Below are 115,343 nucleotides of genomic sequence, written 5' to 3' on the forward strand. Positions count from 1 at the left end.
CCTCTTCCCATTCCGAACAGAGAAGTTAAGCCCGCCAGAGCCGATGGTACTGCAGTAAAATGTGGGAGAGTAGGTCGGTGCCAAATCTTAATGCCAACAGGCCTTAACAAAGAACCCTTTCATCAACAGATGAAGGGGTTTCTGCGTTTATACGCGAAATTAAACAAGGTGTTTAGTAAATTATTAGTTAGTAATTCAACCTTTGCCGTGTTTGTAAATCTGCTGCATGGGGTGTAATTATAACTTATTAGCGTACTTTTATTTTATGAAAAAAAGCATTTTACTGTTCGTCGTGGCGTGCTTCTATAATTATGCCTCTGCGCAGAATACAGGTTTATCATTTACCTCTGATGATGCTGCGCTGCAAACAGCGTTTAATAATGCAAAAGCAATGGCGCTAAGCTATAAAGGCAAACCCGCAGACCCGGTGGGGCCATGGTACGAATCGGCATTGCCACCACGTTTTGCATTTTGTATGCGCGATGTTTCGCATCAGGCGTTAGCCGGGCAGGTACTTGGCTTGCAGGACGCTAACAAAAATATGCTTACGCTCTTTGCAAAAAATATCTCGCAAAGCAAAGATTGGTGCACTTATTGGGAGATAAACCATTTTGGGAAACCTGCACCCGAAGACTATCGCAACGATAAAGAATTTTGGTACAACCTGGATGCCAATTTTGATGTGATGACAACCTGCTGGAAGCTGTATTTATGGACGGGCGATAAAGAGTATATCCAGGGCAAGGCATTTAAGAATTTTTACCACCGGTCGGCAAAAGAATTTATCAGCAAGTGGGTTCTTCAGCCCGATTCGTTATTAACAAGGCCCGCGCATCCCAACGCGCCCGTGCCGTTTAATGTAGAAGATTCTTTTCATCGCTGCAGGGGTTTACCTTCGTATTCGGAAGGGGTGCCTGATATAAAAATGGGGGCTGATCTGCTGGCGGCTATTTATCGCGGTTTATTATCTTACGCCGAAATATTAAAGGTAAACGGGCAGCAACGTGAGGCGGCTATCTACGCAAAAAAAGCAGAAGCCTACCAAAAACAACTCGATAAGCAATGGTGGGACGATAAAGCATCTTTGTATTTTACTTACTACTCCAATAAAAATGTATTCGGTAAAACCGAAGGGGAAACCTTTTTGCTTTGGTTTGATGCCCTAAAGGATTCCGCAAGGCGGAAGAAAACATTGGAGCATCTTTTAGCTAACGACTGGAACATCGAAAACCTATCGTACTTTCCTTATCTGATGTACGAAAACGGTTACCCGGCCGCAGCCTATAAATACATACTCCATTTAACTAACCCTGCTACCGAAAGAAGGGAATACCCGGAAGTTTCTTTTGGTGTGATAAAGGGTTTTACCGAAGGTTTAATGGGTATAGCGGCAGACGCGCGTTACAACAGTATCAGTACGCTTTATCGTAATAATAACGATGTTGGCTCGGCATTGTATCGTGTACCGGTATTAAATACCTTGATAAACATCAGGCATGTCAATAAAAAGAAAAGCGTTTTAACTAACAAGGGCAACAAGATGGTTAACTGGAGAGCGAGTTTCTATGGTAACCATGCGCTTATTTACATTAATGCTATAGCACATAAGGCAATTTACAAAAAGGATGGCACCGGTAATGCGGTTTCATACGCAAGTGTTAAGGTAAACGCAGGTGATGTAATTACAGCCTATGTTAAATAAGATTCAATATCCGCCTGCATCCTTTAAACGTTAATTCCGGCCATATCTAAAATCAATGTATAGACTCATTCTTCTGATATTTATAAATACCTACTTAGCAACGGCCGTTGCTTGTGCTAAGAACATCGATGCCAACCAATATCTTTCCTCGTCTGGCAGGACAAAATCGCCGGGCAAAACAACCTACTACATCGACCCAAAAAAAGGGAATGACCGTAATCCCGGAACGCTCCAAAACCGCCCCTGGCGTACTTTCGACAGGGTTAACCGCATGGTACTACAACCGGGAGATAAGGTGATAGTTAGCCCCGGAACGTTTCACCGATCATTATACCTCATTGCAAAAGGTACTGCAGCAAAGCCGGTAAACATCCTGTTCAAACCCGGCAGGTTTGATTTCTATCCCGATAGCGCATACAAGTCGGCCTTTCATATATCAAATACCAACGATGTGCCCGACGGACTAAAAGCGATCGCTCTCTATGTTGCCGGTTCAAAATTCGTTCGGGTGAAAGGTGCCGGACCGAAGATCATGCTCCGGGGGAAAATGATCGAAAGTTGTATCGACCATAGTGAAGATGTAAGTATAGCAGGCCTGAGCTATGATTATTACCGGCCTACGGTATCTGAAATGAAAATTACCCACCTGAGCGTCAATACCGCTGAAATAGCGGTCAACGCCTCATCGGCCTACAGTATAAAAGACAGCGTGCTTTATTGGGAAGGCGAAGGATGGCGCCACGAAGCCGGCTGGTACTGGCAGGTTTACGATCCCGGAACAGGGTATGTAGAACGAACGGACCTGAAACCGAATAGCGTAAAATTCTCTGATCGGGGCAAGGGTATGATCACCGCGCATTTCAAAAATAATCCGGGTTTCGCAGAAGGGCTGATTTACCAAACCCGCGACGTGACACGTGATTGTGCGGGTATTTTTATGCAATACAGCAAAAATATCCGGTTAAAAAACATCCGTATCTATTTTATGCATGGCATGGGTGTGGTAAGCCAATACTGCGAGAACGTTAAAATGGATTCGGTAGTTGTACGGCCGGAAGAAACAAGCGGAAGAACATGCGCTGCCTGGGCGGATATCCTGCATTTTTCGGGCTGCAGCGGGAAGATAGAGGTAGCCAACTGTTATCTGTCTGGCGCGAACGATGATGCTATCAATGTTCACGGAACGCACCTGAGGATTATGGAGGGGGTTTCGAACAAACAGATCAAAGTGCGCTTTATGCACACGCAGACCTATGGTTTTACGGCATTTTTGCCGGGAGATAGCATTGAGCTGGTTCATGCCAAAACACTCAATTCCTTTGCAGAAAACGTAGTTCTTAAAGCAGAAAGGCTTAATGATAAAGAGATCCTGCTGACCTTAAAGGATGAGATTCCTGATGCCTTTGCTACAGATGATGCTGTGGAAAACACAACGAGAACTCCCCGCATATGGGTGCATCACACCGTGATCACCAGGATACCTACCAGGGGGATTTTAGCAACAACCCGGCGTAGCATATTGCTCGAAAATAATTTATTTGACCGCGTGCGGTGGAATGCGGTGCTGATAGAGGATGACGCGGAGAGCTGGTATGAATCGGGCCCGGTGCGAAATGTGCTTATCAGGAATAATAATTTTATAGGTTGCGGCGGGCCTGTGATCAGCGTTCATCCCGAGAACGAAATAAACGATAAGCCTGTACACAAAAACATTACCGTTATAAATAACAGGTTTAAATTGAATGGCGATAGTAAAGTGCTGTATGCCAAAAGCACTTCCGGCATTCAACTGATAGGGAATAGCATTCGGTCAGCAACTGCAGATATTAACCAACTGACGGAGTTTAAAGACTGCCTGAATATAAAAGTTGCGGCAAATAAAATAAGTAAACCATAAAAGGCCACATGCCCCGGGATATGCTGGATCGAAAATATTCAGCGGCTTTTTATCGGTTCTAAGCCAGCGGGAAAATATATTTTATTGTATAAAAAGAGGCTGCCTTTTAAGACAGCCTCTTAAGGCTGTCCCGCTGTTGCGCCAGGTCTTGGAAGGCACCGGCAGCAAAGCAGGACAAAAAAGACTCGCTTAGCCATCTTTTATTTAAAACGGACCATAGAAAGCATTTCACCTTTTGGCAGTTCATTGGCGCTGTAATAAAGGCTCAGCTCGTGGCCGGCTTTTTTCTTTTGCCAGTGAACCAGCTCTTTTACGGGTATCGTCATTTTCAGGTCCGCGCCGCTGGCATCTGCAAATGTCCATTTAAGCAGGGTAGCTCCCTGTTCATCCTTCAGCGCAACGCTGCGCCCGGTACCGGGGCCGTTGTCCTTCCTGCAATGGCTGTAAACAATTTGTAGCTGATCGTTCTCTTTGGCGTTATCCAACTGCAGCACGCGTAAATTAAGCGGCTGATTTACGGATTGCTTCAGCACGAGTTTATTATTTAAATAGATCTCGTACCTGTCCAGGCCGAACGGGGTAGCAAAACTTAAGCTGATGAGCGTAAATAACAACGCTCCAATAAATGTGATCTTTTTCATAATGTTTGTTTTTTTTACAATAGTAGGCTAACAAGCTGTGCCGCCAAAAAAAAGTAGAGCAACAACCAAAATAGTCGACGTCAGTATTTTATGCTTATATTCCTCTACTTTTTCAGTCGTTCGTCGATATAATTTGGCGCACGCCCCGCTTTTACTTTTCTTTAGTGAATGCTCATGAATATGAATATCAACCGTCCGGACAAAACGTTCAAACTGCCTTTCTCCAGTCGCAGTTTCTCACTTCGGTATACACTCATCCATGGGGCCTATTGGGTACTGGTCACCGGATTTTTCTTATACGAGAAGAAGTACCTGATTTATAAAACTAACCTGCCTTATTTTTGCGCCTGTGTTGCCGGCCGTATCGGTTTGCTCATCGTTATTGCGTACCTGAACCTGCATTATTTTATGCCTAAATACCTGCTCAGGAAGCGCTATACGGCCTATTTTACTGCGGTTATCCTTTCGGTGATCGGCTATGTACTCATCCAAAGCCTTTACGATTTTTACCTGTATGGCTTTGTGGTAGGCCCTATGTACAACAGCCGCCTGCCGGAGGCTATTTCGTATAATTTTTTTAGTGCTTTGTGGTACCTGGGCCTTATGCTTGCCCTTAAGCTGAGCCTGGACTGGTACGGGCAGCAACTGATCATTCAAAAGATCACCGTAGAAAAACTAAATGCCGAAGTTGATTTCCTGCGCGCGCAGGTCAATCCGCATTTTTTATTCAATATCCTGAATAACCTGTATGCGCTTACGCTTAAAAAATCGGAGTTGGCACCCGATGTGGTGCTGAAGCTCTCGGCCATGATGGAATACATGCTGTATGACAGTAATGACGAACAGGTGCTGCTGGACAAAGAACTCGGCTATCTCCACAATTATATCGAATTGGAACGGCTCCGTTTTAGTGACGATGCTGCTATTAGTTTGACGATGGACGCGGCGCTTGACGGGCAAAAGATCGCCCCGTTATTGTTACTGCCACTGGTAGAAAACGCGTTTAAGCACGGGCTCAGTAAACAAACAGAGGACGGGTGGCTGAAAGTCGACATTAATTTGGCCGGGCCGACCTTAACAATGCTTGTAGAGAACACCAAGCCATCGCTGGTTACGCCGCAAAGCAGAGGAGGTATCGGGCTCAACAATTTGCGGAAACGGCTGGAATTGCTTTACCCGGGCAGGCATCAATTGGAATTGGAAGATAAAACAAACACCTTTAAAGCCAGGTTGGTAATTGAACTTTGATGGAAACGCCTTTAACTATAGTGGTTGTGGATGATGAACCGCTTGCGCGGGAAGTACTGGAGGCTTTTTTAAAAAAAATAACCGGTATACAGTCCGTGTACCTTTTTCCCAATGCCAGGGCGGCTTTGAACCATTTGGAAAAACAGGCCGCCGACCTGTTGTTACTGGATATTGAAATGCCTGAAATGACCGGTATCGAATTTTTGAAACAATTGCCAGACCCACCGCTCACCATCTTTACAACAGCCTATCGCAACTACGCGTTTGATGGCTACGAACTGGGCGTGATCGACTTTTTATTGAAGCCGATCGGCTTTGACCGGTTTGCATTGGCGATAAGCAAGGCAAGGGAGTTTTTAGCGTTAAAAGAACAGCAAAGCCACATGGAAGATGGCCCCGGGGATGACTACAACGAATTTGTTTTTGTAAAAAGCGGCGTTCAGCGGATCAAGCTGCACTTTGCCGAGGTTACGCATATCCAGGGATTAAAAGATTATGCCATTATCTATACGTCGGATAAAAAAATCCTACTTAAAGGTTCGGTTAAAGCCATGCTGGATATCTTCCCGACCGACCGCTTTATCCGGGTACATAAATCGTTCATCGTAAACCTGCAAAAGGTGACGCAATTGGAGCGGAACCACATTTTGCTAAAAGGACACCAGATCCCCGTTGGGCGGAACTTTAAAGAGGAGTTAGAGCGCGCATTGAGAGCGAAATAAATGGCGGGTCTCCTTTATTCCCTTAAGAAATATCAGTCCATCCACTACCTACCACTCACTGTTCACCAAACCATTGTATCATAACCGAACAATCACTGTTACGCAGGCGTACACTATGTAGCTATAAGTATGTATTTAATATATTGATTGTCAATTAATTATATATTTGGTATTTGTTTTAAGCTATTGGTAGTATCATGATAAAAAATTACCTTACCATCGCCTGGAGGAGCCTTACTAAAAACAAGGTTTTTTCATTCATCAATATATTCGGGCTTGCTATTGGCTTAACCTGTTGCATGCTCATCAGCGCTTACATTTACCAGGAGGTTACCTATGATACTTATCCCGTAAAGGCAAAAAACATTTACCGCGTTGGCTTACATTTAACCGAGAATGCCGGCGTAACCGATTTCGCCTTAGTTGATGCCGCGGTAGGGCAGGGCATCAAAAACAATATCCCTGGCATTGTGTCGTCCACCCGCATCAGCGGAAGGGGATCGGTTTATGTAAAATATGACGATAAGCTATTTAAAGAAGAGCACTTTAGCATAGCCGATTCTAATTTCCTGGCGATGTTCTCCTTACCATTGATTCAGGGTGACGGGCGCAGCGCGTTGGTTGATCCAAATACGGTAGTAATAACCCGTCAAACAGCAAAAAAATACTTTGGCAGCGCATCGGCAATTGGTAAAACACTCACCCTGCAGGGCGAACGCGATCTGAAAGTTACCGGCGTAATTGATAAAGTGCCCGATAATTCCCATTTTCATTTCGACGCATTTATCAGCAAAGCTACCTATCCCGCCAAGCGCGAAACCTGGAGCAACATTAGCTTTTACACCTATTTGCAGCTTAACGATGGTGCCGACGCTAAAAAAATAGAGGCACAGTTCCCCGCGCTGGTGTTAAAATATGCCGCGCCCGAAATACAGAACGATATGGGCGTAAGCCTTGCCGAAGCCCAAAAATCGGTCAATACTTTCCGGTTTTTTCTGATGCCGCTTACCGATATCCACCTGCACTCCGCAACCAAATTAGAGATAGAGCCAAACGGCGATATCCATTACGTTTACATCTTCAGCGCGCTGGCAGCATTCATTTTACTGCTGGCCTGCATCAATTTCATGAATTTGTCTACAGCCAGCTCGGTTAAACGTGCAAAAGAGGTAGGTATCCGCAAAGTGATGGGTTCGTTAAAAAGCTCGCTCATCTCGCAGTTCCTTACCGAATCGGTAGTGGTGACGGCTTTAGCTATGGTAATCGGACTAATGCTTGTCTACTTCGCGCTGCCATATTTTAATAACCTCGCCGGCAAGCAGTTTGATATGGGCTTGTTCATCAGCCCCAAAAGTATCGCCATCGAGGTATTCCTTGTCTTGCTTGTTGGCATCATCGCCGGCATTTACCCGGCGTTCTTCCTGTCATCTTTTAAAGTGCTGAATGTTTTAAAAGGCAACACCTCGGCGGGCCCTGCAAAGCGTAACTTTTTGCGTAGCGGGCTGGTGGTGTTCCAGTTCTTTATTTCCACATCGCTTATTATAGCTACGATGGTGGTATACCGCCAGCTAAACTACATGCAAAATATCAAGCTGGGTTACGATAAAGAGCAGGTGCTGGTTATAAACGATGCTTATTCGCTTGGCAACAATATAGATGCCTTTAAACAGCAACTGCTGCGCGATCCGCGGGTAGCCAATGCTACCGTAACGGGCACCGTACCCGGTAGTGCCAACATGGATGGCACCCAGATCTACGCCAAAGAGTTTAACGATAAACAGGAACACAAAGAGATCCACACCAATATTTACCACGTGGAGGATAGCTACCTGGCAACCCTCGGCATAAAAATGGCCACAGGCCGCAACTTCTCATCCGCATCCCCGGCAGATTCGTCGGCTGTCGTGATCAACGAGGCGCTGGTGCGCGAGATAGGCTGGGGCAATACCGATCCAATTGGTAAAACCATCGTACGCTCTGGCCAGCGCGAATTTAAAGTGGTTGGTGTGGTGAAAGATTTTCACTATAAATCGGCAAAGGAAAAGATAGCACCGCTGATGTTTTTACCGGGCCGCAGCAATATGTTAATGGCTGTAAAAGTACACTCGGCAGATGTATCGGGCTTTTTAACCGATGTAAAGAAACAATGGGATGGTTATCGTGCTACAGCGCCATTCAGTTATTCGTTTCTGGATGAGCAATACGCCGCCCTGTACAGTGCAGAACAACGCACCGGGAAGATCTTCACTTCGTTTGCGTTAGTAGCCGTAGTCATTGCCAGCCTTGGTTTATTTGGCCTGGCAGCGTTCAGCATCAGGCAGCGGGTGAAGGAGATCGGTATCCGCAAGGTGTTAGGGGCCTCATCAGGTACAATCACGGGTATGTTATCGGCGGAGTTTTTAAAGCTGGTGGGCATTGCCATCGTGGTATCGGTACCGGTAACCTGGTACGCCATGCACAAATGGCTGCAGGATTTTGCTTACCGCATAGATATCTCCTGGTGGGTGTTCGTACTGGCTGCCTTTATAGCTATACTGGTGGCCTTTGTCACCGTGAGTTTCCAATCGGTAAGGGCAGCTTTGGCAAATCCCGTAAAAAGTTTGCGAAGTGAGTAACCTAAGTTGATTAGAGGTAGTCATAAAAGGTGAATCATTACATCGCCTCACCCAAACGTCCTCAAAAGGATTTAGTGGGAGCTTAAATAGGGGTAAATGAGTTGACAGTTGTATTGTTTATAAGATTTGAAATCGGGACACAAAGAATCAGCGTAATCGGTGAAATTAAATTAAAATCTGTGTAACGGCGAAGCCCTCTTGAGCACCAAAAAACTATTAATCGCGAAAAATAAAAAAATCATGTTTAAAAACTACGTTAAAACAGCTTTCCGGAGCTTAATGAAAAACAAAGGCTTCACTGCCATCAATATACTTGGGCTTGCCCTGGGGCTGTGCGTTTGTATGCTGATCGTTTTCTACGTGATAGATGAAGTTGGCTATGATACCTATAACACCAAAGCCGATAGGATCTACCGCGTAAACAACGATATTAAATTCGGCGGGAGAACGAGTCAATATGCGGTTTCGCCGGCGCCTCTGGCATCAACGGTTAAAAGCGATTTCCCCGAAGTGGAAAAGACGGTGCGGTTTAGAGAGCGTGGCGGTTATAAAGTAAGGAAAGACGGGCAAAACGTGCAGGAGCACCGCATGGTTTTTGTGGACTCTACCGTATTTGATGTTTTTACCCTGCCGATGATACAAGGTGACCCTAAGACCGCTCTTACCGAACCCAAAAGCGTGGTAATAAACGAAACCACAGCGCTGAAATATTTTAACGCCACAAACGTGGTTGGTAAAATGCTGACTTTTAACGATACCATCCTGTACAAAGTAACCGGCGTAATTAAGGATATTCCAAAGCAATCGCATTTTAATTTCGACTTTTTATTAGCTATGGCCGGGCTGGACGAGAGCAAGGAAAATGCCTGGCTTAGCAATAACTTTGCCACTTACCTTGTATTAAAAAAAGGAACTAACCCCCAAACGCTGGAAGCCAAATTCCCTCCATTTGTAGCAAAATACGTTGGCGGGCAGCTACAGGCAGCTACCCACATGAGTTTCAGCGATTTTGAAAAGGATGGGAGTTACTTTAAATTAAGCTTAGTTGCATTAAGGGATATCCACCTGCGCTCTAATGTGCAAAACGAAATGGGCGCTAACGGCAACATCCAGTATGTGTACATATTTTCGGCAGTGGCTATTTTTATATTGCTTATTGCCTGCGTAAACTTCATGAACCTTTCTACCGCGCGCTCATCCAACCGTGCCCGCGAGGTAGGGGTGCGTAAAGTATTGGGCTCGGCACGCAGTTCGCTTATCGCGCAGTTTTTGTCGGAGTCGGTTTTGGTGACATTTGCCGCCACGGTTATTGCCGTGATAGCAGCATGGCTACTACTACCGGTATTTAACCAAATGGCGGATAAACAACTGGCATTTACCACCGCCACCTTTGTATGGCTGTTGCCCGTGTTGCTGGTAATTGTGGTTGTCATCGGCTGCCTTGCAGGTTCGTATCCCGCTTTCTTTTTATCGGCTTTCCAACCTATCGATGTATTGAAAGGTAAATTGTCGACCGGGTTTAAGGGTGGCTTCCTGCGGAGTTTTTTAGTGGTATTTCAGTTCTCTATTTCCATATTCCTCATCATCGGTACCCTGGTTATTTATAACCAGCTGAAATTCATCCAAAGTAAGGATCTGGGCTACAGCCGCGAACAAGTGCTTATTGTTAACAATACCGAAGTTTTGGATAAACAGGCCAAGGTATTTAAACAAGAGATAAAAGCACTGCCCGGGGTAAAAAATGCCACTTTAACCGGCTTTATACCAACCGGTGGCTGGAGAAACAACACATCGATGTTTGAGAGCCCTACATTGGATACCAAGCATGCAGTTTCTCTTGGCAATTGGGAAGTTGATGAGGATTATATCAGTACCATGGGTATGAAAATAAAGTACGGCCGCGATTTTTCTACAGAAATGAAAACAGATTCGTCCGCTGTGATACTTAACGAAGCCGCGGTAAAGATCCTGGGCTATAAAGATGCACTGAACAAGGAGTTATATATGCCTACAGATAACATGGCTAAGAACCTGAAGAAGCTGCACATCATCGGCGTTATAAAGGATTTTAACTTCAGTTCGCTGCGCGAAAATATTTCTCCGCTCGCATTTTTATACGGCCAAAACTCCGGTGCTTTAAGCGTGCATATCAACGCGGCGAATGCTGCCGCTGTATTGGCACAGGTTAAAGAAAAATGGCATACGTTAGCGCCAAACCAGCAGTTCGATTACTCGTTTATGGATGAGGATTTTGAGAACAGCTACCGTACCGAGCAGCGCATAGGCGGCATCTTTATCGCCTTTACGTCAATGGCTATCATCATAGCCTGCCTGGGCTTATTTGGCCTGGCAGCTTATGCGGCCGAGCAACGCACCAAGGAGATCGGTATCCGCAAAGTATTAGGCGCCAACATCTCCATCATAGTGGCTATGCTCTCTAAAGATTTTATTAAGTTGGTTATCGTAGCCATCGTTATCGCCTCGCCATTGGCCTGGTTTAGTATGCAGCATTGGTTTTTATCGGGCTTTGCTTACCAGGATGGTATAAAATGGTGGATAGTAGCTACAGCCGGTGGCGGAGCCATTATTATCGCGTTTATCACCATCAGCTTCCAATCTATAAAAGCCGCGTTGGCCAACCCGGTAACAAGTTTGAAGAATGAATAGGATGGTGAGTAGTGAGTGGAGAGTGGTGAATGATAAGTAAAACAAAGAATGGTGAGTGGGTTTGGCCTGCTTACCATTTTTGCGTTTGGTAAGCCTTACCATTCTATACTCATTATTCGCCATTCTCTATTCGCCACTTCCCACTAACCACTTCCCACTAACAACTCACTATTCTCTACTCACCAAGGTGTATCATAACCGTACAATGGCTGTTACGCATGCGTACAGTTGCATGTTGATATATCTAAATTAAACAATTGATAATCAATATATTATAACTTTGGTACTGCTTTTATTTTATAGGCGGTATTATGATCAGGAATTACTTAAAAATTGCTTTTCGCAATTTGTTTAAAAACAAGCTGTACAGCCTTATTAATATAGGCGGTTTGGGTGTTGGTATGGCCGTAAGCTTTATGCTGCTGTTATACGTTTATAATGAGTTTACCTTTGATAAATTTTACCCTAACGACGACCGCCTTTATTCTGTTTTGCGTAACCAGGCAGCCGATGGCGAGATCCAAACCAGCGGCGCCACATCGTTGCCGGTTGCAGCTGCCCTGCTAAAAGATTTTCCGGAAGTAGAAAAGGCAGCACACACCAACTGGCCGAACGACCGCCTGTTTAAATATAAAGACAAAACGCTTAACCTGCTGATGCTTTCTGGCGATCCGTCCATCCTGGATATTTTTAGCTATGAGTTTGTACGCGGAAGCAAAAAGACAGCCTTTGCCGAACTATCATCGGTAGTACTTACCCAAAGCGGCGCTAAAACGCTATTTGGCGATGAGGACCCCATGGGCAAGTTTGTTAAAATAGATAACACCCGCAGCGCAAAAGTTACCGGTATTATAAAAGATGCCCCCGCAAATTCATCCCGCAAATTCCAGGCGCTGGGTTCTTGGACCATGCAAGAGGCCGATATGCCATGGCTCAAAACTTCGGGCTGGGGCAACCATTCCTTCCGTACCTATGTTCTGTTAAAACCCGGTACCGATGTGGCCAGGCTAAATAAAAAATTGGCCGGGCTCTTCCAAAAATACGTTCCGGAGGATAAAGAGAACAAGTTTATGCTTTTCCAGTATTCGCGCGCGCACCTTTACAGCGATTTTAAAAATGGCGTGAGTGTTGGCGGGCAGATCAGGTATGTAAGATTGTTCCTGATATTGGCGATAGGCATCCTGCTCATAGCCTGTATCAATTTCATGAACCTTTCTACCGCCCGCTCAGAAAACCGCGCCCGCGAGGTTGGCGTGCGTAAGGTAGTAGGGGCAAGTCGCTTTTCGCTTATCTGGCAATTTATGGGCGAATCGTTGCTGATGTCGCTTATCTCCTTTGTGCTGGCACTGCTTATCATCCACGCATCCTTAGATTATTTTAACGGGATGACGCATAAAAACCTTTCTATCCCATACGGCCTATCTTATTTTTGGATAGCGGGCCTGGGTGTAACCATCATTACTGGTATTATAGCCGGCAGTTACCCGGCCTTGTTCTTGTCGTCTTTTAGGCCCGTTAAGGTTTTAAAGGGCATTAACAACGCGGGCAGGGCTACCCTTAGGCCAAGGCAGGTATTAGTTACGTTACAATTTGTTTTTGCAACGGGGCTTATCCTCTCCACCATACTGATATATAAACAACTCAACTATATTAAAAACCTGCCGACAGGTTATAGTAAGGATGGCCTGGTAGAGATTCCCCAGGTTGGTAAAATATACGATCAGTTTGAGAGCTTCCGCAGGGATGCGATGGCTACGGGTGCAGTTACCGAAGCTGCCAGTACATCGGGCACCATCACAAACGATGGCAGCTCTTCCTGGGGCATCAAATGGCCGGGGCAATTACCGGGAGAAGACAAGCTCCCTATCAGCCAGATGGTTACCACCTATCATTTCACCCAAACATTCGGCATTAAAATACTGGAGGGCCGCGATTTTGATATTGGCCGCCCGTCGGATTCAACCGCAATTATGCTCAACGAATCGGCCGTGAAACTGATGCGTTTGAAAGAGCCATTGGGCACCGTAGTGTTTTGGCAGGGCGTAAACCGCACCGTGATTGGCGTAGTTAAGGATTTTATATGGGGTAAAGCTTATGAGCCTATTAAACCCGTTATCATTGGTTTTGAAAAAGGCTGGGCGGGCACTGCTACCCTGAAGCTTAATAAAAATATGGCTGTTTCAACAGCACTTGCAAAGCTGGAAGCCGTTTACAAAAAATACAATGCCGAGTATCCTTTCGATTATAAATTTGTTGACGAACTGTACGACGAGAAGTTTGCTACCGAGCAGTTGTTAGGCAACCTCACCAATTCATTCACCGTGCTGGCTATCGTGATATCCTGCCTTGGTTTATTTGGCCTTTCATCCTTCTCGGCCGAGCAGCGCCGTAAGGAGATCGGTATCCGTAAGGTGTTAGGCGCATCTACACGCAACCTTTGGTACAATCTATCAAAAGAGTTCATCGTGCTGGTTAGCATTGGCTTTGTTATCGGCGCGGCCTTTAGCATTTACTTTATGAGCCAGTGGCTGCAGAGCTATACCTATCGAACCAGTATAAGTGTTTGGGTTTTTGCCACAACTATCATCATCAGCCTGGGCGTTACATTAATAACGGTAAGCTGGCAGGCCATTAAAGCGGCTGTAACCAACCCGGTGAAGAATTTAAGATCGGAATAAATCAGTTCATAGTTGATGGTTCATAGTTGATGGACTGAAGTAAATCTGCAATTGACCATGGACTTTTAAATCAGTGTAATCAATTTTCAAATCGGTGTAACGGCAAAGCCCTCTTGAGCGCCAAAAAATAAACTACTGCGAAAAATCTATAAAAATATGATAAAAAACTATTTCAAAATTGCCTTACGGGGTTTCCGCAGGCATAAGCTATTTACCTTCATCAACATTGTAGGGTTGTCTATTGGTATCAGCGCAGCGCTGGTGATCTACCTCATTGTACATTTTGATTTTACATTTGATAAGTTTCATAAGGATAGCGAGCGCGTTTACCGCGTAACTACCGATTATTCTTTTGCGGGCGAGGTAGGGCACAATGGCGGGGTAACTATGGCCCTTGCGCCGGCTTTAAGCGCCGAAGCTACCGGTATTGAACAGGTTGCTCCGTTTTATATCTACAACGAGGTGAATGTATTGGTACCCAACGGCTCATCGGCAGATAACAAGCTAAAAAAGCAAAGCGGGATAATTTTCGCCGAAGGTCATTACTTTAATATTTTTGAATATAAGTGGGTTGCCGGAAATAGAAAAACCGCGCTTAAAGATCCCAACACGGTTGTGCTTACTACTAAGCAGGCTAAACTGTATTTTCCAAAGCTGGATTATACCGACATGATGGGCAAGCAGATCATCTACGACGACTCCCTTAAAACCACCGTTACCGGTATTGTAGAGCCATTTAAAAACCGCTCAGATTTTACCGCGCACGATTTTATCTCCTTCATCACCGGTACAACCGATCATTACATTAAAGACAACTTCGAGGTAGCGGAGTGGGGCAGTACAAACTCAGCCTCGCAGTTATTTATCAAACTTGCGCCAACCGCTTCCGCTGCTAAATTAGAGAAACAACTAAATGCTATGCTGAAAAAGCATAACCCTCCAAAGCCGGAAAATAAGGGCAATACGCAGGGCCTTTCGCTCCAGCGTATCAGCGACCTGCATTTCGACCAAGTTTATGGCGGCCTGGATGGTGTGCGTACAGCAAGCAAAACCACGCTTTACGGCCTATTAGTAATTGCTGCATTTTTACTGATATTGGGATGCATCAATTTCATTAATCTTACTACGGCGCAGGCATCGCAGCGTGCCAAGGAGATAGGTATCCGCAAAACAATGGGCAGCAGGCGTAGTCAGTTGATTATGCAGTTTTTAAGCGAGACCTTTTTGATAACGCTTTTCGCGGTAATTATCTCCGTAGCTATAGCGCCGGTAATACTAAAACTCTTTGCCGATTTTGTACCCGAAGGGATCTCTGTAAACATCTTAGCCCAGCCGGACCTGGTTGGGTTTCTGATCCTGTTAACCTTACTGGTAAGCGGTCTATCCGGCTTTTATCCAGCCCTGGTGTTATCGGGCTATAAACCGGTTATGGTATTGAAGAACCAGTCGGTAAGTAACAGCAGCAAATCGCGCAATGCCTGGCTGCGTAAATCGTTAACGGTAACGCAGTTTGTAATAGCGCAGTTCTTCATCATGGCTACCTTACTGGTGAGTAAGCAGATTTATTATGCGTTGCATAAGGACCTTGGCTTTAAAAAAGATGCCATTGTAAATATCAGCACACCATATAAAAGCATGAATACCGATAAGCAACAGGTGTTTATGAATAAGATCCGCGCCATTGCGCAGATACAGTTGATGAGCGTAGGCGGAGCGCCGCCATCATCGGGCAATACCAACTCCACTATGGTTACCTATAAGGACGGCAAAAAAGAAATAAAAATCGATCTGCAGCAGAAGTTTGCCGATGAGAATTACCTCAATGTTTACCAGATAAAACTGTTAGCCGGGCGTAACCTGCGCTCAACCGATACGGCAGGGGCGGGCAACACCCTTATTAATAATACCTACGCCAAAGCATTAGGTTTCCGTAACCCAAATGATGCCATTGGCAAGCAACTGGATTATAACGACAAGCAGAAAACCATAGTTGGTGTAACGGCCGATTTTTACCAGAAATCGCTGCACTCACCTATAAAACCACTTGCTATCCTGCAGCCCGGGAACAGAAAGTGGAATAACCGCACTTTCCATATTGCGCTTAAACCACAAACTGCGGGCGGTACCGAATGGAAAACCGCAATAGCCGGGTTTGAAAAAATATGGAAAGAGGTTTACCCCGACGAAGATTTTGAATACACTTTTTACGACGAGAACATCGCTAAATTTTACACCGCCGAGCAGCATACTTCTCAATTGCTTACCTGGGCTACAGGGCTATCCATATTTATCAGCTGCCTTGGTTTATTGGGCCTGGCTATTTATACCACCAGCCAGCGCACCAAAGAGATCGGCGTACGAAAGGTATTAGGCGCTTCGGTGGCGCAGATAGTAACGCTGCTTTCTACCGAATTGATCTGGCTTATTGTATTAGCTTTTGTAGTGGTAACTCCAATTGCCTATTACGCCATGCAAAAATGGATGGAAAACTTTGCCGACCGCACCGCTATCAGCTGGTGGATCTTCGCGCTAAGTGGCGGCGGGATGCTCACAGCCGCTTTATTTACGCTCAGCTTCCAAACGGTGAAAGCCGCTGTTGCCAACCCCGTGAGGAGTTTGAGGAGCGAGTAGAGGTTAGTTGATAGCCGATGGTTCATGGTTCGTAGTCGAAAAAGAGTGGCAGCTACAATGAGCTATCAACCATGAACCAATTCGTTAACTAATGTTAAAACCTTAGGAATTCTTTGTCATAGTGCGGATATTGTATGCAATTACATAAAGCCTATGATAAAGAGTTACTTAAAGATAGCCTGGCGCAGCGTCGCCAATAATAAAACATCTTCTGTCATCAATATTGGCGGGCTTGCTGTTGGTATGGCGGTAAGCTTTATGCTGTTGCTATATGTTTATAACGAATATAGTTTTGATAAGTTCCACACCAACAACAACCGCTTGTACCAGGTTTTTAAGAACCAGCCCGCCAACGGCGAAATACGAACAAAAACCTTCACGCAGCAATTGCTTGCAGGCGTTTTAAAAAAGGATTTCCCCGAGGTGGAGAACGTAGCACGCATCAACGAATCTAAAGACGCGCTGATCACTTTTAAGGATAAAGGCTTAAAGGCAAACACCATTGCAGCCGATCCGGCTTTGTTTGATCTGTTTACCTTTCAATTTGTTTGGGGCGATGAGCATACCGCGCTTACCGACCCTTCGGGCATCATCCTGTCAGAATCCACTGCGCTTGCAGTATTTGGCAACCGTAACCCGGTAGGCGAGATGGTGCAATACGAGAACCAGTTCCCGATGAAGATAAGCGCGGTTATTAAAGATAACCCGCAAAACTCCAGCTTTACATTTAAGGCTATTATTCCATGGGCCGCATTCTTAAGCCAAAACCCATGGTTAAAAGGAGAGGGCTGGGATAATTATTCTTATTTTACCTATGTGCGGTTAAAGCCGGGTGTATCACCTGATGCCGTAAATGCAAAAATCAGGAATTTGATAGGGCAGCACTTTCCTAAGGATGAGGCGGTAAAACTGTTTATATTTCCCTTTACCAAGCTGCATTTATACGGTGAATTTAAAAACGGCGTAAATACCGGCGGCAGTATTGAATATGTGCGGCTGTTCCTTTTCCTTGCCATCGGGATTTTGCTGATTGCCTGTATCAATTTCATGAATCTTTCTACCGCCCGGTCGGAGCGGCGGGCGCGGGAGGTGGGAATCCGCAAGGCTATTGGTGCAAGGCGGGGTGCGCTCATCAAACAGTTCATGGGCGAATCGTTACTGATGGCCTTTGTGGCTTTCCTGCTGGCCCTGGTGCTTATTGTTGTGTTGCTGCCCGTGTTCCGGAATATCATCAACATCAACTTAAGCCTGCCTTATACCAATCCGCTGGCCTGGTGTATTGCTTTGGCGGTTACAGTACTTACAGGCTTAATTGCGGGTAGTTATCCGGCGCTGTTCCTTTCTTCGTTCAACCCGGTTAAAGTACTGAAAGGGCAAATGATTAGTACCGGCAGTACCATCCGGCCAAGGCAGGTGTTGGTGGTAATGCAGTTCACCTTTGCTACCTGCCTCATTATCTTCAGCATTTTTGTTTACCGGCAAATAGGTTTTATAAAAGACCGCCCCGTTGGCTATAACCGTAACGGAATGGTAGAAATTATGGCTGACGGCAAGATGTACGACCAGTTCGACCTTTTTCGCCGCGATGCACTGGCATCGGGTGCTATTACGGATGCAGCGTTGATATCGGACCCTATTACCAATGTAACCGGCGCTACCTGGAATAATACCTGGCCCGGGCAATTACCCGGTGAGAGCAGCATCTCTATCGATTGCCTTGCCGCTACTTACCACTTTATAGATACTTACCAGCTGAATTTACTCGAGGGGCGCGATTTCGCTACAGAGCGCCCATCAGATTCTACCGCTGTTATCCTGAATGAAGCGGCGGTAAAGCTGATGCGTTTGAAAGAGCCAGTGGGGCAGCAGATAACATGGATGGGCGGTAAGCGGACTGTTATTGGCGTCGTGAAAAACTTTGTGCTGGCATCGCCGTATGAACCGGTAAAGCCCGTTATTATTGGCTTTATGAAAGGCTGGGCAACCAGTATAGGATTACGGCTTAACCCAAATACTTCCGTATCGCGCAACCTGGCGGTTTTGCAAAAAGTATACAAAAAATATAACCCCACGTATCCCTTTGAGTATAAGTTTACCGATGAAAGCTTCAGCGCTAAATTTCGTAACGAGAAGTTGCTGGGCACCATGGCGGTATTGTTTACCTGTTTAGCAATTATGTTATCGGCGCTTGGCTTGTTCGGTCTCGCCGCGTTCTCTGCCGAGCGCAGGCGAAAGGAGATCAGCATCCGCAAAGTGCTGGGAGCGGGCACAGGTGCGCTTTGGTTAAAGCTCTCACAGGAATTTGTAGTGCTGGTGGTGATATCCTTCGTAATTGGCTCGCTTATTAGTTGGTATAATATCAGCCGCTGGCTTTCAAAGTATACTTACCACACCACAATCAGTGTTTGGGTGTTTGTGGCAACATTGGCGCTTAGTATGGTTATTTGCCTTGCGGCCGTAAGCTGGCAGGCGGTAAAAGCCGCGCTGGTAAACCCGGTGAAGAATTTGAGAAGCGAGTGATTTTTATTTCTGATATCGGATGTTCGATTTCGGATTTATAATGGAGTGGACGAAGATATGTTCAAAGGAATCCCCGCGTTAACGATTGGAAGGGGAAGCCACGGTGCGTAGGGCGCTAGCGGGGTAAACGTGGCCGGAGCGCAGCGCAGCCCTGGAAAGCGTGGGCCGAAGGCAACGCCATTATTGATAAGTAGTTTTAAATTATGATAAACGTCATGTTGAACTTGTTTCAACACCCCATCATAAAGGTAGCCACCATGCTAAGCCTATTTGCATAACCGCGAGCTTTGCATGTGGGGTGCCGAAATAAATTCGGCATGACGTAAAGTTTATCTTCCTTCATCGCCAAAACAACCACTCACCCCATCAACCAACACCACTTACCCCATCAACTATCATCTATGAACCATCACCTAAATTCCTTATTTTCGCCCAATGAATTTTTCGTCGAAATTGCTGGAGGATGCTGTTGCTGAGTTTGCCAAATTACCGGGTGTGGGCCAAAAAACTGCACTGCGTTTGGTGCTGCATTTGCTTAACCGCGATAAGGAGGAGGTGGCCCGTTTCAGCACCTCTGTAAGCCGCCTGCGCAACGAGATTCAGTTCTGCAGCACCTGCCATAATATATCGGATAACGCCGTCTGCGAGATCTGCGCGTCAAAAAAACGCGACCATAGCCTGGTTTGCGTGGTAGAAGATACCCGCGATGTAATGGCCATTGAGAACACCAATCAATACAATGGCGTTTATCACGTGCTTGGTGGCTTAATATCACCGATGGATGGCATTGGCCCGTCGGATCTGCAGGTGGATACCCTGGTGGAAAGGCTGAAAGAGAACGGCGTAAAAGAAGTGATTTTCGCCCTTAGCGCTACCATGGAAGGGGATACTACCATCTTTTACCTGCACAAGCGTTTAAAACAATTCAATATAAATATCTCTACCATTGCCCGTGGCATAGCTTTTGGTGGTGAATTAGAGTACGTGGACGAGATCACATTAGGAAGATCTATTGTGACGAGGGTTCCGTACGAAAATTCATTATCCTGATCGCTTATGAAACTCTCTGTCATTGTAGTTAATTACAATATGTGCGCTTTGCTGAAGCAGTCTATCGACTCTTTAATTAAAGCTTGTAAACACATTGATTATGAATTAATTGTTGTTGACGATGCCTCTACAGATCGCTCGGTAAAGATGCTGCAAATGGAGTTCCCAAAAGCCCATACTATCCTGAACGAAAAACATTTGGGCACAGCCAAAAGCCGCAACCTTGCGTTAGCACAGGCAAGCGGGGAGTATGTTTTAATGGTCAATGCGGATACAATTGCAGCCAGCAACGCGCTTGATGGTACACTGGCGTTTATGGATAATCATCCGGATGCGGGTGGTGTGGGCGTGCGGATGCTTACCCCGCAGGGGCGCTTCCTCCATGTATCACGCAGGGGCTTTAACCGCGCCTGGGAAACTTTCTTTAAACTTACCGGCCTGGCCAAACACTTTGTAAAATCGAGGCTGTACAAACACAAAGACAATAATTGGGTAGATGAGTTTGAAACTGCCGAGGTTGATGTGATAAATGGTGCTTTTATGCTGCTCCGCAAATCTGTATTGAACGAGGTGGGCGAGTTTGACGAACGTTTAAGCACGTTCGGACACGATATCGACCTTTCGTACCGCATCCGCCTTGCCGGATATAAAAATTACTACTACCCCAAAACCTATATTCTTAACTACAGGAAGCACCTGGGTTCGAAATTTACCTGGACCCACATCAGGCATTTTTATGGTGCTATGATTATATTCGCTGCCAAATATATGTTCCGTATGCCGGAGATCAAGATGCCGGACGTACCGCAGATATTTGCCCCGAAATATGAACTTGAAAAATAAGGTAATTGTTATCACCGGTGCATCATCAGGCATCGGTAAAGCCCTTGCTATAGAATTTGCCAATCGCGGCGCCAACCTGGTTTTAGGCGCACGCCATTACGTGAATTTATGCACAATCGCCCAAAATATTGAAACCCACCAAAAAGTAAAAGCGGTTGCTGTGCAATGCGATGTTACCGTTGAGCAGGATTGCGCTATGCTAATCAAACAGGCGGTACTCACCTTCGGCAGGGTAGATGTGCTCATCAATAACGCCGGCATCAGCATGCGTGCACTTTTTAAGGATGTAGACCTGAAGGTTTTAAAGAGCCTGATGGACGTAAATTTTTGGGGGACAGTTTATTGCACCAAATATGCTCTGCCCGAGATAAGCAAAACAAAAGGCAGCATAGTGGGCGTATCCTCAATAGCCGGCTACAAAGGTTTGCCCGGCCGTGCCGGCTACTCCGCCAGTAAATATGCCATGAATGGTTTTTTAGATGCCCTGCGGGTAGAGAACCTGAAAACCGGCGTACACGTAATGGTGGCCTGCCCGGGCTTCACAGCATCCAATATTCGCAATACCGCCCTCGATAAAAGCGGCAAACAACAAGGCGAAAGCACTTTGGAAGAAAATAAGATGATGACATCCGAACAGGTGGCAACCATTATAGCCAACGGCGTAGAGAACCGCAGCCGCACCCTCATCATGACCACACAAGGTAAGCTCACCGTATTCCTCAGCAAATTCTTCCCCGCGTTTTTAGATAGGCAGGTTTATAAGGTGTTTGCGAAGGAGAGGAATGCGTTGTTGAGGTAGTTCATTGGTTCACTTGTTCGTTAGTTCATTAGTAGGTGGTGTGCCAACCCAAGCCGTCATCCTGAATTTATTTCAGGACCCCATCATAAAAGTAGCCACTTTGCATAACCGCTTTGCGCGCCGTTTACCTGCCGTGTGGGGTGCCGAAATAAATTCGGCGTGACGTTATAAGATGTACCTTACAAGACCAATGAACCACTGAACTAATGAACCACTGAACTAAAAGCACTTATCTTACTCATATCCAATACTATCCTTCCATCTTCATCCCGTTCAAACATCGGCACAAATTTGGCATCCCAAACCATATCGGCATAGGTGTAGCTGGTGCGGGAGTGTACGGTTTGAGAGAAGGTATCATCAAAGGCTTTTAGCAATACTGAGAACGAAGCCTGCGTGCGTTCCAGTTCTTCGGGAGTGATATCCGCCAGCGGGCTGTTCTCATCAAGCGGGTGTACTATCGTCCAGTTGAGAGTAAGAATACTTACCCTGGTGCGTTCCAGCTCCAGGGGGAAGAAACGGCGGGTAGCTTTGCCGTTCACAATTTCATTGTAAGAGAAAACTACTTCGACATCAAGGTCTATTAAAACGTTTTTCCGCAGGTTAGAGATGCGGAACATCAGGCCCTGGCCATTTTCCCGGTAGGGGCTCACCAGCAGATTATCACTGTAAACAATTTTGGCCGATGGTTTAGAAAAACGCCCGTAAAGCAAACCTGTTGCCAGAGCAAATGCCAGCAAACCGATCATCGATTCGATGGCGGCAACACTATTGGCAACAACACCATGCGGACTGATATGCCCATAGCCAACAGTAGATATGGTTTGTGCCGAAAAGAAAAATGCGTCTAAAAAGCGGTCAAATGTACTGGTGCCAGCTGAGCCGTAAAGGCTATCCATGCCTATCAGCACGTAAATAGTAGCAAAGAACAGGTTGGCAAAAAGGTACCCGCTTAATATAATAACCCAAAATTTACCCCAACTCATTTTAATGAGGGTATGGTAATTATCGGCCGTATTAAAAAACGCGAGGCCTTTACGCCGCACATTCACCGAGCCATCCTTATTAATGAGCGGCTGGCTTTTAATAACCGGCTGCGGGCCAAAGCCAAGGTCGTTTTCGGGGTTTATTTTTTGTTCTTTTATCGCCATGGAGAATAATTTTGAAGGATGGATTGAGTGAATGAGTGAATGCGAAACCCTGGTAGTTTACGGTTCTTCATTCAATCACTAAATATCGAAAATACACGGACAGATGTATGAGCAATTTTACAGAAATTCCTTTACAATTTATAGCGTCGGGGCCGCTGTGAAGTATTAATTTACACTAGGATCAACCGTAAAAGTGTAAACTTTTTCAGGGCGATTATATCTGGCAGGTGTTCCACAAAAAGTGTTTCACCTCTGGTTAGAGTAAAATTTAAATTTTATTTAATTGCTTGATAGGTAGTAATTTATGGCGGTTATTTAACGTGCGGGGATGTTCCAAAGTGTTTCACTTATTTTATTTAAAACGCTGATATTCAGAGATAATGGTGTTTCGGGGTGTTTCACACAAAAGTGGAACACCCGGAACGGAAGGCAAAAAAATCTTAATGCTTTTAACTCTTTCAAAAACATCATTATTCTTGCTTTTAGTGAAAAGTATTTCCATCTTTGCCATAACAATGAAAATTAACACATTAAACAATAATTGGTGGTGGCTTAACGAAAATTCGTAAGGCAGCCTCATTTTTTGTTTTTTACAGATATACAGAAGGGTTGCCGCAAGGTAGCCCTTTTTTTATGCCCTAACATGAAACAGATACTTAACCATCTTTTTGAACACAAAACCTTCAGCCGCGAGCAATCGAAAGAAATTTTGAAGAACATCGCTTTGGGTAAATACAATAACTCGCAAATGGCAGCCTTCATGACGGCCTATTGCATGCGCAGCATCACCGTGAATGAACTGGAAGGTTTCCGCGATGCCATGCTGGAACTTTGCCTGCCTATCGACCTGGAAACCGGCGAGCTCATCGATCTTTGCGGTACCGGCGGCGATGGTAAGGACACTTTTAACATCTCCACACTCGCTTCATTTGTAGTAGCAGGGGCAGGGTACAAGGTGGCTAAGCACGGCAACTACGGCGTATCATCCGGCTGTGGGTCATCCAACGTAATGGAGCATTTGGGCTATGTGTTCACCAACGATGCCGATAAGCTGAAAAGCAGCATCGATAAGGCGAATATCTGTTTTCTGCATGCCCCTTTGTTTCACCCGGCTATGAAAACAGTTGCGCCCATCCGCCGAGAGCTTGGCGTTAAAACTTTCTTTAATATGCTTGGCCCCCTGGTAAACCCGGCTAAACCCGGCAACCAGCTGGTAGGGGTGTTTAACCTCGAACTGGCACGGGTTTACGCGTATCTATACCAAAAATCGGGCATTAAATATACCATCCTTAACGCTTTGGATGGTTACGACGAGATCTCGCTTACCTGCGATTTTAAAACCTTCTCTGCCGAAGGCGAAAAGATGAATACCATAGAAAGCCTTGGCTTTGATAAACTAAACGAAAACGAAATAACCGGCGGGCATACCGTGAGCGATTCGGCAGAGATCTTTATGAAGGTGCTTAACGATGAAGCTACCAAAGCGCAAACCAATGTAGTATTATCCAACGCGGCAATGGCCATTAAAACCATGTCGCCGGGCAAAACGTTTGCAGATAGTTTTTACGAGGCGGAGGAATCGCTCATCAGCAAAAAGGCACTGCAGAGCTTTAAAACTTTGATCGCCAACTAATATGAAGATAAAAATTTGTGGTTTAAAACACCCGGATAATATCGAAGCGGTTGCGGCATTGTCGCCAGATTATATGGGGTTCATCTGTTATAGCAGGTCGCCGCGATTTATTGGGGAGCTGGATGAAGATATTTTAGCCACCCTGCCAGATCATATCCTGAAAACAGGCGTATTTGTAAACGCATCGGTAGAACGGATCAACAAAACCATGAACAAATATGGTTTTGAGGCTATCCAGCTGCATGGTGCCGAAACTCCGGATCATTGCGCCATGTTCCGGACAAAGGTTATTGTTATTAAAGCTTTTGGTGTAGACGAGGATTTTGATTTTAGCCGGCTGGAGAATTACGCTAACAAAGTGGATTATTTTCTGTTCGATACCAAAACGGTGGCACACGGCGGTTCGGGAAAAACCTTTAACTGGGAAGTATTGAACAGGTACACCGGCGATGTGCCTTTCTTTTTATCGGGAGGCCTAAGCCTGGAGAATTTGGCGGAGGTTGGTAACATCAAACACCCCATGCTGTACGGTGTAGATCTGAACAGCAGGTTCGAATCGGCGCCGGCATTAAAAGACATTGATAAGCTTAAAGAAGCATTTAATATTATAAAAACATTCAACAGCGATGAAGTACGGAGTTAACGACCAGGGGTATTACGGAGATTTTGGCGGGGCATACATCCCCGAAATGCTTTACCCCAACGTAGAGGAACTGAGGCAGGAGTATATTAAAGTAATGAACGACCCCAGCTTTGTAGCGGAGTTTGAACAATTACTGCGCGATTACGTGGGCCGCCCTTCGCCTTTATATCATGCAAAACGCTATTCCGAAAAGTATGGTGCTAATATCTTCTTCAAAAGAGAAGACCTTAACCACACCGGTTCGCATAAAATAAACAACGCCATAGGGCAGATCTTATTAGCCGAGCGCCTTGGCAAAAAACGCATCATCGCCGAAACCGGCGCGGGGCAGCACGGTGTGGCAACAGCTACCGTTTGCGCCCTCAAAGGCATCGAATGCGTGGTATACATGGGCGAAATAGATATGGCCCGGCAGGCACCAAACGTATCCCGCATGAAGATGCTGGGCGCTAAGGTGGTACCGGCAACATCGGGTAGTAAAACCCTTAAGGATGCTACAAACGAAGCCCTGCGCGACTGGATAGGCAACCCGGTTGATACGCACTACATCATCGGCTCGGTGGTAGGCCCTTATCCTTACCCGGATATGGTGGCTAAGTTCCAGTCTATCATCTCCCTCGAAGCAAAAAAACAACTGCTGGAGCAAACCGGCAACGAGTTACCGCAATATGTAATGGCTTGTGTAGGCGGCGGCAGCAATGCAATGGGTATGTTCTACCATTTTTTGGATGATGAGGATGTAAAATTAGTAGCCGTTGAAGCAGCCGGTAAAGGCGTGGAAAGCGGCCATTCGGCAGCAACTACCTTCCTTGGTAGGGAAGGTGTTTTGCACGGCAGCCGTACCATATTGATGCAAACAGCTGACGGGCAGGTGGAAGAACCGTATTCTATCTCCGCAGGGTTGGATTATCCCGGTATAGGCCCGCAGCATGCGCACCTGTACAAAATAAACCGCGCCAAATACGTAAGCATTACCGATGATGAAGCACTGCAGGCAGGTTTGCTTTGCTCACAAATGGAAGGCATCATCCCCGCCATAGAAACGGCACATGCATTGGCCTACCTGGAGAAAATGACCTTTGACAAAGGTGATAATGTAGTCATTTGCCTGTCGGGGAGAGGAGATAAGGACCTGGATACGTATATTAAGTATTTTGGGTATTAGTGGTGAGTGGAGAATAGTGAGCAAAGTAGTGAGAATGATAGTAACCACTTTCTACTCACCATTCACCACTCTCCAAGGTGTATCATAACCGAACACACACTGTTACGCTTGCGAACATTTCCGATAATTTAGTCAATTCTTAAAATACTAATAATCAATAATTTATAAAACTGGTACAGCTTTTAACTATGTTACGGCAAAATCGGTTTGTATGTTTAAAAATTACTTCAAAATCGCCTGGCGTAATATTCTCCGCCATAAAGGTTACTCCATAATCAATATTTCCGGCTTAAGCGTTGGCATCGCTGCCTGTCTGCTCATATTTGTTATCCTGCAGTTCGAGCTGAGCTTCAACACCAGTTTTACCAACTACAAAAGCCTTTATCATGTGGTTACCCAGCAAATGGGCGAAGATGGTACCACCTATAATCCAGGTGTGTCCGTACCGGGACTGGATGCCTTGCGTATTGACTTCCCACAAGTAAAGTTTGCCGCGATAAACTCCAGCTATGGCAGCCAGCTAACTGTACCGGGTAACGACCCTACGAACGCCGTGAACGATAAAAAATTCAGTGAGCCTATGGGTGTGTTCTTTATGGAGCCGCAGTTCTTCGATATTTTCCACTCCGAATGGCTGGCCGGCGACAAAAGCGCGTTAAAACAGCCCAATATGGTGGTAATTGATAAAAGTACTGCCATCAAATACTTTGGCGACTGGAAACAGGCCATGGGCAAGACGCTTAAAATGGATAACGTTTTAACCCTGCGCGTAGCAGGCATTATTGGCGATGCCCCTGCCAATAGCGACTTCCCCCTGAAAGTGATGGTATCTTACATCACCTGGAAACAGCATCCCAAAGACTATAATTACTCTAATGAGTGGGGATCGTTAAGCAGCAACCACCAGATCTTTGCCGAACTACCGGCAGGCTTTACTGCCGCCAACATGGATGCCCAATTGGTGCCTTTTACACGTAAATATAGCGAAGATAAAACCAAGGTAACCCGCGCTCATTTTTTACAACCGCTGAAAGACATGCACTTTGATACCCGTTTTGGTAACACCATCGGCGACCATAGCACCAGCATGGCAACCATCCGCATATTGGCACTTATCGCGGCGCTAATTATCGTAATGGCATCCATCAATTTCATCAACCTGTCTACTGCGCAATCGGTAAGCCGATCAAAAGAAGTTGGTATTCGTAAGGTATTGGGTAGCACCAGGAAGCAACTGATATCCCAGGTATTGGGCGAAACTACACTTATCGTAGTTTTCTCTGTGGTTATCGCTACTGTTATCGCGTTGTTTTCTTTGCCTTATCTTAAAAATATCGCCAGTGTACCGGATGGTATTGGCTTGTTCAACGTGGGCACGGTGTCGTCCCTGTTGTTAACCACCCTGACGGTTATTTTGCTATCGGGCATTTACCCGGCGCTTATTGTATCGGGCTTTAAACCCATACTGGCTATTAAAAACAAAATTACAGCAGCATCGGTAGGTGGGATACCTTTGCGCAGAGCATTGGTTGTTGGCCAGTTCGTTATAGCGCAACTGCTTATCATAGGCACTCTGGTAGCTGTTAAACAAATGAACTTTGTAAATGAGGCCGACCTTGGCTTCAACAAAAGCGCGGTGTTGATATTACCGGGCTATACTGATAGCATCAGCCTGAGCAAAATAGAAACCTTTAAACAGCAATTATTGGCAAACCCAAGGGTAAAATCGATAAGTTTTGCTTCCGATGCGCCGTCTTCAGATAATAACTGGGGCTCTAACTTCTATTACAATAACGATCCTAAGGGCGCAACATTTGCTACGTTCCTTAAATTTGGCGATGCCGATTATTTTAAAACTTTCGGCTTTAAGTTTGCCGCCGGCAAAGGGTACGACCCGGCCGATACTACCCGCCAGGTGGTAGTTAACGAAACGCTGATACACAAGCTTGGTGTAAAAAGGGCAGAAGATGCAATCGGAAAAACCTTAAAAATGGGCGGCGCCAAGTCATGGGCAACCATTACCGGTGTTGTTAAGGATTTTAAAACCAATTCGCTGCGCGATGCCGTTAAACCGATAACTATAGCGCCACGCAAGCAGTTCGAATCGCTTGCAGCGGTAAAGATCGAAACCGGCAACCTTTCTAATACGGTTACTACTATTAAAGCCCTTTGGGAAAAAACTTACCCGGAATATGCATATAACGGCTATTTCCTGGATGATAACATCGCTAAATTTTACGAGCAGGAAAACAAACTAGCACTGGTTTACAAGATCTTCGCGGGTATTGCCATTTTTATCTCCTGCCTTGGCTTGTACGGGCTGGTATCATACATGGCGGTGCAGCGCACAAAAGAAGTAGGCGTTCGCAAAGTATTGGGTGCATCGGTAGCCAATATTGTTTTCATGTTCTCCAAGGAGTTTTTATTGCTGATAGCCATCGCCTTTGTTATTGCCATGCCGTTGGCCTGGTACCTCATGTCGCAATGGCTGCAGAACTTTGCCTACCGCATACCATTAACAGCGGGCGTGTTTATCCTGGCCATCGTAGGCTCGATGGGTATAGCCTGGTTAACCGTAAGTTACAAAGCCGTAAAAGCCGCGCTGGTAAACCCGGTGAAGAGTTTGAAAAGTGAATAAGGAAGAAAGAGTCAAGACAACAAGAATCAAGAGTCAAGATAAATCGGTGTAATCAATACTTAATCGGTGTAATCAAAAAACATGATAAAGAACTATTTTAAAACCGCATGGCGCAGCCTGCTTCGCAATAAAAGTTATACCATTATCAACATCACCGGGCTGGCTATTGGGATCGCCGCCTGCCTGCTGATATTTTTGGTGGTTAATTTCGAAACCAGCTTTGATAATTATCATACCAAAAAAGATAATATCTACCGCGTAATTACCGAAAGGCATACCCCCGATGGCATCAAATACAAAGGCGGGGTACCCATGCCTGTTGCGCCTGCGCTTAGGGTTGATTATGCCCAGTTGCCGCAAGTGGCATCCGTGTTCAACAATTACGACCTGCAGATGAACGTTACCGATGAACATACCGGACAGGTAAAAAAATTCAACGACGACGATGTGTATTTTGCCGAGCCGCAAATGTTTAAAATATTTGATTTTGAATGGCTGGGTGGCGATAAACAAAACGCCTTAACCGAACCGAATACCGTTATTCTTTCACAGCATGTTGCCGAAAAATATTTTGGTAAATGGCAGGATGCCATTGGTAAAACCGTACGTTGCGATAATAAGATAGACCTGAAAGTTACCGGGGTACTCCAAAATCATCCCGCCAATACCGACTTGCCTATAGATATCGCCGTATCGTACAGTACCATCAAAAACACGGGCTACTTACAAAACCTTGCCGATTGGGGGAGTAATCTCAGTGCACATAATTGCTTTATTATTTTGCCTGAGAAGGTAAGTCCCGCAAGTTTCAACAGCTTTTTAAAATCATTTGTAAACAAGTATAAGCCCGAAAAGAAAAACCAGGACTTTTTGAAACTACAGGCTTTTACAGATATGCACTACGATAGTAAAGTGCCTATTTTTAGCGGCCAGGTGTTCAGTAAAGATCTGATCAAAACCATTAGCCTTATTGGGGTTTTTCTGTTAGTGATCGCTTGTGTTAACTTTATTAATCTGGCTACGGCGCAGGCGGTAAACCGCTCTAAGGAGGTTGGTATCCGTAAGGTATTGGGCAGCGGCCGCAAGCAGCTTATCCTGCAATTCATCAGCGAAACTTTTATTATCACGCTTATTTCCGTTGGATTAGGAATTGCGCTGAGCGAGGCCGTGTTGCCATCATTAAATAACCTGCTGGAAGTAAAGCTGAATGCCAATTTTTTGGCAAACACAGATATGGTTCTGTTCCTGGTTGGGGTGGTTGTAGGCGTTACTTTATTATCCGGCCTTTACCCGGCTGTTGTGCTCTCCGGCTTTAATCCCATATCGGCTTTAAAAAATAAGATCAGCACTACAAAAAGCAGCGGCGTTACGCTCAGGCGCAGTTTGGTGGTTTTGCAATTTGGCATAGCCCAGGTTTTGGTGATTGCAACTATAATAGTAATAAGCCAGCTCGACCATTTTAAAAGCAGCCCGCTGGGCTTTGATAAAGAAGCCGTTATAACCGTGCCTTTAGCTTCGGATAGTGTTACCCGCCTTAAACTAACTGCACTGCAAAACGAGATCATCCAACAACCCGGTGTGCAGGATTTTAGCTTGAGTTATGGTAGTCCCTCGGATGATAAGAATTGGGGCACAAGCTTTAAATATAACGACGCAGCCGAAAATGCCGAAACCAAAGCCAGTTTAAAATGGGCCGACGCAGAATATTTTAAACTCTACGGGATGACCTTCGTTGCCGGTCGCCCGTATATAAAAAGCGATACCCTTAGGGAGTTTGTAATTAACGAGGCAATGGTGAAAAGCCTTGGCGTAAAAGATGCTAAAGACGTTATTGGTAAAAACATCAACATTTGGGATCGGAGGGTGGCGCGCATAGTTGGCGTGGTGAAGGATTTCAATACCGTATCCCTTCGCGACCAGGTGCCGCCGGTAATAATGGGTGCCTGGAAAGACCAGTACGAGATAGCCAACATCAAACTAAAGCCTGCCAATATTAAGCAAACCCTCGCCGGTATAGAACAAATATGGAACCGCACCTTCCCCGATAATATTTACGAATACAAGTTTTTAGATGAGAAGATAGCTAACTTCTACAAAAAAGAAGACCAGCTTTCGCAACTGTACAAGATCTTCGCGGGCATCGCCATATTTATATCCTGCCTTGGTTTGTACGGCATGGTATCGTTTATGGCGGTACAGCGCACTAAAGAGGTCGGTATCCGCAAAACCCTTGGCGCATCGGTTGGCAATATTATTTACCTGTTCTCTAAGGAGTTTACCATGCTTATTGTGGTGGCATTTGTAATTGCCGCGCCGGTAGCATGGTACTTTATGCAGCAATGGCTGCAAGGGTTTACGTACCGGATAACGCCCGGGGCAGGCGTGTTTGTGCTTACCATTTCTCTCTCTGTTATTATCGCGTGGTTAACCGTAGGCTACAAAGCAGTAAGTGCCGCCCTGGTAAACCCGGTGAAGAGTTTAAAGAGTGAATAATAGATGTGCAGATGTGCAAATTACAGATATGCAGATTAATCGGTGGAATCAGCTTAAATCGGTGTAATCACAAAAAATAAATCGGTGTAATCATGATAAAAAACTATTTTAAGATCGCCTGGCGCAATCTGTGGAAGAACAAAATTTCTTCCGTTATCAATATGGTGGGGCTTGCCGTAGGTATGGCCGCCTGTATTGTTATCCTGCTGTTTGTATCGTACGAGAAAAGCTTCGATAGCTTCCATGGTACAGATATTGTGCGGCTGAACGAGGTGCAAAAGTTCCCGGGCATGGCGGCCTCGCAAAAAGTAGCTTTATCCATGTACCCTATGGCGCCGGCGCTAAAGGCCGAATTCCCGGAGGTGAAGGATTATACCCGCGTAAAATGGGATAAAAAATACCAGCTAACTTATAACGAAAAACGAGTTTTTGTACCGCAGGTATTCGCTGTGGATTCGTCGTTTTTAAGTATTTTCAACTTTGCAGTGATAAAAGGCAATGCGCTTGAGGCTATTAAAAAGCCAAACAGTATTGCCATTACGCAGGAAACAGCCGAAAAGCTTTTTGGCAAGGAAGATCCGATAGGCAAAATTATCAACCATTACGGCGGCGATACACTTAAATTCACTGTTACAGCAGTGATGGCAAACGCGCCAAAAAACTCGCAGTTACAGTTTGATGCTTTGTACTCCCTGCCCGGTATCCACCAAAAATGGATGGACAACTGGGGCGGTAACTGGCTCAATACCTACCTTAAAGTTGCACCCGGCACCAATTTAAAAGCATTTGAAAAAAAGATGCCCGCCTTTCTCAAAAAACACATGAATGGCGAGGGCTGGAAGTTTTACGAATTGTTTTATCTGCCGCTTAAAGAGGTCCATGCCGGCTCAACAGAGATCGGTCTCGATTACCTCAATTTTCAAAAGTTCGATCAGAAATCAACTAACCTTTTTGCTATTATAGCCATAATAGTGCTGGTTATTGCCTGTGTTAATTTCATGAACCTCTCAACAGCACGCTCCGCCGATAGGGCCAAAGAGGTAGGTATCCGCAAATCCATAGGTGCAAACAGGCCGCAACTGGCCCTGCAATTTTTGGGCGAAACTATTTTGTTATCGCTGCTGGCATTGGTTTTGGCCATCGGCCTGGTAGAAATAGCATTGCCATATGTAAATAACCTCAGCCTGCGCGATATATCCTTGCCGGTTTTAAGCAAGCCTTTGTTTCTGCCGCTTATTTTATTAGGCACCATTGTGGTGGGCATTTTATCGGGTGCTTACCCGGCATTGTTCCTGTCTTCATTTCAGCCTGTGAAGGTTTTAAAAGGCTCGGTAGAGACCGGTAAAAACAAAGGTACCTTACGTAACATATTGGTTGTTGGGCAATTTACCAGCGCTGTATTCCTGATGATAGCTACGGTATTTGTAGTGAAACAGCTGAAATTTATGCAGGAGAAGGACCCCGGTTTTACGCGCGATCAGATCGTAACTATTCCACTCGACAGGATCTCGGGGCAGAAATACCAGTTATTTAAACAGCAATTATTGGGCAATACACTTGTTGCCGGCGTAACCGCGTCGCAAGATCAGCTGGGGAGCCATTTAGACCAATCGGGCGTAGACTTTAAGTATAACGATTCGCCGGTAAGGAATATGGCGGCCACGCAACTTATTGTGGATGATGATTACCTAAAAGTTTACGATATTAAGATTGCCCAGGGGAAGAATTTCTCTTCCGAAAAATCTGCGAACGGCCGCGAATACATCATTAACGAAGCAATGGCTAACGAACTGTTGAAAGATCACCCAAAGGCTACTATGGCCTCGTTAATAGGGCAGCGCTTTGGATACGATTCCCTTGGCGTAATTACCGGGATCTCCAAAAACTTCAACTTTAATTCGCTGCATTACAAAGTGGAGAACCTGTACATCGTTAACCAGGATGAGTGGGGTTTCAGAACGGTGTCGGTGAAGATAAAACCCGGCAGCGCGAAAGCGGCCGTTGGTTTTATTAAAGATACCTGGAAGAAAGTAAACCCCGATCATCCTTTCGAATACGAATTTCTCGATGACCATTTTGCAGAAGTTTACCGCGCGGATAACCAGGTGAGTAAAATAGTGGGCATACTGGCAGGCTTAGCTATCCTCATTTCCTGCCTCGGCTTATTTGGCCTGGCATCCTTCTCTGCCGAAAAGCGGATCAAGGAAATAGGCGTACGCAAAGTGCTGGGTGCATCGGTGCAAAATATTGTGTTGTTGCTATCGGGCCATTTTATAAAACTGGTGCTGGTATCAAACCTGATAGCCTGGCCGCTTGCCTGGTACGCCATGAACCTGTGGCTGAAAGATTTTGCCTATCACATCAGCATTAGTTGGGGCACGTTTGTATTTGTGGCGGTGCTCTCGGTGCTTATTGCGCTGCTTACCGTTAGTTTTCAATCGGTAAAAGCGGCGATAGCCAACCCAGTGAAGAGTTTGAAGAGCGAATAGAGGAGAAGCAAGACAACAAGAATCAGGAAACAAGACAGAAAAAAGATAAAGAGTCGGTGTAATCAATAATAAATCAGTGTAATCATGATCAAGAACTACCTAAAAACCGCGTGGCGTAATTTATTGCAAAACAAAGCCACATCATTCATCAGCATAGCCGGTTTAGCCGTGGGCATTTGTTGCTTTTTGTTGCTGGCAACTTATTTAATAAACGAGCTGCGTTACGATCGTTTTCATAAAAACGCAGACAGAATAGTACGCGTTGCTTACAGTTTTAAATCGGCAGATGATAAAGAAGGCCGTTATTTGGCCGTTACGCAAACTGCCGTAGTCCCTGTTTATAAACAGGAGTTCTCTGAAATTGCCGACGGTGTGCGCGTTTTCAATTACTCGGGCGATGGACCTGCCGTTGTGCAATACAGCGACAAGATCTTCAACGAAAAGAATATGCTTGCAGCCGACGGCTCGTTTTTCAACATGTTCAGTTTTAATTTCTTAAAGGGCGACGCTACCCGGGCATTAACAGATCCATCGTCCATCGTAATCACGCAATCTACCGCAAAAAAATATTTTGGTAGCGACGATGCTATAGGGAAAATACTAAAGGTTGATGACAAACATAACCTGATGGTGACCGGTGTGATAGAGGATGTGCCTGCTTATTCGCAACTTAAGTTTGATATGATAGCCAATTCGGCTATTGTGAATGGTATTAAAGAGTATAAATGGAGTTCGGCAAGTAATTACTCTTACTTTTTATTAAAGGCCGATGCCAATATTGCCGCGCTCGAGGCAAAAATGAATGCCTACATTAAAAATATCCTGAAAGAGCAAAGTAAAGATGCTGTAACCCTATACACACTGGAACCCCTTACCCGGGTGCATTTATATTCTAACGCGCAATACAGTTTAGAAGCGCCGGGCAGTATCAAGTACATTTATATCCTGGGCATTGTTGCCGTGGTGCTGCTGCTATTGGCTTGCGTAAACTTTCTTAACCTCGTTACGGCCCGCTCTGCCGAGCGCGCGCGGGAGATAGGCGTAAGAAAAGTAATGGGTGCTATGCGCGGGCAGCTGTTCATGCAATTTATCATGGAAGCGGGTATCATTACGCTGTTTTCCTTATTAGCAGGTATGGTGCTGCTGGCTTTGCTTTTCCCGGCGTTCAGCAATTTTACCGGCCAGCAATTAGGTTTCGAAACCTGGAACACGGTATGGCTTACAGAGGCGCTGGTTGCGGTGTTTATATTGGTAATACTTTTAGCAGGCACTTATCCCTCGTTATTCCTATCAGCATTTAAACCCATTGTAACTTTAAAAGGTAAAGTATCCGGGCAGGCCGGCGGCAATGTGCTGCGCAAATCGCTGGTGGTTTTCCAGTTTGTGGTATCTGTTTTCTTTATCATCAGTACGTTGATAGCTGGCAGCCAGTTAAGATACATGCAAAGCCTGAATACGGGCGTTAACCGCGACCAGGTGCTGGTGCTTGATATTGGCGGTATTCCATTTAAAAATATCGAAGCTTTTAAAAGCGAGATAAACCAGCAAAGCGGCGTACTGGGTTCTACAGCAAGTTACGATTCGCCGGTGAACGTACGCGGCGGGTATTCCATTAATACCGCTGAAGGCAAAACGGCCGATTATAGTTTATCAGTAACCGCGATACCTATCGAGAAAAGTTTTTTAACCACCCTTGGAATAAAACTTGTTGCCGGCAGGCAGCTCAACATGGATGACGAGCAGCAGGTATTAACCGCCGACAATGAAAAACGCGTTTACAGCTTTGTGTTGAACGAAAAAGCCGTAAAGGCGCTCGGCTGGAAACCGGAAGAGGCTGTGGGCAAGAAAATAGGCTTGAACGGCCGTATGGGTACCATTAAAGCCGTTGCTAAAGACTTCAACTTTGCATCGCTTCATCAGGAAATTACACCGATAGTGATGTTCCCCGAGTACGATTGGTTTGGCAAACTGCTTATAAAAACATCGGGTAAAAATACCGCGAGCACTATAGCTGCGGTAGAGGCGAAGTGGAAGGCATTTTACCCAAACAAACCGTTTGATTATCATTTCCTCGACCAGGAATTTGAAGAACTCTACAAAGCAGATCAGCGTACGGGCTCTATCCTCAAGGCTTTTACTATTGTTACCATATTTATCTCCTGCTTAGGTTTGTTCGGTTTAGCGGTATTCAGCACCCGTCAGCGTGTAAAAGAAATTGGTATCCGCAAGGTATTGGGAGCCAATGTAATGAGCATTGTGGGCCTTATCTCTTCAGATTTCCTGAAACTGGTTTTGATAGCCGTGGTGATCTCCTCGCCGCTGGCCTGGTACGCCATGAGCCGCTGGCTTCAGGACTTTGCCTTCCGGATAGATATCTCCTGGTGGGTGTTTGCCCTGGCAGGGGGGATGGCCATTGTGATTGCCTTCATTACCGTAGGGTATCAATCCTTTAAGGCCGCACTGAGCAACCCGGTGAAGAGCCTTCGCAGTGAGTAGTGAGTGGAGAATGGTGAGTTGAGCGTAGCACTAATATAAATGGTGAGTTGATTTTCAACTCACCATTTTCGTTTTACCAATCTGCATATTGCCTAAGCCCCGTAATCGATAATGAAACTACTAACCACTCTCTATTCACCACGCACCATACTGTATCATTACCGAACGCACGCTGTACAGAAGCGAACAGTGTAACAATTAATTTTAATTATAATAAACTGATTATTAGTATATTATAACTTTGGTATGTTATTGATACTTTAATGCCAAAATCAAATTAAGAAATTGCAACCAGTAAACAATTATCCATTAATCTTAACCAGTTAAAATGTTATCACTACAGCATATTTCGAAGTATTACCAGGTTGGCGGCAACAAAAATTTCGTCATCAACGATATCAGCCTTGATGTTGATGAGGGCGAGTTTGTATCTATCATGGGCCCGTCGGGTTCGGGTAAATCTACCTTGCTCAATATCATCGGCATGTTAGATGAACCATCCACCGGGTTCCACTACTTTGTAGATCAGCCCGTTCACCAGATGAAAGAAAAGCAGCGCTCGGCCTTGTACAAACAATACATCGGCTTCGTTTTCCAGGCGTATCACCTTATTGATGAGCTAACCGTTTACGAAAACATTGAAACACCGCTTATTTACCAGGATGTAAAAGGCAGCGAACGCAAAGCCATGGTGGCCGATATGCTCGATCGTTTTAACATTGTGGGCAAAAAGGATCTTTTCCCGGCGCAACTATCGGGCGGTCAGCAGCAACTGGTGGGTATAGCCCGCGCGCTGATAGCCAAACCAAAACTGCTTTTGGCCGATGAGCCTACCGGTAACCTTAACTCCAAACAAGGCGAAGAGATCATGGAGCTGTTCCGTAAATTAAACAAAGAAGATGGCGTTACTATCATCCAGGTAACACACTCCGAAAAAAATGCGGAATATGGTTCGCGCATTATTAACCTGTTGGATGGAAGGGTAGAATCTTCAAAAAAATTCTGAACTATAACACAAAATGCGATACTTTAAATACCTACTTTTTAGCTTAACCCTAACTATCCCGGCACTGGCGCAAGCCCAAACTGCCGATACCACACTTAACCTGCAACAATGCATTGATATTGCTGTCAAAAACAACCTCGATGTAAAAAAGAGCGAACTCTTGCTGCAAACTGCACAGGTAAATTCAAACCAGGCCAAAGAATATATGCTGCCTGCCATCAGTGGCCAGGTAGATCATAGCATCAGCAGCGGCCGCGGTATCGATCCCTCCACCAATACCTATGTGAACCAATCGTTTAAATCGGGTAACTATAACTTAAACGGCGATCTTACTTTGTTCAGCGGTTTACAAAACCTGAATAATATTAAGCAAACGTCATTAGCCTACCAGGCCGGTAAAATGGACCTGCAGCAGGCAAAAGACCAGGTTACCATAAACGTGATAACCGCTTACCTGCTGGTACTGAACAATACCGAATTGCTTAACCAGGTAAAAAACCAGCTGGATGTTTCCAAAAAACAGGTAGAGCGTCTGAATATATTAGAGAACGAGGGAGCAAATAAACAACCATCAGACCTTTACGATTTAAAGGGTACTTATGGTGATAACCAGTTGAACGTAGTGAACACGATAGCTACCTTAAAAGGTTCTAAATTGAGTTTATTACAGATACTGAACATCCCTTATAAGGATAATATTAATCTTGCACCAATAAATGCAGAAGACCTGGCCAAACAAACGCCGAACTCGGCAGATGACGTATATAACGTTGCTTTGGCCCAGCTGGCTTACGTAAAGGCCGCTACACTTAGGCGCCAAAGTGCAGAAAAAGGAGTGAGTGTGGCTCGCGGTGCGTTGTACCCAACCGTTTCGCTGTTTGGCGGGCTATCAACTAATATCTCCAGTTCAGGGCAAATTGCCGGGCAGGATGTTAGCTATGTCGATCAGTTTAAAAACAACCGCGGTACCAACGTAGGTATCAGTTTAAGGGTACCAATATTAGGCTACCTGCAAAAGCGCAACAAGGTGTCGTTAGCTAAAATAGATCTGCAGAATAGCATCTATGTTGAACAAACCACGAAAGTGCAGTTAAGGCAAAATTTAGAGCAGGCGTATTTGAACATGACCTCGGCTTACGAAAAATATAATGTACTGGTAGAACAGGTAGCAGCTTATACCGAATCGTTCCGTACGGCGGAGATCCGCTTCAACGCTGGTGTGCTTACCTCGGTAGATTTTGTAGTAGCCAAAAACAACCTCGACAGGACAAAATTGAACATGATTAACGCCAGGTACTCAGTTTATATATATAACAAAATTTTAGATTATTATCAAGGTAAATTATCATTATAATAAAATTTGCATCTTATTGTAATATTATATTACATTTATCGCAGAATTACAACAGGTATCCGGCGCACCATTTTCAACGGTGTGCCGGATATTTCCATTAAAGCCCTTTCTGTATCCGCAGGGCGATTTTAATAACACAAAAGCTTATTTTTGTTGTTAACACTAAAAAAATTATAACCTTATGAAAAAGTTAATACTCGTGCTGTCCATATTTTTAACCGGTGCTGTAACTGCGCAGGCGCAGGTTTTGCCAAGCGTTCAGTTCGGTGTAAAAGGTGGCGTAAATTTAACCAGCCTGTCATCGGGCGGTAGTTCGCTCAGCAGCAATAACCGTGCAGGGTACCTTGGTGGTTTTTGGGCACGTTTTGGCGCCCTGGGCTTCAACTTCCAGCCAGAGATCTACCTCACGAGCAAAAATGTTGATATCAACAACGGTTCTTCTACCAAAAGCAGTGCAAAATTTACCAGTATTGATGTGCCGCTTTTGCTGGGCGCTAAAGTTGGTGCTTTAGGTTTCGGCGGCAGGTTTTACGGAGGCCCATTATTATCATTCGCCATTAATAAAGACAATAACTTTGGCAGCGCTATAGGTGGGGCAACCAGATTAGATTACAAGGATTCGAACTTTGCCATCCAGGTAGGAGCAGGGGTAGATATTCAGAAAATATCAGTCGATCTGCGTTACGAAGCGGGGCTTACCAAACAAAATTATTTTGATGGTAGCACCAACTACAAAACCCGTGTAAGCTTGTTCAATTTAAGCTTGGCTTACAGGTTGTTTTAATAAGAGCAAAATATAAAAAAATGAGGCTTGTGCGTAAAAGTACAGGCCTTTTTTGTGGATAATAAAGTATGAAGCTTATGCCCATAATTGGCAATAAAGTATTAGCAGAAAAGGCTTGTGCACCTTACCTTTATAAAAACCAATACCTGCCATATGATTTATAAACGACTGCTCGCCCTTTTAATAATTATAGTAAGTGTAAGCCTGCAATTATGCCTTAAAGCACAGGCGCCTATGGAGAGCGGTAAAAGCATCATCCGCCTAAACGAGGTTGGCTTTTACCCCGGAGCCGGCAAAATTGCTATCATTACAGCGCAGCAGGCTGGTAAATTCTACATCAAAACCCTCAATGGTAAAACCCTATTTACCGGCGAATTAAAAGCATCAGGCCAGCCTGCCTTTTCGGGGAAGTATACTGCGATAGCTAACTTTTCGGCGTTTAATAAACCGGGGAGGTATGTGGTGAATTTACCCGGCAAAGGCGATTCCTACCCGTTTGAAATAAAGCCAAATGCGCTGAAAGCCGTAGCCGACGGAACCATCAAAGCCTTTTATTTTCAGCGTGCATCTATTGCGCTGGATGAAAAGTACGCCGGCAAATGGCACCGCGAGGCAGGGCACCCGGATGATAAGGTGCTGATCCACGCGTCTGCCGCTACCGCGAAACGGCCGGAGGGAATGATCATCTCGTCGCCGCGCGGCTGGTACGATGCCGGCGACTATAATAAATACATTGTTAACAGCGGCATCACTACTGCTACGCTGCTTTCGCTATACGAGGATTTCCCGGGATACATGAATACCGTAAAACTGAATATCCCCGAAAGTAATAACCAATTACCCGATGTGCTGGATGAAGTGCTTTGGAACCTGCGCTGGATGCTCACCATGCAGGACCCAAACGACGGCGGTGTTTATCACAAGTTAACCAACCCGCGTTTCGATGCGATGATCATGCCGGTTAAGGCCGATTCAGCCAGGTACGTGGTACAAAAAAGCACCGCCGCCACGCTGGATTTTGCGGCAGTAATGGCGCAGGCATCGCGCATCTTTAAAAAATTCCCGAAGCAATTGCCCGGGCTGGCTGATTCTTGTATAAAAGCATCAGAGTACGCATGGGCCTGGGCAGCTAAAAATCCCGCCGTATTGTATAACCAGGACGTCATGAACAGGCAGTTTAAACCCACTGTTGTTACCGGCACATATGGTGACAGGGGCGTAACCGATGAGTTTTTTTGGGCTGCATCTGAATTATTCGTTACAACAGGCAAAGAGGAATACCTTGACAAGATTAGTCTAAGTAAAAATGAAAAAGTGCAGGTGCCCGCCTGGTCGAATGTAAAGCTTTTAGGATATTATACACTCGCCCAAAACACCGGAATTGATGTAGTAGATCATCCTCAAATAAAGGAGGTAAAAGAAAAGCTGATGAACTTTGCCGATGCGTTTATAGCCGGCGCGGATAGCAATGCCTATCAAACAGTAATGACGAAGTCAAAAACAAACTTTAACTGGGGCAGCAACAGCAATGCGGCAAACCAGGGCATCCTGTTGATAAAGGCCTATAAATTATCGGGCAATAAAAAGTACCTGGAGAACGCGCTTGCCAACCTTGATTACATTTTAGGGCGCAACGGAACAGGGTATAGTTATGTTACCGGTTTTGGAAGCAAGCCTGTGATGCATCCGCACCACCGCCCGTCCGTAGCGGATGGAATAGAGGACCCGGTGCCGGGCTTACTTTCCGGCGGACCTAATCCGGGGATGCAGGATAAGATCCAGGTGCCATCACTTTTTCCGGATGAAGCTTTTATAGATGACGACAGATCCTACGCCACGAACGAAATTGCCATCAATTGGAACGCTCCGATGGCCTACCTGGCCAACGCTTTGGAGGCATTACAAAATACCTGGAAAAAAGCCAAAAAATAGTAATGAAAAGGCGCAAAAAACGACCTTTTTTTGATTGAAAATTGTAAAAATACGGAGATATTAGCAAGTGATTTTACACCGATGTTAGCATGGTAATCACAATAAATACGAAAAAGCAAAGGCCCGTTGCCAGCGCATACATCAACGATACACCCAGCATTTTTGTTACCGTGCGCCATCGGCTACGGTTATATACCACCCGGAACGAGCGATAGACGTACCAGATAATTGAGATGGTAGTTATAAAGCTTATCCAATTCATCACATTACTCCAGCTATGCGGCAGTATCATACCAATTATTATGGTGAACGTAAGGAATAGAAAGATAAAGCAATGCAGATGTATCGAATAGATGATATGCTCCACATATAATTTATGATTTTTCCAAAAGGCAATCTTCAATATCAGCGCAAACAATGGCAAAAGCACAAACATCATCTTTGGTGCATTGTGTTTTAAACCTTCTACCAAGATTTCAGGGGCGTTTTTACCCTGGCTCTTCCAATCGTAACTCTTCTTTTTTATGTATCTTAGTATAAGACCATCTCTCTCGCCTTCAGGGTGTTTGCTTTGATTTTTCAGGTACTCGTCGTAGGTTTTTGAACTATCTTTGTCACCGATAAAGTTAAAATTTCCTTTAGCCACCTCTTCCGGATCATCCGTGTAATATACAGTCTTACCATTTACTGTTTTTTTGGTATTCTTAATGGAATCATGATCGGCTACCGAACCGGATATATATCCGATAGCTTGTTTTGCTTTTTCCTTCTCAGCGGGGGTAAGGCTCGTATCTTTTTCTATCCCTTCAAGCATCTTAGCTTTAAGGGGGCTAATGGTGGCGCTGCCCTTTTCTTTGGAATCGGTTACTTTAACTAAATCTTTGCCGTTTTGCTTAAAAAACACCACAAAGAAAACCAAACTGATAAAAATATACATCTTCACCGGATGCAGGTATTGCATCCTTCGGCCCGCTAAATAATCTACAGTAAGTTTTCCCGGTTTGGCAAAAAGCGGTTTCAGGGTATGAAAAAACTGGTAATCGAAATGAAAGTAGTCGCTTACGGCGTGGTTGAGCATATGCCCGAAGCTCTCCTTCATCTCCAGGTTTTCCTGCCCACATTTATGGCAAAAGTTTCCTTGTAAATCGGTTCCGCAGTTAAGGCAATCGGTTTCGTGCCGGTAATGCTTTTTCATAGCTTGTTGGTGATAAGGTTGTTAAGTAAGCTATTATAATTTTGTCTTTTATCCTTGGTCTTTTATCTCACTAAGCGTGTTCTATAGCAAATTTTAACGCCGCGTTGTGTTTATACCTAAACACAAATGGGAATATGATAGCGATCACTAAAGCGTAGCCCGCGAAGCTGAGCCAGATGCCGTGCCAGTCTTTCTCCCCATTTCCGAGGATAAAGTATTTGTCTATTAACCAGCCACTTACGTTGCTGCCAAAAAAGGCGCCGAAACCGTTTACCATCATCATAAACAATCCCTGCGCACTGCCGCGGATCTCTGGTGCGGCCTGTGTTTCTACAAACAGCGAACCTGAGATATTGAAGAAATCGAAAGCCATTCCGTATACAATGCACGATAGCACAATCATCCATAAACCGTCGGCCGGATCGCCAAAGGCAAATAAGCCAAAACGCAGCACCCAGGCTATCATGCTAAATAACATTACATACTTGATACCAAACTTGCGCAGGAAGAACGGGATAGCGAGAATAAATAAGGTCTCGGAGATTTGGCTGATAGACATGATAATTGCCGGATATTTTACCGCAACTGTATCTTTAAAAGCAGGCATCTTCGCAAAATCGTGAAGGTAAGTATCGCCGTATGCATTGGTTAGCTGTAAGGCCGCGCCTAACAATAGCGAAAACGCGAAAAATATGGCAAACCTTGGCGATTTGAACAATGCGAAAGCATTCAATCCTAACGAGTGCGCAAAAGTTTTGGTGGTTGCTGCGGCCTTATTCAATAACGGTGGGCACTTAGGCAGTGAAAATGAGTAAATACCTAAAGTAGCAGCAACAGCGGCAGCAATGTAAAACTGGTTGGCCGACGTTTCGTTGTGAGTTAAACTAACAGCCCATAAAGCAACTATAAAACCCACGGTCCCCCAGGTGCGGATAGGGGGGTAATCTTTTACTACGTCGATATTTTGGCTCTTAAGTGCCGAGTAAGCCACTGTAATAGATAGGGATAGCGTAGGCATGTAAAACGCCATATTGAGCAGCATCACCCAAAAAAATGTAGTTGGGTCTTTAACCATTGGCAAAGCACATAAGGTACATGCGCCTAATAAATGCATTATCCCGTAAAGTTTTTCGGCATTGATAAATCTGTCAGAAAGTATACCGGTAATGGTGGGCATAAATATGGATGCGATACCCATAGTAGAAAAAATAGCCCCAAATTGCGCTCCCGACCAATTTTTATTTTGAAACCAATAGGCACCAATAGTTAGCAGCCACGCCCCCCAAATAAAAAATTGCATAAAATTCATCAGTATTAAGCGGGACTTAATATTCATATAGGGCCAGAGTTAAATCAGTAATAGTAAAGTATTCAATTCAAAAGCGGAAAGTACTGAAATTATGCGAAACAGGGAAACAATGGCGCGCAGAATTTACACACATCGTAATATGCCCACAAATGAATTATGAAGCTTTCCGCTTATTCAGCTCATCGCGAATTTTGGCAGCCTTTTCATAGGCTTCTTCGGAAAGAGCTTGTTGCAGGCGTGTTTTTAACTCATCATCGCTTAAAGATGTGAACGAACCCGCAGGTGTGGAAGGTGTTTTTTCTTCGGTAGTTTCGTTGATGTTCTCTAAATAGACAAAATCGTTGCCCTCTATCACAATACCCGCGGTAGAAAGGATGAACTCATAAGTATAAATAGGGCAATCGAACCGTACAGATACGGCAATTGCATCTGAAGTGCGGGCATCTATCTCCACCGTTTTTTTACCATCAAAACAAACCAGTTTGGAGTAAAATATGCCATCTACCAAATTGTAGATGATAATTTCCTGTACGGTAATGTTAAACGCCTGGCCAAGGCTCTTGAACAGATCGTGGGTGAGCGGGCGACTTGGGGTCATTTTCTCTATCTCAATGGCAATGGCCTGCGCCTCAAAACTGCCAATGATGATAGGTAACCTGCGGCGGCCGCTTACTTCGCCTAATACCAACGCATACGCGCCGGACTGCGTTTGGCTGTAGGATAGGCCCACAATATCCAGCTTTATCTTTTTCATATCATTACCCATCACAACAAATTCGTTTTAAACCGAAGCTTTATATTCCTTAACCGCAGCAATTAATTTTGGCAGTACCTCAAAAGCATCGCCAACAATACCGTAATCGGCCACTTTAAAAAATGGCGCTTCGGCATCCTTGTTAATAACTACAATAACCTTTGACGAACTTACACCGGCCAAATGCTGTATAGCACCCGAAATTCCTATTGCAATATACAAATTTGGACTGACAGCTATACCTGTTTGGCCAACATGTTCGCTATGCGGGCGCCATCCGGCATCAGATACCGGTTTAGAGCAGGCAGTAGCCGCACCAAGCAGTTCGGCCAGTTCTTCTACCATACCCCAGTTCTCGGGGCCTTTTAATCCGCGCCCTGCAGATACAACGATCTCAGCATCAGGTAAAGAAACCTTATCTGTAGAGCGTACGATATCTTTAATCATCGCCTTAAAGTCCGATTCTTTGGTTTCCACGGCAAAATCTTCCACCTGGCCGGCAGCAGCGCTCTCTACAACTTTATAAGAGTTGGGCGTAAGGGCGACAACTTTATTGGCCGATGTTAGCTCTACGGTTGCAAACGCTTTGCCGGAGAATGCAGTTTTCTTCACGGTGAATTTACCGCCTTCAATTACAGGTAAGGCAACAGCTCCATCGGCAACTCCGGCTTGTAATTTCACACCGATACGGGGAGCAAGGCCACGCCCGCTGAACGAGTTAGACAGCACTACTATATCCGCACCCTGAACCTTTGCTGCTTCGGCAATTACCGAGGCGTAGGCCTGGTTCACGAAATTCTTTAATTTATCGTTAGATACATTCAGCACCTTTTCGGCACCGTATTTACCTAAGGCAGTAAGGTCACCCGGGGCAACATCGCCAATAGATATGGCTACAAGATTAGTGCCCGCCTGCTCGGCTATTGCTTTGGCGTAGCTTATAGCTTCGAATGTTGATTTTTTGAACTTGCCACCGGCATTTTCGGCATATATTAAAACTGACATATAAGATCGTTCTTCTCTCGTGAAAATTGAATTGATTAAATAACCCTTGCCTGTGTGTGCAGCAACTCTACCAATTGGGCCGGGTCGCCGGCGTCAACCAGTTTCACCTGGCCGCGAGGGGCAGGAGTTTCATAACTGATGATCTCCGAAAAGGTTTTAACATCCACAGCCTCAACCACGGTAAGCGGTTTGGTACGCGCGCTCATGATGCCGCGCATGTTGGGTATTTTGGGTTCGGCAACGCCTTCGGCAGTGCCGGCAACAAATGGAAGCGGGATAGTTAATACTTCCTTGCCGCCTTCAATCTCGCGCTCAACAGTAGCGGTGCTGCCATCTACATCCAATTTTTTGATGATAGATACCGAGGGAAGATCAAGCAGTTCGCCCAGCATACCGGCTATTTTAGAGCCATTGTAATCTATAGATTCTTTGCCGGTCAGGATCAGGTCGAAAGGGTTTGCTTTCACATATTCTGCTACTTGGTAAGCTACGTACCAGGCATCGTGCGGTTTGGCGTTGATGCGCACAGCATCGGTAGCGCCAATGGCCAGTGCCTTGCGGATGGTGGCATCGGTGCTGGCTTCGCCTACGTTGATAACGGTAACTGTGCCTTTACCGCCATCGGTTAATTCAATTGCACGCGCAAGGGCTATCTCGTCCCATGGGTTTAAGATGAACTGAACGCCGTTTGTATTAAATTGGGTGTTGTTATCTGTAAAGGTTATTTTTGTAGTGGTATCCGGAACATTGCTGATACATACCAGTATTTTCATCATAATTGGTTTGTTTTTACGGGTAGTTGGTGGTGATGCAAATTTAGTTAAAAAAGAGAGAGTTTAAAATGGAGATAAGCAGATTAGATAAGCTGTTGGCATTTATAGAGAACGAACCCAACGACGAATTTTTAAAATACGCGCTGGCCACAGAGTATCTGCGACTTAACGATACAGAAAAAGCCCTGAGCTATTACGAGGACCTGGTGAATAACCACGCCAATTACACAGGGACGTATTATCATCTTGGCAAGCTTTATGAGGCCCTGAACCGCAAAGATGATGCCATACGCACCTACGAGGTTGGTATGAAAATAACGAAAGAGAAACGCGATAACCACGCCTTTAGCGAATTGCAGGGCGTTTACATGGCCGCTAAAGGTTACGAAGAGGACGATGACGACGATTATTAATTGTTAGGTTTTGAGGCGCAGGGAGCTTTTATTCATACGGGATGTCACCTTGTACACCTTCACCGCTTTTGGCGGGCCGCAGGCGCATATAGCGGTTTTGCTGCGCCAGTTTGTGCAGAAACGTGGTTACATCACCGAGGAGGAACTGATGGAGTTAAACGCTCTTTCGCAAATAATGCCCGGGCCCTCATCCACCCAAACCTTAGTGGGCATTGCCTGGAAGGTGGGCGGTTTACGATTAGCGCTCATTACTTTTTTAATTTGGATACTGCCATCCGCGTCTATCATGTGCATGGCCGCTATCAGCTATAAAATATTTGCCGATAAGGAGAAATTCACCGCTATACTGCGGTTTGTTCAGCCCATGGCGGTGGGTATAGTGGGATACGCCACCTACACCTTCGCCACAAAATTCCTGCGGACAAAAGTAACCATAATGCTTGCCGCAGCTTCGCTGATAGCAACGCTTATCCTCCAAAACCCATATGCCTTCCCCTTATTGATATTAATGGGAGGCATCATATCCTCGGCGCTGGAAACGCAGCAACAGGAGAACGAATTACGCGTAAAGCTATTTAGCAATGTAAACCCGAATAAGGTTGCTTATTTTATTGGGATACTGTTGTTTTTTGCCGCGTTGGGTGCTATAATAAGCCGCACCTCGCCGTTTAGTTTACCTATCCGCCTTTTCGAGAACTTTTACCGGAATGGTATATTGATATTTGGCGGAGGACAGGTACTGGTACCGCTGATGTACACCGAGTTTGTGGAACTAAAGCACTATCTCACCAATTCGGAATTTTTGAGTGGGTACGCTTTGCAGCAAGCCTTACCAGGGCCTACATTTTCGTTCACCTCCTTTGTGGGCGGTATTGCTATGGGCGATAAAGGTTATGGCATAGTCGGGCAGATAGTGGGCAGCGTAGTAGCGGTAATTGGCATCAACCTGCCGGGATTGATCCTTATCCTGTTCATTGTTCCCTTTTGGAACGACCTCAAAAAAATAACCCGCATAAAAAATTCACTAAGCGGCATTAATGCCGTTGCAGTAGGCTTTATGGCAACGGCCTTTATTATGCTGGTAATGCCCTTTCGCCTCAACCCGTTGGCTTACGGGTTAATGGCAGCTACTTTTTTGCTGCTGCAGTTTACGAAGATAAAAGCGCCGGTGGTGATATTGATAGCGGTGGTGTTGGGATTAGTGATTTAAATGCCTCTTTTAGGCCTTGTTTAGGATAAAAAAGTTTCCAAAAGTTAACACAATTCCGTATGTTAACTTTATAAGTAATTAATAATCAACAAGATGAATTTTTACAGGGTTAACATAAAAAGCGACTTTTTTACCGGTAATTTTTAAAACAAGCAGGATGAGTTGAATGGTAAACATAAAGCCCGGCTGTGTCAGTCGGGCTTTATGTTTAGCAAAAGTTCCCCCTTCAGGGGGCGGAGGGGGCTAAAACGGTGGCTCATCCTCCATATCATCCATCCTTGATGGGCGGATGATAAAGTTACTTTGCTTTTCAAAATCCTGCGATGGGCCTAAACCCGCAAATGCGTTTCCGCCGGCAGGGGGGAAGCCATCCATATTCGTTTCCAGATCGGTAAACTTCACAAATTTACCAACGAATTTCAACCGTACGCGGCCGGTCTCACCGTTACGGTGCTTGGCGATGATCACCTCGCCCACGCCTTGTGTTGGGTTATTGTCCTCATCCACATCCAGGCCGTAATACTCGGGGCGGTAAAGGAATAATACCATATCCGCATCCTGTTCAATAGAGCCGGATTCACGCAAATCCGATAGCATCGGCCTTTTAGAACCGCCGGGGCGGCTTTCCACCGCACGGCTTAACTGCGAAAGTGCAATTACGGGTACATTCAACTCCTTAGCTACCGTTTTAAGTGCCCGGGAAATACTACCGATCTCCTGCTCGCGGTTACCGCCGCCACCTTTACCTTCGGCTTTACCCTGCATCAATTGCAAGTAATCGATGATGATCAGCTGGATATCGTGCTGCGATTTTAAACGGCGGCACTTAGCGCGGAACTCAAATATATTTAATGATGGGGTATCATCGATAATTAAAGGGGCAGCCTCTAAGCGGCCAATTTTAGAGTGGATCTGCTGCCATTCCCATTCTTCTAAAGTACCCTTACGGATCTTTTCCTGCTCGATTTCGGTTTCGCCGGATATTAAACGGTTAACCAACTGTACGGATGACATCTCCAACGAGAATACAACAACCGGCTTGTTAAAATCCACCGCAGCATTGCGCGCACAGGTAAGTACAAATGCCGTTTTACCCATCGCGGGGCGTGCTGCTATAATAACCAGGTCGGATTTTTGCCAGCCGGAGGTCATCCGGTCGAGATCGGTAAAGCCGGAAGGGACTCCTGTTAAGCCGTCTTTTTTATCTTTCAACGCCTCGATATCCTTCAATGCCTCGTGCACCAGGTCGTCCATCATCCGCGAATCGCGGCGAAGGTTATTTTGTGCTATTTCGAAGAGGTTTTTTTCGGCTTTATCAAGCAGGTCGAAAACATCACTTGTATCTTCAAAAGCAGAGTTGATGATATCAGAAGAGATCCGGATCAATTCGCGCTGAATGTATTTTTGAATGATAATGCGCGAATGGTATTCTATATTGGCGGCAGAGGCTACGCGGTTTGTTAGTTCGGTAACATAATAAGCACCGCCTATCATTTCCAGCTCGCCGGTTTGGCGCAATTGCGCAACAACAGTAAGGATATCTACTGGTGATGTTTTCTCGAACAGTACCGCAATGGCGTTAAATATTTTTTGATGCCTGGTTTCGTAAAAAACTTCAGGTTTTAACACATCAATAACCGAAGAAAGGGCGTCTTTCTCCAGCATCAGCGCACCAAGTACAGCTTCTTCTAAGTCGGTTGCCTGCGGCGGTAACTTGCCCGCGCCAGCGTAAGGACTGGGGGTAGTTAAACGGCTTCGGCGGTCGGTATTGGTCTTATTATTGGTAGAATCGTTCTCGAAAATCATAACGAACAAAAATATACAAAATATGCTCGCGATTGCGCCAGATTTCGTCAACACATCAATTTAAAACTTAATGAAAACTGTATCAGCGGTATAAATTTAAGGCATTGTTATCAACGCCAGATGTTAGTAACTTGTTAGGTGTTTTATAACCGGCTTACCATCAACTCAATATGATAATGTGGATAAAACTTGGCAAATGTTAACTACCACAATTGAGTATTTTGAAAATACCAAATGGCATATCAGTTCAATAACCGTAAAATCAGTTAATATAGCTACTTTTGACCCGATTCAACAAATAAAAAATGACATATAATTCTAAGCCGGTACGCGAGGGCAACCAAATGGTTTTCGGCATAAGGGCCGTAATTGAAGCGATACTCGCCGGAAAAGAAATTGAAGCGTTATATACGCAGCGCGGTTTAGGCGGCGGCTTGCTGAACGAATTGCGCGATGTGATGAACGAGTACCAGATCACCGCCCAGCAGGTGCCGGTGGAAAAGCTGAACCGTATCACCATGAAAAACCACCAGGGAGTGATTGCGTTCATATCGCCAATTACTTACCAAAAGGTAGAGAATATTATTCCCGAAGTTTTTGAAAGGGGAGAAGTACCCCTTATATTGGTTTTGGATAGCATTACAGATGTACGCAATATGGGCGCCATTGCCCGTACCGCGGAATGCGCAGGTGTTCATGCCATCGTTATCCCGGCAAAGGGCTCGGCACAGATAAACCCGGACGCCATTAAAACATCAGCAGGAGCGCTATACAAGATCCCGGTTTGCCGCCATGATAATTTTATGCAGACCGTACGGTTTCTGCAGGAATCGGGCCTGCAACTGGTCTGCTGTACCGAAAAAACCAGCGAATACATCTACACCCCGGATTATACAGCCCCAACAGCCATTATCATGGGTTCAGAAGAAGACGGCATCCGCAACGATATTATCCGCATATCCGATCATCTGGCCAAGATCCCGATGTTTGGCGAAATAGAATCCCTAAATGTATCTGTATCAACTGCGGTTATTCTTTACGAAGCCATAAGGCAGCGCGGAGGAGCAAAGCAACTCTAAAGGTGTAATTATGATTTCGGAAGAACAACTAAAGGAAATAGAACTTAGGTGCAATATGGCGCAGCGGGGGCCGTGGAAATCTTACATTGAAGATAGAGACCACGAAAGTGGAAATAGCTTTATCATGACAGGCGACGATGAAAATAGAGGAGAAGATATTGAGTTGACGGGAGCAACTGACGCAGACTTTGATTTTATAGCCGGTGCTAAACAGGATATTCCGCTACTTATTGCAGAGATTCGTCGGTTAAAAGCTTTGAGGTAACTTTCAGAAAATCTTTAAATAATGAAGAAACCCGATTGATCACCAATCGGGTTTCTTCATTTTCATCTGCATATTTGCACATTTAAAATCTGCACATCTATATATATTTTGCCCCAAATTTATTTTTTACATCGGTAACTACCTGTTTGATGTTTTGCTCCTGGTCGCGCGGGCAAATCAGGAGGGAGTTGTTGCTTTCCACCACAATAAAATCGTGCAGGCCCTGTAATATCACCAGCTTTTCGCCGGGTACGTTTACCATGCAGTTGCTGCTATCGTACATAATTACCTTGTCTGACGGGATTACCGCGTTACCCACGTAATCTTTATCGGCTAACTGGTAGATAGATGCCCAGGTACCCAGGTCGCTCCAGCCAAACTCCGATGGCAGAACATATACGTTTGACGCTTTTTCCATGATGCCATAGTCGATAGAGATATTGATGCAGCGCTGGTATATTTTGTGTACAAAAGCTTTCTCCTCGTCGGTGTTGTAAACGGAACGTGCCTCGGCAAATATTTCGTGCATCTCGGGCAGATAGTTGTTAAAAGCATTTACAATAGCCTTTGCCGACCATACAAATATGCCGGCATTCCATAAAAAGTCGCCGCTTTGGATAAAGGTTTTGGCTATATCAACTGTTGGCTTCTCCGTAAAGGTTTTTACTTTATGAAAATCGTCGTTTATTACCTGGTCGGTATATTGAATGTACCCGTAGCCGGTATCCGGGCGGGATGGTTTAATGCCGAGGGTAACCAGGCATTGCTTATCGGTAGCAGTTTGTAATGATTTTTCAATTGCGGTAACAAACGCGGCTTCATCAAGTATCAGGTGGTCAGACGGGGCAACTACTATGGCCGCGTCTGGGTTAATGCTTTCTATTTTAAAACAACCATAGGCAACGCAGGGAGCAGTATTACGCATAACCGGCTCGGTTAGTATCTGGTCATCTGCCATATCAGGCAGCTGTTTTTTTACCAGCTGTGCATAGTTTTCATTAGTAACAACATAAATATTTTCTTTCGGGCAAATTTTCAGGAAACGATTGTAGGTATTTTGGATAAGGGTTTTACCGGTCCCCAGTATATCAATAAATTGTTTAGGGTGCGATGCTCTGCTAATTGGCCAAAAACGGCTGCCAATTCCGCCTGCCATTATGATGGCATAGTAGTTTTTATTCATGCTTTGGTTAAAGAATTTTTATTTGGTAAACCTTGGTTAAATGTGTGCATTAATTTGTAAATTTAGTATTAAATAAAACTAAATGTTACCGCACAAAAATTACTTTATTTTAAATGCATAAATAAGCAAATTGTTTTATGAAGAATAATCATTTTTATATAAAATTTTACACTAAACCCAGCGTTTATTTATAAATTTTTGTTATTTTGAACCATATTTTTAAAACGTATATAAGTACATAATGATAGAAGCTAAAAAATCGCTTTTTGATAACCTGCAGAATTTCTTCGGGTTTGATAACTTTAAGGGGGAACAGGAAGCGATAATTACGAACATTTTAGCAGGCAACGATACATTTGTGATAATGCCCACCGGGGGCGGAAAGTCCATGTGTTATCAACTCCCTGCACTAATGAGCGAAGGCACAGCGATTGTGATCTCTCCGCTCATCGCGCTCATGAAAAACCAGGTAGACCAGTTAAGGGCCTTCGGAGGCTCGGACAGTATAGCTCATTTTTTAAATTCCTCACTAACTAAAGCAGATATTTTAAGGGTAAAGGATGATGTTTTAAGCGGCAAAACCAAGCTGCTTTACGTCGCACCCGAATCATTGACCAAGCAGGAGAACGTTGATTTTTTAAGATTGAACAAGGTATCGTTTGTTGCGGTTGATGAAGCCCACTGTATATCTGAATGGGGCCACGATTTCAGGCCCGAGTACCGCAAGATCCGCCAGGTGATCAGCAACATTGGTGATGATATCCCAATTATAGCACTTACGGCTACCGCAACGCCAAAGGTACAGCAGGACATTCAAAAGAACCTGCACATGAACAACGCTACGGTTTATAAATCGTCGTTCAACAGGTCGAACCTGTTTTATGAGGTTAGGGCCAAGCGTACCGCGATAAAAGAAATTGTAAAGTTTGTAAAGCAAAACCAGGGCAAATCGGGCATTATCTATTGCCTTAGCCGTAAAAAGGTTGAGGAAGTGGCCGAAGCGCTTAACCTTAACGGTGTAAAAGCTTTGCCATACCACGCCGGTTTAGACCCTAAGGTACGTGCCGATACACAGGACAAATTCCTGATGGAGGATGTGGATGTAATTGTGGCAACCATAGCCTTTGGGATGGGTATTGATAAACCGGATGTGCGTTACGTAATACACCACGACATGCCAAAAAGCATGGAAGGTTACTACCAGGAAACCGGCCGTGCCGGGCGCGATGGTGGCGAAGGCGTTTGCGTTGCATTTTACAGCGGCAAGGATATTGATAAACTGCAGAAGTTTATGAAGGATAAGCCCGTTGCCGAGCGTGAAATTGGCACCCAGATCCTGAAAGAAGTTATTGATTACGCCGAATCTTCTGTTTGCCGCCGTAAGCAACTATTGCATTACTTTGGCGAGAACTTTAACGAGGCCGGCTGCAACTGCATGTGCGATAATTGTAGCGCGCCTAAAACCTTTTTTGATGGCGAGGCACAGCTGCACAAAGCGCTTAGCCTGATCAAACTTATCGGCGAGAAATTCGACGATTGCCACATTATCAATATCTTGATGGGTAAGGATGATGCGCAGGTTAAAAACTACGAACACGATAAGCTAACAGATTATTTTGGCACCGGCATAGCCGATGGCGAAGTTCTTTGGAACTCGCTGATGCGTCAGGCATTGCTGAATAACTTCCTGTCTAAAGATATTGATCAGTACGGCTTACTACATTTAACAAAATCGGGTAACGCCTTTATCGATAACCCATATAGCATCCGTTTTATCCTGAACAGGGAAATGGGCCCAACTGACGAAGATGAGGCTGAGGATGGCCCTAAACAGGGCGGTGGTGCTTTAGATACCGAATTACTGCAAATGCTTAAAGACCTGCGTAAAAAGCTGGCCAAGCAAAAAGGATTGCCTCCGTTCGTTATCTTCCAGGATCCATCCTTAGAAGAAATGTGTACACACTACCCGGTTAATGCCGAGGAGTTGAAGCAAATATCCGGCGTAGGAGCAGGTAAGGCATTGAAATTTGGCAAGCCTTTTACAGATCTGATCCAAAAATACGTGGATGATAACGATATCGACCGACCGGTAGATATGGTGATCAAAAGCGCGGCCAATAAATCGGCCCTTAAAGTGTTCATCATTCAAAATATCGACCGCCATTTAAATCTTGATGACATAGCCGCTTCAAAGGGGCTTACGTACGAAGAGATTTTGAAGGAAGTGGAAACTATAGTAAACTCGGGCACAAAGCTCAACCTTAACTACTATATTGATGAAGTAATTGATGAGGACAAGCAGGAAGAGGTTTACGACTACTTTAAAACTGCCGAAGTTGATTCTATCGACGATGCATTGATAGACCTTGGCCCGGACGATTACACCCGCGAGGAACTGCAACTGATGCGTATCAAGTTCATGTCGGAAGTAGGGAATTAAACTCCTTCGAGCTAAAAGCTAAAAGTCCAAAGCGAAAAGCGTTTAAAGCTGTTCACTTTGGACTTTTTTATTTATTGCCATTTTTTTGCTTTCTGCTTTGGTCTTTTAGCTCTCCGCTTATTTAGCTATTATCTTAAACTCTGTGCGCCTGTTCTTGCTGCGGCTATCGTCTGATGTGTTTGGTGCAATAGGCTCGGTTTTGCCGTAGCCTTTGTACACCAAACGGGTGGGGTTTATGTTGCTACCGGTGAGATAGGTATATACCGATTTCGCACGGTTTTCGGATAGTAGCTGGTTGGCCTGGTCGTTACCAATATCATCCGTATAGCCCGATATCTCAATGCGTACAGCAGGGTTCAATGTTAAAAACTCAATAAGTTTTTGCAGCTCCGCTTTTGACTCACTCTTGATATCGAACTTGTTGGTGTCAAAAAATATATTCTTCAAAATAACTTTTCCGCCAACTTCGATGGGGGAAAGCAGTACCGATATATTGTAAGCCGTTTTTGGTGTATGGCCGATAAGGGAGAAATTATCCGAATAAAAAAGGTATCCCTGCCGCGAGATATTCAACCCATAATTTTTACCTGTTGCAAGCGTAGCCAAAAATTCACCCAGTTCTTCGCTGCTGTAATCCTGGTATACCGGCATGTTTTTCTCCAGGTCGATGATCTCTATAATAGCCTCTAAGGGTTGCCGGGTTTTAATATCTTTTATATCGCCCTTCACATAAGTAACAATATTAGGGCGCAGGTTTAGCGGTAGTTCGAAGGTGTAGATATCGTAACCTCCAAAGCCCTTTAAATTATCGGATGCAAAGAATGCATATGCGCCATTGGCTGTAAGCGTAAGCCCGTTTTCATCGCCGCTGGAGTTGATAGGTGAGCCAAGGTTAACCGGCTTTTGCCATTTGCCATCTTTAGCCAGGCGGCTTATAAACAGATCTTTATTGCCCATGCCCGGCCAGCCGTTGCTGCAAAAATAAAAGGTGCTATCGTCTGGGTGGATAAAAGGCGACTGCTCATCATAAATGGTGTTGATATTTGGGCCCATATTTACCGGGTCGCCCCAGCCTTTATCCGTAAGGGTCGATCGCCATATATCATAGCCCCCATAACCGCCTTTACGATTGCTTACAAAGTAAATGGTACGCCCATCGGCACTTATAGATGGCTGCGCCTCCCAGCCGGGAGTATTTAACGGCGAACTCAGGCTAAAAGGTTTACCCCAGCCTTCGCCCTTTTTCTGTGCTATGTAAATATCGCAGCGCCCCTGGCCATCGGGCCTGTTGCAGCCTGTAAAAAACAGGTATTTACCATCCTGCGATATCGACTGTGCCCCCTCGTTAAAAGTAGGTGTATTGATAGCGTCGCTCAGATATACCGATTTTTTCCATTTGCCGGCCAGCTTATCGCTTTTATAAAAATCCTCGTTGTTATTTATTTTGCGGGTAAAAATTAAAGTAGCTTCATCGGCAGTCGCCACCGGTAGGTACTCATCAAATTCGGTGTTGATCTCCGGACCCATATTAATGGGAATGAACGGTACCGGGTGCTGCAGCGCCTCTATGCTAAATTCACAATCGCGTAGCAGCTTACGTGCGAAGGCTTCGTTTGGGGCGGTAAGATTGGGGTAGGTAATATATTTCTCTAAATGCTGCTTGGCAGGTGCATACTGCCCATCGGTTATCTCTGCTTCACCAACCCTTAAATAAATAGCGCGGTTATGCTCAGGCTCAAGCGCTATTACCTTTAGGTAGTGTTCTATAGCGGCCTTATTCTGCCGCCTTAACCTAAGCACATCGGCCAATAAAGCATGGGCTTCAACAAACTTTCCATCGTCGTTTACTGCCTTTTCCAATTGGGCTATAGCATCCTCATACAAATGCTCGTCGATACTTTCGCCGGCAAGTACGTAATTCTTAATAGCATCCTTATCCGTAGTGGAGTATCGCCGCTGCTGGGCAAATACACATACAGGTAAAAACCATAAAATTAAAACAAACAGATAAGTAAGGCGCATCGGCGTATTGATACGTTAGTCAATACGCTAAGTTACACATTTAAGGTATATTTAAATATTTGTGTGTTTGCAGCGAAATTTCCCATTGCGGGTTATTCATTACGTACTCAACAATAAGCGGGGCCATCTCCTTGTTCTTGCTCCATTCGGGCTGCAGGTACAGCTTGCAATCGGGTGCTACCAGTTTGGCGTTGTGTTCGGCAAACTCAAAGTCGGATTTATTAAAGATGATCACCTTCAGCTCATGCGCCTTATCGGCAACGTTTTGCATAGGCGCTTTAAACTTTTTTGGAGAGAGACAGACCCAGTCCCAATCACCGGAAAGAGGATAAGCACCGGATGTTTCTATAAAGGTTTTAATACCTTCTTCGTGCAGTTTGGCTGTAAGATAATCCAGGTTATATATCAATGGCTCGCCGCCGGTTACCACTACAGCTTTTGAAGGATGGATTTTGGCGTTAGCTACTATCATATCTGCAGCAGTGAGCGGATGCAGCTCGGCATCCCAGCTTTCTTTTACATCGCACCAATGGCAGCCCACATCGCAGCCACCAAGGCGTATAAAGTAAGCGGCTTTGCCGGTATTGTACCCTTCGCCTTGTATCGTATAAAACTCTTCCATTAAAGGAAGTAATGTGCCGTCGTCCGGAACCTGATGTGCCATAATAAGGGTGCAAAGGTAAGTTTTTGCGGCGAAAGGTTAAAGGCCAAAGGTAAAAGGTGATATTGAGGTGATGCGTATTTAAAAAATAAGGAACATAATTGCCTATTACTCTTTTATATATCATAATTTGCTTTAGCTTTATAGTGTAAACTTTACCCCGGCTAAGCTTATGAAGAAATTATACCTCCCGTTTATCTTCTTCTTTTTCTTGTGCTTAACTTCGTGCGTAGACATTGAAGAACGTTACGATTTTAAACCCGATGGCGCCTGCAACGTGGTTTATGGTTTTGATATGAGTAAAGCTGTATCGGTTTTAATGAACCTGATGACAGATTCCGTTCGCGAAACGCCACAATTTAACCTGGCTAAGGATACTACCCTGAATTTTTACAACGCCCTGCCCGATAGTATTGCCAATAAAATGAATGCCGAAGAGATAAAGATGGCACAAGGGAGCGACCTCGCCGTAAAAATGGACCTGAAAAACAACATCATGAAGGTGAGCATAAAGCATGAGGCTAAAAACGCCGCCGACCTGCAATACTATCTGCAGCATCTGAGCAATATCTCCATGAACAGTGAACTTGGCCACGTAACGCAAAACAAACAGATGGGCAGTTTTGATGCGCAACCACTCATAACCGGCCAAAGTTATTATAACTACGAGGTAACGCCGCATAAATTTTACCGGATAATAGACAAGGTGAAATTCGCAGCGTTTTTAAAGAAAGCGGGGGCCAAGTTTGCCATGGCCAAAGCTATGCTGATAGATATGCCCTATAAAGTAGTGCTTAATTTTGCCAGGCCGGTAAAAAAAGTTGATAATTCCAAAGCTGTGCTTTCTGCCGACAGAAAGCGCGTAACGCTGGTTACCAGTATGGATGAAGTGATGAAAAACCCGGCTTTAATGAATTTGAAGATAGATTTTTAGCAGGGGATGAAATGGTACCAGGTAGATGGCGTTGAACCCAACGGAAAGCCATTTATAAAAAAAGTAAAAGTAGCCGGTAAAAGTATTTGCCTGGTAGGGTACGAAGGCAAGCTATTTGCATTAGGTGCAACATGCCCGCACGCCCGCGAAGACCTGAGCAATGGCTGGTGTAAAGATGGTAAGTTGGTATGCCCGGTTCATCGTTTTTCTTACGACCTGGAGACCGGCAAAGGCAGCCCCGGGCAAAATGACTATGTAGATAACTATCCGGTTAAGATAAAAGGCGGGGAGGTTTATGTGGGGATAGAATCCTTTTTTGATAAACTAAAACAAGCCTTTAAATAAATGGAAACCAATGCTATTGATCTGCTCACCTATGAACTGTACCACACCTTAAGCTTCCGTAACGCCAAACCGCCTAAACTGGCAGAGCTAAGGAAATTCTTTTACGGTGGTGGTGTATTGATCAATAACAGTTTTACCACGCCAATTGCCTTTACAGCGGCCTCTTACCTCAAAGCCCTCGAATCGCAGATTGCCATAGGCGACCTGAAACAGTTTTTACAGCGGGAAATATCCTCAAAAACAGAGATCTTCGACAAGATAGCACAGCGGACGAGTGTTTATGAATACAGCTTTGCGGAGATACCGCCCCGTAAAATGCCGCGCGGCGTAAGTTATATGCAATTTGTAAAAGAAGGGGAGGCCTGGCTCATCAGCTCGATAGCCTGGAATGATGAGAACGAAAATCACCGGATACCGGAGAAATTGGTTGATTAAAAAAACTACTATGAAATTTGATAGTCTTGTAGCCTTAATTTATCAGGAAGTTCCTGAATTTAAAGTATCTTATGAAGGAGAGCCTGATGAAAACTATTCTAATTCGTTTTTAGGGGATTTAGGATTGTTTACGAGGAATGCGATTGTCGACAAGGCACCATATGCAATAAAATGCTTGAAATTTATTGACGATACTGTAAATAAGAATAAGGGCGACGAGGATCTTGTAAACATGTTTGTAATAAATGTTTTAGAAGTCCTTACTGACTATGCGTCTACTCAAAAGGCAGCAATAACACATTTCACAGGCAATTGCCTAAAACTTTTTAAAGAACTTTTTAGCGGTGGATATTTTATGGACCTTGCTCAAACCTAAAACCGTGGATCAACTCACTTACCGCTCACTAAACGTACACCTCTTTATTAGCCGATGATAACGTATTCTTTAACAAACCAATAATAGTCATCAAACCAACACCGCCCGGTACAGGGGTTATCCACGACGATTTTGGCGCGACGTTCTCAAAATCAACATCGCCGAAAAGTTTATAGCCGGATTTGGTTACGGTTGAGGTTTCGCGGTTCATGCCCACGTCAACTATTACAACACCATCTTTCACCATATCGGCAGTGATAAAATTCTTTTTGCCGATAGCTACGATCAGGATATCTGCATCAAGGGTGAATTTTTTAATATCGGGTGTTTTGCTGTGGCAAATGGTAACGGTGCTATTGCCCGGGTAGGTGTTGCGCGCCATCAAAATGCTCATTGGAGAGCCTACAATGTTGCTGCGCCCAACAACCACGCAATGCTTGCCTACGGTTTCAATACCGTATTCTTTCAGCATCAGGGTGATACCGTAGGGGGTAGCCGGGATAAACGATGGCAGATTACGCTGCATCCTTCCCAAATTTACCGGGTGGAAACCGTCCACATCCTTACGGTGATCTATCCGTTCGGTTACTTTCTCGGGGTCGATATGTTTGGGTAGTGGGAGTTGTACAATAATGCCGTCGATATCGGCATCGGCATTTAGTTCAGCTACCTTGGCAAGTAACTCTTCTTCGGTCACGTCATCTTCGTAGCGCACCAGGGTCGATTTAAAACCAACCTTTTCGCAGTTTTTCATTTTGCTGGCCACGTAAGTTTCGCTGCCGCCGTCGTGCCCAACCAAAACCGCCACCAAATGCGGTTTGCGGCCGGTGCGTTCTAGTATTTTAGCAGCTTCTTCAGCTATTTCTACCTTAAGTTTTTCTGATACGTATTTTCCGTCGAGTAATTGCATTGCGCTTTATATATTTTTGAGCCAATCAACAGGGAGTGGCGGCAAGTCTAATTCTATTAGCTCCTCTTTTTTCACAAGCCTAAACAGCGGCATATTGGCGAAATGAAGCTTGGTTCCCTGTTCGATATTTATTTTAGAAATGATGCTTTCTATTGTTTCTACACCTTTGTTGATCAGTGAATTAATGATCATATCCGATTTGTTTTCAGTATTCACATCAACGAAATACTTTGGCGTACTACCCTCATAAACTACCCAGTCCCCATACGAAAAGTCTCCGAGGTCAATAATCTTTTTTATCCCTCGCCATGTATAAAAACTCAATTCCAAGTATTTGGACATAAAGCGATCTTTGTTAGCGTTCCGATCAATCCAGTTTCAACACTGCCATAAACGCCGATTGTGGTATCTCTACGTTACCAACCTGGCGCATGCGTTTTTTACCTGCTTTTTGTTTTTCCAGCAATTTACGCTTACGCGATATATCACCACCGTAACACTTGGCGGTAACATCCTTACGCATGGCTTTCACCGTTTCGCGTGCTATAATTTTAGCACCGATAGATGCCTGTATAATAATTTCGAATTGCTGGCGCGGCAATAGCTCCTTCAGCTTTTCGCAGATCTTCTTACCAAAATCGTAAGAGTTGCCACGGAATATCAGGGACGACAAAGCATCAACCGGCTCTGCATTCAGCTTAATATCCAAACGAACAAGATCACTCCGGCGGTAACCTATCTGGTGGTAATCAAACGAGGCGTAGCCTTTTGAAATGGTTTTCAGTTTATCATAAAAATCAAATACGATCTCGCCCATTGGCATCTCGAACGTAAGTTCAACCCTATCAGATGTTAAATATGATTGATTTTTAATGAACCCGCGTTTCTGAATACAAAGCGACATCACCGGGCCAACAAAGTCGGATTTGGTAATGATCGTAGCCTTGATATATGGTTCCTCTACAAAGTCTATCTTACTTGGGTCGGGCAGATCTGAGGGGTTGTTAACTATAATTGGCTCGTTGCGGGTAGTATATGCAATGTACGATACGTTGGGTACGGTGGTGATCACCGTCATATTAAACTCGCGCTCCAGGCGTTCCTGAATGATCTCCATGTGCAGCATTCCAAGGAAACCGCAACGGAAACCAAAACCTAAAGCCGCAGAAGATTCCGGTTCAAAAACCAAAGAAGCATCGTTCAGCTGCAGCTTGGCCATCGATTCGCGCAGTTCCTCGTAATCGTCAGTATCAACCGGGTAGATACCCGCAAATACCATTGGTTTTACTTCTTCAAAACCTTGTATACCACCCTCGCAAGGGCGGGCTATGGTGGTGATGGTATCTCCAACTTTTACCTCACGTGATTCTTTTATACCCGAGATGATGTAACCCACATCCCCGGTTTTGATCACATCTTTAGGCGCCTGTTTCAGCTTCAATGTACCAACCTCCTCTGCAATGTACTGCTTCTCGGTAGCGAAGAATTTAACTTTATCGCCTTTGCGGATCTCGCCGTTCACTACTTTAAAGTAAGCTACGATACCACGGAAGGAGTTGTAAACCGAATCGAAGATCAACGCCTGCAGAGGTGCTTCCGGATCGCCAACAGGGGCAGGGACACGCTCTATAATGGCGCGCAAAATATCAAATACGCCCATACCGGTTTTACCGGATGCAGCTAAAATCTCTTCGCGTTTGCAGCCGATCAGTTCAACTATCTGGTCTTTCACTTCCTCGGGCATAGCACCGGGGAGGTCCATTTTATTCAATACCGGGATAATTTCCAGATCATTCTCTAACGCTAAATACAGGTTAGATATGGTTTGCGCCTGGATGCCCTGCGCTGCGTCTACGATCAATAATGCTCCTTCGCAGGCCGCTATTGAGCGGGAAACTTCGTAAGAAAAATCTACGTGGCCGGGGGTATCTATCAGGTTGAGGACGTATTTTTGTCCGTCGAGCTCATAATCCATCTGTATGGCGTGGCTCTTGATGGTGATACCACGCTCCCGCTCCAGGTCCATATCGTCAAGCAGTTGTGCCTGCGATTCGCGCTGGGTAATGGTGCCGGTATATTCTAATAACCTATCGGCAAGGGTGCTCTTACCGTGGTCGATATGTGCTATGATACAAAAATTACGTATGTGCTTCATTCAGCCGCAAAAATAACTTTTTAGGCGGATAAATTGGCATCATTTAAGCGATTTCGCTAACTTACCAGCGCACCAAAACCATTATCGCTGTATGAAGCTGCCGCTTACTTTTGTCATTTTGTTTTGTACGCTTAAATCGGTTGCCTGCTCTTGCAGCATATTTGGCGATTTTAAAACGCCGGACGATCTAAAGTCGAATAATTTTATTGCACTGGTAAAGATCAAAAAACTACCGCCGTTAACCGATAATAAATACATGCCATTGCGTGCGAACGATAGCATAGCCATAGATGTGATAGAATTATTTAAAGGAAAAACCACCGACCTTATACATGATGACAGCTTTAACAGCGACTGCGCCATGAATTTAAACACTGGAGAGGAGTGGCTGTTTTTCGGCTATGAGGCAAATGGCAGAAACTATATTTCGCGTTGTAGCTACAGCGTTAGGTACCGTGATGTTTTAGGCGCGAGGGAATGGAAAGCTTTCACGGGGATATCCCAGCTAAGTTTGCTGCGCGATATATATCATCATGCAAAACCGGTTGGCAGCGAAGTTTTGAAGTTTAATAACAGCACAACAGAAGTTGAACAAGCTTTTAAAAACGGCAAAATAAACGGTAAACGGAGGATCTATTACCCAAGCGGCAAATTGCAAATTGCCGAAGAATTTAAGGGCGGCTTTCGCACAGGCTACCGAAAAGTATACGATACCGCTGGCCACTTAGTTTACCTTACAAAATACAAACACGGCTTAAAAAAAGAATCGATAACCTACCAGGATACGGCAGAACACGCCTGGTATCTGAATTTTCAGATACACAACAATAAGCACCCCTTATTTGGGGAAGGTCACGACTCGGTGTATTTTGTAAAACTACTCGATTCGTTACGTAAGAGTAAAAACTGGGCTACTCAAATCCAGTCGAAGTATACTTATAGCGATGATGGACTTAGTTACACCAGCGTTTTTTATGGTATTACCGGTAAGGTGGAAAGTGAAGCATACCAGGATTGGGGTAAAAAAATCAATGTATCCCGCATGTATTACAAAAGCGGTAAACTACAATCATACAGAAAGCTTGACCAAAATGGCGATGCGCAAATAGAAAATGATTATACTGAAGACGGCAAGCGCCGGGATTTTATTACCAAATGCACCTCCTGTAAATTTTATTTTGACAAGAACAACCCGCCGGGCGCTGCCGAGGGAGTTTACACGGAGTAGCGCCGGCTACTTAGATTCTACCTGCAAAAAACATGGCGTCTCGCATATTTGCAGCGTTACTTTGCCGTTAACCACTTTTAATTTTGTTGGTGTCATCATGTCAGCTCCCGGCACGGGCTTATAAATAAAGGCCGATTTTGCTGACCCCAACTCAAGCGTGTACGTGCCTACGCGCCCGGTTTGATCGGGAATGGTTAACGTATAAATAATCTTACTGCCATTCTGATATTTATCTATCAGCGGATCCTGGCTTATCGTGCCAACATAATTGTAATTGCCCATCAACTTTGTCGCCTGCAAAATATAATCTGCTGCGGGGCGGCGTTTTTTATTTTCGGCAAGGCCGGAGGTTGCGTACTGCTCTTCTTTATTGGGGAAGGCATCAAACAACTGGTAAAAGAACAATCTTTTTACCCCATTGCGGATGTAGAGCAGGGAGCTTCTTAAGATCCAGTCGGCCTGGGTTTCCAGCACGGTTTTGTTGCCTATGGCAGGCGCGTGCTGGTAGCTGCGGGGATTAATATCGTAACCCACTTCGGTAACCCAAACCTCGGGCTTATTGGGCAAACTATTGGCATATTTAACAAAACTATCGGCCACGCTGCCCGATTCTGATAGCTCAGGAGCTATGCCTGTTGTAGCTTTTTTATGTGTAAATACGCTGCCGTCGTTGGCATACAGGTGGTAATTAATAATATCAAAGCAAAGATCGATTTTTCCATCACGTTTTATACCGCGATTCACTTTACACCACGCTACCATTCGTTTTACATACTCCACGTCGGCAGTAGCGAGGCCCGTCATTACTACCTGCATATTGGGGTCGGCCGTTTTTACGCCTGAGTTGTTACCCAGAGTACCTTTATGCCCATCATAAAATGCAGATAGGTTCGCAGCGTATTGCTCGGGCGTTTGGGTAGCTTTATCACCTTTCCACCAACGGTCGTTCTCGTTGCCGCATTCGATGTATTTGATAAGCCCCATGCCAATTTTCACCTGGTTGGCCTGGTCGTTTGCCCTGCGGGGACGGGTATCAACTTTTACAAGGGTGGGGTTCACCGCTTTATTATAGCCGTACCGGGCTGCAAATTGAAAAGCGGTGCGGGCTTGTACAACGTAAGAAGCCGGGTTAGTTAAGTCTGCACCGTAGGTAACGGGTACATTCTCGTCGTCGCGCTGGTTGGCAGGGTAGGTGTCCATCATCCAAACGGGGAGGTTTTTAAGACAGGCGAGTACCAAAATGCTATCCTGCTTGCAGCGGGTGTACATCAGGTCGTAATTCCAGCTGCCGTTGTTGGTTGGGTTGTAAGTATAATTCCCTTCTGTATTTTCCAGCTTGTTCCAGTTCATGTAATGCCGCATGGCACTAAAGGATTTGATAAGCGCCATGTTAGGCTCATAGATCGTTCTTTCGTTCATGGCCGCCGGGTTTTCTTCGAAATTCCATTCGTAACTGTTTACCCCAAACATATTCTTTAGCGGCACAGGGTATGTAGCTGGCTGAATCTTGTTGCCGGCGCCTATGTTTATGGTATCACCATCGGGAATTACCGCGACCTGTGGATTTGCTTGCTTCGCGGACCTTTCGCTACATCCCGAAAGCACCATTGCAACAAAAAAAAGTGGGATGATCATTTTGGCTAAAACAAGTATTTTCATTGCAACAGCGGGTGGTAAATAAAGGTAATAATAAATTTAGCTCCACAAAAAATGCCGCCCCGGTTTGTAACGGAGCGGCATTTTTGTAGCGGAGAAATCTCCTTAGAACAGCATTTCCTGTGGTGGAGTTACACCTTTTAAGCGCAGATAGGCCGTGGTTTGGCCGCGGTGATGTGTTTGGTGTTCGAAGGCTTTAGCTAATAAAAGGCCGCGACCGGCTTTCATGGTACCGCGCATGGTAACTTCTTCGCTCATTTGCGCATCAGTCATGCCTTTTATTGTCGCGATAACAAAATCATAGCTATCTAAAACTGCTTTAGTGGTAGCTTCTTTAGTTTGGGCTACAGTTTTCTCTACCGATACATCTTTGCCAAGCGGGCTTTCTTTGCCACTCGCGGTGGTAATAAAAAAGTAATTTGCATCTGCGAGGTGAAGCATCTGCCCAGCAAAGCTGCGCATTTCGGGAGTAGGTTTAGATGCATAGCCATCGGCAGGCATGGCATCTAAGTAAGCTTTTGTGTACGCTTTGGCGCGGGTCCATTCGGCAACAGATTGCTCGCGGGTTATTTGCGCAAAGGCAGCTGTACAGGTAAATACAATTACCGTAAGTAGAAGTGATAATTTTTTCATGGTTGGTTTTAATTTAGTGCAGCTAAGATAAGTTTATTTGGGTAAAAGTAGCTGAAACTGCTGATTGAGGAATGATTATTTTGTATTGTTGATTTGATTCTGGGGAGCAGCATAACCTCAGAAGAAAGTAAAAAATAATTTATGGAATTGATGTGGATTTTTCATCTTAACTATAAATATTGCGATACAACCTAAACCTTATTACAATAATAGCAGGGTTCTATTTATGATGACTCCCCCGGGGCAGGGTGCGATGATGACGTTAGACCCGTTAGCAAATGTTCATCACGGGGCCTGAAGCACGTCAATGCACTCTATTGATACCTTGGTATTGATTTCTTTTGGTAATGGTAATAAAACTGAATCGGGGTACATTTTTTTCAGTTTACCAATAACACAGTCACAAAATTTACCGGTTGTGGCAGGGAATTTCGTCCTGAAAATAGCGTCATAATTTTGGCGGAATGCCTTTTCGGTATATGCATCCCATTTAACGTAAAAGGGGATCAGGTCTGCATTACCTGTACCGCGTTCTTGTAAAGCATATTCCCGTTCGACCCGGATGTGCAAAGATTGCAGGCTATCTTTTGAAACAGAATTGATGCCGTTAGGTATGCCTTCTTTGATTCTGCGCACCAGGAAGGTCACATATTTCTGCCTCTTTAGCTTATCCGGCATAGTTAATTTGGAGGTAGAATCCAAGTAATTGTATAGGCCCTGTTCATATTCTTTGGTCCAAATTTTTGCATTTGGCTGTGCTTTGCATGAACCAAGCATAACGGCTGTCAATAACAAAACAGTGTAAAATTTATACATGTGATAGGTTTATGAAACAAATGTAAGTATTGGAAGCTGACATCGTATCTAAAGATCCTTTATTTCGAAACTTCTATCTTTACTTTCTTGCCTTTTATCTTTTCATTCTTCACCAGCGCCACTACGCGCTCGGCATCTTTGCGTTTTACAGCGGCATAGGATGAAAAATCAAGCACCTCTATCAATCCAAGGTCATCTTTATCCAGTTCGCCTTTTTTAAGGAGGAGGCCTACAATATCCACCTTATTTACCTTATCCTTTTTACCTGCGGCAAGGTAAAGCGTAGTCCACTGCGATGGCTGGGGGATAATGATATCGCCGCTTAGGTCTTCCACTTCCGGCAGTTCTTTTAAGTAGGCCGGCTTTTCTCCGGGGGCAAGCAGCAGGTAGGAGGTGCCTGTGGCATGCATCCGGGCAGTACGGCCGTTACGGTGGGTAAAAGCTTCTTCGTTATGCGGTAGCTGATAGTGTATTACGTGTTCTATTTCGGGGATGTCTAGTCCGCGGGATGCTAAGTCGGTGGTGATAAGGATACGGTGACTGCCGTTGCGGAATTTGATTAAGGCACGTTCGCGGTCGTCCTGCTCCATGCCGCCATGGAAAATATCGTTGGGTAAGCCGTTATCCCAAAGCGTATCGCTGATGCGCTCCACGGCTTCGCGGTGATTACAAAAAACGAGTGTGGCCTTATCGCCAATTTTGCAGATGAGCGCAAACAGTGCTTCCAGTTTATCGGCCGCTTCCGCAACTACCACTTTTTGTGTGAGCTTGGATACGGTTGGTGTATTATCCAGGTAATTTAAGGCGATGGGTTTATTAATCCCAGTAAAGCGCGGAATCTCGTCCATTTGCGTAGCCGAGGTGAGGATGCGCTTTCGCACGCTCCGCAGCTGACCAATGATGTAGGCCATATCTTCCTGGAAACCAAACTCCAGGGCCTTATCAAATTCATCCAGTATCAGCGTGGTAATGGTATCGGTACTAAAGCTTTCGCGGCGCAGGTGGTGGCCTATCCGGCCGGGGGTACCTATCAGCACCGCTGGCGGCTGCGACAGGTTTTTTATTTCCGTACGTACCGGGTGCCCACCATAGCAGCAATTCACTTTAAAGCCGCTGCCTATCGACCGGAAAACCTGTTCTATCTGCAATGCCAGCTCCCTCGAAGGGACTAAGATCAACACCTGCACAGTGGATACACTGGCATCCAGCGAAGCAAGTAAGGGTAACAAAAAACCAAGTGTTTTACCCGATCCGGTGGGTGAAAGCAATATCACGTCGCCTTTTTTGGCGGCGTCGATAGCAGCTTCCTGCATCGGGTTTAGTTTTTCGATATTAAGTTTTTGGAGCGCCTGCTTTATCATGTGGGCAAAGATACACCAAACGAGTTGTTTAAATATCGAACTCCGAATGTTGAATATCGAATGATGAAGTAAAAGTCTGAAAGCAATCCTTCGACATTGGATATTCGAAATTTATTATTCGATATTTTCGGGGCTTGCCTATCCTTCCGAAAAGAAATCCGCCAGGCTGCCAAAATAAGCGTCGTTCCAGCCATCAGCAATATCATTGTAATCGCTATCCGGGATGTTGGTATGTTTTAGTTCTACCGAAGTGCCATGTTTATCGGCATGCAGTTTTATGGTAACGATGGATTCCTCGGGCTGCCCGTCGAAATACCATTGCTGCACTATTTTTTTGTTATCTTCAAATTCCAGGTTCTTGCCAACGATGCTGCCTTCCCACATAGAAAATTCGGAACCGGGAACGGTAGACATTTCGGCTTCCTCACCCGTCCATAATTGGATAGTGATGGGGTTGGTAAGCGCCATGTAAAGCTCCTCGGGCGTAGCCGGTATGATGTAATATTTTTTCAGATCTTTCACGGCTGCAAGTTAGGAAGAAATGACAGGATTTCAGGATTTAAAGATTTAAGAGGATTCACCGTCACGATAATTCGTTCGTCGGTTAAAACCAACGGCAATGAAGGTGGATAGCTTGATAACCTTGCCGATTTATCGATACCCCACCTTCATTGCAGTCTCATTTATGAGACGGACTGCGAATTATTTGCTTGTTTCCACCGGCCCAATTGGCATAACCACGCGGCCGTAAACCTCGTTCATTACACCGGCAATGCCTGTATAGATGGCCGATAATCCGCAGATAATGCCCTCGTACCCGGCTAAAGTGGTAATGCTTTTATTCCCCGTTGCATCGCCAATGGCCAACAGGGCAAATAATACGGTTAATGATGCAAAAACAAACTGCAGCGCCCGGTTAAGCTTTAACGTACCGAAGAACAGGCAGAAGGTAAAAAATCCCCAGATGCTTAAATAAGCTACCATGGCACCTTCGGTAGGTTTGGTGCCCCAGCCCAGTTTTGGCATCACTATTAATCCAACAAGCGATAACCAGAAAAAACCGTACGAAGTAAATGCGGTTAAACCGAAAGTGTTATTCTTTTTGGCCTCGATAACGCCTGCGATAACCTGTGCCAGCCCGCCGTAAAAAATGCCCATTCCTAATATCATGGTATTCAGTTCGTAAAAGCCGGCGTTATGGATGTTCAGCAAAACGGTGGTCATACCGAAGGCGCAAAGGCCAAGTGGTGCAGGGTTGGCTATGCCATCCTTCCCAACAACAGGAGTAGTTGGGATCATGTGCTAAAAGGTTTTTAATTTTGGTTTATGGATGCAATCTAATTTAATTACCGTTAATTAACAATTAAATTTAAACTGAATTGCTGCGCCGGCGTTAACATTAGCATATATGCAGAAACTTGTTTTAATTCGCCACGGCGAAAGTATCTGGAACCAGGAGAACCGCTTTACCGGCTGGACAGACGTAGACCTATCACCCGAAGGCTTGGAGCAGGCCAAACGCGCCGGGCAATTATTGGCCAAACACGGCTACACCTTTGATGTTGGCTTCACTTCGGTACTTAAACGCTCCATCAAAACCATGCATTTTGTACTGGAGGAGCTCGATCACCTTTGGATCCCGGTACATAAATCGTGGCGCTTGAATGAGCGGTTTTACGGCGCCCTGCAGGGACTGAATAAAGAAGAAACCATTGCCCAATACGGCGAGGAGCAGGTACACAAATGGCGGCGCGACCCGCACGAACATCCACCCGCCATAACCGAGCAGGATGAACGCTTCCCCGGGCATTACCTAAGGTACAACGACCTCACTTACCGCGAACTTCCCCTTACCGAAAACCTGAGCGAAACCATGACGAGGGCCTTACCCTTTTGGCACGAATCTATCGTCCCCGCCATCCGCGACGGTAAAAAGGTAGTTATTTGCGCGCACGGGAATAGCCTGCGGGCGCTTATCCAGTACATCGAAAATCTTACCGATGAGCAAGTAACCAAGTTGGATATCCCCACTGCCACCCCATGGGTTTATGAGCTGGATGATAGGTTGAATTCAATTCGGCATTATTATTTGGAATAGGCCTTACAAGGCCTCTCCACGCGTCATTGCGAGGTACGAAGCAATCTCTACATAGGACAGGCTACTTTGCAGATCGCTCTGCTTATAGGGAGATTGCTTCGTTCCTCGCAATTGACGTGGTGTTTTAATTACTTCCCACTCATCTCTAATCCCCAATCTTTACCTTTGTTAACTGCGGGCACACCTTTATCCATCCAAACCGGCATCGGTTCACCTTTTAAAAAGTGACCGAAGAACTGCGCTTCGCGGATGCTGATGTCTTTGCGGTTCTGTCGTTTTACCAGGTTGTGGGCCTCGTCGTTGTATTGCAGCAGCCAAACGGGTTTGCCCAGGCGACGCAGGGCGGTAAACATTTCTATCCCCTGGTACCATGGCACGGCGCCATCAGCATCGTTACTCATGATAACTACCGGTGTTTTTACCTTCGGAAACTGGAATAATGGTGAGTTCTCTATATAAAGTTCAGGCTTTTCCCACAGCGTTGCGCCGATACGGCTCTGTGTTTTTTCGTATTGGAATTGGCGGTTCACGCCGCTTTCCCAGCGGATACCGCCGTAGGCGGAGGTCATGTTAGCCACCGGGGCACCTGCCCATGCCGCCGCGTACATATTGGTTTGGGTGATGAGATATGCTACCTGGTAACCACCCCAGCTTTGGCCCTGTATGCCGATGTGCGCGGCATCTACCCAACTATTCTTCTTTAACGATTCCACACCCGAGTTTACAAACTCTACAGCCGAAGCACCCGGATGCCCGTTGATGTAACTGATATCCGGCGCGAATACCAAGTACCCGTTACTTACAAACCAGGAGATAGGCAAGCGCGAAGGTGTAGGAGCAGGGGCCTGGTAGGTGTAAAGCCCGTCGCTCAGTTTTTCGTAGAAATAGGCGATCATCGGGTACTTTTTAGCCGGGTCGAAATCTTCTGGCTTATATAAAATACCTTTCGATTTGTAACCTTTTGGCGTTGTCCATTGCACCAGCTCGGCAGTACCCCAGTTGTATTCGGCTTGCTGCAGGTTTATGGCGCTAAGTTTTAACTCTTTTTTCAAGTCGGCAGATACATACAGGTTAGGCGACTGTGTATAGCTTGATTTGGTATAGATAAATACATCAGCATTTTTAGCTTTTTGCAAGCTGCTGTACGTTACCGGCGCAACAATTACTTTAAGCGGATCGGCCTCTGTACCCAGTGTTTTGGTATAATACCCCCACTGCTTACTCTCTTCGTTTTGCGCGATAAGCCAAAGCGCTTTTTTTGACGGGATGAATTTCTCTTCGCTGTCAGTTGAGCTATAGCGGAACTTAATTTTATTTTGACGGCCAAGGTGGTTGGTGAGGTTAACCGCATGGCCTGTTGCCGGGTCTACGCTCCAGATATCGTACCTGTCGTAGATCAGCACATTTTTATCATCCTTTTCCCAACCTGCAATGCCGTAAGCGCCGGGGTCGTCGGGTACATCATTTTCTTCGTCGCCCATTTTTACGGCGGTGGCCGCGGTTAAATTCAGCTTTTTGCCCGTCGCGATAGCGTAAGAATGCCAGTTTTGGCCTTTCGAATCAAACCAGATCACATAATTGCCGCCCGGCGAAATACGGTAATTTGCCTTTGCGCGGGTATTGATGCGGGTGCGCTCCCCGGTTTTGGTATTGATCAAAAATGCCTCCTGGTTGCTGCCGCCTTCCCACTGCGATTGTACGCGTGCACCGGTATCGGCCAGGCCCAACACATAGCCGCCGTCGTTATTATCGGGCACGGCTATATCCCTAATGTTTTCGTCGCCCAGTTGAATGAGTTTTCGCTCGCCTTCGTTTGGGCGGATAACGGCTAAATAGCTTCGTTTTAATTCCTTCTGCAGATTCTTTAGCTGGTAGGGCTGCAGGTAATCATCTTTATAGTTCCAGATGTCCAGCCTCGCTACTTCAAAATCTACCAGCGTGGTATCGGCAGGTTTTGGGATAGGAGCAGTGCCAAAGAACAGGTTATCGCCATTTTTGCTGAAGTAAATTTTACCATCGCCGCTGGCCGCCCAGTTTGCCGTCATGCCGGCACTGCCCTGTGCGGCAATTACATCGGCGCTATCTTTTGTGGTGTTGTAATAGTAAAGTTTAAATGGCTTTACCAGCGCCTTTTCCGGGTTTTTCTCGGCGGTAAAAGCAAGCTGTTTGCCGGCATCGTCAAAAGCGAGGTTACGGTAATTGCCCCGGCCGGTACTGACGGTTTTAAGACTGTCTTTTTCCACATCGTATACAAACAGGCCCGACTTTATATCCTTCGACTTTTTGGGGGCGGTAACCGAGTATGCCAGCAGCTTACCATTTTTGCTCAATATATAATCGCTCACATATTTAAACGTCCTCGATTTACCGCTTATTAAAGCCCTCAGCGTAAGCTCCGCACCATCTTTAACGGGAGGTGCAATAGTATTTGCTATTGCTTTTTTCGAAGTATCGCCCCCCTCAGGTTTCTTTACGGTATCGGCAGGGGATAAGTAGGCGATAATCGATGCTTTTTCGGCTATTTTAAAGGAGCGGATAGCGGGTATTTTTTCTATGATTTTGCTCCCAAGCACGGTAATCCCCAGTGTATCCTTCGGAAATTCATTTTGCTTTTTCTTTTTGATCTTAGCCTGTCTCAGATCTTTATAAAAAGGGCGGATCATAAACACGGCGTATTTAGAATCGGAGGTGATGCGTGCGGTATCGGCCCTTGCCACCCTTAATGGGTTCTTATTTTTGGCATCAGTTATCACCAGGTCTGCGTCGCCTTCCTGTGGTTTTATCACATACAGTATAGATTTTCCGTCGTTACTGATGAGCTGGTTACTGATACTTTGCCAGCCATCATAAACAGATTGATCGAGCGGTTTTTTGGATATTTTTTGGGCAGATGCCCCCAAACAAGCAAAAAATAAGATTGCCGGTAACAGCGTTTTCTTCATAGCAGGCAGATAAACCCTAAAGATGCTAAAATTTAACCCCCGCTGTAGATTGAAATGAAAAAGTTACAGGCCGGGGTATTAACCCCATAAAACTGAATAGCTAATTACATATATTTATCCCCTCCTTAATTTATAATTAAGTTTTATGACAAATAATATACCGCCGGCCAAATATCACATGCATTTGCAGGGCGGTGGCGAAATGGGGGAGTTAACACGGGCGTTCGACTGGGCTTCAAGCCCTTTGGGAGACCCGGAAACATGGCCGCAAAGCTTACTTACCACCGTTAGTATCATCCTGCGGTCGAAGTTCCCGATGTTTTTGTGGTGGGGGAGCGATCTTATACAATTTTACAACGATGCTTACCGCCCCAGCCTGGGTGCAAACGGCAAGCACCCCAAAGCCCTTGGGCAAAAAGGCGAAAAATGCTGGCCGGAAATATGGCCCATTATAAAACCGCTGATAGACCAGGTAATGGGAGGTGGCGAGGCCACCTGGGAGGAGGACAGCCTGATACCCATTTATCGGAACAACCGGGTTGAGGATGTGTACTGGACATTTGGCTACAGCCCGGTGATAGATGAAAATGGCGTACCTGCCGGTGTATTGGTTATCTGTAACGAAACTACCGGTAAAGTTAAAACCCATCAGCAAATTATCGACGCAAAAAAGGAATTGGAGTTTGCCGTTGAGGCAGGCGAACTGGCTACCTGGGACCTGAACCCCGCTACCAACAAAATTGTAGGTAATGCGCGGATTAAGGAATGGTATGGAATGCCGGCAGAAAATGAGATAGATTTAGCACGCGCGGTAAATGTGATAGCCGGGGAGGACCGCAATAGGGTTTTAGAGGCTATTGATAAGGCAACCAGGCGCGGATCAGATGGTAATTTCAATATAGACTATACTATTATTCCTGCTGATACCGGCATCCGTCGCGTTGTGAAGGGTGTTGGTAAAGCAGTGTTTGATGCTGAAGGGACTGCCATTCGCTTTAGCGGCACCTTGCAGGATATAACCGAAGACCGCACCATACAGCTGCGTAAAGATGAATTCATCAGTGTAGCGAGCCATGAATTAAAAACGCCCATCACATCGCTTAACGCATCGATGCAGATACTACAAAAGCTGGTAAAGACCGAAGAGGTAAGCGACAAGATCAGGCTGTTTGTAGGGAAGGCGGGCAATAACTTAAATAAACTGGTGCACTTGCTGGATGATCTGCTTAACGTTACCAAACTGCAGCAGGGGCAGCTGGCCCTAAACAAAACAAGGTTTAACCTGGGCGATCTGATCAATGATAGCTGCGAGCATTTAGGGCAGGAAGACAGTTACCCCATTTATATTACCGGCGAACCGGATGTAATGGTTTATGCCGATTACCGCCGGATAGACCAGGTATTGGTAAACCTGGTGAACAACGCCATCAAGTACTCGCCGCAATCAAAAAAAGTAGATATCAGCTACGGTCGCGATAACGGGATGGCTGTTGTACACGTGCAGGATTACGGCATAGGCATAAACCCGGAGAAACTCCCGCATTTGTTCGACAGGTATTACCGGGTGGACGGGCTGGGTCACCAATTTTCGGGGTTGGGATTGGGCCTTTACATTAGCGCCGAGATAATTAAACGGCACGATGGGCAGATCAGCGTAGATAGTGTATGGGGCAATGGCAGTACATTTTCGTTTACATTGCCGTTGGATTGATTAAATATATAAATTTTCGGCCCGTACAAACAATAGCCTACTTTGCTGATTTATACAGCTAAACATGGCTTCATCCAAAACATCCATCTACGCGGCGCTTATTGCTAACCTGCTCATTGCGGTCACCAAATTTATTGCCGGCGGCATCAGTAACAGCGCTGCAATGGTGGCGGAGGGGGTACACTCGGTTGTAGATACCGTGAATGAATTATTTTTGCTGCTTGGCATTCATCGCAGCAAAAAACTGCCTGATGCCACACATCCATTCGGGTATGGTAAGGAGCTTTACTTTTGGTCGTTCATTGTTTCTATCATGATCTTTGGGCTTGGCGGCGGTATCTCTATTTACCAGGGCATCGCCCATATCATCAAACCCGAAGAACTTGGCGACCCAACTATCAACTATATTGTATTAAGCCTGTCTATCGTATTCGAAGGGGCGTCTCTTATTATCGCCATCAAACAATTCAACAAAATACGCGGCACCACACCGTTTTGGCAAGCGGTTATTAAAAGTAAGGATCCTTCCAGTTTCCTGGTTTTGTTTGAGGATGCAGCCGCTGTTGCCGGTTTGTTTATCGTGATGATATGCGTCTACATAAGTCACCGGTTTAATAAGCCTTATGTAGACGGTGTTGCGTCGCTGCTGGTTGGTTTAATATTGGTAGTGGTATCGGCAATTTTAGCACGCGAGAGCCGCAGCCTGTTGATGGGCGAGGGGGTATCTACCCAAACACGCGATAAAATTTGCAGGCTTGTGGAAGGGGACAACCATGTTACCAAGGTGATGCATATCCTCTCTACCTACCAATCGCCAACGGAGGTGTTGTTGATGCTGATCGTAGCTTTTAAGGAAGATATGGATACTTCGGAGATAAACGTAGCTATCGACAGGATCCGCGACGATGTAAAGGCAGAATTTAAGTTTGTGCGTTTTGTAGTGATACAGCCTGAAAGTTTGGAGCACCATATTTTGTGGAACGACGATAAGCATTAAGTCCCCCGGATTTTAATTTATAGCTTTGCCGGCGCAAGCTCCATGAAAAAACTAAAACAAATAATAGCACAGGTAAAAACTACCGATGAAGCATCCGCGGGATTTAACGATCTGCTTTGGCAGCTTATTTGCTATTCGCCAAAAATGCCGGTGCGTTTGCAGCAGCAGCAATTGCTGGATGAGGCCGAAAAGTTTAGCTTAACCGCCTACGATGAGCATTTTACCCACACGCATTTAAAATTCAACGGCTTTAAATGGGGTAGCGGAACGCATAAAATTGTGATCACCCACGGTTGGGGTTCCAAAGCAGCCGATTTTGCCGAATTGATAAACGCTTTGAGCCTAATACCCGATACCACCATAATTGCCTTTGATGTGCCGGGTAACGGCAGTTCGGAAGGGGAATTATCTAATGGCGCCTTGTTTGCCGATGCCGCAAAAGCGGTGATAGGCCAATACGGAACGCCGGATATTTTGATAGGGCATTCTTTGGGCGGCATGGCCAATATAATGGCTTTAAACGATAACGGTGCCAAGCCGAAACTACTGATCAGCGTAACGCCGCTCATCAGACTGAAAGAAAACTTTGAAAGCAGCATGGCTGCCGCCGGCGTATCTGCAGAACCGCAGGCGGCTTATTTGAAAAGCTTTGAAGAATTGGTAGGCAGGGCAGCATCCTCATACGATTTGGAAAAGCTGTATCAACGCGGGCCGGAGCAACAGCATTTTTTGCTTTATGATGAAGCGGATATGATATCACCGTATAAATTTATACGAGACTTTTTGTCGGCGCGTCCATTCATCAGGAACAAAAATTATACAGGTGCCGGTCATGCAGGTATTATCAGGTCGCCGGAGGTTATAGCCGATATCGTTGCAGCAATTAGCGCAATTTTGAAATAGACCGTGCTGTTTTAATTAACTAAATTTGTTCATGCCCCAGCCAGCAGCAACAATTTTCCTCAAAATATATCTCTACCGGCGGGTAGTGCAGGCCAAGCTGTTTATTGATGCGCATTACCATCAGCCCATTAATTTAGCTGCAATTGCCGACGAGGCTTATTTCTCCAAATATCATTTTATCCGCCTGTTTAAAGCCGCTTATGGTAATACCCCCCACCAGTATTTAATGGCTGTGCGGATAAACAACGCCCAGCTTCTGCTGAAAACAGGTATGCCCGTTACGGACGTTTGTTACGCCATCGGCTTCGATAGCATCAGTTCTTTTTCCGCGCTGTTCAAGCGGATCACTAAGCATTCGCCGGCTGTCTGGCAGCAAACGGAATTGAAACGCGCTGCCGAAATGAAAATAGCACCGCTCAATTTTATTCCAAACTGTTTTGCCCAACAAAACGGGTGGACCCCAAACCGCAATTTTTAACAACAAAACGAGTCCGCAGTTACCGACCTTTAGCCGGATAAACAAAAATACCATGATCACAAAAATGAACCACGTGAGCATCTTTGTCCTTAACCAGGATAGTGCTTTTGATTTTTATGTAAACAAGCTGGGTTTTAACGTGCATACCGATGCCAGCATGGGCCCCGGTAAGCGCTGGCTTACCGTTTGCCCGCCCGAACAGCCCGAGCTGGAGATAAGCCTAATGGCAATAAACGAAGGCATGATGTTTAAACAGGAAGCAGCAGAACAAATGCGCGTGCTGGTGAGCAAAGGCACCTTTGGCTTTGGTGTTTTTGAATGTAATGACCTGCTTGCAACCTATGAAGAGCTAAAGGCAAAAGGAGTGGAGTTCACCAAAGAACCTACCAAAGAATTTTACGGTTTTGAAGCGCTGTTTAAAGACGATTCGGGGAATTGGTTTTCATTGGGCGAGAAGAAGCAATAAACACGAATTTCACGAATGACGCGAATTCCACGAATTAAAAATCCGCTTTACTTCGTGGAATTCTCTTTTGATAGAATGTTTAAAACCTCATCCCAGTTATTTGCGCGCACATGGTGGTTGGCGCTCACGTTATGGTAAGCATGGAACATGATGGTTTTGCCCTTAAAATTATCCAGATTTTTCAGGTGGTCGTCTATCATGTAATCGGTATTGATGATGCTTTTATCGCCACAAAAAACAATGTTGCGCCAGCTTATAAAAGGGAAGTTTATATTAAGCCATTCCAGCTTTTCGGGCAGGCTTAAAGGGAATTCCATAGCGGCCGATACAATGTACACCTCGTACGTTTCCATCAGCTTTTTAACGGCTTCCACAGCGCCGTCCATTACAGGTAAGCTTAAAAAGAACCCGGGAGATAATACAAACCTGCGCGCCAAACCCGCTTCGGGGAAGAGTGTATCATCATTTTTTCCGGCCAAATCATCCTTGGTGAAGAGGGTGCCGTAATCGCGCTGGTACCAATCTAAAAACTGCTGCTCTACATCGGCAATTACGCCATCCATATCTATTGCTATCGATTTTCTCATGTTAGTGTTTGTTATCTGTTTTTTGGGTTTACGGGCGTCGCAAAAATAGATTATTATAGGATAAAAAATTAATTAAAAACGGTGTTTGCAGAGCTATATTATACTTTTTTGGAGTAATAAAAATATATATTAATTACGTGTAATATTTGAAATAACAGGTGTTGTTCCCCGTTCAAGCAACTCATCTAAACACCAAAAAATGAAGAAAATTTTCACAATGGCAATGCTCCTCATCGCCGCTCAATTTGCAAAAGCTCAAACCGAAAAAGGCAACCAAACACTCGGTGTAAACCTGCAGTTTCAGCATTCAAACAGTACAGGTACTAATATAGACCCGGTTAGCAAGTCGATCACTGTTCAGGACCAAAAAAGCACCAGTTTTTACACCGGCCCTATTTACAGCTATTTTATCAGCAACAATCTTGATCTGGGTGGTTCATTGTTATACAGTTCAAACCGTAGTACCTACGGCGATGCTGCTGGCGAACAAAAGCAGACTAACAGTAGTTTTGGCGGTACCATATTCCTGCGTAAATATTTTATGTATCAAAACAAAATTGGGCTTCGCGCCGGCCCTTACGCGGCTTATAGCCACAGTAACTCAAAATTTAATAATGTTCCGGTTAACTCCGTTTATGATACAAAAACGACGGGCGATAACTACGGTGCCGGTATCAATGCGGAATTGTTGTATTACCCCACAAGCCATTTGGGCGTATCATTAACGCTGGCTAATGTAAGCTATAACCACTATAAAAGCGACAGCGGCAACAGGGGAAGAAATAGCGGCGATTCCGTTAACGCCACCTTTTTAAATAGCGGCCTGGGCGTATCTGTATTTTATACTTTTACAGGTAAGTAACTGCAAGTAAAATTCTTTAAACCAAAAAGATCCGGTTGCTTTCAGCACCGGGTCTTTTTTTTTATTGCTTATGCGAGGCCTTTACTTTATTAAAGTAATCTACCAGCTTATCTATATTACCCAATCCGTACCGACCCGCGCGTATTTGCTCCAGCACTTCGGGTTCGTCGCCCATGGCTTCGCTCATTACATCTGCAAAGTTTTCCTCGGTAACGTGCTGCATGGTAGCCGTGTTAGTGCCGTAATAATAGCTCAGCTTTGATTTATCAACGCTACCGCCGCCACCTCCGCCGCCAAAGGCAATACCTACTCCGCCGCCCAGGCCGCCGCCATAACCACCGCCACCCGTACTTAAGCCCACACTTGGCGAAAAGCGTACTTTTTTCCCCGTTCCGCTGCCGGTGCCCGCGCCGCGGGTCGCGTAGATTTTGGTCTCCTCGTTCACCACCACGCGTACAAAATCAAACTCTTTTTTTGCCCAGGTTTCGTTACCCGGGGCATGCGCCACTACAAAGCTGTCCTTACCCACCACATACGATTGCAGGTCGCTGGTGCTCAGTTTATAGGGCTCAGTTTTCTCACCATCCTTAAATTCAATAAAACCTTCGTTTTTAATGGGCCCGTTACCGCCCGGGTTGGCAATGATAAACCCATCGGAACGAACGCCCTTAACATCTATAAAATAGCCGGGCTGCCATTTTTGAGCGAACAGAACAGGAGAAGTTAACAGCAGTAGCGCCGTAAGAGAAAGATATTTTTTAAGAGTGAACATTTTAAATGTGTTTGATTAAGCGGGTACTTATAATTTCCCCTGTAGTTTTACTTTGTTAAAATACGCTATAAGCGCCTCTATATTATCCAGGCCAAACGGATTGGCAAGAATATAATCAACTACTTTTGGCTGGCTTTTCATTGTGGCCATTATTACATCTTTAAAATTAGCCTCCGTTATGTATTGCAGTTCGTTCGGGTTGCTGCCATAATAATACCACTTTTTTGTATTGCCATCACGGTTGCTTGCTTGTGTAGTATAGGTGGGTAGCTGCAAAACCGGTTGCAAATAACCCGGGGCTGCCTTTATCAAGCCATCTTCGGTTACGCGGTTATCTTTTACAATTGCGCTATTCTCATTGGCATACAATGTGCCATTTCCAAGGGCGGTTAGTATAGTTGGCAGCTTTCTGATATGGCCGCTGCCTTTATAACTGGCTGGCTTACCATCCGCTATCCTTAGGGTATAAATTTTTACGTCCTCATTCATTACTATCCGCACAAAATCTGTAGCCATTTTTGTCCACTTGCCCTTTGCCGGGGCTTTGGCAACCACAAAGCTGTCTTTACCAGCCACGTACGACTGCAGGTCGCTGGTGCTTAGGGGTATCACCTCGCCTTTTTCCGAATCCTTAAATTCAATATATGCCTCGCCTTTGATCGGCCCGTTGCCGCCCGGGGCAGGGCGTATAATGCCGGCATATTTAACGCCTTGTACATCGGTATAATAGCCGGGCTGCCATGTTTGGGATCTTGCCGTTATTGTAATACCGAAAATACAAAGCAGGAGTAGAACATTACGCATAAGATTTAGATATTTGAAACCAAATATAATAGAATTTATGATGACTGTTGATCTGCGCAGCGATACTGTAACAAAACCTACCCCCGGGATGCTGGAAGCCATGTGGAGCGCCAAAGTGGGCGACGACGTGTTTGGCGAGGACGAAACCGTTAACGCGCTGGAGGAAAAAGCTGCAGCAATGTTTGGTATTGAGGCTGCTATTTACTGTCCATCGGGCACCATGACCAATCAGATAGCCATCAAATGTTTTACGCAGCCGCTTGATGAACTTATTGCCGACCAGACCGCGCATGTTTACCGCTACGAAGGTGGGGGCATTGCCTTCAATTCGGGGGTGTCTACTCGCTTATTGAACGGTTACAGGGGAATCCTTACGCCGGAAATGATTGAGCCGGAGATTAATGACGATAATATTCATTACCCGCATACCAGTTTGGTAGTGCTGGAAAATACCGTTAATAAAGGCGGCGGCAGCTGCTATACCCTGGAGCATATTAAGCCCATTGCTGCGCTTTGCAAAGCAAAAGGCCTGAAATTGCATTTAGATGGTGCCCGCGTTTTTAATGCGCTTGCACATACCGGCGATAAACCTGCCGATTACGGTAATTGTTTCGACGGGATCTCGGTTTGCCTGTCGAAGGGTTTGGGCGCGCCGGTAGGCTCGGTATTACTGGCGGATAAGGCTACCATTAAATATGCCCGCCGCATCCGGAAGGTTTTAGGCGGAGGGATGCGCCAGGCGGGCTTTTTAGCTGCCGCAGGTATCTACGCGCTCGATCATCATGTGGAACGGCTTAAAATAGACCATAAGCACGCCCAAATTATGGCCGAAGAGCTCGGCAAGCAAAGCTGGGTAACCAATGTAGTGCCCGTAGAAACCAATATTATTCTTTTTGATACGGTTGAGCCCGCAGAAATAGTTTTAGCGCGGTTGGAAGCGAAAGGCATTAAAGCGAACAGTACCGATACACACCGAATCCGTTTTGTAACCCATTTGGATGTGCATCCCGAGCAGGTGGAATATGTGGTGAAAAGTCTATAGTTTGAAGTCGAAAGTCTAAAGATGATTGTCTGACTTGAGGCTAAAGACTTTCGACTTCAGGTTTCTCAAAATACCTCCATTCCCAAACCACGCCATCTTCTTCGTCCATAATGGTGCCCATCAGCTGGAAACTGTTTTTTTGAAGGATGCGCGACGAGTAATTATTTTCGGGCATGGTGCGGGCGGTTACATTAACAGACGGATCGGCGTGCAGAGCAAGTTCCACTAATTCATGGCACATTTGGCTGCCCACGCCTTTTTGCTCGTAATCAGGAAAAGTATAGTATGCTATTTCTACCTGCCCGTTTACAGGCTTGCCTTTAAACCCACCGCAGCCAACCAATTGGCCATTTTCTTCGGCATAATAGCTTATCCATGGCGGGTTAAAGCCCACGCGGGTGTAATAGTCTGTAGACATTTGCACCATCTCCCTGCAATCGGGAAATGCAGCTAATTCGGTGTTGTCTTCTACAAATTGTTTAACAGGTATCAGTCTCATCTTTAGCTACATATTGATAGGCCAATATAATTAAAAACCTGTAAACCAATGCAAAACACTTTAAATCTCAACCCGCGCTACAACACTCAAAACTTATCATTAAACCGAATGTTGTAGTCTGACATGAACCGTCTCCAAAAAAAACTCGAGAAAATTGGCCGCGACCCTAAAATTACCGCGAAGGCTGTCGGTCTGCGTTACGTAGCAGACTCGGCACCGGGGTATTCCCGCAAAAAATCTGGCACGGGTTGGAGTTTTTATGATACTGAGGGTAAGCTTGTTAAGGATAAGGAGCTAATCACGCGCTTTACTAAACTGGTGATCCCGCCGGCCTATACCAATGTTTGGATCTCGCCTTACGAGAACGGGCATTTGCAGTTTACAGGTACGGATGCGGCCGGGCGTAAACAATACCGCTACCATCCGTATTGGAATAAGATCCGCAATCAATCTAAATATCACCGGATGCAAATGTTCGCGGCACATTTACCGGCCATACGCGAACGGGTAGACCACGACCTTGCCCGCCGTAACCTCGACCATGAAAAAGTGGTGGCTTTGGTTGTACGGCTGATGGAGCTGACCAGCATCAGGGTGGGTAACGAATCGTATAAAAAATTGTACGGCTCTTTCGGCCTAACCACGCTGATGAACAAGCACGTAAAGATAGAAGGCACCAAAATAAACTTTGAATTTAAGGGCAAAAAAGGCGTGTTCCATAAAGTGGCCCTGCAAAGCCGGAAACTGGCCAACTTGGTTAAACAATGCCGCGATATCCCAGGGAAAGATCTGTTTCAATATTATAACGAAGCGGGGGAACGCTGCACTATCGGCTCGGGCGATATTAATAATTATCTTAAAGAGATCACCGGCGAAGATTTTACGGCTAAGGACTTCCGCACCTGGGCAGGCAGCGTAAGCGCACTGTACGCCTTTAAAGAAGCCGGTGAGTTTGATAATATTACCGAGTGCCGTAAAAAAATAGTAAGCGTGTTAGACGAAGTAGCTATAAACCTGGGCAACACCCGTACCGTATGTAAAAAGTATTATGTGCATCCCACGGTTATAAAAAGCTACGAGGAGGGCACCATTTTTAAATACATCAGCGAACTGGAAGAAAGCCAGGATGTAAAATCTTCAGAACTCAATATTGCCGAAAGGGCATTGCTCAAACTCCTTGAGAACGAGAAACTCGCAGAAGCGAGCTAAAGCAACTTGCAATCGCCTAAAAATCTGTATGTTTAGTGCCTCACACAAAACATAATGGATAGAGAAATAAGTGTTACTAAAGAAGGACTGCTTTTTGCCGAACTGAAATTTTCTTATGAAACCCAGGTATCGGGCCATGTAGAGGGTATCTATTACAATTCGTATTGGGTGATTCCACCCTCGATAGATCCCCCAGGTCCGGGCTTGCAAGCTTCGGTGCCGTTGTTTGTTTTAGCAAAACGCACTGTTAAACATGATGTAATTCCATCAATGCAAGAATTAAAAGAATATGATGCTTTGTTTATGAAACAACTGGAGGCATATCCGCCGCCCGGGGACGATGCGGTATTTGAATATAAGGATCTTCATCGCCGGTACCCCGTGGATGCTCCATTAAATGGTATTGTGGATGTGCAGGCGAATTTCGGCGAGGATATAAAAACGATAAAATTCACTTCTGCTCATAACTGGGGGGGCGATAAAGAATACGCTGCAAGCTGCCTCAAGGCTGATGTTACGATGATAGCCCAAATGGCCGAACATCAGCAGACCGTGCAGAACAATAAATTATTTTAGGTGCTTTGTCCAATCCCGGCGTTACTGATCGTCATTCGGTTTTAACAATTAAACTCAAAACATCATGAAAGATTTTTTATTGGTTTACAGGAGCAATTTTTCGCCCGTACCAACTACATCACCCGAAGAAATGCAGGCCATGACCAAAAAATGGATGGACTGGATTGGCAGCGTTGCGGCCCAAAACAAACTTACCGACAGGGGTAACCGCCTAACTGCAGACGCAAAAGTGGTAAGGCCCAACGATGTGGTTACCGATGGCCCTTATATGGAAATAAAGGAAGCCATTGCAGGCTACAGCATTGTAAAAGCCGAAACGCTTGATGAAGCTGTAGAAATTGCCAAAGGCTGCCCAATATATTTGGTAGGCGGCAATGTGGAAGTGCGGGAAATAGGTATAATGTAAACTAAGTTTATTGTTACCTAATACATTATCCTAATCTTAAAAAAACCAAAAGCCTTTGTATTTTGCAAAGGCTTTTCCATTTATGCAGCAACGGGAGCTTATACCACATCTATTCCGAAATGAATATCGCAAGATAGTAGCGGTGTTGTGCAAACTCTTTGGTATCGACAACATAGAGATAGCTGAAGACATTGCCAGCGATACTTTTTTACATGCATCAGAATTGTGGGGGATAAGGGGATTGCCGGATAACCCAACCGCCTGGTTATATACGGTTGCCAAAAACAAAGCCAAAGATTACTTAAAGCGTAATACGCTCTACAATCAAAAAATTGTGCCGCGTGTACAGAGCGCGTCATCAGAATTGCAAGAGTTGGAGATAGACCTGTCTGACCAGAACATTAAAGATAGCCAGCTGCAAATGATGTTCGCCATTTGCCATCCGGCTATCCCGGCCGAAGCGCAGATAGGCTTGTCGCTGCGCATCCTTTGCGGTTTCGGGATAGAGGAAATAGCTGCGGCATTTTTGAGTAATAAGGAGACTATCAATAAGCGGCTCTTTAGAGCAAAAGAGAAATTAAGGCAGCTGAATGTAAAGATAGAGCTGCCAAACGAGGCCGAGATAAACCAGCGACTGGAAGCCGTTTTGGCAACACTTTACCTGTTGTTTAACGAGGGCTACTATTCGCAGGGGAGAGATATTACCTTGCGCAAAGAAGTATCGCTGGAGGCTTTGCGGCTTACCCATTTACTTACCGAAAACCAGGCCACCAATAAACCTATGGTATATGCCCTGCTGGCGCTAATGAGCTTCCACGCTTCGCGCTTTGAGGCAAGATTAAACCAAAATGGCGAAACCGTGCTCTACCAGGATCAGGACGAAAACCTTTGGAACGCCGAATTGATAAACCAGGGAGAACATTTCCTCCGGATGTCATGGGAGGGAAGCACCATTACCAAATACCACCTGGAGGCCGGCATCGCCTATTGGCACACCATAAAAGCAGATTCGCCCGAGAAATGGGAAACCATTCTGCAATTTTACAACCAGCTGCTGTTTTTACAATACTCGCCCATTGTGGCGCTCAACCGCACCTACGCGCTCTCAAAAGCCAATGGCAAGGCAGAGGCGATTATAGAGGCGGAGAAATTGAACTTGAGTGGCAACCATTTATACCATTCGTTATTGGGAGAGTTATATACTGATGTAGATAACGCTAAAGCGGTGGAACATTTAAAAACAGCGCTGGGATTGGCCAAATCGAAGGGGGATAGGGAGGTGCTGAAGAAGAAGATAGCTGGCTTAGATAGCAGGGAATAAGATCCGTAATTATCCTGCGATAACTAAATACAATAATTCCACAGCGGAATGATTTTTTTACTGAAATTAGCGGCCATCAATTATTAATACATGACCGAACTCAAAAACTTTATCAGCAGTTATGCCAGCTTCAACGAAGCTGAACTGAACGATATTGTAAGCCGGTTTAAAGAACGTACCATTGCCAAAAACGATTTTCTTTTGCGGGAAGGCACCGTATGCCAGGACCTTGTTTTTGTACGGGAAGGCTGTTTGCGCTTGTATTATTTAGACGAGGATGTAGAGATCTCGGTTTGGTTTGCGTTCCCAAACTCGTCGGCCATTGATATTTACAGCTTCATCAGCGACAAACCCTCCAAGTACTTTTTACAGGCAATAGAGGATAGTACAATACTTTACCTGCCCAAAGCAGAGCTGACAATGCTTTATGCTGAATATCCTACCATGCAGGAGATGATGCGTAAATTTTGGGAGGATGCCGTGCTGAATTTGATAGACCGCTTCACCGCGCTGCAACGCGATTCTGCCGAAAAACGCTACCTCGACCTGATGTCGAAGCCGCCTTATCTGCAGAAGATCCCGCAGAAATATTTGGCCTCGTTCATCGGTGTTACCCCAACATCGTTAAGCCGTATCCGCAAGGGTATCCGCTAATCTATCGAAAAGTAATATGGAATCTTTGTATTTGATGCATCATTACATTATGAAGAAACTTTTGCTCATGTACCACATCATTTTATTTTCCGCCATACTTATCCATTGCGAACCGGCAAACTGCCAAACGCAGGGCGAGCAAGAGGTTAAATGGGCAAAAGAATTATTTGCAAATAGTTACAAACCTCAGCAGTATAAAAGATACGAACTGCCGTTACATGTTAAAGGTGATATATACACCTATAAAGATGTCGCTATAACCGTAGCGCCAAAACCAGAACTACGCACATTTTTTGATAGTGGAATATTTTATCCGGATATCTTTCAACAATCATTCAAATATGAGCCGCCATTACAAATCAACAAAGATACTTTGGCTGCATGGCGAAAAAGGAATATCGAACTGAAAGAACCAGCGACTCCTTATACCCAACTGGGTTTATCTATATTACATTTTGAAGAATTGCAATATCCGGAATTAGCGCCGACCAGGAAACGATTTAAGATGATGGTGTTTTATCACCTTAGTGCAAACTCAACCATATATTTTTTAGAGTTAACCAACAATAACGCGACTGATAAAACCAACACGCTCGAGTTTATAAAAGGAGCAAGTTTAACTTTCTTTAAACAGGGGTGGGTGCAGATATAAAGGGCTCGGTTAAACAATCTTGCTTTGCTTGTACTTTCGCGCGAAGTAAATAGCTGAGAATAACGTGAGCAGTAAGCCTACCGCAGATAAGCCCATCACGCTGTTTGAGAAAAAGGATACCCAGTTGAGCTTCACTTTAAAGATCTCTTTAGACAGTAGCACACCCACACTGCCTACATAACCAAAGGAGTCGGCGAGGTATATTAAAAAGCCCACATTCCCTGCGTACTTAAACGTGGCGATCAATCGCTCGAAAAATACAGCGTTAAAGGGGATATAAACCATATAAAGCCCCAGGCCCACGGTTGCCATCCACCAGATGGGCGCTACATATCCACCCGCGAATGCCAGGGTTGATAAGCCAGCCAGTAAAAAGCCTATACCAATAAATACATGCGCCGTGATGAGCGCCTTATAACTATCGCGGATCATCACCATGCTGCCGATGAGGATAAGGATGATAAGCGTAATGGGCGTTTCTGTTTTGGAGAAGATAGCGGGCTGATTAAAAAAGCCCATTTCCTTCCACATTTCGGCACCAAAATTATCGCGGATATCGCGGAAGATAGTGGCAAAAGTGTAAATGAGGATACATGCTGCCAGTCCGGGTAAAAACGCACGGACGAAAATCTGGCGCTGCTCTTTGCTCATGGGCGTACGTTCGTGGCGTTCGGCAATATCAGCGGCATCCGGTGCAGGTATCTTCTCCATTAAAAAGACAAATAACAACAGTGGCCCGGCAAATAACAAGCCGGTGAAAAAAGGCACCCAAAACTCGGTAACGCCAAACTCCAGCATCAGCCAGCCACCTGCCGAACGTACAAAGCCCGATGCAAAAATAAAGCTTACGGCAAGCGTAGCGCCAATGAAATCGGTACCGCGGCGGCCCTCCACATAAGAAAACACCACACCCCAAAGCATCCCCAGCGGGAAACCATTGATAAACAGAAAAACGATATTGTAAGGCACAGGCACCAGCGCAAAGCAAAGCCAGCTAAGCCAGGCTATACCCGTAAGCACCAGTATGGTAACCCAGCGCCCATGCCGTTTCAGCTCGGCAATGTATTTTACGCCATAAAATTTGGCCAGCATATAACCCAATACCTGGCTTATTACCAGCAGTGTTTTGTAACTGTAGCCCCAAACAGTTATCCCATCGAACGTAGCAACGGTAAATGATTTGCGGAACCCAAATATCATGGTATAAGCCAAAAACACCACCACGGCAGCGTAAATGCTGGTTTGTATTTTATTGCGGGCGGGAGTTGATGGCATAAGCAGAATTTATAAAGGGTGAAAGATAAAGAAATTGGGGTACTTCGTCACCACGATTAATAGCCATTTTGTAACTTGGCAATAGTTTATATAGAGGCATATTTATGATCGCAGAAACAAACCAGGGTGCTAACCATTTTATCGACCTCAGCCATACCATCGAACATGGCTTAATAACCTATAAGGGCCTGCCCGCGCCAATTGTTTGCGATTACCTAAGCCGGGAAGATTCAAAAGCTTTTTACGAGGAAGGTACCGAATTCCAAATAGGAAAGATAGAAATGGTTACCAATACCGGTACCTATATGGATTGCCCTTTTCACCGCTTTGCTGATGGTAAAGATTTTTCGCAGATAGGGTTGGAGTGTTTTACCGACCTGGACGGAATTGTAATACCACTGCCGTTTACAGATGGATTAGCAATAACCGTTGCACATTTAAAAAACTACGAGTTAAAAAACAAGGCGGTTCTGCTGCATACCGGATGGGATGTACACTGGAATACCGAGCGCTATTATGATAACCACCCCTTTGTAACCGAAGAAGCTGCAATTTATTTAAGGGATAGCCAGGTAAAACTGGTAGGGATCGATAGTCACAACATAGATAATACCCAGGGGCGTACAAGGCCAACCCATACCACGCTTTTAGCAGCGGGTATTTTAATTGTAGAGCACCTGTGCAATTTGCAGGCATTGCCGCATCGTGGGTTCAGTTTCAGCGCCATCCCGCCAAAATTTAAGGGCATTGGCACTTTCCCGGTAAGGGCTATGGCAAAAGTGCCGGTTTTTTGATTTAATTATTGTTGATTTACGCCAAAATTGTAACATCTTAAAAGCAAATAGCTTGAGATTGTTCTAAATTGTATATTGCCGTTTTTTACAGCAAACCCTTACGAATATTCGCCACCAACTATGTTAAAAATTTCCTTTACCGCCTTTTTCTCCATTGTATTATTAGGTGCAGTTAAACATTTTACGGCAACTGAGCCTGTTATCAAACCATATCCTGCCGCAGTTCATCACACTGTTTTAAAACAAACCGGACAACAAAACTGGCCCGATGGTTTAACGGTAACGCCATTTGCAGGCCCCGATCTTACACCAAGTCCCGCCTGCTTGGCCACCGCGCCTACCGGCGAAGTATTTGTTGGTGTGGATATGATGGGCTCGCTGGGTAAAGCACCCGGTAAAGGACGGATCATAAAACTGGTAGACTCGGATAACGATGGCAAAATAGACCAGCATACCGAATTTGCGCGCGTTGATAACCCCCGCGGTATTTTTATATTAGGTGATAAAGTGTATGTATTGCATACCATATTTTCAAGCCAAACACAAAAAGCAACCGGTATGGACCTGGTGGTTTTTGAAGATAAAGACCATGACGGCATTGCCGATGGCCCCTCAAAACCTATTGTGGAACACCTGAGCAATCCCAATATGCTTGTAGATCGTGGTACAGACCACGCCACCAATGGCATCCGAATGGGGATTGATGGCTGGATCTACATTGCCGTGGGCGATTTTGGTTTTCACGACGCTATCGACCGCTCGGGCAAAAAGCTAACCATGCTTGGCGGCGGCATTGTACGCGTACGCCCCGACGGTACCGAACTGGAGATCTTTTCGCATGGTACACGCAATATCTACGATGTGGCCATAGATCCTTATATGAACGTGTTTACCCGCGATAATACCAACGACGGTGGCGGCTGGAACATCCGGTTCTCGCATCACATCCAATCGGGAGAGTACGGTTACCCCGTGTTGTTTCAGCATTTTACCGATGAGATCTTACCGGCATTGGTTGATGTAGGAGGAGGCTCGGGTACCGGCGCGCTGTTTATGGACGAACCCACCTGGCCCGAAAAATATAACCATGTACCCATGATGGCCGATTGGGGCCGCAGCGAATTGTATATCCATCGCGTTACGCCAAATGGCGCCAGCTTCACCCAAAAGCAGGAGGATTTTATCACACTCCCGCAAATTACCGATCTGGATGTGGATGGCTCCGGTCGCCTTTACCTTTCTGCCTGGGATGGTGCCGGTTACGAGGGTAGCCCCGCAAAAGGCTACGTAGTACGGGCTGTACCAACGGGTTGGGTATACAAGGCGTTTCCAGATCTTAAAGCAGCATCTGTTGACCAACTGGCAGGCTTACTTTCCTCGGCAAGTGCGGTTACCCGTTTTTATGCTTCGCAGGAATTATTGCTGCGCCCGGCAACCGAAGCTGCTAAAGCATCGCTTGGGGTTGCATCAAATACAACTTTACCTTTATTTGCCCGTGTGGCCGGTATTTACACCTACGCCCAAATTGCCGGTGCGGATGGTGTATCAGCCTTAGTAAAACTTACGGAAGATAAAGATCTGAAAGAGTTTGCCCTAAAGGTTTTGGCCGATAGGAAAGGTTACCTGCAGGATGTCCCTACAGCGCCATTTATTGCGGCCCTTAAAGATGCATCACCGCGCGTACAGGCGGCAGCTATTATTGGCTTAGGCAGATTGGGCAGGGCCGAAGCAGCCAGCGCCTTGCTGGAAACTAAAGTACCCGCATCATTTGTTGCGCCTGCAAAAGGCACCGAAGGCCCACATGCCACGCCGAACGCGGATATCGTGCTTCCCCACCTGGCGGTACGCACATTGGTAAGTCTTAATGCGGTAACAGCGTGTGTGAACAACATCGGTACAAAAAATTCTGTATTAGCGCTTTGGGCATTGCGTTACATGCATGATGCTAAAGCGGTTGATGGTTTAATTGCAGCTTATAAGGTAGCTAAATCACCAAAGTTAAAAGAGCAAATATTGGTAACCCTGGGCAGGCTTTACAAAATGGAGGCACCTTATGATGGTTCATGGTGGTGGAGTACACGCCCGGATTCGCACGGGCCATATTACAAAGCCATTACCTGGGAATCATCACCCAAAATAAAGACATTCCTTACCGCCGAGCGCGGCAAAGCAAGCCCGGCTGGTAAACAGTTCTATGCCGACCTGAACGCGCGCGACCGGATGGAAATTGCAGCCTTTGGCGGCGAAGAAAAAGCGCCGGTTGTTAAAGAAGCAAAGATAGACCTGGAAAAGATCCGCAATAAAAAAGGACAGATAGGAAAATCGTCCATCGAAGATATTATGCTTGCACTGGCTAAATTAAAAGGCGATCCTGCCAAAGGCAAAGCGCTTTTTGCTCAACAGGGCTGCATTGCCTGCCACAGCATCAAAAAAGGGGAGAAGTTAAAGGGGCCTTTCATGGGGCAGATCGGCTCTATCATGACCAGACAACAAATTGCCGAATCTATCCTGAAACCAAGTGCTTCTATTTCGCAGGGATTTGCTACTGTAACCATAACGGCAAAAGGCAACAAAACCTATATGGGCTTCATCACCGAGGAATCTGCCCAGAAAATTGTAATGCGTGATATTGGCGGCAATGTTTACACCGTAAAAACAGCTGATATTATTTCCCGTAAGGAAATGAAAACTTCGATGATGCCTACGGGGTTGGCCAACGCGTTATCTTATGATGAATTTGCATCGCTGGTTACGTTTTTATCGCAGCAGAAATAAGGACAGAATAATTGGGCAGGCCGGAATTTAAAAAAGTGGCCTGCCCAACATCGCGTTGTAAAACAAAAAGGATATCAGCACAAAATAAACTGCCGCGAAGACAATTACAGGTCTTGCACTTTTTATGCCGCTAAGTACCACAAACAAAGGAATGATCTGCAGAGCGTGCAAGCCCACAAAATGAGCTATGCGCAGGTCACCGGCAATACGGCTCCAGTTAAAAAGCGGGAGCCCGGGGCCACCGTCGGCGGCACCAACGGTATGCGCCAGCCGCGATGCCATAAGGCCGCCTTCCAGAGCAAAAACGCATGCCATAATGATGCCCAAGCGAATACCCCACAGTAATGCGGGTGTTATTTGCAGTGGCTTTACTTTGAAAAATTTAATGCCAATATAAAGGGCAAATAAGGTTTGCGAAACGATGATGATCCCCATTAAGGCAAACACAAGCGCATTATAGGTGCTTGTGTTGTTGTAATGCGACTGTTGTCCCCGGGCTGCCTGTGTAGCGATGGCAACCATTTCAAATGACATGGCAAACGCTGTAAAGTTAGCAAAGCGTTTTTTAAGCTGCTCAAATGGGAGGTATGGCAATAACAAGGGCCAGGTTAAACAATAAATGGCAATTGATATAGCAAATTTGGCGGGTTTTATCCAAAGGTTAATACCCATCACTTGCCTGTGGTCAAACTGCATAACAAGCACCAGTAATACCAATAGCACAAGGTGCGCAAGGCCGCAGTAATAAAGTACCGGGCTGTTATTTTTAATTCGTGTGAGCAGGTTTTTCATTTGGGGATTTGATTTGTTGAATTAAACGATACAATAAATAACCGCAGGGGCCAAACATAAACGTGAGCACTAAACAGGGGATAACCAGCCAGTGCGAAATGTTTTTAGCCTGCGCAGACCGGCTGATGTAAAAGCCTATCAGCAGGTCGAAAGCGAGGTAATGCACCCAGCCGGCTAATAGCAGCTTATCGTCGCTAAAAAGTGTACGTACTTCCTGTATCGACCCGAACCCACCGCCCTCGATTCCAAAAAAACCAAGTATGTAAATGCCATAAATAACAGCAAGCAGCAGCGGAACCGCCGCAGTACTCACCAGCCAATTGGTAACCTTCCATTTAGGAAGCGTTATTAAAAGCAACCATTGCAAGGCAGCAATAGCGCTGACGGCAGAAAATATTTGCGATGGATCCATATCTTTTTAGCTTGGGCAATTGTGTATAAAATGCACAGCACAAAACTGGCGTTTATAGCGCAGGCTAAAAATGATGTAATGTTAAAAAGGAGAGGAGATTTATTAACTCAGGTTAATTTTGTGTTGGATATCCTTGCCCGGATGCGGCTGAGGCTTTGCGGCTGGATGCCCAGGTAGGAAGCGATCAAATGCTGTGGTAATCTTTCAAAGATCTTTGGTTGGGTGGTAAGCAGTTCCATGTACCTGTCCTCTGCGGATTGGATCATCAGGTTACGTTTGCTTTTAGCCGCTTCAATAAACAGGTTTTCGGCAATAATGCGGCCGAATTTTTCAAAGCGCTGGCTCTGCGTGTACAGCGCCTGCATATCGGCGTAGCTTAGGGTAAACACTTCAGTGTCTTCCACCGCTTCAATAAAGTGAGCCGATGGGGTTTGCAGTAAAAAACTCTCATAATCGCCTATCCAGTCGCCTTCAAAAGCAAATCCCAAAGTGTACTCGCCTTTCTCCGTCCGCGAAAAATACCGCAAACCGCCTTTGTACACAATAACCATGCTTTTGCAAATCTGTCCTTCCTTTAAGGAAAAGGCATACCTTTTTAAACTCATGGGCTTAAGCCTTTGCATAAACAAAAAAAGCTCCTCTGGCGTAAAGTCTACAACAGCACTTAAAGATTGGGTAATAACTTCGTACATACCGGGTCGGGTAAAAATCAAATGTCGTGTATCCAAATATACGTTAATAACTAAATGGTAACCGTTTCATTGTGTTTTTGCCCGAAGCTTACTATCGTTTAATTTTAAAGGATTTAACATTATCTTCAACTTATCTTCATATCAAATGTGGCGGGGAATAAATTCGGGGGCTTATATTTACGCACTATTATCCGCTATGAAAAAAACAGGTATTTTGTTCTTGGCTGCTGTCGTTATTACACTGGCAAGCCAAACCGCAAACAGTCAGATAAGATCGTACACCGTTGCCAACGCACATTCACATAACGATTATAAAAACAGCATCCCATTTTACAGGGCGTATGAAAGAGGTTTTGGTTCGATAGAAGCCGATGTTTATGCCGTTAACGGCAAGCTGATGGTGGCGCACGATAAAAAAGAGATCAGCGAAAGCCGCTCGCTTCAAAACCTGTACTTAAGCCCGCTGGCCGAAAAATTAAAACTTGCCCCCAAAAGGCAGCTGCGTTTGCTGATAGAGATAAAACAAAACTATAAGGCCGTATTACCTTTGGTGATAGAAGAACTTAAGCCTTTTGCAGAATATATCTCGTCGCCGGGGCATCCGGGTAACCTGACTATTGTAATGACCGGCGCTGTACCACCAGCCGCAGAAATGCCCAATTACCCCGATTGGATAACTTTTGATGTAGACCACTTAAATGGTTTTACACCGCAGCAATGGCAAAAAATAGGCCTGGTAAGTTTCCCGCTGGGCAGATACGTGCGTTGGAATGGTAAAGGCGTGCTCAATAACCGGGAGATAGCGAGGGTAAAAGGAGCTATAGACAGCGTTCACCAGGCCGGTAAAATGATCCGTTTTTGGGAAAGCCCTGATACTAAAAGCAGCTGGCTTGCCCTGATGCGATTAGGTGTGGATGTAATTGGTACCGATAAGATAGAAGAGCTTGGCGATTTTTTAAATAAAAAGGCTAAAAATGAATATTTATCGCCGCAGGCATACCCGGTATATCAGCCAACCTATAAAACCGATGGTGCCGTTAAAAAAGTAAAGAATATTATTTTATGCATAGGCGACGGCATGGGCCTTACTCAGTTATATGCTACGTATACCGCCAACCAGGGGCGGCTTAATATCTTCCGGATGAGGAATATTGGTTTTTCCATCACCAATGCGGCCGACGCCTATATCACCGATTCGGCAGCCGGGGCCACGGCTTTTGCATCGGGCCAAAAAACAAACGACAGGGCCATTGGTGTGGATGCAAATGGCAAACCATTAAAATCCTTAGCTGTTTACGCGGCCGGGGCGGGTAAAAAAACAGCCGATATTGCGGTATGCCAGCTAACAGATGCCACCCCGGCTGCGTTTTACGCGCACCAAACCGAAAGGAGCGACAGCCTGGCAATTGCCGCGGATATCCTGAATTCCAATATTGATGTTTTCTTAGGATCGGCCTACACAGATTTCACCACGAAGGTAAACGGTGTGCCGATAGTGGATAAGATGAAGCAAAGAGGATATACCGTTATCCGCCGGTTTGATGATTTTTTAAAGTCGCCGGCAACAAAAATACTGGCGCTGATGGATGATAGCGCCACACGGCCCAAAATTGCAGGCCGGGGTGATTATCTTCCATTGGCTTTAAAAAAGGTAACCGAGACCCTAAAGAACCACCCAAAAGGCTTTTTTATGATGGCAGAAGGCTCGCAGATAGACTATGGTGGCCATGCCAATAATTTAGCACAGGTAATTACCGAGAATGCCGATTTCGACAGGATGGTAGGAGAGGCCCTGCGTTTTGCAGACGAAGATGGCGAAACCCTGGTGATCTTAACCGCCGACCATGAAACCGGCGGACTCACCCTGCTTGATGGCGATATCAAAAAAGGATACGTTTTGGGAGACTTTAGCACAAACGACCATACAGGCACACCAGTACCTGTATTTGCCTACGGCCCTCACTCGGGAGATTTTAGAGGCGTTTACAGTAATACCGAGATCTTTAGTAAGCTATTGAAGCTGATAAGATAGAACATAGCATAGGTTACCTGTTATTTGTCGATCGTGCGTCCGAAGAATAGCAGATATCCGTCGGCATCTTTTATTTCAAATCCGCACAATCCATCATCACCCTCCTGAAGGGGTAGAAAAAACTCGACATTGCGCAGCGCGAATTCATCTGCGAGTGCATCCGGGTGCTGCACGTGCAGATAAGCATCCCACCGGGCGATGCCCTTTTTGATATCCCGTGTGTAATTTGGAACCGGCTCAACGCCAATAGACTTTAGCATGATCATGGCCGCGCCTCTTTGCACAATACCGAAGAATATATCATCTTCGGTGGGGCCCTGGAAGGTGACATCAAATCCAAGGCAATCCCGGTAAAACTCCAGGGCTGCAGGAACATCTTTTACGATGAAGAAGGGTGCAATGCCGGTGATTTCTGCTTTAGCCATATTAATAACAAGATAAGCAAATATTTAATGAAAATAGAACTGGTATTGAACATTAATTGACTTTAATGTATTCAATACCAATGTAGTACAAAATTGCATTTATGTTTGTAAGCAAACGTTTTGATAGGCCGGGAGGTACGGGTACTTGTATAGTTTTGCTACCAAGACTTTAGAATCTGAAAAAAACGCTATAGTAAGCAGAAATCAATTAACCTTTGGAAATAAAAGAATATATTGACCTCTACAAAAGTTAATACAAATAGCGGCATAAACCTATTCTGAATTTTAAAAACAGCATATAAATCATGAAAAACTACTTACTTGTAACGGTGATCATTCTCCTTGCTGGTTCGTTATCGGCTCAGGTTCCTTATAACTCCGGCCTTCCAAACGGCTACACTAAAAAGGCGGTTGTGTCCGAAGAGATTGGACTTACCATGGTTTCCATTAGCTATCACCGTCCCGCAGTTAATGGACGCGAGGGGAAAATTTGGGGTCAAATTGTGCCTGTAGGCTTTGTCAACCAGGGATTCGGAAATGGCAAGCTTACCCCATGGAGAGCCGGAGCTAATGAAAATACCGTGATCGAGTTTAAAGATGATGTAATAGTTGAAGGGCAACCGCTACCCAAAGGGAAATATGGATTGTTTATAGCGTATGATCCGGTAGAGAGTATGGTTATTTTTTCAAAAAGATCAGATGCATGGGGGTCTTTTTTTTACGATGATAAAGAGGATGCCTTACGTGTAAAGGTTAAGCCTAAGGCTATCGGGAATAACGTAGAGAATTTGAAATACGAGTTTATAAATCAAAAACCTAATTCGGCTGTTATCGCGCTGTTTTGGGAGAAGTTATCAATACCTTTCACAGTTGAAGTTGACTTTTTGAAACAACAATATGAGGCTTTACTGGCGGAATCTCAGAATCCCCGGGGGTTTACATGGCAGGGCTTAAACATTGCGGCAAACTGGGCTTTGCAGAATAACTATAACCTCGAAAAAGGACTTGAATGGGCAACGTTAGCCTCAGGACCAAATTTCCCGGGTGACCCGACATCATTTTCGGCACTTTCAACAAAAGCATCAATTCTCCTCAAACTTGGTAAACCTGATGAAGCAATGGCAGTTGTTAGAAAGGCATTGCCTTATGGGAATCCTGGTCAGCTACTTCAACTTGGCAGGCAACTGATTGCGACGAAGAATATAGCGGGAGCTATTGAAGTCTTCCAGTTTAATTATGATAAAAACCCAAATCAGTTTATCGCATTGGTGGGCATGATTAGGGCGCACTCTGCAAAGGGTGAGTATGCAAAGGCGGTTGATTTTGCCACTAAGGCTTTGCCGTTGGCACCTAACGATGCAAGCACAAAGGGAGTTCAGGCAATGCTCGACAGACTTAAAAGTGGTAGCGACATAAACTGATAAAAAATGCGGCTGATTTTTAAACATTAGCCTATGTTCGGTGCTATCACCGCGCCATTTGCATAATAAATTAATGTACCCGCCAACATCGGCAAGCCCCGGGCGTTATGTGCCATTTTAGAGCGACAGTACAGCAACTAACAAGAAAAAATAATGAAAAGACTTTTAACTTTTTTATCCCTCGCTATTGCAAACTTGTCTTTTGGACAAAATTGTAATTGCGACAGCTTATTTTTGCAAACTCAAAAAATTGTAGAAGACAATTACGCAGGTTGGTTTGACAAAGTAACTACAAGTAATCAAACAGCTTACAATGAGTGGACGGTTAAACATTATTCATTATCAAAAAAAATTAATACTGACAGTTCATGTGCAAAACAAATACAAGAATGGATTACTTTCTTTAAAGACAAGCATTTGCGAATTAAATACAATAAACCAAAAGAATTTTCGGACAACAAAACAGAACCAAAAAACTTTCAAATTCTAACCACTAACCTGACACAAAGTCAAATAAATAATTACTACTCAAAAGCAAAAAAACTTGACCTAATAGAAGGAATTTATGAAAGTTCAAGCTATAAATTAGGTATTACACAAGTGAAACCCAATTTATTTTATGCAACCATAATTAACACTGAAAACGAAAATTGGAAAGTAGGGGAAGTTAAATTGGTGATTAAAAAAATAGGAACCAAGTATGAAGGTGCATTTTATGAAGGCGATAAATCAGACATTTCTACACATAAAGTTCAAGTAGTAGATAACATTCTTGATTTTGACATTGTGTTCTATGAAAAAACATTTCCAATAGTTAAAACAAAAAGAGATATTACAGAATATGAAATGTCAAAAGATAGATATGCGCCAAGTTTAACTTTTAAAAACGATGTTGCTATTTGGAGATTCCCTTCTTTTGAAAATAATACTTATGAACAAATAGCATATCTTTTGAAAAAATATAAAGATAAGTTAGAAGCAACGCCATATTGGATATTAGATATGAGCAACAATAGTGGTGGCGATTATAGTATTGGGCTTCAATTACTAGAATACATTTACACAAACCCAATTATATTTTACAATGCAGAAATGCGGTTGACAAAAAGCAATTTTGACATTTGGTATAAGAGTTACATTTCAACTTATTACGAGAGTTTGGATAGTGCTGGAAAAAATAAATTAGATGTGAGGTTTAACAAAATGAAGGCTAATTACGATAAAATGTATAATGAAGATGGCAAACCTACCGACACATTAAAAATGGAAAAAGCAAAACCTTTCCCAAAAAAAATTGCGTTGCTAATAAATGAAAATACTATTAGTAGTGGCGAATTGTTTACTATGGTAGCAAGACAAAGCAATAAAGTTGTAGTAGTTGGAGTAAATTCAGGTGGAATGATGGACTATGGAAATGTTGTGCATTATAAAACAGCCTGTTCAACATTTCGCCTTCAATTGCCAACCAACAGACAACTTTGGTTAGACACAGGATTTTCAGTAGACAAAGAAGGGATTAGACCTGACATTTATCTTAAAGGAAGTGATTGGACAGAACAAGCAATCAAGATAATTAAGAAATAAAACAGCACATAGCAGGCGTTCCTATGTAAAGCAGTTTTTATAGAACCAGGTTAATAATTCATTTTAATTATTAACTTAACTTTAACTTTTAACTTATGGTCGGTGTTATCACCGCGCCATCAAAAACAACAAAGCCCCGATGTTTTTTCACATCGAGGCTTTGTACCCAGCGCCGGATTATTGTCAAATCAGGTTTATTTGTCCATCAGCTCAACCCATGCATTAACCATTTTTTCAATCAGTTCTTTATTTGCTGTTACCTGCTCCATGGAATAAAACTTTGCGTACACCTTTCCCTTGGTTGCATCTTCAAGAAAGTCAGACTTGATATTGAGGAGTTCACCTTTGTGAAAGATAAGCGCAACGTAGTTTTTGATCCTTGGGTTGAAGGTGGCCAGGTCTTCTTTATAAAAAAAGCTGGGGCCTCCCCATTTTACGGCTTCTTCTATTTTAGGATTGGCATTAACAATGATTGCCCTAACTGCTTCCATTTCTGCTTTCAAGGGGTGCTCGAGTTTAGACATAAACTCATCTACTTTCTTTGTATTGCTCATCATGTTTAATATTTATTGTTGATAACAAATATCAAAACCATTTTTGCTTCTAAGGGGGTGTACAAACGACAAATTACGGGTTGATTACGGATATTGAAGAGATAGTACTTCAGGAAGTAAAGGATATGGTTATCAAAAGCTATTAAAACAACAAAGCCCCAATGTTTTCACATCGAGGCTTTGTACCCAGCGCCGGAGTCGAACCGGCACGGTTTCCCACAGGTGTTTGAGACCAGCGCGTCTACCAATTCCGCCAGCTGGGCTTGCTTACTCTGAGGCCGCGTTAGCTGCTCAGAAGCGGGATGCAAATGTATTTAAACTCTCTTTAATCCGCAACAGATATTTTTGTCTGTAGTAAATATTTGCAATTTCGTTAAGCCTGCTTTCCTTCGCCGTATCGTTCAAACCCTCATATCCTGCGGTTAAAGTTGCAAGCTCGTCGTTTATATCGCCCTCAATGGCAAGTACTTCTGCGGTAACATCGGCAAGCTGTTCCGCGTTCTCAATTTCCATCAGGCGTTCGTTAATATCCATCATTTCCATTAAAAAATCTGCCGGGAGCTGTGGTTTTGCCCCCTCATTTACCAATCCGTGCAGCTTTAAAATGTATTCGGATAGCTTATTTGAGTCAGAAAGCGTTTGGTAAGCCTTATTATTTAAGGTGGAAAGCTCCAGTATTTCCTGTTGTTTTGCCTCGTCCTCGTTGGCAAAAAAATCGGGATGGTATTTTTTACTGAGCGCGTAAAACTGTTTTTTTATCGCCGCGCCGTTCGGGTGGAACGTTTCGGTGATGTTGTAAAATTCAAAATAATTCATCGCTCAAAATTAATGTTTTTACTTGTGCACCACTGCATTTGTTAATTTATTACAATAATTTACAGTCGCCGGTAAAACATTTTAGAGTACTTGGGGTTAACACAGGCATCATTAACTTTTGCATTCAAGCTTCGGAATTTAGTATATATTTGTACACTTAAACACGCTGCCGTTACTATGTTTGATCATCGCCCAAATCAAATAATCAAGTATATTTACCGCATAACTGGTGCTTATTTACTTAAAAATACAACTAAGTGCGGCGCTATTTAGTAACCTACATATGAATCGTTTGAAACCTTACTTAATACTTCTTTTTACTTTACTATGCCTGGCAATTTTTAGCCCGGCACAAGCCCAAAGCATCCCGCAAAACCTTTCCGGCGTAAACGTTAACGATCTGTCTGACGCGCAACTGCGCCAGGTGCTGCAACAGGCACAAGCTACCGGCATGACGGATGCGCAACTGCTGCAAACCTTGCAGGCACGTGGTTTATCGGCCGAACAGGCACAAATATTGCAAAACCGGGTTGCTGCCATCCGCAAGGCTGGTAACATCGCTTCCGATCCGCAGCCTTCCACAACCAGCCCGGCTACAACACGCAGTTTAAATTACCGCCCGGATAGTACCGATAGTGCATCAAGAGATAAACTGTACGGTGCCTTTACGCCAAAGGTATTCGGCGCAAACCTGTTTCGCAACAGTAACATTACCTTCGAGCCAAATTTAAAAATAGCTACACCGGTAAATTATATCCTGGGCCCCGAAGATCAGTTAAACATTAGCGTATACGGCGCATCCCTGGTTAACTGGAAGCTGGACGTATCACCCGAGGGAAACATCAACATACCCGGTGTAGGGATGCTGAACGTATCCGGCAAAACTATTGAGCAGGCAACCGCATCTATCAAAAGTAAGCTTGCTGCTGCCAATTATGCAATTGGGCGCGGCACCAATGTACAGGTTAGCCTGGGCAACATCCGCAGCATAAAAGTAATTTTAGTAGGCGAGGTGGTAAAACCCGGCACCTACACGCTGCCATCTTTGGCTACGGTGTTTAACGCTTTATACTCTGCTGGCGGGCCAAATGATAACGGTTCCTTCCGGCAGATAGAGGTGATTCGTAATAACCGCATCATCAGGCGGCTGGACGTTTACGATTTTTTAGTAAAAGGCGATCAGAAAGATAATATCGCTCTGCAAGACCAGGATATCATCCGGGTACCCACTTACCGCACCCGGGTTGAATTGGTTGGCGAAGTAAAAAATCCGGCGCTGTTTGAAGTGCTGACAGGCGAAACCCTGCAGGATATATTGCGTTTTGCCGGCAGCTTTACCGATCAGGCTTATACCGCCCGCATAAAGGTATCGCAGGTAAACGATCAGCAACGCCGTATTGGCGATGTGGTTGAAGCCGATTATAAGAACTACATCCCGCTGCGCGGCGACAAATTTACAGTAGAGCGCATCCTCGACCGCTATGAGAACCGCGTAGTGATCAATGGCGCAGTTTTTCGCCCCGGGGAATATGAACTACAGAAGGGGCTCACCTTATCGCAATTGATAAAAAATGCGGCTGGCTTAAAAGAAGACGCTTTTACATCGCGCGGTAGTATCACCAGGCTTAAAGCGGATAACACTACCGAACTGATATCTTTTGATGTAAATGCCATATTAAACAAAACTACACCGGATATTTTGTTACAGCGCGAAGACGTGGTAACCATATCATCCATCTTCGATCTGAGGGATGAATACCGCGTAACCATTAAAGGTGAGGTACGCAGCCAGGGCGATTTTACCTACGCCGAAAGTATGAGCGTAGAGGACCTGATACTTAAAGCCGGCGGTTTTACCGAAGGCGCCAGTGCAAAACGTATTGAAGTGGCAAGGCGGGTAAGCGATAGCGACCCTAACTCAAAAACCAGCAGCCTGGCCCAGGTTTTTAATATTGATGTTGATGGGCAATTGAAGGGCGGTGATGGCAATTTCAAGTTAAAACCTTTTGATATCGTATCCATATACAGCCTGCCGGGTTACGAAAAGCAAAGTACTATTAAAATAGAAGGGGAGGTGCTTTACCCAGGCTATTATACCGTTAAACAGAAAGACGAAAGAATATCAGATGTAATTGCACGCGCAGGCGGTTTAACTGCTTTTGCTGATGCCGATGGAGGTACGCTAAAACGCGATAATTTTGCCATTTTAGGTGTTAACAAAAAAGGCATAGATACTAACGCTGTAGAAAAAGAACGCCTAGAAAGGCTAAGCCGGTTAAAACAATCTAACAAAGATTCTACCACTAATAATACACCCCAGTTGCGTAATAATTTTGTGGGTATCGATCTGAAGAAGATTATGGAAAAACCGGGTTCCAGCATTGACCTGCGGTTGGAAGACAACGATATCATCCGGATACCCAAACAGCAGCAACTGGTGCGTGTAAACGGCGAAGTACTTTACCCAAGCGCGGTAGTTTACAGCAAAGGCAAATCCTTTAAAGATTATATTTTAAATGCCGGCGGTTACTCATCAAGCGCCTCAAGACGAGGCTCGTATGTAGTGTATGCTAACGGAACTGTACGCGGTACGAGTAAATTCCTGTTTTTCAACATACACCCCAGTGTTAAACCCGGAAGTGAAATATATGTTAGCAAAAAATCGGAAAAACGAGGTTTGTCGTCAACCGAGGTAATTGGGTTGACAACGGGCTTAGCTTCGCTGGGTGCCATCATTTTAGGGATCATCAATCTAAGTAAGTAATGCAGGAAAAACCAGTATCGGCAAATATGGCTGCTCAGGAAAAAGAGATATCCTTAAGAGAAATATTTACGACAGTAAGAACGGAGTTTAATTACTTAAAAACAAAATGGTTATTAATTGGCGCAGTTGGCCTATTGTGCGGTTTGGCGGGCCTTGCTTACGCTTACTTTAAAAAACCGGTTTATACAGCAGTATCAACCTTTGTTTTACAGGAAGGTGGTAGCGGCGGGGGCTTAAGTCAGTACGCGGGTTTGGCATCCCTGGCCGGGATAGACCTGGGTGGTAACGGTGCGGGTGGTATATTTGAAGGTGATAACATTTTAATGTTATACAAATCGCGCCTGATGATCGAAAAAACGTTATTAAGCGAAGTAGTAATAGATGGCAAAAAGCAGCAATTAATAGACAGGTACATTGCTTCTAATAATCTACTCGAAAACTGGAAAGAAAAGGACGGTATCAGTAGCATATCTTTCAGCGGCGACCCCAAAAAGTTCACGCGTAAACAGGATAGCATTATTACCGATATCGCCGATAATTTCAACAAGGAATTATTGAATGTAGCAAAGCCCGATAAAAAATTAACGATCATAAAAGTTGAGGTTACCAGCAAGGACGAACTCTTTTCAAAAGCGTTTAATACCACGCTGGTAGAGACAGTAAATAACTTTTATACGCAAACCAAAACAAAAAAAAGCGCTCAAAATGTCGCCGTTTTACAAAGACAGGCGGATAGCGTAAAGAATGTATTGGGCTATGCTATAAGCGGCGTTGCCTCGGCCATAGATGCAGCGCCCAATGCAAACCCGGCATTAACATCGCTTAGGGTGCCCTCGCAAAAAAGGCAGATAGATGTGCAGGCAAGTTCGGCCATTTACGGTGAAATTGTAAAAAATCTGGAAATTTCAAAGATATCTTTACGCCAGGAAACGCCGTTGATACAGGTAATTGACGAACCGGTACTGCCGCTGGCAAAAACCAAGCTGGGTAAATTAAAAGCAATAATAATAGGGGGGCTGCTGGGCGTGGTCATCATATCTGCCTGGATAGTATTTAGAAGGATTATTAACCGTATAATGGCCTAAATTAGCGGGATGCAATTTTTTACTCTAAAGGTTGTTGGTATACATCAGGAAACAGAGGACGCTGTAACGGTATCCTTTAAGCAACCCGGCTTAAAAAAAATAAAATACCTGCCGGGGCAATACTTAACACTCACTTTCAGGATAAACGGACGGCGCTATATCCGGCCGTATTCGTTCTCATCCGCGCCTGCGGTTGATGCAAATTTAGAGGTTACCGTAAAGCGCGTGCCGGGCGGCATCGTATCTAACCATATAATTGATAAGGTGAAAATCGACGACCTGGTGGAAGTGATGCCCCCAATGGGCGATTTTATACTGAACGAAGAGATTATTACCACCGAAACCCATATCGTTTTATGGGGAGCCGGGAGCGGCATAACACCCCTAATGTCGATAGCCAAATATGCTTTGCATAAAGGCATTGGCGGGCATGTTACGCTGGTTTACGGCAACCGCAATGCCGAGAGCGTAATTTTTCAGGATCAGATAAACGCCTTGTCTGCCGGGTTTCAAAACTTTTCTGCATGGCATTTTCATACCCAGCTTTCTGTATCTCCGGGCAACCCGTACCTGGTGCAGGGCAGGATAGATCCAAACAAAGTTTTGGCTGTAATGCACACTGAGGGGGTGCTGGATGATACTATTCACTACATCTGCGGGCCGGCCGGTTTAAAAGAATCTGTAAAAGCTGCACTCTCCGCTTTAGGTATTGAAGGTAAAAACGTATATTCAGAGGATTTTGAAGTGGTACGCAACCCTGCCGATTTTGACGGCATTGTTACCCGCATGGTGGGTGTTACTACTAATGGCGAACGCACTGTAATTGAGGCAGTAAAAGGCAAAAGTATATTAGAGGCCGCGTTGGATGCGGGCATTGATATGCCATACTCCTGCCAAACAGGAAATTGCCTGGTTTGCAAAGGCCGCCTGCTAAAAGGCGATGTAAAGATGATTGGGGTAGAAAAATTACCCGACGGGCTGCAGCCTGATGAGCGTTTATTATGCAGCAGTTTCCCGCTTACAGATGATATTGAAATACAAGTTGATCAATAAAAACAAAATATGAAGGTTGTATTATTAGCCGGCGGATTGGGCACGCGCCTTTCTGAAGAAACCGTACTGAAGCCGAAGCCAATGGTAGAGATAGGAAGTATGCCCGTGCTGTGGCACATCATGAAAATATACTCCTCCTTCGGTTTTAACGATTTTGTGGTTTGCCTGGGCTATAAAGGTTATGTAATAAAAGAGTATTTTGCCAACTACTTCCTGCACAGATCTAACGTTACCATTGATCTTTCTGACAACTCCATCCAGGTACACGATTCGCAGGCCGAGCCCTGGAAGATCACACTGGTAGATACCGGTAACGAATCTATGACCGGTGGCCGTATCAAACGCGTGCAACCCTTTATCAATAACGAACCCTTTATGCTTACCTACGGCGATGGCGTTGGTAACATCAACATAAACGAACTGGTACAATTCCATAAAACCGGTGGTAAATATTGCACGGTAACCTCCGTACAGCCATCCGGAAGGTTTGGGGTGCTGGATATTAATGAGAAAAACGAAGTACATTCCTTTTTTGAAAAACCTAAAGGCGATGGCTCCTGGATAAATGGCGGCTACTTTGTATGCGAGTCACAGGTGTTTGATTACATAAAAAGCGGCGACGCCACCATTTGGGAAAAAGACCCCATGGAAAGCATAGCCAAAGATGGCCAGATGGACGCCTACAGGCACAATGGCTTTTGGCGCCCTATGGATACGCTGAAAGATAAACACGACCTTAACGAAATGTGGGATGCAGGCAACGCTCCCTGGAAGATATGGTAACCTATGCTAAACAAACTGACGGAAGTTTATAAAGGCAAAAAGATATTTTTAACCGGGCATACCGGTTTCAAGGGCTCGTGGCTGTTAAAAATATTCAGCCTGCTGGGGGCGGATGTTAAAGGCTATGCTTTAGCACCCGAAGGGGAGCTTAACCTATATAGCGTGATCAATGGCGATGCGATGTGCCAATCGGTTATAGCCGATCTGCGCGACCGGGACGCACTTAACGATGCCGTAACTAGCTTCGAACCCGATTTTATATTTCATTTGGCGGCGCAGCCCCTGGTGAGGTTATCCTACCAGATCCCCTCGGAAACATTTGAAGTTAATGCCATAGGCACTGCTAATGTTTTGGACGCGATGAGGCTGCTTAACAAGCCCTGCAACGCGGTTTTAATTACCACCGACAAGGTTTATCATAACAACGAAACGGATTACCCTTACAAAGAAACCGACCGCCTCGGCGGGTACGACCCGTATAGTGCGAGTAAAGCCTGCACCGAATTGGTGATCGATTCGTACCGCAACTCGTTCTTTAATACAAACACATACGATAAGCACCAAAAAGCTAATGCCGTGGGCCGCGCAGGCAATGTAATAGGCGGGGGAGATTGGTCTAAAGACAGGTTGATACCCGATATTGTACGTGCTTTGGCTGATGATAAGGAGATCGAGATCCGTAACCCAAATTCAGTGAGGCCATGGCAGCATGTTTTGGAGCCGTTGTTTGGGTATTTGTTGTTGGGAGCAAAGCTTGCGGAACAGCCAACGGTCTACTCTGAGGCATACAATTTTGGCCCGGATGTGAATGATGCTTTCCCGGTGCAGAAGATGGTAGAACTTGCCATTAAATGCTGGGGCAGCGGCAGTTATTTCACCAATGTGGATAGCAGCCAGCCGCACGAAGCCGGTTTGTTAAAACTGGATATCACCAAAGCAAAGAACGCGTTAAACTGGAAACCTATGTTTAATGCCCAAAAAGCGGTGCAATACACTATAGACTGGTATAAAAATTATTATACCGAAAAGGATAAAGCAGATGCTTACACCGAAGAACAGATCCTGGCATTTTTAAACACATTGAATGACCAGCAATAAAATTGTTTTAGAGGACCTGGAAGCAATTCGCCAATCGGTAATTGATTGGGGCCGCTTTGACGGTAAAACGGTTTTAATAACAGGTGCAAATGGTTTTTTACCGGCCTATATGGTAGAAACGTTATTGTATGTTAATGCAATGGCCGGTATTGATGTAAAAGTTATTGCGCTTGTACGAAATATCGCGAAAGCAAAAAAACGTTTTGCTGAATACGCTGATGATAAAAATCTGAGCTTTGTTGAGCAGGACGTAAGTCTACCGGTTCAAACAAGCGAAAAGGTGGATTTTATTATCCACGCGGCCAGCCAGGCCAGCCCAAAATACTACGGCACCGATCCGGTAGGCACTTTAAGCGCCAACGTATTGGGCACTTTAAATATGCTGAACCTGGCAAAGGAAAAGGGATCCGAATCGGTTTTATATTTTAGTTCGGGCGAGGTTTACGGCCAAATTGATGATGCACACAACCCGGTAAAAGAAGATTACTACGGTTATCTCGACCCCATCCAGGTGCGTTCCTGCTATGCGGAAAGCAAACGGATGGGCGAGAATATCTGCGTAAGTTATTACAAGCAGTATGGCGTAAGCGCCAAAGTAGTGCGCCCGTTTCATACCTATGGGCCGGGAATGCTGCTGGATGACGGCCGTGTTTATGCCGATTTTGTAGCCGATATAGTGAATGGCCGAAACATAGAAATGAAGAGCGATGGCTCGGCACGGCGGGCTTTTTGTTATTTAAAAGATGCCACCATCGGTTTTTTTACCGTATTATTGAACGGCACACCCGGCGAGGCCTATAACGTTGGCAACCCGGATGAAGAACACAGTATTTTAGAACTTGCCGAAACTGTTGTAAAATTAAGCGACGCCGGGTTAAAGGTTATTAAGGTGGAGACCGCTGCCGGCAACCAGTATTTAAAGAGCCCGTTGTTGCGCAACACCCCGAATGTAGATAAATTGCTAACTTTAGGCTGGCACCCGCAAACAAATATTGCGACAGGATTTAAGCGCACGATTGACAGTTACCTTGTATAAATAGTTTTTACTATCCATGAAAATAAGCGATGCTATAGCCGATTTTTTAGAAGAAAAAGAAATAAGGCATGTTTTTGGAATAATTGGCGCGGGCAACGCGCACATCTTCGATTCGATATTCAGTAAAGGCTATACCGAAATAGTTTGCGTGCACCACGAGCAGGCGGCATGTATGGCTATACAAACCTATTACCGCCTTACCGGCAAAGTTACCGCGGCCCTGCTCACAACAGGTGCAGGATCCACCAATGCCAGCACAGGCGTGGTTAGTGCCTGGGCAGATTCTATTCCCTGCATTGTTATCTCCGGTAACGAGAACTCAAAATTTATCGATCTGCATAAGGATGTAAGGATGTGGGGCGTACAGGGTTACGATAGTCCGCTGATGGTAGAAAAGGTTACCAAGTACGCAGGCCGCGTGCTCGAACCGAAAGACATAACCGTTGAGTTGAACAAATGCTGGGATATCGCTTTAGAGGGCCGCCCGGGCCCGGTTTGGCTGGATGTACCGATGAACATACAATCATCAGTAATTGATGAAAGCGCGATACTGCCGTATGAAAAACCTGCGGTGGTTGTACCTTCAAAAGATTTGCCAACACAGGTTAGCGGCATTGTTGCCGATTTAAAGGCCGCCAAACGCCCGGTGCTTTGGCTTGGCCACGGTATCAGGTTAGCGGAAGCAGTTGACCTGCTGGAGCCTTTGTTGACCCAATTAGGCACGCCTGCATTGGTGACCTGGGCGGGTATAGATATGGTAGATTCTGAGCATCCGCTGGTTTACGGCAGAGCAGGTACTTATGGCCAGCGCTGCGCAAACTTTGTAGTGCAAAATTGCGATTACCTGCTATGCATTGGCACCCGTATGGCCATCCCGCAGATAGGCTACGAGATAAACGAACTTGCCCGCGAGGCGCAAATCGCCGTTGTGGATATCGACGAGCACGAATTGGCTAAATATGCTACGCGATATAAAACTACGGTAGCGGCTGACGCGAAGGATTTTATAACCGAATTATTAGCGCAAACCAAAGATCTTTCAACCGACTACAGCGAGTGGGTTACTACCTGCGATAAATACCGCGAGGATTTCCCATGGGTAAATCCTTTCGACCATCTGGATAAGGATGGCTTTATCAACTCATATCCCTTTATGGATAAACTGAACGCCCATTTAAAAGACGACCAAATTATTGTGACCGATATGGGTACCGCCTTATTAAGCGGCCACCAGGTTTTAAAATTAAAAAAAGGCCAGCGCCTGATGACCTCTACAGGCCTTGGCGAAATGGGCTACGGCCTGCCTGCAGCAATCGGCGCTTCTTTCGCTACCAATAACGGCGAGGTGATGTGTTTAAATTGCGACGGCGGCATGATGATGAACCTGCAGGAGCTGCAAACCATGGCACATCATAACCTGCCTATCAAACTGTTCGTTTTTAATAACGATGGTTACTTGATGATCAAAAACACGCAGAAGGCACTATTCAACGGCCGTGCTGCCGGTACCGACCGTAAATCGGGCGTAAGCTGCCCGGATTTTTCGGCACTGGCTGATGCCTTTAAGTTCAAGAGTTTCAGGATTCGTACCTGGGAGGATTTTGATGAGATTATCCCACAGGTACAGGCGCACAACGGGCCGGTGATTTGCGAGGTGTTTACGCATCCGCACCAAACCTTTGTGCCGAAGTTATCACTGGCTATCCAAAAAGATGGTACATTGATATCGCCGCCGCTGGAAGATCTGTCGCCCTTTATACCAAGGGAAGACTTGAGAGCTAATATGCTGGCAGGGCTGCACCCGAAATCGCAAACGATAGAAGTGAATTAAGAATCTACACTATGAGCAAACTAAAGGTAGCCATATTAGGAAGCGGAAACATCGGGACAGACCTGCTGATCAAAATTCAGCGGTCGGAATACCTGGAGTGCGTGCTGTTCATCGGCCGTAACCTGTCATCGCCCGGTATGGCAAAGGCCATTAGTTTGGGTGTAAAAGTGTCCGACCAGAGCATCAACGCTATTGTAAAAGACCCGGATTGTTGCGATTTGGTTTTTGATGCCACATCTGCAAAAGATGCGCAGCACCACTGGACGATATTGAAGAAATTAGGCAAGATAGTGGTTGATATGACCCCGGCGAAAGTAGGCGGTTTATGTATCCCGGCTGTTAATTTAAATGATGCCATCGCGCAACAAAATGTAAACATGGTAACCTGCGGCGGGCAAGCTTCAATACCGATCGCCTACCTCATCGGGCAAACACATCCGGAAGTGGAATATATAGAAGTGGTATCCAGCATTGCATCGCGCAGCGCAGGCCCTGCAACCAGGTTGAATCTGGATGAGTATATCGAAACTACCGAAGAGGGCGTAAGGCTATTCTCCGGCGCAAAAAGGGCCAAGGCTATTTTGAATTTGAATCCGGCCAATCCCTGCATCGATATGCAAACCACCATATTTGCCAAAGTAACCAATCCCAATATCGAAGCCTTGACGCTTGCGGTAGAAGCGATGGTAAAGAATATCAACTCCTATGTGCCGGGCTACCAGTTACTGGTATCGCCGATATACGAGAACGGGCGTATTGTGGTGATGGTAAAAGCGCAGGGACTTGGCGATTACCTGCCAAAATACGCGGGCAACCTGGATATCATCAACTGTGCGGCAATTGCAGTAGCAGAGGAGTACGCCAAAAAAGCGGCCGACCCGGCTGCCATGAACTTTTTAGCAAATTAATGAAGCAACATATACTCATCAGCGACCCAACACTGCGCGACGGCAACCACGCCGTATCGCACCAGCTTTCTGCCAAACAGGTGGCGGCATATTGCGAGGCGGCGAATAACGCGGGTGTACCTATTGTTGAGGTAGGGCATGGTAACGGTCTGGGTGCCTCATCATTACAGGTAGGTGAAAGCCTGGAGAGCGATGAAGTGTTGTTAACTACCGCACGCAAACATCTAAGTAAAAGCAAACTGGGCATCCATGTTATCCCTGGGTTTGCAACCATACAGCGCGACCTGCGGATGGCCATAGAATGGGGTGTGGATGTTATCCGCGTGGCATCTCATTGTACCGAAGCGGATATAACGCAGCGCCATATCGGCTACTCCCGTGAAAAGGGTAAGGAAACTTATGGCGTGCTAATGATGACGCACATGGCATCGCCCGAATTGCTGGTAGAAGAGGCACAGAAGATGGAGCTGTACGGCGCTGAAGGCATTATTATTATGGATTCTGCCGGCGCATATTTACCATCTGATGTTAGCGGACGTATCACTGCTTTGGTTGACGGATTGGCTATCCCGGTTGGCTTCCACGGCCATAATAACCTTGGGATGGGCATTGCCAACAGCATTGCCGCGATAGAAGCAGGGGCAACTATGCTGGATGGAACGGCGCGTGGCTTTGGTGCAGGAGCAGGCAACGCGCAGCTGGAAGTGCTGATTGCGGTTTTGGAAAAAATGGGTTATTCCACAGGTGTAAACCTGTATAAAATATTGGATGCCGCGGATATTGCCGAGCGCGAAATTATGCCGACGGTGCCCGTAATAAAATCTGAAAGCGTGGTAAGCGGACTGGCAGGCGTATTTTCGGGTTTCTCTAAACATGTAAACCGCATCTCCAAGGAATATAACGTTGATCAGCGTGATGTATACTTCGAGCTGGGCAGGCGCAAGGTGGTAGCAGGGCAGGAAGATCTGATCATAGAGGTTGTTTTGGATATTGTTAAACGCCGGGAAAAATGAAAAAAGAACAATTAAACGACATAAAAGCCGATTGCAGGGCGTCGCTAAGCGGGTACATCCCATCGCTGGAGGCATTACGCGGGCAAAGCATTTTGGTAACCGGCGGTACCGGCTTTATCGGTAAATGGCTTACCGAGGTGATCTCGGTATTAAACGACGAAGAAAACTTCGGCACAAAACTTTACCTGCTGGCGCGCGATATGGAAGATTACCGCGCCGAGGTGCCGCATTTGGCTGCGTTGAAGTATGTAACACTGATAGAGCAGGACATTCGTAATGTAAGTGTATTGCCCGAGGATGTCCGCTGGATCATCCACGCAGCAGGTTCGCCGGATAACCGCACCCATGTAAGCAACCCACTAAAAACTATCGAAACGTTTTACAAAGGTACCCAGGCTTTATTGGACGCCTGTTTACGTTTACCAGGACTGAATAAATTTGTACATCTTAGTTCAAACACCATATACGGCCATCCGCTGCAATCATCGCCCCAGGGCATCAAAGAAAGCGAGATAGGTATATCCGACAGCAACACCGTAAACGCAGCCTACAGCGAAGCAAAACGCATGGCAGAAACCGTTTGCGCTATCTATCGCAACCAGCAAAAACTGCCGGTAGTGATAACCCGCCCGTTTTCCTTTATCGGCCCATACCAAAACTTAGAAAAGCCGTGGGCCATCAACAATTTCATCAGGGATAGTATCCTGAACGGCCCCATCCGAATTTTGGGTAATGAGAACACCATGCGCAGCTACCTTTACGGCAGCGATGTAGCCTGCTGGCTGTTGATGGCGCTGGCTAATGGCAAAACTGCTGCCACCTACAACATCGGTGGCGACGAGGCTATTTCGTTAAAGGATCTCACAGGTAAGATAACGGCCAATTTCCCAAACAAAATTGATGTGCTGCTGAAATACTCAAAAACCTATCCTGCTCAATCATCCATATCTATACCCGATACCACGGCCATTAAGGAGGCATTAGGTGTAAAGCAACAAGTAAGTTTCGACAGCGCGCTGAAGAAGACGATAGCTTTTTATAAGGCACAGGGAAGAGGTTAGGGATTGGAGATTAGAAGCGAATAATAAGAATAAAGAAGAGAATTTACTACGTACTAAACACATTACTATGCACCCCTACAAAAATATCGACGATAGTATAAAAAGCCAGTTAGCGGCTGTTATCAAAAAAAACACCACCAGGGAAATTATCGCGGGTAAAAACTACATAGCGGTTACCGGTAAGGTGATGGATGAAGAAGATATTTTATACGGAGTAGATGCAGCATTGGATGGCTGGCTTACTGCGGGCCGTTTCGCTAACTCCTTTGAATACGATTTTGCCAAATACTTTGGCGCACACAAAGCGCTGCTGGTAAATTCCGGCTCATCTGCAAATTTAGTAGCGTTCTATGCGCTCACCTCTACAAAATTGGGCGACCGCGCCGTAAAACCCGGCGACGAGGTAATTACCGTTGCAGCGGGTTTCCCAACTACCGTGAACCCAATGATCCAGTTCGGCGCAATCCCGGTGTTTGTTGATGTGAATATTGCTACACACAACGTTTTAGCCTCAGATATTGAGGCCGCTGTTTCGCCAAAAACAAAGGCCATCATGATAGCGCATTCGTTGGGTAATCCCTTCGATTTGGATGAAGTGATGCGCGTTGCCAAAAAATATAATTTGTGGGTGGTGGAAGACGATTGCGATTCGTTGGGCGCTACCTACCGCGGGCAAAAAACCGGGACGTTCGGCGATATTTCCACCTTCTCGTTCTACCCGGCACACCACATTACCATGGGAGAGGGTGGTGCCGTTTTAATAAACAACCCCGAACTGGCCAAAGTTGCCGAAAGCTTTAGGGATTGGGGCCGCGACTGTTATTGCGAACCAGGTAAAGATAACACCTGCGGATGCCGTTTCTCTCAGCAATTGGGCTCCTTACCATACGGGTACGACCATAAATACACCTATTCGCACATCGGCTTTAACCTGAAGGTTACTGATATGCAGGCTGCATTCGGTGTATCCCAATTAAAAAAAATTGACCATTTTGTACAACGCCGCCGCGAGAATTATAAAGCGCTTTACGAGCGGATGAAGGAGCTGGAAGAGATTTTTATCCTGCCCGAACCTACGAAGCACAGCGACCCATCCTGGTTTGGTTTCCTGCTTACGCTGCGCGAAGGTGACGCTGCCGACAGGCACATGCTGGTGCAGCATCTCGAAGAAAAAATGATTGGCACGCGCCTTTTATTTGGCGGCAACTTATTGCGCCAGCCTGCCTATGCCAATATTAATCACCGCACGGTGGGCGATCTTGCAAATACGGATATTATCATGAACCAGTCGTTCTGGCTGGGCGTTTGGCCGGGCCTCAACGAAAGCCATTACGATTATATACTGGACGTTATTAAGGATTATATAAACGGTTAACACACAAAGTTTTATCCCGGAGAA

At 45.1% G+C, this 115,343-nt stretch carries 95 protein-coding genes, 1 tRNA gene and 1 rRNA gene; 64 read left to right on the forward strand and 33 right to left on the reverse strand.

Annotated elements, in window-relative coordinates:
- The 3 genes from rrf to IDJ77_RS10605 form a co-directional block, all read left to right on the forward strand.
- Positions 1 to 86, forward strand: a 5S ribosomal RNA gene (rrf, locus tag IDJ77_RS10595); the annotation flags it as partial.
- Positions 87 to 265: 179 nt separating this feature from the next.
- Entirely contained in the window at positions 266 to 1,702 is a 1,437-nt protein-coding gene (locus tag IDJ77_RS10600; RefSeq protein WP_191188928.1) for a trehalase family glycosidase, read from the forward strand.
- Positions 1,703 to 1,757: 55 nt separating this feature from the next.
- Entirely contained in the window at positions 1,758 to 3,599 is a 1,842-nt protein-coding gene (locus tag IDJ77_RS10605; RefSeq protein ID WP_191188929.1) for a right-handed parallel beta-helix repeat-containing protein, read from the forward strand.
- 200 nt (positions 3,600 to 3,799) lie between these two features.
- Here IDJ77_RS10605 and IDJ77_RS10610 read toward each other — a convergent pair whose 3' ends face one another.
- The gene (locus IDJ77_RS10610) at positions 3,800 to 4,240 is read right to left on the reverse strand and encodes a hypothetical protein (RefSeq protein WP_191188930.1); all 441 of its coding nucleotides are present in this window, start codon (positions 4,238 to 4,240) and stop codon (positions 3,800 to 3,802) included.
- A gap of 180 nt (positions 4,241 to 4,420) precedes the next feature.
- On the opposite strand from IDJ77_RS10610, the gene IDJ77_RS10615 reads away from it, so the two are divergent.
- The 10 genes from IDJ77_RS10615 (at position 4,421) to IDJ77_RS10660 (ending at position 22,013) form a co-directional block, all read left to right on the forward strand.
- The gene (locus IDJ77_RS10615; protein ID WP_191188931.1) at positions 4,421 to 5,488 is read left to right on the forward strand and encodes a sensor histidine kinase; all 1,068 of its coding nucleotides are present in this window, start codon (positions 4,421 to 4,423) and stop codon (positions 5,486 to 5,488) included.
- Positions 5,488 to 6,210: a LytR/AlgR family response regulator transcription factor gene (locus tag IDJ77_RS10620; RefSeq protein WP_191188932.1), complete on the forward strand. Its 723-nt coding sequence runs from the start codon at positions 5,488 to 5,490 to the stop codon at positions 6,208 to 6,210. Before IDJ77_RS10615 ends, IDJ77_RS10620 begins: the two co-directional genes overlap by 1 nt.
- Positions 6,211 to 6,407: 197 nt before the next feature.
- Entirely contained in the window at positions 6,408 to 8,825 is a 2,418-nt protein-coding gene (locus tag IDJ77_RS10625; protein ID WP_191188933.1) for an ABC transporter permease, read from the forward strand.
- 240 nt (positions 8,826 to 9,065) lie between these two features.
- Complete coding sequence (locus tag IDJ77_RS10630) at positions 9,066 to 11,492, forward strand: ABC transporter permease (protein WP_191188934.1); 2,427 nt, start codon at positions 9,066 to 9,068, stop codon at positions 11,490 to 11,492.
- A gap of 311 nt (positions 11,493 to 11,803) precedes the next feature.
- Positions 11,804 to 14,170, forward strand: coding sequence for an ABC transporter permease (locus tag IDJ77_RS10635; RefSeq protein ID WP_191188935.1), 2,367 nt, complete (start codon positions 11,804 to 11,806; stop codon positions 14,168 to 14,170).
- A 156-nt stretch (positions 14,171 to 14,326) separates the two neighbouring features.
- Positions 14,327 to 16,801 carry an ABC transporter permease gene (locus IDJ77_RS10640; RefSeq protein WP_191188936.1) on the forward strand — a complete coding sequence of 825 codons (2,475 nt, stop codon included), beginning with the start codon at positions 14,327 to 14,329 and terminating at the stop codon, positions 16,799 to 16,801.
- A gap of 153 nt (positions 16,802 to 16,954) precedes the next feature.
- Complete coding sequence (locus IDJ77_RS10645) at positions 16,955 to 19,321, forward strand: ABC transporter permease (protein WP_191188937.1); 2,367 nt, start codon at positions 16,955 to 16,957, stop codon at positions 19,319 to 19,321.
- Between the two features lie 435 nt (positions 19,322 to 19,756).
- Positions 19,757 to 20,371 (forward strand): recombination mediator RecR, encoded by a 615-nt coding sequence (gene recR, locus IDJ77_RS10650; protein ID WP_191188938.1) that lies wholly within the window; start codon positions 19,757 to 19,759, stop codon positions 20,369 to 20,371.
- A gap of 6 nt (positions 20,372 to 20,377) precedes the next feature.
- Positions 20,378 to 21,214, forward strand: a complete 837-nt coding sequence (locus tag IDJ77_RS10655) for a glycosyltransferase family 2 protein (protein WP_191188939.1) — start codon at positions 20,378 to 20,380, stop codon at positions 21,212 to 21,214.
- A complete protein-coding gene (locus tag IDJ77_RS10660; protein ID WP_191188940.1) occupies positions 21,198 to 22,013 on the forward strand; it encodes an SDR family oxidoreductase in 816 nt (271 codons plus the stop codon). Before IDJ77_RS10655 ends, IDJ77_RS10660 begins: the two co-directional genes overlap by 17 nt.
- A 203-nt stretch (positions 22,014 to 22,216) precedes the next feature.
- Here the strand turns inward: IDJ77_RS10660 and IDJ77_RS10665 are convergent, their stop codons facing one another.
- Positions 22,217 to 23,164, reverse strand: a complete 948-nt coding sequence (locus tag IDJ77_RS10665; protein ID WP_191188941.1) for an ion channel — start codon at positions 23,162 to 23,164, stop codon at positions 22,217 to 22,219.
- 643 nt (positions 23,165 to 23,807) lie between these two features.
- Here IDJ77_RS10665 and trpD point away from each other — a divergent pair.
- The 11 genes from trpD to IDJ77_RS10720 all read left to right on the forward strand — a co-directional run bounded on the left by trpD (position 23,808) and on the right by IDJ77_RS10720 (position 41,797).
- Positions 23,808 to 24,797: an anthranilate phosphoribosyltransferase gene (gene trpD / locus IDJ77_RS10670; RefSeq protein ID WP_191188942.1), complete on the forward strand. Its 990-nt coding sequence runs from the start codon at positions 23,808 to 23,810 to the stop codon at positions 24,795 to 24,797.
- Position 24,798: 1 nt separating this feature from the next.
- Positions 24,799 to 25,440, forward strand: a complete 642-nt coding sequence (locus IDJ77_RS10675; protein WP_191188943.1) for a phosphoribosylanthranilate isomerase — start codon at positions 24,799 to 24,801, stop codon at positions 25,438 to 25,440.
- Positions 25,424 to 26,605: a tryptophan synthase subunit beta gene (gene trpB / locus IDJ77_RS10680; protein ID WP_191188944.1), complete on the forward strand. Its 1,182-nt coding sequence runs from the start codon at positions 25,424 to 25,426 to the stop codon at positions 26,603 to 26,605. The genes IDJ77_RS10675 and trpB overlap by 17 nt, the downstream gene beginning before the upstream one ends.
- Positions 26,606 to 26,816: 211 nt before the next feature.
- Positions 26,817 to 29,243, forward strand: a complete 2,427-nt coding sequence (locus IDJ77_RS10685) for an ABC transporter permease (protein WP_191188945.1) — start codon at positions 26,817 to 26,819, stop codon at positions 29,241 to 29,243.
- Between the two features lie 81 nt (positions 29,244 to 29,324).
- Positions 29,325 to 31,736 carry an ABC transporter permease gene (locus IDJ77_RS10690; RefSeq protein WP_191188946.1) on the forward strand — a complete coding sequence of 804 codons (2,412 nt, stop codon included), beginning with the start codon at positions 29,325 to 29,327 and terminating at the stop codon, positions 31,734 to 31,736.
- Between the two features lie 92 nt (positions 31,737 to 31,828).
- Positions 31,829 to 34,225, forward strand: coding sequence for an ABC transporter permease (locus IDJ77_RS10695; RefSeq protein ID WP_191188947.1), 2,397 nt, complete (start codon positions 31,829 to 31,831; stop codon positions 34,223 to 34,225).
- Positions 34,226 to 34,309: 84 nt separating this feature from the next.
- Positions 34,310 to 36,721, forward strand: a complete 2,412-nt coding sequence (locus IDJ77_RS10700; RefSeq protein WP_191188948.1) for an FtsX-like permease family protein — start codon at positions 34,310 to 34,312, stop codon at positions 36,719 to 36,721.
- Between the two features lie 328 nt (positions 36,722 to 37,049).
- The gene (locus tag IDJ77_RS10705; protein ID WP_191188949.1) at positions 37,050 to 37,727 is read left to right on the forward strand and encodes an ABC transporter ATP-binding protein; all 678 of its coding nucleotides are present in this window, start codon (positions 37,050 to 37,052) and stop codon (positions 37,725 to 37,727) included.
- A gap of 13 nt (positions 37,728 to 37,740) precedes the next feature.
- Positions 37,741 to 39,081, forward strand: a complete 1,341-nt coding sequence (locus tag IDJ77_RS10710; RefSeq protein ID WP_191188950.1) for a TolC family protein — start codon at positions 37,741 to 37,743, stop codon at positions 39,079 to 39,081.
- Between the two features lie 181 nt (positions 39,082 to 39,262).
- Positions 39,263 to 39,865 (forward strand): porin family protein, encoded by a 603-nt coding sequence (locus tag IDJ77_RS10715; protein ID WP_191188951.1) that lies wholly within the window; start codon positions 39,263 to 39,265, stop codon positions 39,863 to 39,865.
- A gap of 153 nt (positions 39,866 to 40,018) precedes the next feature.
- The gene (locus IDJ77_RS10720; RefSeq protein WP_191188952.1) at positions 40,019 to 41,797 is read left to right on the forward strand and encodes a glycoside hydrolase family 9 protein; all 1,779 of its coding nucleotides are present in this window, start codon (positions 40,019 to 40,021) and stop codon (positions 41,795 to 41,797) included.
- Between the two features lie 73 nt (positions 41,798 to 41,870).
- On the opposite strand, the gene IDJ77_RS10725 is transcribed toward IDJ77_RS10720, so the two are convergent.
- From IDJ77_RS10725 to IDJ77_RS10745, 5 genes are all read right to left on the reverse strand, one after another.
- Positions 41,871 to 42,992: a DUF3667 domain-containing protein gene (locus IDJ77_RS10725; RefSeq protein ID WP_191188953.1), complete on the reverse strand. Its 1,122-nt coding sequence runs from the start codon at positions 42,990 to 42,992 to the stop codon at positions 41,871 to 41,873.
- Between the two features lie 70 nt (positions 42,993 to 43,062).
- Positions 43,063 to 44,328: a nucleoside permease gene (locus IDJ77_RS10730; RefSeq protein WP_191188954.1), complete on the reverse strand. Its 1,266-nt coding sequence runs from the start codon at positions 44,326 to 44,328 to the stop codon at positions 43,063 to 43,065.
- 127 nt (positions 44,329 to 44,455) lie between these two features.
- Positions 44,456 to 45,055, reverse strand: coding sequence for a bifunctional nuclease family protein (locus tag IDJ77_RS10735; RefSeq protein WP_191188955.1), 600 nt, complete (start codon positions 45,053 to 45,055; stop codon positions 44,456 to 44,458).
- Between the two features lie 27 nt (positions 45,056 to 45,082).
- Complete coding sequence (locus IDJ77_RS10740; protein WP_191188956.1) at positions 45,083 to 46,060, reverse strand: electron transfer flavoprotein subunit alpha/FixB family protein; 978 nt, start codon at positions 46,058 to 46,060, stop codon at positions 45,083 to 45,085.
- Positions 46,061 to 46,095: 35 nt separating this feature from the next.
- Positions 46,096 to 46,833, reverse strand: a complete 738-nt coding sequence (locus IDJ77_RS10745; protein WP_191189303.1) for an electron transfer flavoprotein subunit beta/FixA family protein — start codon at positions 46,831 to 46,833, stop codon at positions 46,096 to 46,098.
- A 68-nt stretch (positions 46,834 to 46,901) separates the two neighbouring features.
- On the opposite strand from IDJ77_RS10745, the gene IDJ77_RS10750 reads away from it, so the two are divergent.
- Positions 46,902 to 47,246, forward strand: coding sequence for a tetratricopeptide repeat protein (locus IDJ77_RS10750; protein WP_191188957.1), 345 nt, complete (start codon positions 46,902 to 46,904; stop codon positions 47,244 to 47,246).
- A 49-nt stretch (positions 47,247 to 47,295) separates the two neighbouring features.
- Positions 47,296 to 48,456 carry a chromate efflux transporter gene (chrA, locus tag IDJ77_RS10755; protein WP_262892794.1) on the forward strand — a complete coding sequence of 387 codons (1,161 nt, stop codon included), beginning with the start codon at positions 47,296 to 47,298 and terminating at the stop codon, positions 48,454 to 48,456.
- A gap of 243 nt (positions 48,457 to 48,699) precedes the next feature.
- Here the strand turns inward: chrA and dnaB are convergent, their stop codons facing one another.
- The gene (dnaB, locus tag IDJ77_RS10760) at positions 48,700 to 50,262 is read right to left on the reverse strand and encodes a replicative DNA helicase (RefSeq protein ID WP_191188958.1); all 1,563 of its coding nucleotides are present in this window, start codon (positions 50,260 to 50,262) and stop codon (positions 48,700 to 48,702) included.
- 305 nt (positions 50,263 to 50,567) lie between these two features.
- Here dnaB and rlmB point away from each other — a divergent pair, with 305 nt between their 5' ends.
- Entirely contained in the window at positions 50,568 to 51,341 is a 774-nt protein-coding gene (gene rlmB / locus IDJ77_RS10765) for a 23S rRNA (guanosine(2251)-2'-O)-methyltransferase RlmB (protein WP_191188959.1), read from the forward strand.
- Between the two features lie 10 nt (positions 51,342 to 51,351).
- The gene (locus tag IDJ77_RS10770) at positions 51,352 to 51,606 is read left to right on the forward strand and encodes a hypothetical protein (RefSeq protein ID WP_191189323.1); all 255 of its coding nucleotides are present in this window, start codon (positions 51,352 to 51,354) and stop codon (positions 51,604 to 51,606) included.
- Between the two features lie 97 nt (positions 51,607 to 51,703).
- Here IDJ77_RS10770 and IDJ77_RS10775 read toward each other — a convergent pair whose 3' ends face one another.
- A complete protein-coding gene (locus IDJ77_RS10775) occupies positions 51,704 to 52,789 on the reverse strand; it encodes a mannose-1-phosphate guanylyltransferase (protein ID WP_191188960.1) in 1,086 nt (361 codons plus the stop codon).
- A gap of 244 nt (positions 52,790 to 53,033) precedes the next feature.
- Between IDJ77_RS10775 and recQ the strand changes: the two genes are divergently transcribed.
- The gene (gene recQ, locus IDJ77_RS10780; protein WP_191189305.1) at positions 53,034 to 55,229 is read left to right on the forward strand and encodes a DNA helicase RecQ; all 2,196 of its coding nucleotides are present in this window, start codon (positions 53,034 to 53,036) and stop codon (positions 55,227 to 55,229) included.
- Positions 55,230 to 55,346: 117 nt separating this feature from the next.
- Here recQ and IDJ77_RS10785 read toward each other — a convergent pair whose 3' ends face one another.
- The gene (locus tag IDJ77_RS10785) at positions 55,347 to 57,251 is read right to left on the reverse strand and encodes an OmpA family protein (RefSeq protein ID WP_191188961.1); all 1,905 of its coding nucleotides are present in this window, start codon (positions 57,249 to 57,251) and stop codon (positions 55,347 to 55,349) included.
- A gap of 40 nt (positions 57,252 to 57,291) precedes the next feature.
- Positions 57,292 to 57,915: a 7-carboxy-7-deazaguanine synthase QueE gene (locus tag IDJ77_RS10790; protein WP_191188962.1), complete on the reverse strand. Its 624-nt coding sequence runs from the start codon at positions 57,913 to 57,915 to the stop codon at positions 57,292 to 57,294.
- Between the two features lie 169 nt (positions 57,916 to 58,084).
- Here IDJ77_RS10790 and IDJ77_RS10795 point away from each other — a divergent pair, with 169 nt between their 5' ends.
- The 4 genes from IDJ77_RS10795 to IDJ77_RS10810 are packed head-to-tail and all read left to right on the forward strand — an operon-like array spanning position 58,085 to position 60,002.
- Positions 58,085 to 58,846 (forward strand): hypothetical protein, encoded by a 762-nt coding sequence (locus IDJ77_RS10795; protein ID WP_191188963.1) that lies wholly within the window; start codon positions 58,085 to 58,087, stop codon positions 58,844 to 58,846.
- 6 nt (positions 58,847 to 58,852) lie between these two features.
- Entirely contained in the window at positions 58,853 to 59,191 is a 339-nt protein-coding gene (locus IDJ77_RS10800) for a Rieske (2Fe-2S) protein (protein WP_191188964.1), read from the forward strand.
- Positions 59,192 to 59,626: a hypothetical protein gene (locus IDJ77_RS10805; protein WP_191188965.1), complete on the forward strand. Its 435-nt coding sequence runs from the start codon at positions 59,192 to 59,194 to the stop codon at positions 59,624 to 59,626. It begins immediately after the preceding gene.
- A 10-nt stretch (positions 59,627 to 59,636) separates the two neighbouring features.
- Entirely contained in the window at positions 59,637 to 60,002 is a 366-nt protein-coding gene (locus tag IDJ77_RS10810; RefSeq protein ID WP_191188966.1) for a DUF7674 family protein, read from the forward strand.
- 28 nt (positions 60,003 to 60,030) lie between these two features.
- On the opposite strand, the gene IDJ77_RS10815 is transcribed toward IDJ77_RS10810, so the two are convergent.
- The 3 genes from IDJ77_RS10815 to lepA are packed head-to-tail and all read right to left on the reverse strand — an operon-like array spanning position 60,031 to position 63,067.
- Entirely contained in the window at positions 60,031 to 60,912 is an 882-nt protein-coding gene (locus tag IDJ77_RS10815; protein ID WP_191188967.1) for a bifunctional 5,10-methylenetetrahydrofolate dehydrogenase/5,10-methenyltetrahydrofolate cyclohydrolase, read from the reverse strand.
- Between the two features lie 6 nt (positions 60,913 to 60,918).
- On the reverse strand, positions 60,919 to 61,254 hold the full coding sequence (locus tag IDJ77_RS10820) for a hypothetical protein (RefSeq protein ID WP_191188968.1): 336 nt from the start codon (positions 61,252 to 61,254) through the stop codon (positions 60,919 to 60,921).
- Between the two features lie 25 nt (positions 61,255 to 61,279).
- Complete coding sequence (gene lepA, locus IDJ77_RS10825; protein WP_191188969.1) at positions 61,280 to 63,067, reverse strand: translation elongation factor 4; 1,788 nt, start codon at positions 63,065 to 63,067, stop codon at positions 61,280 to 61,282.
- 91 nt (positions 63,068 to 63,158) lie between these two features.
- Between lepA and IDJ77_RS10830 the strand changes: the two genes are divergently transcribed.
- Positions 63,159 to 64,295: a hypothetical protein gene (locus IDJ77_RS10830; protein WP_191188970.1), complete on the forward strand. Its 1,137-nt coding sequence runs from the start codon at positions 63,159 to 63,161 to the stop codon at positions 64,293 to 64,295.
- A 6-nt stretch (positions 64,296 to 64,301) separates the two neighbouring features.
- On the opposite strand, the gene IDJ77_RS10835 is transcribed toward IDJ77_RS10830, so the two are convergent.
- The 6 genes from IDJ77_RS10835 to IDJ77_RS10860 all read right to left on the reverse strand — a co-directional run bounded on the left by IDJ77_RS10835 (position 64,302) and on the right by IDJ77_RS10860 (position 70,060).
- Positions 64,302 to 65,954, reverse strand: coding sequence for a hypothetical protein (locus tag IDJ77_RS10835; protein WP_224751058.1), 1,653 nt, complete (start codon positions 65,952 to 65,954; stop codon positions 64,302 to 64,304).
- Positions 65,955 to 66,056: 102 nt separating this feature from the next.
- Positions 66,057 to 66,584, reverse strand: coding sequence for a DinB family protein (locus IDJ77_RS10840; protein ID WP_191188971.1), 528 nt, complete (start codon positions 66,582 to 66,584; stop codon positions 66,057 to 66,059).
- A 285-nt stretch (positions 66,585 to 66,869) separates the two neighbouring features.
- Positions 66,870 to 67,400 (reverse strand): hypothetical protein, encoded by a 531-nt coding sequence (locus tag IDJ77_RS10845; RefSeq protein ID WP_191188972.1) that lies wholly within the window; start codon positions 67,398 to 67,400, stop codon positions 66,870 to 66,872.
- Positions 67,401 to 67,459: 59 nt separating this feature from the next.
- Positions 67,460 to 68,761 carry a DEAD/DEAH box helicase gene (locus IDJ77_RS10850; RefSeq protein ID WP_191188973.1) on the reverse strand — a complete coding sequence of 434 codons (1,302 nt, stop codon included), beginning with the start codon at positions 68,759 to 68,761 and terminating at the stop codon, positions 67,460 to 67,462.
- Between the two features lie 138 nt (positions 68,762 to 68,899).
- Positions 68,900 to 69,283, reverse strand: a complete 384-nt coding sequence (locus tag IDJ77_RS10855; protein WP_191188974.1) for an SRPBCC domain-containing protein — start codon at positions 69,281 to 69,283, stop codon at positions 68,900 to 68,902.
- A 180-nt stretch (positions 69,284 to 69,463) separates the two neighbouring features.
- On the reverse strand, positions 69,464 to 70,060 hold the full coding sequence (locus IDJ77_RS10860; RefSeq protein ID WP_191188975.1) for an acetate uptake transporter: 597 nt from the start codon (positions 70,058 to 70,060) through the stop codon (positions 69,464 to 69,466).
- 109 nt (positions 70,061 to 70,169) lie between these two features.
- Here IDJ77_RS10860 and gpmA point away from each other — a divergent pair, with 109 nt between their 5' ends.
- Positions 70,170 to 70,859: a 2,3-diphosphoglycerate-dependent phosphoglycerate mutase gene (gene gpmA, locus IDJ77_RS10865; protein WP_191188976.1), complete on the forward strand. Its 690-nt coding sequence runs from the start codon at positions 70,170 to 70,172 to the stop codon at positions 70,857 to 70,859.
- A gap of 128 nt (positions 70,860 to 70,987) precedes the next feature.
- Here gpmA and IDJ77_RS10870 read toward each other — a convergent pair whose 3' ends face one another.
- Positions 70,988 to 73,801, reverse strand: a complete 2,814-nt coding sequence (locus IDJ77_RS10870; RefSeq protein WP_191188977.1) for an alpha/beta hydrolase family protein — start codon at positions 73,799 to 73,801, stop codon at positions 70,988 to 70,990.
- Between the two features lie 145 nt (positions 73,802 to 73,946).
- Here IDJ77_RS10870 and IDJ77_RS10875 point away from each other — a divergent pair, with 145 nt between their 5' ends.
- The 5 genes from IDJ77_RS10875 to IDJ77_RS10895 all read left to right on the forward strand — a co-directional run bounded on the left by IDJ77_RS10875 (position 73,947) and on the right by IDJ77_RS10895 (position 78,356).
- The gene (locus tag IDJ77_RS10875; protein WP_191188978.1) at positions 73,947 to 75,512 is read left to right on the forward strand and encodes a PAS domain-containing sensor histidine kinase; all 1,566 of its coding nucleotides are present in this window, start codon (positions 73,947 to 73,949) and stop codon (positions 75,510 to 75,512) included.
- Positions 75,513 to 75,576: 64 nt separating this feature from the next.
- Positions 75,577 to 76,509, forward strand: a complete 933-nt coding sequence (locus tag IDJ77_RS10880; protein ID WP_191188979.1) for a cation diffusion facilitator family transporter — start codon at positions 75,577 to 75,579, stop codon at positions 76,507 to 76,509.
- A 42-nt stretch (positions 76,510 to 76,551) separates the two neighbouring features.
- Positions 76,552 to 77,412 (forward strand): alpha/beta fold hydrolase, encoded by an 861-nt coding sequence (locus tag IDJ77_RS10885; protein WP_191188980.1) that lies wholly within the window; start codon positions 76,552 to 76,554, stop codon positions 77,410 to 77,412.
- A 31-nt stretch (positions 77,413 to 77,443) separates the two neighbouring features.
- On the forward strand, positions 77,444 to 77,890 hold the full coding sequence (locus IDJ77_RS10890; RefSeq protein WP_191188981.1) for a helix-turn-helix domain-containing protein: 447 nt from the start codon (positions 77,444 to 77,446) through the stop codon (positions 77,888 to 77,890).
- A 52-nt stretch (positions 77,891 to 77,942) separates the two neighbouring features.
- The gene (locus IDJ77_RS10895) at positions 77,943 to 78,356 is read left to right on the forward strand and encodes a VOC family protein (protein ID WP_191188982.1); all 414 of its coding nucleotides are present in this window, start codon (positions 77,943 to 77,945) and stop codon (positions 78,354 to 78,356) included.
- A gap of 47 nt (positions 78,357 to 78,403) precedes the next feature.
- Here the strand turns inward: IDJ77_RS10895 and IDJ77_RS10900 are convergent, their stop codons facing one another.
- Complete coding sequence (locus tag IDJ77_RS10900) at positions 78,404 to 78,943, reverse strand: 5' nucleotidase, NT5C type (RefSeq protein WP_191188983.1); 540 nt, start codon at positions 78,941 to 78,943, stop codon at positions 78,404 to 78,406.
- A 199-nt stretch (positions 78,944 to 79,142) separates the two neighbouring features.
- Between IDJ77_RS10900 and IDJ77_RS10905 the strand changes: the two genes are divergently transcribed.
- Positions 79,143 to 79,805 (forward strand): outer membrane beta-barrel protein, encoded by a 663-nt coding sequence (locus IDJ77_RS10905; protein WP_191188984.1) that lies wholly within the window; start codon positions 79,143 to 79,145, stop codon positions 79,803 to 79,805.
- A 61-nt stretch (positions 79,806 to 79,866) separates the two neighbouring features.
- Here the strand turns inward: IDJ77_RS10905 and IDJ77_RS10910 are convergent, their stop codons facing one another.
- Both IDJ77_RS10910 and IDJ77_RS10915 read right to left on the reverse strand, forming a co-directional pair.
- Entirely contained in the window at positions 79,867 to 80,577 is a 711-nt protein-coding gene (locus IDJ77_RS10910) for a hypothetical protein (RefSeq protein ID WP_191188985.1), read from the reverse strand.
- Between the two features lie 27 nt (positions 80,578 to 80,604).
- Positions 80,605 to 81,381 (reverse strand): hypothetical protein, encoded by a 777-nt coding sequence (locus tag IDJ77_RS10915; RefSeq protein ID WP_191188986.1) that lies wholly within the window; start codon positions 81,379 to 81,381, stop codon positions 80,605 to 80,607.
- A 37-nt stretch (positions 81,382 to 81,418) separates the two neighbouring features.
- Between IDJ77_RS10915 and IDJ77_RS10920 the strand changes: the two genes are divergently transcribed.
- Entirely contained in the window at positions 81,419 to 82,423 is a 1,005-nt protein-coding gene (locus tag IDJ77_RS10920; RefSeq protein ID WP_317174330.1) for a threonine aldolase family protein, read from the forward strand.
- 40 nt (positions 82,424 to 82,463) lie between these two features.
- On the opposite strand, the gene IDJ77_RS10925 is transcribed toward IDJ77_RS10920, so the two are convergent.
- A complete protein-coding gene (locus IDJ77_RS10925; protein ID WP_191188987.1) occupies positions 82,464 to 82,922 on the reverse strand; it encodes a GNAT family N-acetyltransferase in 459 nt (152 codons plus the stop codon).
- Positions 82,923 to 83,045: 123 nt separating this feature from the next.
- Here IDJ77_RS10925 and IDJ77_RS10930 point away from each other — a divergent pair, with 123 nt between their 5' ends.
- The 6 genes from IDJ77_RS10930 to IDJ77_RS10955 all read left to right on the forward strand — a co-directional run bounded on the left by IDJ77_RS10930 (position 83,046) and on the right by IDJ77_RS10955 (position 87,740).
- A complete protein-coding gene (locus tag IDJ77_RS10930) occupies positions 83,046 to 84,131 on the forward strand; it encodes a DNA topoisomerase IB (protein WP_191188988.1) in 1,086 nt (361 codons plus the stop codon).
- A 54-nt stretch (positions 84,132 to 84,185) separates the two neighbouring features.
- A complete protein-coding gene (locus tag IDJ77_RS10935; RefSeq protein ID WP_191188989.1) occupies positions 84,186 to 84,707 on the forward strand; it encodes a hypothetical protein in 522 nt (173 codons plus the stop codon).
- A gap of 64 nt (positions 84,708 to 84,771) precedes the next feature.
- Positions 84,772 to 85,113 carry a YciI family protein gene (locus tag IDJ77_RS10940; RefSeq protein WP_191188990.1) on the forward strand — a complete coding sequence of 114 codons (342 nt, stop codon included), beginning with the start codon at positions 84,772 to 84,774 and terminating at the stop codon, positions 85,111 to 85,113.
- Positions 85,114 to 85,195: 82 nt separating this feature from the next.
- The gene (locus IDJ77_RS10945; RefSeq protein WP_191189308.1) at positions 85,196 to 86,434 is read left to right on the forward strand and encodes an RNA polymerase sigma factor; all 1,239 of its coding nucleotides are present in this window, start codon (positions 85,196 to 85,198) and stop codon (positions 86,432 to 86,434) included.
- Between the two features lie 90 nt (positions 86,435 to 86,524).
- Positions 86,525 to 87,088, forward strand: a complete 564-nt coding sequence (locus IDJ77_RS10950; RefSeq protein ID WP_191188991.1) for a Crp/Fnr family transcriptional regulator — start codon at positions 86,525 to 86,527, stop codon at positions 87,086 to 87,088.
- A gap of 49 nt (positions 87,089 to 87,137) precedes the next feature.
- Positions 87,138 to 87,740 carry a hypothetical protein gene (locus IDJ77_RS10955; protein WP_191188992.1) on the forward strand — a complete coding sequence of 201 codons (603 nt, stop codon included), beginning with the start codon at positions 87,138 to 87,140 and terminating at the stop codon, positions 87,738 to 87,740.
- A 9-nt stretch (positions 87,741 to 87,749) separates the two neighbouring features.
- On the opposite strand, the gene IDJ77_RS10960 is transcribed toward IDJ77_RS10955, so the two are convergent.
- Positions 87,750 to 89,015 carry a DUF5690 family protein gene (locus IDJ77_RS10960; RefSeq protein ID WP_191188993.1) on the reverse strand — a complete coding sequence of 422 codons (1,266 nt, stop codon included), beginning with the start codon at positions 89,013 to 89,015 and terminating at the stop codon, positions 87,750 to 87,752.
- 104 nt (positions 89,016 to 89,119) lie between these two features.
- Here IDJ77_RS10960 and IDJ77_RS10965 point away from each other — a divergent pair, with 104 nt between their 5' ends.
- Both IDJ77_RS10965 and IDJ77_RS10970 read left to right on the forward strand, forming a co-directional pair.
- Complete coding sequence (locus IDJ77_RS10965) at positions 89,120 to 89,809, forward strand: cyclase family protein (RefSeq protein WP_191188994.1); 690 nt, start codon at positions 89,120 to 89,122, stop codon at positions 89,807 to 89,809.
- A 120-nt stretch (positions 89,810 to 89,929) separates the two neighbouring features.
- Entirely contained in the window at positions 89,930 to 92,584 is a 2,655-nt protein-coding gene (locus IDJ77_RS10970) for a DUF7133 domain-containing protein (RefSeq protein WP_191188995.1), read from the forward strand.
- A gap of 27 nt (positions 92,585 to 92,611) precedes the next feature.
- Here the strand turns inward: IDJ77_RS10970 and IDJ77_RS10975 are convergent, their stop codons facing one another.
- The 3 genes from IDJ77_RS10975 to IDJ77_RS10985 form a co-directional block, all read right to left on the reverse strand.
- Entirely contained in the window at positions 92,612 to 93,376 is a 765-nt protein-coding gene (locus tag IDJ77_RS10975; RefSeq protein WP_191188996.1) for a hypothetical protein, read from the reverse strand.
- Positions 93,351 to 93,788 (reverse strand): ABA4-like family protein, encoded by a 438-nt coding sequence (locus IDJ77_RS10980; RefSeq protein ID WP_191188997.1) that lies wholly within the window; start codon positions 93,786 to 93,788, stop codon positions 93,351 to 93,353. Before IDJ77_RS10980 ends, IDJ77_RS10975 begins: the two co-directional genes overlap by 26 nt.
- 107 nt (positions 93,789 to 93,895) lie before the next feature.
- Positions 93,896 to 94,480, reverse strand: coding sequence for a Crp/Fnr family transcriptional regulator (locus IDJ77_RS10985; RefSeq protein ID WP_191188998.1), 585 nt, complete (start codon positions 94,478 to 94,480; stop codon positions 93,896 to 93,898).
- 196 nt (positions 94,481 to 94,676) lie between these two features.
- Here IDJ77_RS10985 and IDJ77_RS10990 point away from each other — a divergent pair, with 196 nt between their 5' ends.
- On the forward strand, positions 94,677 to 96,512 hold the full coding sequence (locus IDJ77_RS10990) for an alkaline phosphatase (RefSeq protein ID WP_191188999.1): 1,836 nt from the start codon (positions 94,677 to 94,679) through the stop codon (positions 96,510 to 96,512).
- Between the two features lie 20 nt (positions 96,513 to 96,532).
- Here IDJ77_RS10990 and IDJ77_RS10995 read toward each other — a convergent pair whose 3' ends face one another.
- On the reverse strand, positions 96,533 to 96,937 hold the full coding sequence (locus IDJ77_RS10995; protein ID WP_191189000.1) for a VOC family protein: 405 nt from the start codon (positions 96,935 to 96,937) through the stop codon (positions 96,533 to 96,535).
- A 305-nt stretch (positions 96,938 to 97,242) separates the two neighbouring features.
- Between IDJ77_RS10995 and IDJ77_RS11000 the strand changes: the two genes are divergently transcribed.
- Entirely contained in the window at positions 97,243 to 98,358 is a 1,116-nt protein-coding gene (locus IDJ77_RS11000; protein ID WP_191189001.1) for a DUF2911 domain-containing protein, read from the forward strand.
- A gap of 153 nt (positions 98,359 to 98,511) precedes the next feature.
- Entirely contained in the window at positions 98,512 to 99,942 is a 1,431-nt protein-coding gene (locus IDJ77_RS11005) for a S41 family peptidase (RefSeq protein WP_191189002.1), read from the forward strand.
- 194 nt (positions 99,943 to 100,136) lie between these two features.
- On the opposite strand, the gene IDJ77_RS11010 is transcribed toward IDJ77_RS11005, so the two are convergent.
- The 3 genes from IDJ77_RS11010 to hscB all read right to left on the reverse strand — a co-directional run bounded on the left by IDJ77_RS11010 (position 100,137) and on the right by hscB (position 101,312).
- On the reverse strand, positions 100,137 to 100,499 hold the full coding sequence (locus IDJ77_RS11010) for a DUF1801 domain-containing protein (protein ID WP_224751059.1): 363 nt from the start codon (positions 100,497 to 100,499) through the stop codon (positions 100,137 to 100,139).
- A gap of 180 nt (positions 100,500 to 100,679) precedes the next feature.
- Positions 100,680 to 100,759, reverse strand: a tRNA-Leu gene (locus IDJ77_RS11015).
- Positions 100,760 to 100,787: 28 nt separating this feature from the next.
- Positions 100,788 to 101,312 (reverse strand): Fe-S protein assembly co-chaperone HscB, encoded by a 525-nt coding sequence (gene hscB, locus IDJ77_RS11020; RefSeq protein ID WP_191189003.1) that lies wholly within the window; start codon positions 101,310 to 101,312, stop codon positions 100,788 to 100,790.
- Between the two features lie 283 nt (positions 101,313 to 101,595).
- Here hscB and IDJ77_RS11025 point away from each other — a divergent pair, with 283 nt between their 5' ends.
- The 11 genes from IDJ77_RS11025 to rfbH all read left to right on the forward strand — a co-directional run bounded on the left by IDJ77_RS11025 (position 101,596) and on the right by rfbH (position 115,319).
- Positions 101,596 to 104,076, forward strand: a complete 2,481-nt coding sequence (locus IDJ77_RS11025) for an SLBB domain-containing protein (protein WP_191189004.1) — start codon at positions 101,596 to 101,598, stop codon at positions 104,074 to 104,076.
- Positions 104,076 to 105,161: a Wzz/FepE/Etk N-terminal domain-containing protein gene (locus IDJ77_RS11030; RefSeq protein ID WP_191189005.1), complete on the forward strand. Its 1,086-nt coding sequence runs from the start codon at positions 104,076 to 104,078 to the stop codon at positions 105,159 to 105,161. Before IDJ77_RS11025 ends, IDJ77_RS11030 begins: the two co-directional genes overlap by 1 nt.
- A gap of 9 nt (positions 105,162 to 105,170) precedes the next feature.
- The gene (locus IDJ77_RS11035) at positions 105,171 to 106,214 is read left to right on the forward strand and encodes a ferredoxin--NADP reductase (protein ID WP_191189006.1); all 1,044 of its coding nucleotides are present in this window, start codon (positions 105,171 to 105,173) and stop codon (positions 106,212 to 106,214) included.
- Between the two features lie 9 nt (positions 106,215 to 106,223).
- Positions 106,224 to 106,997, forward strand: coding sequence for a glucose-1-phosphate cytidylyltransferase (rfbF, locus tag IDJ77_RS11040; protein ID WP_191189007.1), 774 nt, complete (start codon positions 106,224 to 106,226; stop codon positions 106,995 to 106,997).
- 3 nt (positions 106,998 to 107,000) lie between these two features.
- Entirely contained in the window at positions 107,001 to 108,095 is a 1,095-nt protein-coding gene (rfbG, locus tag IDJ77_RS11045; RefSeq protein WP_191189008.1) for a CDP-glucose 4,6-dehydratase, read from the forward strand.
- Complete coding sequence (locus IDJ77_RS11050; protein WP_191189009.1) at positions 108,082 to 109,131, forward strand: NAD-dependent epimerase/dehydratase family protein; 1,050 nt, start codon at positions 108,082 to 108,084, stop codon at positions 109,129 to 109,131. Before rfbG ends, IDJ77_RS11050 begins: the two co-directional genes overlap by 14 nt.
- Positions 109,132 to 109,147: 16 nt before the next feature.
- Entirely contained in the window at positions 109,148 to 110,962 is a 1,815-nt protein-coding gene (locus tag IDJ77_RS11055; RefSeq protein WP_191189010.1) for a thiamine pyrophosphate-binding protein, read from the forward strand.
- 11 nt (positions 110,963 to 110,973) lie between these two features.
- Complete coding sequence (locus IDJ77_RS11060) at positions 110,974 to 111,870, forward strand: acetaldehyde dehydrogenase (acetylating) (RefSeq protein ID WP_191189011.1); 897 nt, start codon at positions 110,974 to 110,976, stop codon at positions 111,868 to 111,870.
- Positions 111,870 to 112,883 (forward strand): 4-hydroxy-2-oxovalerate aldolase, encoded by a 1,014-nt coding sequence (dmpG, locus tag IDJ77_RS11065; protein ID WP_191189012.1) that lies wholly within the window; start codon positions 111,870 to 111,872, stop codon positions 112,881 to 112,883. Before IDJ77_RS11060 ends, dmpG begins: the two co-directional genes overlap by 1 nt.
- Entirely contained in the window at positions 112,880 to 113,944 is a 1,065-nt protein-coding gene (locus IDJ77_RS11070) for an NAD-dependent epimerase/dehydratase family protein (RefSeq protein WP_191189013.1), read from the forward strand. Before dmpG ends, IDJ77_RS11070 begins: the two co-directional genes overlap by 4 nt.
- A 67-nt stretch (positions 113,945 to 114,011) precedes the next feature.
- Positions 114,012 to 115,319 carry a lipopolysaccharide biosynthesis protein RfbH gene (gene rfbH / locus IDJ77_RS11075; RefSeq protein ID WP_191189014.1) on the forward strand — a complete coding sequence of 436 codons (1,308 nt, stop codon included), beginning with the start codon at positions 114,012 to 114,014 and terminating at the stop codon, positions 115,317 to 115,319.
- Positions 115,320 to 115,343: the final 24 nt, after the last annotated feature.

It is taken from the genome of Mucilaginibacter pankratovii (assembly GCF_014773265.1).
Lineage (GTDB): Bacteria > Bacteroidota > Bacteroidia > Sphingobacteriales > Sphingobacteriaceae > Mucilaginibacter > Mucilaginibacter pankratovii.

Coding starts and splice junctions, on each gene's coding strand:
- IDJ77_RS10920 (WP_317174330.1), top strand. CDS start 81,419: ATGATGACTGTTGATCTGCGCAGCGATACTGTAACAAAACCTACCCCC.
- IDJ77_RS10745 (WP_191189303.1), bottom strand. CDS start 46,833: ATGAAAATACTGGTATGTATCAGCAATGTTCCGGATACCACTACAAAA.
- IDJ77_RS10970 (WP_191188995.1), top strand. CDS start 89,930: ATGTTAAAAATTTCCTTTACCGCCTTTTTCTCCATTGTATTATTAGGT.
- IDJ77_RS11055 (WP_191189010.1), top strand. CDS start 109,148: ATGAAAATAAGCGATGCTATAGCCGATTTTTTAGAAGAAAAAGAAATA.
- IDJ77_RS11060 (WP_191189011.1), top strand. CDS start 110,974: ATGAGCAAACTAAAGGTAGCCATATTAGGAAGCGGAAACATCGGGACA.
- IDJ77_RS10630 (WP_191188934.1), top strand. CDS start 9,066: ATGTTTAAAAACTACGTTAAAACAGCTTTCCGGAGCTTAATGAAAAAC.
- IDJ77_RS10905 (WP_191188984.1), top strand. CDS start 79,143: ATGAAGAAAATTTTCACAATGGCAATGCTCCTCATCGCCGCTCAATTT.
- IDJ77_RS10875 (WP_191188978.1), top strand. CDS start 73,947: ATGACAAATAATATACCGCCGGCCAAATATCACATGCATTTGCAGGGC.
- IDJ77_RS10880 (WP_191188979.1), top strand. CDS start 75,577: ATGGCTTCATCCAAAACATCCATCTACGCGGCGCTTATTGCTAACCTG.
- IDJ77_RS10675 (WP_191188943.1), top strand. CDS start 24,799: ATGAAGATAAAAATTTGTGGTTTAAAACACCCGGATAATATCGAAGCG.
- IDJ77_RS11010 (WP_224751059.1), bottom strand. CDS start 100,499: ATGATGAGCAATACAAAGAAAGTAGATGAGTTTATGTCTAAACTCGAG.
- IDJ77_RS10770 (WP_191189323.1), top strand. CDS start 51,352: ATGATTTCGGAAGAACAACTAAAGGAAATAGAACTTAGGTGCAATATG.
- IDJ77_RS10660 (WP_191188940.1), top strand. CDS start 21,198: ATGAACTTGAAAAATAAGGTAATTGTTATCACCGGTGCATCATCAGGC.
- hscB (WP_191189003.1), bottom strand. CDS start 101,312: ATGAATTATTTTGAATTTTACAACATCACCGAAACGTTCCACCCGAAC.
- dmpG (WP_191189012.1), top strand. CDS start 111,870: ATGAAGCAACATATACTCATCAGCGACCCAACACTGCGCGACGGCAAC.
- IDJ77_RS10790 (WP_191188962.1), bottom strand. CDS start 57,915: ATGGCACATCAGGTTCCGGACGACGGCACATTACTTCCTTTAATGGAA.
- IDJ77_RS11000 (WP_191189001.1), top strand. CDS start 97,243: ATGAAAAACTACTTACTTGTAACGGTGATCATTCTCCTTGCTGGTTCG.
- IDJ77_RS10900 (WP_191188983.1), bottom strand. CDS start 78,943: ATGAGAAAATCGATAGCAATAGATATGGATGGCGTAATTGCCGATGTA.
- IDJ77_RS10980 (WP_191188997.1), bottom strand. CDS start 93,788: ATGGATCCATCGCAAATATTTTCTGCCGTCAGCGCTATTGCTGCCTTG.
- IDJ77_RS10870 (WP_191188977.1), bottom strand. CDS start 73,801: ATGAAGAAAACGCTGTTACCGGCAATCTTATTTTTTGCTTGTTTGGGG.
- IDJ77_RS10815 (WP_191188967.1), bottom strand. CDS start 60,912: ATGCAATTACTCGACGGAAAATACGTATCAGAAAAACTTAAGGTAGAA.
- IDJ77_RS10635 (WP_191188935.1), top strand. CDS start 11,804: ATGATCAGGAATTACTTAAAAATTGCTTTTCGCAATTTGTTTAAAAAC.
- IDJ77_RS10615 (WP_191188931.1), top strand. CDS start 4,421: ATGAATATCAACCGTCCGGACAAAACGTTCAAACTGCCTTTCTCCAGT.
- IDJ77_RS10890 (WP_191188981.1), top strand. CDS start 77,444: ATGCCCCAGCCAGCAGCAACAATTTTCCTCAAAATATATCTCTACCGG.
- IDJ77_RS10665 (WP_191188941.1), bottom strand. CDS start 23,164: ATGGCGATAAAAGAACAAAAAATAAACCCCGAAAACGACCTTGGCTTT.
- IDJ77_RS10910 (WP_191188985.1), bottom strand. CDS start 80,577: ATGTTCACTCTTAAAAAATATCTTTCTCTTACGGCGCTACTGCTGTTA.
- IDJ77_RS10990 (WP_191188999.1), top strand. CDS start 94,677: ATGAAAAAAACAGGTATTTTGTTCTTGGCTGCTGTCGTTATTACACTG.
- dnaB (WP_191188958.1), bottom strand. CDS start 50,262: ATGATTTTCGAGAACGATTCTACCAATAATAAGACCAATACCGACCGC.
- IDJ77_RS10730 (WP_191188954.1), bottom strand. CDS start 44,328: ATGAATATTAAGTCCCGCTTAATACTGATGAATTTTATGCAATTTTTT.
- IDJ77_RS10845 (WP_191188972.1), bottom strand. CDS start 67,400: ATGTATAAATTTTACACTGTTTTGTTATTGACAGCCGTTATGCTTGGT.
- IDJ77_RS10810 (WP_191188966.1), top strand. CDS start 59,637: ATGAAATTTGATAGTCTTGTAGCCTTAATTTATCAGGAAGTTCCTGAA.
- lepA (WP_191188969.1), bottom strand. CDS start 63,067: ATGAAGCACATACGTAATTTTTGTATCATAGCACATATCGACCACGGT.
- IDJ77_RS11030 (WP_191189005.1), top strand. CDS start 104,076: ATGCAGGAAAAACCAGTATCGGCAAATATGGCTGCTCAGGAAAAAGAG.
- IDJ77_RS10835 (WP_224751058.1), bottom strand. CDS start 65,954: ATGAAAATACTTGTTTTAGCCAAAATGATCATCCCACTTTTTTTTGTT.
- IDJ77_RS10975 (WP_191188996.1), bottom strand. CDS start 93,376: ATGAAAAACCTGCTCACACGAATTAAAAATAACAGCCCGGTACTTTAT.
- IDJ77_RS10750 (WP_191188957.1), top strand. CDS start 46,902: ATGGAGATAAGCAGATTAGATAAGCTGTTGGCATTTATAGAGAACGAA.
- IDJ77_RS10605 (WP_191188929.1), top strand. CDS start 1,758: ATGTATAGACTCATTCTTCTGATATTTATAAATACCTACTTAGCAACG.
- IDJ77_RS10620 (WP_191188932.1), top strand. CDS start 5,488: ATGGAAACGCCTTTAACTATAGTGGTTGTGGATGATGAACCGCTTGCG.
- IDJ77_RS10915 (WP_191188986.1), bottom strand. CDS start 81,381: ATGCGTAATGTTCTACTCCTGCTTTGTATTTTCGGTATTACAATAACG.
- IDJ77_RS10850 (WP_191188973.1), bottom strand. CDS start 68,761: ATGATAAAGCAGGCGCTCCAAAAACTTAATATCGAAAAACTAAACCCG.
- rlmB (WP_191188959.1), top strand. CDS start 50,568: ATGACATATAATTCTAAGCCGGTACGCGAGGGCAACCAAATGGTTTTC.
- IDJ77_RS10690 (WP_191188946.1), top strand. CDS start 29,325: ATGATAAAGAACTATTTTAAAACCGCATGGCGCAGCCTGCTTCGCAAT.
- IDJ77_RS11035 (WP_191189006.1), top strand. CDS start 105,171: ATGCAATTTTTTACTCTAAAGGTTGTTGGTATACATCAGGAAACAGAG.
- IDJ77_RS10740 (WP_191188956.1), bottom strand. CDS start 46,060: ATGTCAGTTTTAATATATGCCGAAAATGCCGGTGGCAAGTTCAAAAAA.
- IDJ77_RS10950 (WP_191188991.1), top strand. CDS start 86,525: ATGACCGAACTCAAAAACTTTATCAGCAGTTATGCCAGCTTCAACGAA.
- IDJ77_RS10725 (WP_191188953.1), bottom strand. CDS start 42,992: ATGAAAAAGCATTACCGGCACGAAACCGATTGCCTTAACTGCGGAACC.
- recR (WP_191188938.1), top strand. CDS start 19,757: ATGAATTTTTCGTCGAAATTGCTGGAGGATGCTGTTGCTGAGTTTGCC.
- IDJ77_RS10610 (WP_191188930.1), bottom strand. CDS start 4,240: ATGAAAAAGATCACATTTATTGGAGCGTTGTTATTTACGCTCATCAGC.
- IDJ77_RS10925 (WP_191188987.1), bottom strand. CDS start 82,922: ATGAGACTGATACCTGTTAAACAATTTGTAGAAGACAACACCGAATTA.
- IDJ77_RS10720 (WP_191188952.1), top strand. CDS start 40,019: ATGATTTATAAACGACTGCTCGCCCTTTTAATAATTATAGTAAGTGTA.
- IDJ77_RS10960 (WP_191188993.1), bottom strand. CDS start 89,015: ATGCCATCAACTCCCGCCCGCAATAAAATACAAACCAGCATTTACGCT.
- IDJ77_RS10930 (WP_191188988.1), top strand. CDS start 83,046: ATGAACCGTCTCCAAAAAAAACTCGAGAAAATTGGCCGCGACCCTAAA.
- IDJ77_RS10640 (WP_191188936.1), top strand. CDS start 14,327: ATGATAAAAAACTATTTCAAAATTGCCTTACGGGGTTTCCGCAGGCAT.
- IDJ77_RS11025 (WP_191189004.1), top strand. CDS start 101,596: ATGAATCGTTTGAAACCTTACTTAATACTTCTTTTTACTTTACTATGC.
- rfbF (WP_191189007.1), top strand. CDS start 106,224: ATGAAGGTTGTATTATTAGCCGGCGGATTGGGCACGCGCCTTTCTGAA.
- IDJ77_RS10895 (WP_191188982.1), top strand. CDS start 77,943: ATGATCACAAAAATGAACCACGTGAGCATCTTTGTCCTTAACCAGGAT.
- IDJ77_RS10800 (WP_191188964.1), top strand. CDS start 58,853: ATGAAATGGTACCAGGTAGATGGCGTTGAACCCAACGGAAAGCCATTT.
- IDJ77_RS10805 (WP_191188965.1), top strand. CDS start 59,192: ATGGAAACCAATGCTATTGATCTGCTCACCTATGAACTGTACCACACC.
- IDJ77_RS11005 (WP_191189002.1), top strand. CDS start 98,512: ATGAAAAGACTTTTAACTTTTTTATCCCTCGCTATTGCAAACTTGTCT.
- IDJ77_RS10625 (WP_191188933.1), top strand. CDS start 6,408: ATGATAAAAAATTACCTTACCATCGCCTGGAGGAGCCTTACTAAAAAC.
- IDJ77_RS10710 (WP_191188950.1), top strand. CDS start 37,741: ATGCGATACTTTAAATACCTACTTTTTAGCTTAACCCTAACTATCCCG.
- IDJ77_RS10830 (WP_191188970.1), top strand. CDS start 63,159: ATGAAGCTGCCGCTTACTTTTGTCATTTTGTTTTGTACGCTTAAATCG.
- IDJ77_RS10935 (WP_191188989.1), top strand. CDS start 84,186: ATGGATAGAGAAATAAGTGTTACTAAAGAAGGACTGCTTTTTGCCGAA.
- IDJ77_RS10775 (WP_191188960.1), bottom strand. CDS start 52,789: ATGAATAAAAACTACTATGCCATCATAATGGCAGGCGGAATTGGCAGC.
- IDJ77_RS10985 (WP_191188998.1), bottom strand. CDS start 94,480: ATGTACGAAGTTATTACCCAATCTTTAAGTGCTGTTGTAGACTTTACG.
- IDJ77_RS10955 (WP_191188992.1), top strand. CDS start 87,138: ATGAAGAAACTTTTGCTCATGTACCACATCATTTTATTTTCCGCCATA.
- IDJ77_RS10600 (WP_191188928.1), top strand. CDS start 266: ATGAAAAAAAGCATTTTACTGTTCGTCGTGGCGTGCTTCTATAATTAT.
- gpmA (WP_191188976.1), top strand. CDS start 70,170: ATGCAGAAACTTGTTTTAATTCGCCACGGCGAAAGTATCTGGAACCAG.
- IDJ77_RS10995 (WP_191189000.1), bottom strand. CDS start 96,937: ATGGCTAAAGCAGAAATCACCGGCATTGCACCCTTCTTCATCGTAAAA.
- IDJ77_RS10885 (WP_191188980.1), top strand. CDS start 76,552: ATGAAAAAACTAAAACAAATAATAGCACAGGTAAAAACTACCGATGAA.
- rfbG (WP_191189008.1), top strand. CDS start 107,001: ATGCTAAACAAACTGACGGAAGTTTATAAAGGCAAAAAGATATTTTTA.
- trpB (WP_191188944.1), top strand. CDS start 25,424: ATGAAGTACGGAGTTAACGACCAGGGGTATTACGGAGATTTTGGCGGG.
- rfbH (WP_191189014.1), top strand. CDS start 114,012: ATGCACCCCTACAAAAATATCGACGATAGTATAAAAAGCCAGTTAGCG.
- IDJ77_RS11050 (WP_191189009.1), top strand. CDS start 108,082: ATGACCAGCAATAAAATTGTTTTAGAGGACCTGGAAGCAATTCGCCAA.
- IDJ77_RS10705 (WP_191188949.1), top strand. CDS start 37,050: ATGTTATCACTACAGCATATTTCGAAGTATTACCAGGTTGGCGGCAAC.
- IDJ77_RS10735 (WP_191188955.1), bottom strand. CDS start 45,055: ATGAAAAAGATAAAGCTGGATATTGTGGGCCTATCCTACAGCCAAACG.
- IDJ77_RS10785 (WP_191188961.1), bottom strand. CDS start 57,251: ATGCGCCTTACTTATCTGTTTGTTTTAATTTTATGGTTTTTACCTGTA.
- IDJ77_RS10645 (WP_191188937.1), top strand. CDS start 16,955: ATGATAAAGAGTTACTTAAAGATAGCCTGGCGCAGCGTCGCCAATAAT.
- IDJ77_RS10685 (WP_191188945.1), top strand. CDS start 26,817: ATGTTTAAAAATTACTTCAAAATCGCCTGGCGTAATATTCTCCGCCAT.
- IDJ77_RS10940 (WP_191188990.1), top strand. CDS start 84,772: ATGAAAGATTTTTTATTGGTTTACAGGAGCAATTTTTCGCCCGTACCA.
- IDJ77_RS10795 (WP_191188963.1), top strand. CDS start 58,085: ATGAAGAAATTATACCTCCCGTTTATCTTCTTCTTTTTCTTGTGCTTA.
- IDJ77_RS10700 (WP_191188948.1), top strand. CDS start 34,310: ATGATCAAGAACTACCTAAAAACCGCGTGGCGTAATTTATTGCAAAAC.
- IDJ77_RS10965 (WP_191188994.1), top strand. CDS start 89,120: ATGATCGCAGAAACAAACCAGGGTGCTAACCATTTTATCGACCTCAGC.
- IDJ77_RS10715 (WP_191188951.1), top strand. CDS start 39,263: ATGAAAAAGTTAATACTCGTGCTGTCCATATTTTTAACCGGTGCTGTA.
- trpD (WP_191188942.1), top strand. CDS start 23,808: ATGAAACAGATACTTAACCATCTTTTTGAACACAAAACCTTCAGCCGC.
- IDJ77_RS10820 (WP_191188968.1), bottom strand. CDS start 61,254: ATGTCCAAATACTTGGAATTGAGTTTTTATACATGGCGAGGGATAAAA.
- IDJ77_RS10695 (WP_191188947.1), top strand. CDS start 31,829: ATGATAAAAAACTATTTTAAGATCGCCTGGCGCAATCTGTGGAAGAAC.
- IDJ77_RS11070 (WP_191189013.1), top strand. CDS start 112,880: ATGAAAAAAGAACAATTAAACGACATAAAAGCCGATTGCAGGGCGTCG.
- IDJ77_RS10860 (WP_191188975.1), bottom strand. CDS start 70,060: ATGATCCCAACTACTCCTGTTGTTGGGAAGGATGGCATAGCCAACCCT.
- IDJ77_RS10655 (WP_191188939.1), top strand. CDS start 20,378: ATGAAACTCTCTGTCATTGTAGTTAATTACAATATGTGCGCTTTGCTG.
- IDJ77_RS10945 (WP_191189308.1), top strand. CDS start 85,196: ATGCAGCAACGGGAGCTTATACCACATCTATTCCGAAATGAATATCGC.
- IDJ77_RS10840 (WP_191188971.1), bottom strand. CDS start 66,584: ATGAAAAAATTATCACTTCTACTTACGGTAATTGTATTTACCTGTACA.